Source organism: Saccharibacillus kuerlensis DSM 22868 (genome assembly GCF_000378145.1).
In the GTDB taxonomy this organism is placed as follows: domain Bacteria; phylum Bacillota; class Bacilli; order Paenibacillales; family Paenibacillaceae; genus Saccharibacillus; species Saccharibacillus kuerlensis.
This window is the reverse complement of record NZ_KB899283.1, coordinates 57,672-173,014: the sequence shown is the minus strand read 5'-3', so window position 1 is coordinate 173,014 and position 115,343 is coordinate 57,672. Positions and strand designations below refer to the sequence as shown.

Genomic DNA, 115,343 nt, shown 5'->3' with positions numbered 1-115,343 from the left:
CCGTACGAGCTTCTGTATGTGGCAGGATTTCTCGCGTTCTCGTTCTGGGTCAGCCGACGGGCGGAAGCTTATTTTACCCGGGAGTCTGAATGAGCCGAGCAGCGACGGGATAAAAAGTAGAACGATACCGGAAGCAGCACTAAACACAGCAAAAAGACCGCATCCCGCAGATGCGGGGGCAGTCTCTTTTAAAGGGAACCGAAACACAGGTGTTCCGGTTGACACCGATCGGCTCGGTGTCATTCGCTCGATCAATGAAAGGATAAAAGTTAATATTAACATTTAAGAAGGGAATTATGGATAGGATCGCTTGTTCTTAATGCCGATCCTTCAGATCGCTGACTTTATCCTGGACACTGCCCTTGGCTTTGTCCACTTTACCGTCTGCCTGCATGCCCTGATTATTTGTGGCATTGCCAATCTGATCCTTAACCTCGCCTTTGGCTTTGTTAACTCCGGCTTTGATTTTATCGCTCATTCCGTTGTCGCTCATATCAAACAGCTCCTTCGTTGAGTAAGGATAAATTCATAGGCGGTGTGACTCGGTCTTAGCATGTATATACCCTTTGCAAGCTGCGGCTAAACGAAAAAAGCCCCTGCCTGTCTCTCAAGCGAGCCAGTTGGGGAGTGAGGAAACGAATTTGCAGACAGGAAAAAAAGGGGTGAGCTGCAAGGGTTTTATTGGACGACCTCCCCCATATTGATGGTATAATGATTCCAATCATGTGTTTGCGAAAAATCGGAAGCTTTTAGCCACCACTTCTCTGCGCTGCACTTACATCATCGATCCTACAACACGATTCGTTTGCCCTTCATATTGCTGCCAATAGGCGCATAGCGATTTCCCATTCCCATGGAAAGCAGGTGAATGACAAGTGGAATATTCGATGAAAACGGACTTCTGTCCATCTCCAGCCCTGACTGCGGCAGCCAACGATTTATTGGAACTGACGGGCGGTCTGACGAATGCAGATACGCTGTTTGTTGCCAAGCGGACGACAATAGGCATGCAAACGATGATCGTCTGGGGGCGTTCGCACCGCGGTATTCAGACCGGCGAGCCGCTGGAGATAGCAGACAAGGGCGCTGTACCTTACAGGACAACTGTACCGCTTCCTCTGCAGTGTGATCGCGAGCAGGGCGTCTTGGGTGCGCTTCGCGACAACAAGAAATTCGACAGTGACGAAGAGGACGCACTGAAACGGGCAGCTTCGGTCTTGGCCAGGCTGACGGAATCAGAACAAAAAAGCGTTGTGACGGAGCGCGAGAGCGAGCTTAAACGAAGCCGGGAAAATGCGGAGTTGACCGCCCGGCAGACCGGCGAGCTGCTTGCCATTATGGGGCATGAAATCCGTACGCCGATGAATGGGATTGTCGCCATGTCCCAACTGCTGAAAGAAACCGGCTTAACCGAAGAGCAGAGACAGTATTTGCAAATTATCGAGGACAGTCAGCAGTCTCTTCTGGAGCTGGTCGGCAGCATTCTCGATTACGGGAAGCTGGAAGCGCGGCAAATGAAGCTGGAAACAGCGCCTATGGATCTGATTGGAGCACTTGAAGATACCGCGTATCAGTTTGCAGCCAAGGCGGCACAGCGTTCCGAACTTGAGCTGACTCTCGATCTGGATTTGGATCCGGAGCTGATCCTGATTGGCGATGTACGCAAGATTCGTCAAGTCGTCAGTAATCTTCTCAGTAACGCGATCAAGTTTACACCAGCCGGCGAAGTGAGAATTACGGCACGGCGGCTGGAGGGCGACGGAGAAGAGCGGGCGTGGATTGAGGTGTGTGTTTGTGATACCGGCATAGGAATTTCGGAAGCCGGGATCGCTCGGCTGTTTCATGATTACGAGCAGGTGCATCGACCGGAGGAAGGCGATTACGGAGGAACCGGACTCGGTCTATCGATCAGCAAGCGGTTGGTTGATCTGATGGGCGGGAAAATCTGGGCGGAAGGACGCAAAGGACAGGGAACCCGGATGACCTTTGTGCTGCCGCTCGAGATCGGTCAGGATACAGGGACCGGTTCAGCGGATTCGGCAGTCGAATTCAAAGGCCGGCGGCTGCTGCTTGCGGCTTCCGGAAGCGGAACCCGTTGTACGCTGTCCCATTTGGCCGAGCGTCTTGGAATAGAAGTTCGGCAGGCGGGAAGCGAAACGGAAGCGGCGACAGCACTTGTTCACGAAGGTCCGTTCGACCTGCTGCTGAGCGACTGGGAACTTGATGAAGAAACGATACGGCAGTCCGGCGTTCAACAGTATGCGCCTCGGACACCGCTGGTTCTGCTGCTTCCGCTCGCTCACGGGGGAGAGGCACAGCCTCGTGCCAAAGCCTCGACTGGGCTGCTTACGAAGCCGGTGCGGCGATCGGAGCTGTGCAGGGTTCTGAGCACAGCCTGCGGACCGACCACGGCGTGACGGTGCAAATTAACAGCGGTTGTTCGCAGATACGAATAATCGCCAGAGAGCGATTTGTAAATGTTCAGCAAGTGTCACTCCAACTAAGAAGGACCTTTCCGAAGCCTGCGAAGTGCAGGCATTGGGAAAGGTCCTTTTGATTATGAATAACAACTGGTGGAGAAGCTCTTTAACGTTCAGCATGTCGGGCATCAAGCCGTTCTTCGTTGGAGACATCCTCGAACGGTTCGGCATCTTCCATAAATTCGTCCAGATCCCGATCGGCTTTGTTCTGGTTGCAGAGCATACAGGCGCAGACACAGTTGAGCGGCGTCGTATGTCCGCCCTTGGCACGCGGTAGAAGGTGGTCGATCGTATCGCCGTATTCACCGCAGAAATGACAGGTATAATGGTCCCGCTCAAGAATATAGCGGCGGAACGAACGATTCGTGTACAGACGTCGTATGGTAAAGCGGTTCACGACAACTGCGGCATGTTCGCGTACAAGGCAGCGTGCCATCTCAAGGTCCGTCTCCTGCTGCCAGCGGCGTCCTTTATCGGTACGGCCGCGCATACGGATTGTGCCCTGCCGGGTTGGTCTCAGTTCGGCTTCGCGGGTCGGCTCCCTCAGTGCGTCTGTCGGAGGCTGCGGTGGAGGGCGGCGAACACGCCGCTTGGGAACGTTCTCAACAGCTTCCGCTTCCGCAGGCAGGGTTTCAGGCGGCTGAGCGTCGGCTGAGGGCGGAAGCGGATCGGAAGCCTCATCAAGGCCTTCCAGCACCGCTGCCTGCCGCCGATTGCGGCAATCGCGGCAGGTGCCGCGCCGCGAACCGCTGCCGGACCGCTTCCCTGTCCGTCTCAGGAAATCGCCCAGCGGCTTCTCCTCGCCGCAGTGCAGGCACAGCTTGACGCCGCGTGCCTCAGCACCTCCGTCCCGGAGGGAGTCAGCTTGACTCGCCGGCTCTTCGGGACGTCCGGACTCCGCAGCTGGCGCCTCGACAAGGTCCGGTAGGCTTGACTCGCCGGACCCTGGTGCCGCAATATCGTCGCTCGGCGATGCTGGCTTCTTCGCACCGCCTCTGCGGCGCTTACGCCGCCTTTTACGCGGCTTGGCGGCTTGGTCCGCCGTAAGCTTATGCTCAGCAGATGAGTTCGGCTCCTCACGTTTCTGAGCCGCCGCTTCTTCGGAGTCTTCCAATCCAGGGTCAGACTTGGACTGCATAGAGACAGACGGTTCACCGTCTGTTTGGATTTTTGCGTTCCCATCCGCCGCCGTATTCGCATTCGCTCCGGAGCGCTTCTTCCGTCTGCGTTTGCGCTTTCTGCGAACACTGCCGTCCGTCTGCGTCTCGTTCGAAAATTCGGTTTCGCCGCTGCTGTCCGTTTGGGCAGTCACAGCGGATTCGGAACGTTTCTCGGAACGTAAGGCTTCCGAATCTTGTGTGGTTGGAGCCGATTCGATTTCGCTGGAAGCGGGTTCCGGCGGGGCAACCCGGGTTTCGGCAGTTTCGTCGGTTGTACGTTTTCTGCTTCGTTTACGTCCCATTCGTGATCCTCCTTCCTCATAGAATATGGATTAAGATTGTCATCCAATCCTCATCCAATCGTGATTTTGCCCTCCGGATATCGGAAAGGTTCTTTGTCCATTCTAGGCGTTAGCGTAAAGGCCAGAGTAACCGGACCGAGACGACCGATAAACATGAGGGCGGTAATGACGACTTGGCCAAACGGCGTCAGCTGTGAAGTTAAGCCCATGGAAGCGCCGGCTGTTGCATAAGCGGACGTAGTTTCAAACAGAATGCCCAGGAAGGAATAATCTTCTGTTGCGGACAGAACCATGGCAGCGACGAGAATCAACAGGAAGGACAGCAAAGAGAACGTAATTGCTTTGTACACGCGGTCCTGAGCGATTCGATAGTGGAAAAATACGATATCCTGCTTGCCGCGAATCATAGCCAGAACCGCTCCGATCAGAATAGCAAAGGTCGTGACTTTGATGCCGCCGCCAGCCGAGCCTGGTGCCGCTCCAATGAACATTAGGATAACAATGAAGAATTGCGTCGCCTGACGCAGATCGGTGACCTCGATCGTAACGAGTCCAGCCGAGCGTGCAGAGATCGACTGGAAGACCGAAGCAAATGTTTTGCCCGAGAAATCCAGCGGCTGCAAAGTGGCAGGATTGGTAAACTCGAAAATAAAAATAACGATTGCGCCGATGACGACGAGAATGCTCGACATCCATAGTACGACCTTGCTGTGCAGAGACAACTTACGTTTGCGCCGATAATCCAGCAGGTCGGCGATCACAATAAAGCCAATCCCGCCGAGCATAATCATCGGCATGGCAATCAAGTTGACGAATGGATCATCTACATAGTGGATCAGGCTGCCTGCTCTTCCTTCAATAGCGCCGAACAGGTCGAAGCCCGCATTGTTGAATATGGAGATACTATGGAAAGCTCCAAAATAAGCGGCTTGACCCAAAGGCATTTCAAAAGCAAAACGAATAGACAGCAGGATCGCTCCGATCGATTCGATGACAAGAGCATACAGCAGAACTTTCCGGATCAATCGAATAATACCTTCAGTTGAACTCTGACTCATGGTTTCCTGAAGAATTAAGCGTTCGCGGAATGTAATTCGACGACGGAACACCAGTGCAATGAGTGTAGCGACCGTCATAAAGCCTAGGCCGCCTATCTGCACAAGTCCGATCACGACCAATTGACCAAACTTAGTCAGGTCGACACCGGGATTCAATACGGACAAACCGGTTACACAGGTTGCGGAAGCGGCTGTAAACAGCGCATCCAGATAAGGCATTGACTGGCCTGAAGTCGAGGCCGCCGGCAGGGACAATAGGCCTGATCCGGTTAGAATCATAATTAGAAAACCGAAGGCCAATACTTGGGGAGGATTGAGCCTCAGCAGCGGATTGCGGCTTCTTACAGGTTTGAACATAATCGAGTCCTCACGTTATAGGATAGAAATGGGATTTCCGATTCATTGTATTACCGGTGCTCGTCAAAGTAAAGGAAACGCTATAACCTTCCGGCAGCGGGAGTGAATCTACAGGAATAAAATTCGAACAGGTAGAGATCGAATGCCGAGATGTTTGCTTTTGCATGCAGATGCGGACCAAGAGCAAAGGCCGCTATCCGATACCGGAGAGCGGCCTTATTTATTCGCCTTCCGGAATGCCGGAATACAGCGGATTTTAACTTTTTTGTTGTTGAAGGTGCGACAGCAAGTTTCTTGTTTCGGTCCTTCATTTCATCGAAGGACGGATGCAAGTTCCTTGTTTCGATCCTACATTTCATCGAAGGATCGAAACAAGTTCTTGTATCAGTCCTTCAGTTATCGAAGGACTGATACAAGTTCCTCATTAAATTTCTCCGGTTCATCCATCATCATGGCATGTCCGCTCTTTTCGAAAGGTACAAGTTGGGAAGAAGGAATACCCGCATGCATCGCTTCTGCTAATCCGTAAGGGCAGACCTTGTCTTTCTCGCCGTGGAAGATAAACGTCGGGACCGTAATCTGGCTCAGATCGCCGCGAAGATCTTCGTCGCGCAGCATTTCAGCAGCGCGCAGCGTACCGACTGCGGAAGCCTGGAAGGCCACCATTTCGACCCAAGCGAACGAGGAAACGCTAGGCGATTTGTGCGTCAATTTTTTGCCAAAGGACGTAATCATTTTCGGACGGTCTTCCAAAGTCGGTTGGATAATCTGTTCGTTGACGTCTTCGGGCGTCATTGCGTCCGGTACACCTTCACGAACGGTGAAGCTCGGGGCAGCCGCGCCGAGCAGCAGCAGTTTGGAAATGCCGTGTCCCTGGTGGCGGGCCGCATAACGTACTGCCGTAGCGCCGCCCATCGAGAAGCCTACCAAAATGGCATCCTGCAGATCCAGGGCATCGATTACGGCACGAACATCGTCCGCATAACGGTCGTACGTGTAACCTTCCCACGGGGCGTCGGACTTGCCGAAACCGCGTGCATCAATTCCGATGCAGCGGAATCCTTGAGCAGGCAGACGCATATATTGATATTCGAACATTCGCGAATCCAGCGGCCATCCGTGCAGGAAAATAACCGGTCGTCCCTGACCGACATCTTCCACATAAATGTTGATGCCCGGTTCCACTTCAACGTATTTTCCCATAATTAAAACCCTCCGTTTCGTCTCGACTTAAGCCGTATTTCCCCAACACCGTTTTAGACGCTTAATTATTACCCTAAAATGGGCCTTGAACCTTGCTCCTTTCATTTTTCTTTGGTCATTTTCTGTACGGTGGGAGCGGGTTTATTCGGTCCATTCTTCGAAAACGCTTTATTTTTAGATTCGCTGCAGAGTCCAATCGGGTATTGTTTAGCGAAAGGGCAGGCAGTACATGTCACATAAGAGTTCAAGGCACACATTCCGAAATGCCGGATACGAAATTTGAACGACGGAATACGCTGCTGCTGCCGTCCGAAGCACAACCGAAATCAGACTGCGAGGAGGCGCATGATATGGAGAAATGGAGCAGACTGCTGGGAACAGCGTGCCTGTTGGGCATTCTGTTAACACTGACCGCCTGTACAGGTGGACAGTCGGCCGACGGTAAGGTACATATCGAGTTTTTCCAAAACAAACCGGAAGCCAAAGGATCCTTTGATCGGCTGGTCGCCAAGTTCAACGAACAGAATCCCGACATTGTCGTTACACAGAGCAATCCACCGGATGCTGAAACCGTTCTCATGACCCGTGTCGTCAAGGAAGATGTACCCGATGTGATTGGTATGGGCGCGACCGACACGTACTCCGTGTTGGGACAGAGCAATATTTTTGCCGATCTGACCGGAGAGCCCGTGCTTGATCGAATCAATCCCCGCTACATGCAGATGCTGAACGATCTGACCGGCAAGGAAGACATTACGGGCATTCCTTATGCGGCGAACGCCGACGGCATCATGTATAACCGGGCCATCTTCGAAGAGCTGAATCTTGAAGTGCCCAAGACATGGGACGAACTGATGGACACCGCGCAGAAAATTCAAGACGCGGGCATTACACCGTTTTATCTGACCTACAAAGACGATTGGACCTCCAACCTGCTGTTCAACGCCTTAGCGCCGAATATCGCGGGAATCGACTTCTTCCTGCAGCGCCGTGAAAATGAGGTATCTTTTCAAGACGATGTCATGCGCGAAGTAGCAGAGAAGACAAAGGCCGTACTTCCATACGGTACGAATGACAACTTTGGCCGCACTTATGCCGACGGCAACCGTGCTTTTGCAAACGGCGAAGCCGCAATGTACATCCAGGGCACCTGGGCGATTCCCGAAATTCGCAAAGCAAATGCCGACATCGATCTGGGGTTCTTCGCCACACCGACCGGAGATGACGCGGAGTCCAACAATCTCGTTTCCGGTGTCGACACGCTGCTCGCGGTTTCCGAGAGCACTCCGCACCGTGAAGAGGCGCTGAAGTTTATTGAGTTCCTGTTGGAAGACGAAAACATTTCGCAGTATATCGAGGAACAAACCGCCTTTTCTGCCGTAGAAGGTATCGATCAAGATGACCCGGCTCTGACAGAGCTTCAGCCTTACTTCGAATCCGGCCGATTGGTCGACTTTGCCGACCATTACATTCCAGCAGCCGTACAGCTTAATTCCCTTGTCCAGAGCTTCCTGCAGCAGGGCGACGTCGACGCTTTCCTGAAGCGTCTCGACAGCGAGTGGGACAAAGTTGCGAACCGAAGATCGTAAGCGCTGCGGAGGAATCGGACAATCACGCTTGAAGTTGATATTTGCCTTCGAAGTCATAGGAAGTTCGAATGTTTATTTCTAAAGTTGTATCGCTTTGAGGCGGGAAAAGTCCAGGCCAAGCCGCCGACGCTTCCCGCTTAGAAGCAGCGAAGCTGCTCCGCCTGCCCGAACAGGCAGGCTTGCTCTACTCGCCGCAGCGCAGCTGCTGCGCGTGCCGAACAGGCGCGCTCATCATTACTCTGCGAAGCGCAGCGTAGTCGGGCGGTCCCGTTACAGGGCTGCCTATCCCTAAAACACCCCAAAACTAACTCGGCGCGCGAGTGTAAGCGGAGGGCGGGGGAATCCCGGAAAAGCGAAGCGGTCGCCTTTGAGGTCCGATTTTCACCTTAAAACATATAATCGAGAAAATTGAACCGAAACAGCGATTGGAGGGATCCCCCGCCCGCAGCGCCTCTCCCGCCTCAAACACCGAGCAGAAGGAGGACCATATGGCAAAAAGAAGAGCGGCTTTTTATTGGATGACCGTACCCGCCCTGCTGTTGTTTTTTGTGTTCCACACGTTTCCTGCGCTGCAGGGTGTATTCTATTCCTTCACTAACTGGAACGGATTCGCCCAAACATACGATTTTGTCGGCTTCAAAAACTATTACTATCTGTTCCAGGACGACAACGTAGGCAACGCCTATTGGTTTACGTTCAAATTCGCTATCCTCGTTACAATTGTGATCAATGTGCTCAGTCTGCTGATCGCAATGGGGTTGAATGCGAGCATCAAAGCTCGAAACTTTTTCCGGGGCGTCTACTTCCTGCCGAATATTCTAAGCGTTCTGATTGTCGGCTACATATTCAACTATCTGTTCTCCAACGTATTTACCGTCTGGGGGCAGAATATCGGCAGTGAAGCGCTGTCCACCAACCTGCTGGGCAGCCAGGCACTGGCGTGGGTCGGCGTCGCTTTCGTCGCAATCTGGCAGGGTATCGCGCTGAATACGATCCTGTACCTGTCCGGTCTGCAGACGATCCCGGTTCAGCTGTACGAAGCATCCGGGCTCGACGGAGCGAACAAATGGCAGGAGTTCTGGAAAATCACGTTCCCGCTGATCGCACCGTTTTTTACTATCAATATGGTTCTGGCTATGAAAAACGCCTTGATGGTATTCGACTTGATTGTCGCACTGACCAACGGCGGTCCGGGGCGCGCTACCCAGTCGATCTCGCATCTGATCTATACAGGCGGCTTCGAAGGCGGAGAATTTGCGTATCAATCGGCTAACTCGGTCATCTACTTTATCGTGATCGCGGTCATCTCGATTGTACAGATTCGATACTTGCAGAGAAGGGAGACGGATATGTAATGAAAAACCGTACCCGCACCAATTGGCCGGTAATGATCCTGATCGCGCTCGGAACGGTCTTCATTCTGTTTCCGCTGTATATGGCGGTCACAATCGCGTTGAAAAACCAGAACGATATGCTGAACTCCATCTTCGGTCTGCCGACAAATCTGCGGTTCGAGAACTTTGCACAGGCGATCGAAATGACAAACTTTTTCCAGGCGTTCCGCAACAGCGCCATTGTCACCGTTTCGACCGTCGTGCTTACCATTTTGACGAACTCGCTGGTCGCCTACGCGATTGCGAGAAACATGGCCAAACGCAAGTTTTTCAGAGGTTTGTATTTTTACTTTATCAGTGCCATGTTCATTCCGTTCCCGATTATCATGCTGCCGATCGTTAAGCTCACAGCATCGCTGGGCATGACGAATCTGCTGGGACTGATTATTCTGCATACAGTTTATGGGCTGGCGTTTAACGTATTCATCTATGTCGGCTATATCCGTTCCATTCCGATCGACTTGGAGGAGGCTGCGACGGTAGACGGGACCGGAACGTTCGGGACGTTTGTCCGGATCATCTTCCCGCTAATGGCGCCGATCAACGCAACAGTAGGCATTCTGATCTGTCTGTCGACGTACAACGACTTCCTGCTGCCACTCGTCATTATCAGCAGCCCGTCGCAGTATACGCTGCCGCTCGTACAGTACGTATTCCAGGGACAGTTCAATACGGAATTCAACCTGGCATTCGCTTCATACCTGCTGGCTATGCTGCCGATGATCGTTGTCTATCTGTTTGCGCAAAAGTGGATTATCAACGGTGTAACGCAGGGAGCCGTAAAGTAAGCAGGTGAGCAAGTAAGTAAACAAGTAAACAAGTAAACAAGTAAACAAACAAACGATACGATCAGTAATTCAAAAGAAAGTGAACGAACAAGCTGAGAAAACAACAATGCAAAAGATCCGAAATCGGATCGATACAGAAATGCGTTCGGATGCACCGAGTTGATCAAGGTGCTCCGGACGCTTTTTGGTATGTGAAGGATTGGGAGGACACCGGCGGATGCTACCAATTCTGCGCACTTTCTGCCGGTGCGATATAATAATTGGTACTAACAAGTGCGTACGGCGCCATGCAGCGCGGGCGATGCATCGAGACGAACAAGCCGGATCAAGACCGGCGAAAGGAGGAACGGAGATGTCAGGTCTTACATTCGACGACGGTCGGCTTACGGTGGAAAGTGCCGTTGGACAAATTGGACTGCTGGCCAAGGAGTATGCGCTGCTGCATTTTCTGTATCTTAATGCGAATATCGTCTTCAGCCGCGATCAACTGCTGGAGCGGGTATGGACAGGTGAGTACCCGGTTGATCGCACCGTAGACGACCATGTATACCGGCTGCGCAAAAAGCTGAAGACTATAGGAGGCCCGACGATCGAAACGATACGGGGCGTCGGATACGCTCTGTCGCTTCGGCCCTCGGCGTCGGATGGCAGAGAGCCTTCGCTGCGGGATCCGGCCGTACAGGAAGCTATGAGCGGCGTGTTTGCCCGTTATCATCGGCTGGGTCAAGGCAGAGCGATGCTGGCGCTTGCCGGACAGCGGGAGACGTTGGGATTTGAGTTGGATTCTTTTTATCGTCTGTATTTGCATTTTATCGCGGGCGACTTGCGCTGGTTTCTCGAAACGAACGAAGCGCCGATCGGCGAACGGATTTATTGGCTGCTGCTGTTCGACATGTTCGTCACCGATACGCCGTGGTCCAAAGCGGGACTATGCGAGCGGGCACTGCGTTTGAAGGCACTCCCTGCGGACGGACACCGGGAGATGGAGCTGCTCAATATCGCCGATCTCTACGCTGCGGAAGGAAGAACAGCTGAAGCACTGGAAACGCTGGAAAAAGGCCGTCAGGCTGCTGCCGAGCAGAAGTTGGATGGCTTCGTCATACCGATCGAGATTAGCGAATTGTATGTTCGGCTGATGGAAGACGGGCCGGAAGCGTCCGAAATGCAATCTTTGCGGGCAGCCAAACTGCTGGAAGCGGAACCATATATGCGGGAATTGGCCGGTTACCGGATGCTTGAAGGTACGCGGCTGCTGCTGGCCGGTAGTATCTCAGCCGGGGAAGCGCTGCTCGGCGAAGGGTTAGATACGTTCGAACGATCGGGCTTTGTGCCGCATCGGCTGCTGGCACTGCTGAGGATCTGCGATGTGCTGCGGCGGCATATGCCAGGCAGTTCGGCCGAGCGGAAATATTCAGCAAAGCTGGCGACCGAATATAACAGGCTGGGAATTGCGGGTCTGGAACACCGGCTGAGAGAAACGATCGAAGGCTATCTCGACAACTTGGAGCGGACGTAAGGCCAGGCTTAAGCAAAAGGCACGGAATTCGTTTTTTGTTGGTTGCGGATTTCGTTTAGAAGAATTAACGGAGTCGTGCGCGTAAACTCATCACTTTTCGAATAGAAGATGCTTTTAACGCCCAAGTCCGGTTTTCCAATTTAAATGAAGCCCTTGAACGTAAAATACGAAGTCGATTATTGGTTCGCGTACACGCCGTAATGGGACCGTTCAGTAAGACATGATGAATAAAATCCGATCAATAAGATTCAACACAAAGCCCAATAAGTGCTCATATGCAATTATTTTCCGCAAAAGCTCGCCAAATCGCACAATAAGTGCACAGGTGCAGCTATTTAACGTGAAAGTAGGGGTAGAGACGCAAAAACGCTGAAATAAGTGTATGAGAGCACTTATTTCAGCGAAAGTTAAAAATTCGAGAAGAATAAGTGTACAAGCGCACTTATTTTTCTTTCACTTCACTTCTCTTTCTTTCCTACAATTTCAATAAACTCTTTCCGATCTGGCTGAAATAGGTTTGCGTACAGACTCTAATATGGACGCCTATTGAAGATACGTCCTTGAACTCTCTGATAAACCTCTGACAATCTTCGCTTATTCTGAATCCGCGTCATATGACGGAAGGGCCGCCTGTATGGCTTTAGGAAAGGGAGAGCGAATATGAGAGGAAGAAGAAACGAGAAACCCAACAGAACCGAGAAAGCAGAGCGAAATGAAAGAACGGAAGCGGCAGAAAAAGACAAAATTGCGGCAGGAGCTTCCGAAACCGCCGGAAAAACGGTTCGGCCAGAGTGGAAGAAATCTTCTTCGCTGCTGAGACATCCCGTATTCGGCCGGACTTTCTCGGCCTACAGTATTTCCGTATTCGGCGATTGGTTCGATATCATCGCCATTCAGGTACTGATCGGCTACAGATGGCAGGCCAGTCCGCTTGAGATTGCATTGGTTCCAGTATGTATGGCAGTACCTGGCATTCTGCTCGGTTCGGCTGCCGGAGCTGCCGCGGACCGAGTGAACCGCTTGAAGCTGATGAGAGTCTGCGACCTGCTGACGGCGCTGACGACTGTCGCGATTTTGCTGGTGCCGGGTATCGGCTGGCTCCTACCGCTGCTGGCACTGCGCGCCGCCTTAGGGGTCTTCAATATGCCGGCCCAGCAGGCGTTAACGCGCAGGGTAGTTTCGGAAGAACAGCTGCTTGATGCTTCCTCATTGAACGGATTGGTGAGTCAATTGTCACGCATAGCAGGTCCTTTGCTGGGAGCGTCGCTGCTGTCAGTGCTGTCGCCTCAAGCCTGTATTCTCGTCAATGCGGTCGCCAGGCTGGTGTCTTACGGCATTTTGAGAACGGTATCGAAAGATGTCGATGCGGAACGTCTGGGGAAACTTAAAGGGGAAGCGGAATCCGGGGCAAAGGCCAAGCGGACTCCATTCAGTGTTATGCTGCGGGAAGGCTGGATATTTGTTCGTCGGACGCCGATCCTGATGAATCTGCTGCTGTTTGCCTTGGTGGGCATGATAGTCATTCAGGCAATCGACTTTCAATTTATCAGTCTGTTCCGGGAGATCGCACCGGACAGCGAGACGGCGATTGGCTGGCTGCTTGCCGCATCCGGTGCGTCGGCAGCAGGGGTGGCAGTGGCGAATATGCGCTTTCGGCCACTGCGCCAAGCCGAGTACGCTCTTAAGCTCGGTTTGAGTTACGGACTGCTCGGACTGTCGATTCTGCTGCTTGCCCTGCTACCTGTCGGTGCTTCGGGCATACTAATTATAGGAATCGGACTGCTGCTCGGAGCGGGAAACGGACTATTTCTGGTTACTTTCAACTATGCACTTCAGAGGGAGACCCCTTCCGGAATGACCGGTCGCGTCTTCGGCATTCAGAATACGGCGCTCAGTGCTGTCATGGTCGCTGCTCCGCCGCTGGGAGGAGTGCTGATCGAGCGTTTCGGCTTAAGCGCCGTTTTTGCGGGAGCCGGACTGACTGTACTGCTGTTGGGTGCGGCAGGCTTTGCTTTCGGACGCCTATGGTGGCCTGGGGCAAGCATTGAAGCAGTGGACGTTCAAAAATAAGGAATTTCGAAAAAAATGTTTGATAAGACCTGTATGCTGCCCTTTTCCGGGAGGAAAGGGGCTTTTGTCATGGAACTGTAATATAGGGTTACAACTTTTTGGCTGGTAAAATTCTTATTATGTTTTAAGCTAAGAGATGGAGGGTTTTTTTAAGAAAAGTTTTATTGATTGACTAAGCCTTCCGATGCAGGACAACCGAAATTTTTTCATGCTTTCAAATATAAATGCCGACATATCATATATTGACCGACCGATTATGACATAGACCGATAAGCCTACTCGGCGCTTTGCCATAAGCGTCTTTAACCCTATATATCCTTCGGGAACGAAATGAGGACATTAATTATGAAAAAAACACGCCGCCTTGCCGTCTCTGTTCTGGTATGCCTTTCGGTTGCCGCTGCTGCACTGACAGCATCCGCCGCCGCTCCAATCAAAGTTTACCGTGACGGAACTGAAGTCGTAACCGAGGCTTCACCGCGATTCGTCGAAGGGCAGGTGATGCTTCCGCTGAGTCTTGCCGGGGAATTGTTCGATCAAAAAATCAGTTACGACGAGAAAACGCGTTTGCTTCACGTCGACAACCGAAGCGGGTTGGTTGCCAAATCCGCTGCCGGTGAGATTTTCATTACCGGAACTCAACATCCAAGCGGCATGTGGGACAACCTGCGTCTGCATAAAGAGGGAACCGACACTGATCTGCCGGGCGAGACATTAGGGCCGGACAGCAACTATCCGCCCGAGTTTGCTGCTGCCAATCTTACAGGCGGAGCTGAATCCGATACGGTAATCCTGCTTACGCAGGGTTATGGGACAGGCGTTTACCTGAATGAAGCGGTTGTATACAATGCAAATCTGGAGCAAATTCCGCTTGAGGATGCGCTAGTTGCAATGCTTAAGCAGTTCAAGAGCTCGACCCTGCCGGACGGAACGCTGATGATTGAGGCAGGCGGCGTATCGACTGCCATAGAGGGAGATCGCATTTTGACAGAGAAGGCAAGTCGGAGCGGTGCTCCGGGAATCGGAAGTGTTCTCCGCTATCAGGTGGAAGACGGCAAGCTGACAGCAACTGCGGGCGTACAGGTAGGCATGGCGGAATTTATTGGCGACCTGAAGATTGAATATACGTATAAGAACGGTGTACTGCAGGCGGGAACGGCGGTATTTGCTCCTTATGATGAGTATCGTTGATTAGGTCGTCCCTCCTGACAATAGCGTTCGGCCTCTATCGGAAACTCCGGATAGGCGAAGTTCGCGAATACGAGGAGACGAAGAAGAATGGAACATGAACAAGCAAGAGAGATCGGTGCTGCCAGCGAACCGGTGTTGTCGATCCGGGATCTGCGAATGAAATATGGCGATCGTTATGTATTGAACGGAATTGATCTGGAAGCCCGGCAGGGGCAGGTGATCGGTTACATAGGTCCGAACGGAGCGGGGAAGAGCACGACAATCAAGATTATGCTCGGCCTTGTCCAAGGTTACACTGGCGAAGTCCGGTTATTCGGGCAGAATATCGCCGAAGCGGGGCCGGACTACAAGCGCCGAATCGGTTATGTGCCGGAAACGGCAGAGATGTATGATAACTTGACTGCAAGGGAATACCTTACTTTTACCGGTGAGTTGTACGGATTGGCGCCGGATCTAGCCGAGTGGAAAGCCGGTCTGCTCATGAAAGGCTTCGAACTCGGTCATGCCATCGACTCGCGTATTGCTTCCTACTCCAAAGGAATGAAGCAGAAGGTGCTGCTCTCCTCCTGCCTGCTTCATGACCCCGACCTGATTTTCCTGGACGAGCCGCTGAGCGGGCTTGATGCAAACAGTGTCATGGTTATCAAGGAACTGCTTGATTTGTTGGCCGGACAAGGGAAAACCATCTTCTATTCTTCTCACATTATGGATGTAGTTGAGAAAATCAGCAGCCGGATCGTGCTGCTGAGCGGAGGGCGGGTAGCTGCTGATGGCAGCTTTGAAGAACTGCGGGCTAGAGGTGGAGAGAAGTCGCTGGAAGAACTTTTCAACCAACTGACCGACTTCCATGAGCATCGTCAGATTGCGGAACGGCTTGCCGCCGCCGTGAAGGAGCGCTGACGATGAACAATTATCGTACTTTGCGCGTGCTGGATCGCATGCGCCTGCTGTTTGAACGTATGGGAATCGATTATCCGGTCATGCGCCGGATACTGGGCTTGAAACTGACGCTCGACAAACGCCGAACGACCGGGGCTGCAGCGCTTTTTCGCGGTGGAAATCGAAGTTCGGATTCGGAAGACCAGCCGAGCGAAAAGTCGGGAATAGGTCGTACATTGTTTTTCTATGCGCTCTATGGAGCACTCTCTTCGTTTTTTTTGCTGATCGATGGGCCTTATATGATTCAAGTAGGCATTGTTCTTGCCGTCCTGCTGTTTGTTATGATGACGTCAATGCTGTCGGACTTCTCGTCTGTTATGCTCGATGTGCGCGACAAATCAATTCTGCATACGAAGCCTGTCGACGGTCGGACGCTCGGGATGGCGAAAGCCCTTCACATATTGATTTATTTTGCACAGTTTTCACTGGCGCTTGGTGCCGTACCGGTGTTAGTCTCCATTGTTCGTCAAGGACCGGCATTCGCTGGACTTCTGTTTCTGTCGCTTGTGCTGGGAGGGCTGCTGGTTGCCGTCTTCACGGCATTGGTTTATCTATTTGTACTTAAGCTGTTCGACGGCGAAACGCTGAAAGATATGATCAACTATGTCCAGATCGCCATGACGGTCTTCATGATGATTGGTTATCAGGTTGCGATTCGCGCCATGGATTTCTCACGTTTCGCGGACGGATTCCAACCGGGCTGGTGGGAGCTCGCGCTGCCTCCGCTGTGGTACTCGGCCAGCTTCGAATGGCTGCTGAACGGCCGCGGCGAAGCCGTATATGTAGTCCCTGCCCTGCTTGGTCTCATGGTGCCGCTGCTGGGAGCAATCTTGTTCTATCGTCTGATGCCCGGCTTTGAACGAAGTTTGGAGAAGCTTAGTGGAACTACCTCCCGCCGTCGAGGCTCCCGTATCAAGAAATGGAATCGTATGCTGGCAACGTTGTTTTGCCGCAGTAAAGAAGAACAGGCATTTTATGTATTCGCGTCCTCGATGCTTGCGGGAGAACGTGAATTCAAGCTTAATGTTTATCCTTCGCTAGGCTTCTCTATTGCGATTCCGTTTATTTTTCTGTTCAGCTTTGCCGCAGGCAGCGGAGATCTTATGGCTGTCGATTATTCAGCAGGTCTTGGCTATCTGAATATATATGCGTGTGCGATCATGATTCCAACACTTGTCATGATGATGAAATATTCCGGAGGCTTTAAAGGCAGTTGGATCTACAACACCGCGCCGCTCACGAATGTCGACGTTATTTATCGCGGAACGCTCAAGGCGCTGTTAGTCCGGTTATTCCTACCTCTTTTCCTGGTAGAGTCGATTCTGTTCGTTCTGCTGTTTGGTATGCGGATTGTTCCGGATCTGCTTGTCATCTTAGCCGCATCGGCGCTGCTGTTCCCATTGACGCTTCGGATTTTGGAACGTGAACTGCCATTCTCACTGCCGTTCCCGACTTCTTCCCGAGAGAGCGGCGGGCTCAAGATGTTTGGCGCTATGCTGCTGTTGGGAATGTTCGCGGCTCTGCATTACGGAGTTCTTGCCTTCCTGCCGGGCTTTGGCGTATGGCTGCTGCTGGCCGTCATGCTGGCAGGCAACTTCTGGATATGGCACGGAACCCTTTTTGCAAAAGGTTGAATCAGATATGACAACGCTATGGAAAAAATGGAAAAGCTATTTCAAACTCTAGAGTTATCGGGTAAGATCAATATAAGAGAATATTCCTATTCTAGATAACGAACGAATCATCACTGCGCAATCACTTCGATCAAGGGGGTCGACGGAACTTATGCAAGAAACGAGGTTGGGTCAAGATATCGTACACACTGGGGTTCCGGGGCTCGACGAGCTGCTTGGCGGAGGAGTCCCTCGCGGCACAACGATTATACTTGAGGGAAATCCGGGTACCGGCAAAACGACTTTGGGCATTCAGTTTCTGCTCGAAGGAGCCAGGCAATACGGAGAATCGGGAATTTATATAACTTTTGAAGAACTTCCGGAACAAATTTACCGGGATATGTCCGGCTTTGGATGGGATCTGCGTGAACTCGAACGGCAGAATAAGCTGCGGATCATCTGCCTGGAGCCGGATGTACTGCTCGATCAAATGATGCGGACCGATGGATTGTTCGAGCAGTTGATTCGGGAAATCGACTGCAAGCGCGTTGTAATCGACAGTATCAGTTTGTTCCGTACGCTGGGAGGACTTCAAACCGACGGACGCGAACAGATTTATTCGGTTCGCAATATTATGCGCAAGTTCAATCTCACCGCATTTTTCCTTAGGGAATACGGAGAGTGGGAAGGACGTTCGACGCCTTTTGAGAATTACGTATGCGACGGCATTATTCGTCTGTCGCTGCGCGAACATATGGAGAGGTTTCGCAAGCGTACGATCGAGATTCTTAAGATGCGCGGAACCTGTATTGTGGAAGGCGAGCACCATTACCGCTTCCTGAGTGACGGGATATGTATTCTACCGGCTCTGTCCATGGTCGAAGACAAGATCGTGAGCGACGGCGTTGCCCGTCTGAGTACAGGAATTCAGTCGCTGGACGACCTGCTTTTTGGCGGGCTTCCGCAAGGAAGTGCGTTTATGCTGGATAGCAACAGTAAAGCCAATTACAAATACTTGATGACTTCGATCTATGCGGAAAGGATCAAGGAGGGAGACTGCGTCGTATTTATGCTGTCGGGTCTCAGTTCTGTGGAGACGTTGGAGCAGTCGCTGGAACTGTTCGGCGCTTCGCTCCGTGAAGCCGCTCTTGAAGAACGAGTGTTCTTTATCGACCATTATCATCGTCAAGTTGCTCCCGAATACGAGAAATCGGTTATTTATGTTGACCGGCTTTCGAATGGGGAATATCAGAAGAAAGTGTACGAAGCAATTAATCCGTATTTCCGCGAGAGTGTCGTTGAGGGCAGGCGCTGGTTTATTCATTACGACCTGAATACGGTGCTCTCGGAACGCGGGCGGGAGTATGTTAAGCGTCATTTTGCCGACGAGATGGCCCGGTGCAGGGCTGCGGGCGTTACGGTGCTCTGTCAGAGCAACTTTACGGAAATCGGACTGGAGACGTCTTCCTTCCTCGAACGGGCTTCCAACGGAGTGATTCGTACTTGGGTGGATGGAAGCTATCAGTATCTCCAGATTACGAAATCCCCGGGCGGCCGCATGTCGGCTCCCCATATCGTCGAGAATATCAGGGACAGACCGTATGTTAGGCTGATATAGGGGGCACACGAGAAAGATGACGATTTCGGATCAGGAGTTGTTGAAGCTGCAGATGGAGTGCACGGTGTTTTTTGAAAACAACCCTTACGCCTATGAAACCGCAAAAGGACTCGCCAAGAAGCTTGGACGCGGAATCGAGCCGTTGGAAATTGTACTGAACCGCTTGGCCGCAATCTCCATCCTGGATAAAAGAGGTGAAGGGAACATGGCTATTTATTCGTACAAAACCCCTTATACTCAAAGCGAAGTGGAGATCCATTAATATGATTGAGAAAAGCTGGATAATGGACGTTAAGAAAACCGTCGAAGAAATTCAACAAACTTATGCGGAGTTTACGCGCCTTTCCATCCTGATCGTGGACGGTCACGGCCGGCCGCTCGTCAAGCCTTCTTCTCACCATCCCTTCTTCAAAAAGCTGACCGATGCGGACGGAGAAACGCGTGATCGCTTCTGGCAGGAAGTCCGTCATTATGCAGGACTAACGAGGCCCGCTTTGTGTGATCTCTGGCTTCCGGGTGTTAAGTTTATTATTGCTCCATTCAAGTCTCCTGACGGAGATGCGGTATATTATGTACTGGCCGGCGTACTGATTCAATCAGGTACGAAGCAGATGCTGGAAGAAGAAGTGGCCGGAGCCGGTTTGTACAATGAAGGACATAAGCTTCTGCTTGATCTTGTGCTGGAGGCGGAAGAACTGTCTGGCGAAGAAGCGGAGATCTGGAGAGAAAAGATCGGCAAGCTGGCCGAGACTTCCGAACGTGTTCTGCGTTCGGCATACCGTGAAGCCTATGTGCGCGAACGGCTGGCGGAGCTGCGCGATGTCATGTCGACCACTCGCAGAGACAGAGGAACTGTCGATCAGGCATTTGAACAGTTCCTCAGCGTCAGCGGGGGAACGGACGTTATGGGCTATGCCGAGAAGATCGGACCGGGCGAATACCAGATCAGCCGCCTTGCTGGCGAAGGAGCTTCCCTGCTTCAAGATGCTGAATTTCGGGAAGGCGAAGGTTTCTTGGGGCAGGCTGCTTTAAGCGATACTCCGATGCAGTGGACCGATATTCAACGGGATCCCAGAGCCTCCTTCTTCAAACAGCATGGAGTCTCCGAATTTTACGGACTGCGCTGTTTCCCTGTTCGTGTAGGCATGGAGAAGTTAGGGATTCTCTTCATCGTTTCCAAGAAAAAGGTTCAAGCGGATTCCCTGATGCGGGAATTTGAAGAAGTCTTGATCGCGCTTGTCGGTGAGTATATCGCGAGCGGCACTATAGAAGCTCGGATGGAACGCCAAATCCAACGTCTTCGTCCGCTCATGGAAGTGACTCGATTCATGATTTCGGCTCAGAACATTCAGCGGATTATGTTTATGCTGGTCGATATGAGTCTCAGTCTGGTCTGGAATCCTTCCTCGGCAATAATTGTGCATGAAAGTTCAAGTGGGCAAAAGGTACAAATCGTGTCCCGGGGCATTGCCAACGATTTGGCGGAACAGTATGCGCGCGAGGTGGCCAAACGCGTTCTGCATGAAAATTCCAGTGTGAATTCGCCGGGGTTTGAACTATCGCAGACCGAGGAAGGCCAGCTGATGATGGAGTATCCAATCGTTTATGCCGGGAAAACCCGTGGCGTACTGGCCGTATCGCTCAGCAGCGAACAGGAGGCCGAAGAATGCCGGGAAGTTCTGCTGGCGCTGGCGACGATGGGAAGTATCATTTTACAGTCGGTACACGATCAGCGGCAGCTGGGGCTGCAAAATGAACGTTTCCTCCGATTGATGTATGCCTCGGCCAAGCAGAGGGAAGACGATCAGGGCAAGAAAGCCGATCTGTCGCTGCGTTTGCTGGACGAATATGCGAGGTATGGCGGGATTACGGCAGAGGAAGCTTCTTTGCTGCAGCGGGCAAACATGTTGTCCGTGTTGGACGATGCGGCGCGAAGCGAACTGAGCGACTCTTTCGCCAACGAATTGGAAATTCTCAATGAACATCAATTGATGTTGGAATCGGAAGGGCGAACAGGAAGTTTTTCCTATTCCCGTCCAGCTCAGCTGCTTCGAACTGTGCTGTACTTTGCCGAATTGGATGAAGAGACGGCAGGCCGCCTTCATCTGACTGGAGTTTCTCCGGAATTGTTTAATCATTTCCGTAAGTTTATGGCAGTTCGTCATACGGTGCAGAGTGAAGTTATGCTTTCTGACGGCACACCGGCCGCTTTCAATCCTGCAGAAGCGGAAGAACGGGGAATTGACGCAATTGTCAAAGAATTCGGACTGTCCAAGCGGGAAAAAGATGTGCTGGAGCTGGTAGTACGCGCTTCAAGCAACAAGGATATTGCCGCCAAACTGTTTATCAGCGAACATACGGTGAAAAATCACTTAACCAACATTTTCAATAAAATGAGCGTAAGCGACCGGGCACAGGCTATTGCCAGAGTGTTCAACCGAGGAATCGGTTAACGTTCTGCTGCGTTTAAGAGGTCGTTTGCATATCTGCTCAGTCCATAAAAAACCCGTTTTCCGACACCGGAGAACGGGTTTTTTGTAGCAAAACATTGGCAGGATATTGATAGGATTCATAATCAGCCGAGCAGGCTCAGCAGTGCCGGCGCAGCCAGCAGAGTGAATAATGCCGCCAAAATCATTGAAATGCTGGAGATTGTGCCGGTGAGGGGATTCAACTCGAAAGCCTTCGAAGTACCTGTACCATGGGCGCTTGTTCCAAACAAAACGCCCTTGGCAATATCCCCTTCGATTCGCAGAAGTTTGACGACGGAAGGACCGATCATAGCGCCAAGCAGGCCTGTTATGATCACAAACACGGCTGTAATCGTCGGTACGCCTCCGATCATTTGAGAGACGTTCATCGCGATCGGCGTTGTGACCGAACGGGGAACGAGACTGCTGGCCAGTTCGCTGTCCAGATGCATGAGGCGAGCGAGGACAGCGGATGACAGAATCGCCGTGAGCGATCCGAACAAAACGCTGGCAATAATTTCACCTGCATGCTTTTTGAGTGTCTGCAGATTTTTGTACAGCGGAACGGCGAAAGCGACTGTAGCCGGCTGCAGCAGCTTGGAGAGCCATTCTCCCCCTGCATTGTAGTCCGAATAAGAAGCATGGGTAGCAAGGAGCACGACAACCAGAACAGCCGGTGTGATGAGCAGTGGAGACAGATAGACTTTGGGATACTTGCGATACAACCACTTGGCCGCATAATAAATAAGAAGAGTAGCAGTAAGATACGTAACGGCTTGTTCGATCATCATGTGCGGCTCTCCTTTCTTCGGGATAAAGTTCTGGCCAATAGGCCCGAGCTGGTCATGACGAGCAGCGTACTGAGCAGCACGACAGCAAAAATGCGAAGCCCGTCCTGTTCAAGAAGCGGAATATAGTTCATTACGCCGACGGCAGCCGGAATAAAAAACAGCAGAAGTTCGGCCAGCAGCCAGGTTGCACCTAGTTCAATCCATTCCAGTTTGACGACACGGAACTGCAATAGAAGGAAAAGAACGAGGATGCCGACAATACTGCCGGGCAGCGGAAGGTGCATCCAGGCTGCAAGGACGTTGACCAGTTCGGAGAAGCCCATTAGAATTGCAACCTGAATCGCAGCCAGCAGCGCTTTTTTCATGGGCGAATGCTCCTTTACCGGATTAATTTTGAAAAATATATAAAAAAGTTCTGTCATTTATTTTCCATACTGAAATTTTACATCTCTTTCTTTCATGAGTAAAATGAATAAAAAGAATGAAAAGCATTCCTGATGGTTATGGATTAAATTCTATGATCTGATAGGGAGAGGATGATTCGGAGTATGGATATTCGGCATCTGCAGTACTTTCTGGAGACGGCAAGACTTAAAAGTTTTACAAGGGCGGCGGAGTCTCTGTACCTGAGCCAGCCGGCGATCAGCAAGGCCATTCGGCAGTTGGAAGAAGAACTCGGAGTCACTCTGTTCGACCGGATCGGTAGACGGATCGAATTGACCGATGCGGGCCGCGTCGTGATGGAGCAGGCTCAGGCGATTACTCAATCGTTCTCCAACTTATCGGGTCAGCTTGGTGATCTGGCAGATCTGAAGCGGGGGCATATCCGTATCGGACTGCCGCCAATGGTGGGATCGAGTTTTTTTCCGAAGGTAATCGGTGCCTTTCACAATCGGTATCCCGACGTGACGCTGCAGGTATTCGAAGACGGAGCCAAAAAGGTAGAATCGGATGTCGCGGAAGGGCTGCTGGATATCGGCGTGGTCGTGCTTCCGCTCACATTCGATGTGTTCAATTCTTTTCAATTTGCGGAAGAGCGGTTGAATTTGATTGTCCCGGCTTCGCACCGTCTGGCAGAGGCATCAAGCGCAAGATTGAACGAACTGGCGCAGGAGAACTTTGTCTTTTTCCGGGAGGATTTCACCTTGCATGACCGAATTATCAGCGAATGTCTGCAGGCCGGCTTTCAGCCGCGTATTGTCTATGAAAGTTCGCAGTGGGATCTGATCAGCGAGATGGTGGCGGGCGGGCTCGGCGTTGCGCTGCTGCCCGAGACGATCTGTCGTCAAGCGTCGGGCAAGGCTGTTACGGTTGTGCCGCTCGAAGAGCCGGCGATCTGGTGGAGGTTGGGCGTCATCTGGCACAAGGATCGTTATCAGTCGTATGCGGCCCGCGAATGGATTTCGTTTACCCGGGAATGGTTGGGCGGGACGCCGATTAAGGATAGCCGCAGTTGAACAGAAGCTGTCGATCCGATTCTCGTGAAGATCAGTTAGACAGTTCTACAGAAGGAAAAAGCCGTCGACGCAGGATGCATATCCTCGTCGGCGGCTTTTTATTTCTATACGATGGAGGAAGCTGCAGCAGAGACTAATTCGACTTTCAATAGATGCAGCGGTCGGCTCATTCCTCTTCATCTTCGAATGACAGATTCACCGGTTCATCTTGCAGTGTACCCGAAGTCTCCAGGTTGGTGGTCGGTACGGTATCCGGTACTTCTTCGAATGAAAATCCGTCTACCCAGATCTGTCCATGCCCGCTCAGCAGAGCACCAAATGAAATGTTGTCGCTCTGCGAAGGGACGTCAAGCACAATGGCGTAGTGGTTCCAATCTAGTGTGCCGGTCAGCGGACGGTTTGCCATATTGTCGAATTGGAGAACATCGCCGTCTGCAGCGTCTACTCGCATCCACAGCGCTGCGAAGCCAGGCTCGACATTCTGGACTTTGACGAAAGCAGACAGGCGAATCCGTTTGCCTCGGTATTTATCAGCTCTGAACGCCTGCATCATCGTACCAAATTGTTCCGGAGAATCCGCCATAACCGACTTCAAGTAACCTGATCCCCTGCCGCGATGCACATGCTTGCGGTCAATACCCATCTCATAATGAAAAGGATGACTGCCGGTTAGAAACCAGCCTTTGATCTTGGACTGCATTGAGTTTTGTTCCGTTTGCATTGAAGTGTCCTCCCCAGTCAGTATGCCACCCATCCATCTGCGATAGCGTGCGGGCGGCAGTCCATAGATTTTTTTGAATGCCCTTCCGAATGCCTCCTGCGACTCGAAGCCGAACCGCAGCGCCAGATCGAGTATCCGCTCGTCCGTATACAGCAGTGCGGATGCGGCGCTGGCAAGCCTTCTCGAACGGATATAAGCCGACATCGTCATGCCGGTCTCTCTTTGGAAGATGCGATGAAAATGATGGAAAGAAAAGCCGGCTAAAACTGCGAGTTCCTCTCCCTCCAGCTTTTCTTCCAGGCTGCTCTCGATATATTCAATCGCTTTTTGTACGGCAGGATGATAGCTCACGTGAACGCCTCCTTGTATACAGATTAGCAAACCTGCATAAAGCCGTTTTGACTTTTTTTGCGAAAAAAATATGCGGAAAATATGCGGAAAGACTGCTGATCCATAAAACCACCAGCTGTCATCCCCAAAGTTGAGCCGCGTCTGCGTGAGCTTCCCGTCTCGGAGCTGGATTAGATTAATGATCTGCTGTCTATGTGCATACTCCAGATGTTTAATAGCAAAAAAACCGTCTGCAGATTCCTCTCGCAGACGGTTTTCAATCCAAAGTTCTATTCCTCTTCCGCTCCCGGTCGATCCGGCAGCTGACGCACGTAGCTGTTCGACAGCTCGAACAGCTCCAGCATCCGGTTATACTGATCCTCCGTAACTCCGGAAGAAGAAGTCCCACCCTTTTTCAGCGGATAATACGTTCCGTCTTCATAGCCGGTGCCCGGAATAAACAGCGTATCCCCGGCAATGACCGAACCCGAAGGCCAGTAATAGCGTTCCGGAATCATGTTCTCCGTCTGATTCAGCAGATCCTGTCCGAAGTGAAGATGGTTTTCCAAGGAAACTCCGAGCAGATTGGCCGCGGTCGGCATAATGTCCACCTGCGAACCGAGCTGCGTCATCGCTGCCGGTTGATCGATTCCCGATCCAAAGATCATAAACGGAATGTTCGGCATGTCGCTGTAACTGTATTCGTGTCCAAGAACTTCCCGCATCAGTACCAGATCCTGATCGCTCAGGGAATGAATCGGTAGGCCGAGATGGTCGCCGTACAGCATTAAAAGGCTGTTGTCCCACAAGCCCTTTTCCTTGAGTTCGTCGATCAGTAGGCCCAGACAGTAATCGGAATAGTTCTGCGCCCGGATATAATCGCCTGCGAGGGTGCCTTCATAACGTGCAGGCAGCGTCATTTTGTACTTTTCTTCTGGAATGCTGAATGGGTGGTGCGAACTCATCGAGATAATCTGCGCATAGAACGGCTGATCCGACTCGTCCATCTTCTGCAGCTCTTCGGTTGTTTTTGCATACAGCACTTCATCGGACGAGCCAAAGAAGACCGTATCTTCCGTACCGAAGAAACTTTTGTCGTAATAGTTGTCGAAGCCAAGTGCCGCATATAGTTGATTCCGGCTCCAAAACGTTACGTCATTCGTATGGAAGGTAGCTGTGCGATAGCCTTCTTCCTTAAGAAGCTTGGGCAGGCTTGGAAGCTCTTTGCTGCCATAAGCGGCAACGGCTGCTCTGCGCGGCGGGATATGGAACGATGTGTTGACCGTAAATTCCGCATCCGACGTATTTCCTTGTCCCGCATTTTGATAGAAGTTCGGGAAATACAAGCTTGCTTTAGACAATTTGTTCAGGTTCGGAGTGATTTCCTGCCCATCTATTGTCAGGCCGATCATAAACTCCTGCAGCGACTCCATCTGCAGAATGATCAGATTTTTCCCTTTGGCAGCCCCGTAATAAGCAGGGTCGGCAGGTTCTTGAATGCCTTTGAGCTCGTTAATCGTAGTCTGTGAGATCCGGTCAAGCGGAATCGGATCTTCCTCATGGTCAGCCAGCAGCGTGTAAGCTTCGTAGTTCAGGATGCCCATCTTCTCGGCTTTTACCACTTCATTCATACTTGCACGGTTTGGCCAGATATTTGTCGTGCAGAGAATGAGCGAGAGGATTAGCAAACTGCCTACGACGCGCCGGCTCATACGATGGTTCACTACATTTTTCCGCCATTTCCGTGCTCTTTTACTTGCGAAGAACCAGACTGTCAGCACGATAATATCGGTAAAGATCAGCAGGTACTGTGGTGCGAGCAGCGAAACGACACTGTCGCCGATTTCGACAGCTTGCCCGGCCTGATCGAGAGCGTGATAAGTGAACAGGTTGCCGTAGTACTTGAAATAGATCACAGCTGTGAAAAAGAGTGCAGTCACAAGCAGATTGGTAACCATGTACCATATCAGCTTACGCTTGCGTGCAAAACCTTCGATAAGACAGAAAATGATCCATATAAACGGAATCTCTGTCAGCAGTGGTCCCCAGATCGGGGTTTCTTCGAAAATCGGTCTCCAAGTGATATAACCCTTGATCAGCAGAATCAAGGTGAACAGGATGAAGGGGCGAATCAACCAAGATCGCCAATTTGTAATCGGTTCCACGATGTAAATCTCCTTTTCTGAATAGAAAATATACGGTTTGCTTAACAGGAAAATCTTCTATGCAAACCAGCCTTTCAGTCTTTATATAGGCATAAACCGTTTGGGGGCATTTTGCCCCACTCTTAGGTGCATAGGCCGTATCCTAAATTCTTAGCTATTATGCTCCCGACTGCAAAAGATGTCAAAATGTCTTTGATTCGTTTCCAATCTGCTCAAAAAGCTGGCGATTCCGACCGATAGAAGTTAGAATATCGGTAGAATGTAAATTTGTCGGCTTTAATCGCATAAATGCGTCATTTTGTCTGGAGGCGCTTATCGACTTCTGATCCCGTACAAGGAGGCAATCATGAAAAGAAATCTCTACAGCCTGTTTGCAGCATCCGCTCTATTAGTGACTGTGCCTGTCGTCGCAGAAGCATCATCTTCGTCTTCGGGCAAAGTTGACCGCCCCGTCAATCTCAGATCGGCCCCGTCGGCATCCGAGGGAAGCGTATACCGTACCCTGCAGCCCGGCACCAAGCTCGAAGCGGTAACCGAGCTGAATGCCTATTGGCTCAAGGTTCAGGTGGGTGGCAAAACAGGCTACGTAGCTTCTTCCTATGTAACGTACGATAAGAAATCCGCTTCTGTTTCGGGAAAAACAGCGGCAGCAGCGTCGAAACCGTCCGCAGCACCTTCAAAAGCAAAGCCAGCCACAGCTTCTTCAAAGGAAGTGACAGCAAAGCCGTCCGCTTCGCCTTCGAAGGCATCGACAGCAAAGCCAGCCGCTGCGCCTTCTAAAGCAGCGACGACGAAGCCATCTGCTGCGCCTTCGACCGCAGCGACAGCGAAGCCGGCTCCGGCTGCAGCTCCTTCGACGGTCAAGACATCGACGGATACTGTGATTCCTGCGTCCGTATCGCCTATCTCGGGCAGCGGCGTTGTGACGAAGAATGTCAATTTCCGCGCCGAGCCGACGACAAGCAGCGCTGTACATCGCGTGCTGTCTGCAGGCGAATCGTTCGCCGCTGTAGAACTGGCGAATTCCGCATGGCTGAAAATCACAGACACGAACGGTGTAACCGGTTATGTCTCTACGAGTTACGTAACCTATTCGCTGCCAGGTGGAGAAACTTCAACACCTTCAGCATCTTCTACTCCGGCCTTTACACCGCCGGCTGTCAGTGTTCCGGCAGTGCCCGTGTCGCAGCCGCAGCCCGCACCGCAGCCGCTGCAGCCCGCACCGCAGCCGCTGCAGCCCGCACCGCAGCCTGCAGCACCTGTCTTTTCTTCTGATATGCCGATCGACAGCGTCATTACGCCAGGCGCAGCGGACCGGGTCATCGACAATGCGCTTGCTCTTCAGGGAATTACGCGTTATGGCTTCGGCAAGAACGAAGCGCCGGTTCTGTTCGACTGCTCTTCGTTTACCCGTTATGTATTCGGACTTGAAGGAGTCAGCCTTCCGTTCGGGACCGCTTTCCAAAAAGACGCTGGCATTCCGGTAGAAAGAGGACAGTGGCAGAAAGGCGACCTGCTGTTCTTCTCGGGCAGTGTGCCCGGTCTGATCAGTCACGTAGGCATTTACGATGGCAATGGTAATTTGGTACACAACAGTGCCAGCAAGAACGGAGTCGTCGTATCCAGTCTTGATCTTAAGTATTGGCAGGATCATTATGTGTCGGCCAGACGCGTACTGCAGTAAACAGATCTTTACGGCGCTTTCTTCCCGCGGCTTTCGCTTTTGGCGAAAGCTGCTTTTTTTTCGTGGTAAATAGTGAGTACTGCCGCAAGAGATACGGTGAAGCGGTTTGGGCTATAATGAGATAGACGCGCAAAAAAAGTTTTTCGTCTTATAAAAATTCAAAAAGTTTGGCGAATGCTTGGAAAATGTTCACTATCGCCTTCCCGGAAAGGGGGAGTTTGCATGATCTACACCGTTAAGACCTCCGTACGTCCTCTGGTAGAATATGTGTTCCGCAGCGGAAGCTTGGAGTCGGGAACGCGCTTCGGCAATGCCCTGCAGGAAGGAACACGCATCCACCGTGAGGTGCAGGAGAACTACGGAGAACAAGATCGGAAAGAAGTTTTTTTGAAAACGGAACTTGTCTGCGCTGGAGGAGAACTGCTCGTCCAACTGGAAGGACGATGTGACGGACTGCTTCAGGGCGAAGACGGATTATATACGATCGACGAGATTAAATCGACATCGGAGACGGCGGAACAGATCGAAGGCGGACGCGATGTGCATTGGGCGCAGGCTAAATTTTACGCCTACATGCTGGCCTTGGACTTGAAGCTTGATAAGGTCGGGGTACGGTTGACGTATGTGCACAAGCCGGGAGGCGAGCGCAGCATACGCGAGGTCGTACAGACGATGGACGAACTGTCTATTTTTGTGCGGGATGTATCTGAACGTTATGCGCCTTACGCGCTGCTGCTCAAAAAGCGCGAAGAGAAGCGTAATGCTGCCGCTTCGACGCTCGGATTTCCGTTTGGCCGTTACCGGGAAGGGCAGCGGCTGTTTGCCGGAGCGGTATTCAAAACGATCCGCGAGGAGAAAAATCTGCTTGCCCGCGCGCCGACCGGAACAGGAAAGACCATTTCGACCCTCTTTCCCGCAGTCAAAGCGATCGGAGAAGGATTGATCGGACGGATCTACTACCTGACAGCCAAAACGACAACTCGCGCAGGAGCCGAAGAAGCGCTCTCGATGTTGGAGAAAAGCGGTGCTTACTTAAGCTCCATCACGATAACGGCGAAGGACAAAGTCTGCTTCAAAGAAGAAGAGGACTGCGCCGGCGGACAGTGCCGTTTTGCGGCAGGTTATTATGATCGAATCAATGAAGCGCTGTACGATCTGTTCGAGAATGAGACTCGTGTTACGCGTGAAGTGCTGGAGCGATATGCGCGCAAGCATACCGTTTGTCCGTTTGAGTTCTCGCTTGATGCCGCTTATGCAGCCGATGTAGTCGTCTGCGATTACAACTATGTGTTCGATCCGCGTATCGCTTTTAAACGGCTGTCGGACGAGCAGCGCAGCCGATCCGCGCTGCTGATCGACGAAGCGCATAACTTAGTCGAACGCGGGAGGGAAATGTTTTCCGCAGATCTGCTGAAATCGGCTTTTCTCGCGATCAAGCGGGGATACAAAGGCATCCATGAAGGTGTGCGTGCCGCAGCCGACCGCATAAACGCTTATCTAATTCTGCTGCGCAAGCAGGCGGGCGAAGAAGGGAAGTTTGTCGGCAGTGAGCCTCCCGAAGTGATGTTCAAGCTGCTCGAGCCGTTTGTCGAACAGGCGGAGCATGCATTGATGACCATACAGGGCAGCGAGGCTGAGGAGGAACTGCTGGAGGCTTATTTTGCTGCTCAGACTTTTCTTCGGATCGGGAGGCTGTACGGAGACCCTTACGTGACTTATGTGGAAACGGACGGCAGTGAGGTGCGAATGAAGATGTTCTGCCTCGATCCGTCGGAACTGCTGCTTCAAGCATCGAAAAATTACCGTTCCGCGGTCTACTTCTCGGCGACCTTATCGCCGCTCGGATTTTACCGGGAAATGTTGGGAGCTGCCGAGGACGATTACACACTGTCGATTCCGTCTCCCTTCAGCCCTGAGCAGCTTGAAGTGAAAATGCTGCCGCTGTCCACACGATTCCGGGATCGGGAACGAACCCGGGAGACACTGGCCCAGGCATTGGCGGATACGGTATTGGAGCGACCCGGCAACTATCTGTTCTTTTTCCCGTCCTACGCGTATATGCAGGAGATCCGGCAGGCTTTTGAGATGTGGATCGATCGGGAGCGAATACAGTTAATCGGACAGGAAGCGGGGATGTCGGAGAACGATCGGACCGTCTTTCTGGATGCCTTCTCGGCAGAACGGGACAAAACGCTGGTCGGCTTCGCCGTTATGGGCGGCGTCTTCTCGGAAGGCATTGACCTGGCCGGCGATCGATTGACCGGAGTAGCGGTGATTGGAGTCGGGCTGCCTCAGATTGGACTGGAGCGCGATATTATCCGCGATTACTTCAATGAGCGCGGCCGCAGCGGCTTTAATTACGCTTACGTTTATCCGGGCATGAACAAGGTTCAGCAGGCCGGCGGCCGTCTGATTCGTACAGAAGAAGATCGGGGCGTGCTGATCCTGGCCGACGATCGCTTTCTTCAGGAACCTTATCGGTCGCTGCTGCCGGATGAGTGGGGAACGCGGTAACCGAGAGACCTTTGCCGATCGAGGCAAAGGTCTTTTTTCAAAGTTGACATTTTTTCTACATAGGCATAATATTAGGTGGCTAATAGATAGGTATACTACATATTAGTATACCTAAATATATTATTTTCAAAAATTAACGTTCAAATGTTTCCATAAAAGAAAGGAAGGAGTGTTGAGATGGAATCGCGCTTAAGCCCGCTTGCACGGGAACTAATGATTACAATTCGAAGATTTCAGCATGGGCGCAAAAAAAGTCGTTCAGGTCCAATGGCCGGACGTAAGCAAAGTGAAGGCATGCTGCTGATGGTACTTCGCAGACGCGTCGATCACGGAGAGCCTGGCATCATGGTGTCGGAGATCAGCCGTATTCTGGATGTGGCATCGCCGACTGTGACCCAACTGATCAAGGGTTTGGAAACGGACGGCCTCGTCGTTCGCGGTTCCGATCCTTCAGACCGACGCGCCGTACGAGTCTCGCTGACAGATGAAGGCGTACGCGTCACGGATTCGTTTATTCGGGAAATGGAATCGATGATCGGCGGATTAGCGGATTATCTGGGTGAAGAAGATACCCGTATGCTGGTGCAGCTGCTAAATCGGACGCATGAGTACTTCGTTGAGCGCGAAGAACGGGAGAGCGAAGAACCCGGACCAGACAAGGACGCGCAGGCGTCCGACGATAAAGGAGAGAGACCGCTATGTTGAAATTGTTTCGTATGCTGAAGCCTTACCGGGTCGGCGTCGTATTCGTTCTGCTGATGGTATTTGTGCAGGCGCTGTCGGAGCTGTTCCTGCCGACGTTGATGGCGGATATCGTAGACAACGGCATTGCCAAAAACAATATTCCGCATATCTGGCAGATCGGCGGAATTATGCTTGGCGTGGCATTGATCGGCGTGATCTGCTCAATCGTGGCAAGTTATTTGTCTGCCAAGGTGTCGATGGGCTTCAGCCGTGATCTGCGCAGCCGGGTATTTTCACACGCGCAGCGTTTCACGTTGAAGGAGTTCGACCAGTTCGGTACGGCGTCGCTTATTACGCGGACAACGAACGATATTACACAGATCCAGCAGGTACTGACGATGATGCTGCGAATGATGGCGATGGCGCCGATGATGATGATCGGCGGCATTATTATGGCCGTATCCAAAGACGCGCAGCTGTCGCTGGTATTGGTCGTCGTTATTCCGGTGCTTGCGCTGCTGATCCTGCTGATCGGTCGAAGTGCGCTGCCGCTGTTCAAAGCAATGCAGAAAAAGATCGACCGATTGAATCTGGTGCTGCGCGAGAACTTGACCGGCATCCGGGTTATCCGGGCATTTGGACGCGAAAACAGCGAACGCGAACGGTTCGACCAGGCGAGCGGCGATCTGAGAGATACTGCGATCCGAGTCAACAAGATCATGGCGTTCATGATGCCGGCCATGATGCTGATCCTGAATTTTTCGACGATCGCCATCATCTGGTTCGGCAGTATCCGGATCGAAGCGGGCGAAATGCAGCTGGGCAACTTGATGGCTTTTGTGCAGTACGCCATGCAGATCCTGTTCTCCCTGATTATGGTTTCAATCATCTTCGTCATGGTGCCGCGGGCTTCCGTATCGGCCGGACGGGTCAATGAAGTGTTGGACGCGGTTCCTGATATTACCGATCCCTTGTCCCCAAGTCTCACAGTGCAAAAGGGGCGGCTGGAATTCCGCGACGTGACGTTCAGCTACGAAGGAGCCGAAGCGCCGGCGCTCTCGAACATTTCGTTTGAAGCCGGTCCTGGAGAAGTAACTGCGATTATCGGCGGCACAGGTTCCGGTAAATCAACACTTGTCAGCTTGATTCCGCGTTTCTATGAAGCTTCGGAAGGGGCCGTGCTGGTCGATGGAATCGATATTCGTGAAATGGCGCAGGAAGAGCTTCGCTCGAAGCTTGGTTATGTTCCGCAAAAAGCACTGCTCTTCACCGGAACCGTGGCGGAAAATATTCGTTACGGTTATGCGGAAGCCACTGACGAAGAGATCCGTGAAGCTGCCCGTACGGCTCAGGCAGAGGAATTTATTAACGGTCTTGAGGAAGGTTATGACTCACCGATTTCCCAAGGCGGATCGAATCTGTCGGGCGGACAGAAGCAGCGGCTGTCGATCGCCAGAGCACTGGTACGCCGTCCGGAAATTTATATTTTCGACGACAGCTTCTCGGCGCTTGATTTCAAGACCGATGCGCGGCTTCGTGCCGCGCTCAAGCGGGAAACGCAGGATGCAACGGTCTTGATGGTCGCGCAGCGGGTCAGCACCGTAATGGACGCGGACCGAATTATTGTTATGGAAGAAGGGCGGATCGCCGGAGTCGGCACGCATGCGGAACTAATGGAGACGAGCGACGTGTACCGTGAGATCGTCTCTTCACAGCTGTCGGCGGAGGAGGTTGCGGGATGATGAACAGCAGCCGATTGGACGCAGTGCCGATCCTTCAATTGTTCGGGAAAGGGGAAACCGATTATGAGTGAACAGCAAAAAGCGCCGCGCGGGGGACCCCGCCCGGGTCCGCCGGGAATGGGTCCCGGAGGTGCGGGAATGCCCGTCGTCAAACCGAAGAATTTCAAGGGAACGTTCAAACGTCTCGCACGCTACCTAGCTCCTTACAAGTTTCAACTGCTGATCGTCTTGATTACCGCTATTTTGAGCACTGTGTTCAATATTCTCGGTCCGAAAATAATGGCTCAAGCGGTAAATCGATTGAGCGAAGGCGTTATTGCGATCGCGCAGGGAGTTCCGAACGCTTCGGTCGACTTTGAGTATATTTGGCAGATTATCATGATTCTCGCCGGCTTGTATGTATTCAGTGCATTGTTCGGCTATATCCAGCAGTTTGTGATGGCGGGCGTAGCCCAGCGGACTTCTTACAATCTGCGCAAAGAGGTCAAGGACAAGTTGGACCGTCTGCCGCTTAAATATTACGACAAACATCCGTACGGAGACGTGCTCAGCCGTGTCACGAATGATATGGACAATATCAGCAATACCCTTCAACAGAGTTTGACGCAGATCATTACGTCGCTCGTGACGATCCTCGGCGTTATTGTCATGATGCTGACGATCAGTCCGATCATGACGCTGATCACCGTACTGACCATTCCGCTCAGTCTGATTGTCGTGATTATGGTCGCCAAACGTTCGCAGAAATATTTTGCCGGCCAGCAGCGTTCGCTCGGTGACCTAAACGGTCACGTTGAAGAGATGTACAACGGACATCGAGTCGTAAAAGCTTACGGCCGCGAAGACGCTTCGCTGAAGCAGTTCAACCGGCATAACGAAGAGCTGTACGAATCAGGTTGGAAAGCGCAGTACATCTCCGGGATGATCATGCCGCTGATGTCGTTTATCGGCAACATCGGCTATGTACTGATCTGTGTGGTCGGAGGTATTTTCGTTACCAACGGGCGGATCAATATCGGTGATATTCTGGCCTTTATCCAATATGCCAGACAATTCTCACAGCCTATTGCGCAGACGGCTAACATTGCGAATATTATCCAATCGGCAATTGCTTCCGCCGAGCGTGTATTCGAGGTGTTGGACGAAGAAGAGCAGGTGCCGGACCGTAAGCTTGAACGTCATCTGACAGGCAGGGGCGAAGTGAAATTCGAGCATGTACGTTTCGGTTACACGGAAGATAAGATGCTGATCAACGACATGAACATCGAAGTTGCACCGGGTCAGACCGTCGCGGTTGTAGGACCTACGGGTGCAGGCAAAACGACGCTGATCAATCTGTTGATGCGTTTCTACGAACTGAACGGCGGCGCAATCAAGATCGACGGCGTAGATACGTCCGAAATGGACCGCAAGCAGCTGCGCAGCCTGTTCGGCATGGTGCTGCAGGATACTTGGCTGTTCGGCGGTACGATCCGCGAAAATATCGCTTATGGCCGTGAAGATGCGACCGAAGACGAAATTGTGCGCGCTGCCGAAGCAGCGAGAGCAGATCACTTTATTCGTACGCTTCCGGAGGGCTATGATACGATCTTGAACGAAGATGCGTCGAATATTTCGCAGGGTCAGAAGCAGCTGCTGACGATTGCACGCGCCGTACTGGCCGATCCGCGTATCCTTATTCTCGACGAAGCGACAAGCAGCGTCGATACGCGGACGGAAATCTTCATCCAGCAGGCAATGGGCGAGATGATGAAGGGACGGACCAGCTTTGTTATCGCGCATCGTCTATCGACGATCAAGGGTGCCGATCTCATTCTCGTAATGAATAAAGGCGAAGTGATCGAGCAGGGAACGCATGAAGAACTGCTGGCTTCCGGTGGGTTTTATGCGGATCTCTACAACAGCCAATTTTCGGAGGAAGCTGTTTGAGTGCAGTCTCATACATGGAAAAATATGCGGGAACCGACATTCAATGTCGGTTCTTTTTGCATTCAGAAAGAAATCAAGCTTTTTTCATCCACTTTCCCACTTCCTAATGGATTTTACCTATTTATTCGATATAATTAAATAAAAGGTTTTACTTGCCTGAAGCAAGATCATGGCACATTTTCAAAAAAATCATTATGCAAAGTGGGTACCCATTTATGATCTCTGTCCTTGTCACAGGTTTAACGGAGAATTGGAACGGTGTATTGATTGTTTTATCGCTGTCGGTTGCGCTGCTCTCCGCATATTTGAGTCTCAGTCTGGCTGCAGGGAAAATCCGGGTGCGCAGGGGAAGGAGACGTCTTACTCTGGCAGGGGCGGCTCTGATTCTGGGAACCGGTACCTGGTTGGTCCACATGATGAGTCTGCGATCTTATCATCATCGCCTTACGCTGCATTATGCGCCGCTTGCCACTGTATCCGCGATCGCGGTCGTCAGTTTATCGGCATACATAATGTTCCGGCTGTTTGGTAAGCAGGAGGTTTTTACCAGTCGGATTTCCAGCGGTGTTTTCAGTTTTGGCGTTACGGTAATGTCTGCGCTAGGCGTGTTTGCGCTGCGGCCAGGGCTCGTTGTTGGGATTGATCCTATTGTCGGATTTTTCTCGGTAGCCATCATGTTTATTGCCAGTTATTTCGCTTTGTATGTACTCGGCAACTTTCGTCGCGCAGCCGGTTTTGGACTTTCCAAGCCTGTTGCAGCCTTGATTCTGGGATCGGGTATATTCGCTATGCAGTATACGGTCTTGGGTTCGCTGCGCGTTGACAGCTTACGCTCAACTGCGGTAGCGCTGGGCTACACCGCGCTGCCTTCGTCATATTTCGTAGCGGGGGTCTTCGCACTTGTTGCGATCATCCTGGCGATTACGTGGGCCTTTATGGTTTTTGAACGGCGAAGCCTTAAGCGAATCGCGTTTCTTGATCCGCTGACAGGACTTCGCAACCGTTATGCGCTGCAGGAAGAATCGGATCGTCGGCTGCTTGAGGAAAGTCTCGGTTCGATGGTGCTGATTAATCTGGACCGTTTCAAGGTCATCAATGATACACTCGGCCGCGATCTCGGAGACTTGCTGCTGACGCATGCTGCGCAGCGAATCAGTACCCGAATCGAAGAAAGCGAGGCGCTGTTCCGGATGGACGGAGACGAGTTTCTTTTGGTCGGCGCGGAGAATGATTCGACTCGGCTGCTGGAACGTGTAAACCGGATGATGGAAGAGATCGGCAGGCCTTACATGATCGACGGTAACGAGCTGTATGTGACGGCAAGCGCAGGGATCAGCCTCTTCCCCGAACACGGCTGCGACCGCTCGGCATTATTAAAATCGGCGGATGCAGCACTGTACCAAGCCAAGACGTCGGGCAAAGACAAAACCGTCTTCTTCAATGCGGGCATCGGCGGGCAGCTCAGTCGGAAAATGGAGCTGGAGAAAGATCTTAGACTTGCCCTCGAGCATCGCCAATTTTTTATCGTGTATCAGCCCAAATGGGATGCTAGACGGGGGAAGGAAGCCGGCTTCGAGGCGCTTTTGCGCTGGCAGCATCCGAAGAAAGGTGTCGTTTCGCCGGGCGAGTTTATTCCAATTGCGGAAGAGACGGGATTGATTGTGCAGATGACCCGCTGGATGCTTGGAGAAGTATGCCGACAGAACAAGCGCTGGCACGACGAAGGATTGTTTGAAGTGTGCATTTCCGTCAACATGTCGTACCGGGTATTCGAAAGTATGACTTTGTTCGATATGGTAGATGAGGCGCTGCGATCAAGCGGTTTGCCCGGCCCTATGCTCGAACTTGAAATTACCGAATCGATTGCTATGCACAATATGGCGATTACGCTCTCCCAGCTGCAGCGGGTGCGCGATCTGGGTGTTGGAGTATCGCTGGATGACTTTGGTACTGGGCACTCATCGCTGGGAAGACTCGACGAGATTCCTGTAGATATACTCAAGATCGACCAGTCTTTCGTCAAAAACAGCGACCTGACTTCCAAACAAGCTCTAATCGTTGGTATTATCGGTATCGCGCGTCTGCTTGATCTTGAGGTGGTTGCGGAAGGAGTAGAGACCGTGGAGCAGGCGGAATTTCTGCTGTCTCGAGGGTGTACCCTTATGCAGGGCTATTATTATGGACGTCCAATGCCTCCTGAAGAAGTGGAAGCCGGCAGATGGCGGATCACAGATATTTCAAACAAAGCCGCCAAGGCCGAGTAGTGCGGAACAGAAAGGTGCAGAACCTGATTTGCTCTTTTGCGTATTTTCCCCTGCCTCTTCTGCTGCTTACCTGCTCGCCTCTGGGTAATAATATAGAGACGAGGGCTGGATGCGGCAGAGCCTGTGATCAAGCGAACGGGGGATGAGCGTATGCGTTGGGAAAAAGCCATGCTGGTATATAATCAGAAAGCCGGCAAAGAAAAAGTAGGACAGCTCGGTGATGCCGTAGAGGCACTGGCTGGAGAAATCGGGGAACTGACGCTGGTACAAACGAAGGAACCGGGCGATGGGGAAAAAATATGCCGGGAACGCGGAGGAGATTACGATCTGCTGCTTCTGCTCGGTGGCGACGGAACGATACACGAGTGCATCAACGGCGCCGCCCGGGCAGAGCGCTCACCCGAGATTGCCATACTGCCGGGCGGAACATGCAACGACTTTGCACGCACGCTGCGCCTGCCGATGCAGGTAGGACGTGCGGCGGAGGAAGCCTTGGCCGGACGAGTCATGGACACCGATATTGGAACCGTTAACGGACGTGCCTTTACAAATTTCGTCGGAATCGGACTCATCACGGATACTTCGGAAAACATCGATTCGGAACAGAAAGAACGGATGGGCAAGGTAAGTTACTTCCTCAGCACACTTCGGACGCTGCGTCAGGCCGAACCTTTTCGCTTCCGTTTGACGCATGATGAAGGAGTCGTCGACAGTGAGGCGGTAATGATTCTGGCTGCCAATGGCCGCTCGCTCGGTACAGCCAAACTGCCATTCGCCGAGGAGGGGCTGCATGATGGGAAGCTCGACGTATTGATCATACGCGAAGCCGGATTGTCGCTAGCCTGGCAGGTGCTAAATGGAGGAGATCTCACCGATTATCGGGAAAGCGGAGGCGTGATCGAATACATCAAGACCTCCTCCCTTACGATTGAGACCGACGAACCGAAAGGAATCGACAGTGACGGTGAAGTGTATCTTCAAACGCCGGCCGACATTTCTGTACTTCCGTCTAAGCTGCGTTTCTTCTATGGACCGGATGCGGATGCTGAAGAAAAGGTGGCTGTCGAAACGGATTCGGTCCTGCCGGGAGGTTGATAAACTTGCCCGATATGCTTTATTCAATAAAAAGCCGGAAGCGAATGGTTTCGCATTCCGGCTTTTTTGCTCCTGCTATCCGGAGAAGCTGAAGAGAAGGCCGCGTCAGCGCAATGCTGCTGCCATATACGGGTTGGAGAAAAGAAAACATTGACCTGAAATGACTCATGGGTCATAATGATTTTCAATGACCCGTTGGTCATGGGGAGCGGAACAGGGTTTCAAGTCAAGATTCGAATTGGGGAAGTAATAAATGACAGGCATATTCAAGCTGCTGAACAGGAGGAAAACGATGAAAGAGAGAACAGGAATCTCAAATGCGTTGACCGGCAGAATCGGACGCTGGGTAGTCGTGGCGGCCTGGATCGCGGCTGCTGTGCTGCTGAATGTAATTTGGCCAGGAGTCAATGAACGGGAGGACAATGCGGCCGCTAATTTGAGCGATCGCTATCCGTCGGTACAGGCTGCACAGATTGCAGAGCGGGAATTTCCAAGTGATGGCGGACAGGCCGCACTGCTGGTCTGGAGTCGGAATGGAGGGTTGAGCGATGATGACCTGAATCAGATCGCCGAACTGACGGAATCTCTTGAGGCTGAGCCGTTGGGGCAGCAGGAAGGTCTGCTGCCGCTGCATCAGCTTCCGGCACCCGCACGGGCGGCACTGCTCTCGGAAGATGGCAGTACGATTGTTCTGCCGATGAGCTTCGATGACTCCGCGGATACGGACGCGTTGAAGGAAAGTATGGATCAGTTGAAGGAAAGAGCTGCTTCCGTAATAGGCAGCGATCCTTTCGAAGCGCAAACCGGAACGAATGAATTGTCCGCCCGCGTCACAGGGCCCGTCGGTATTGCAATCGATGGGGGAGCGTTATTCCAGAACGCGGACGTATCGCTGCTGATCGCGACTGTTGTGCTTGTACTAGTCATTCTGCTGCTCATCTATCGTTCGCCTATTCTGGCGCTGATTCCAATCGTAGCCGTCGGATTCGCTTACCTGGTAATCAGCCCTATTTTGGGAACGATGGCCGACCGAGGCTGGATTGTAGCCGATGCTCAAGGTATCTCAATTATGACCGTTCTGCTGTTCGGTGCGGGTACGGACTACGGATTGTTCCTGATTACACGCTTTAGACAGCTGTTGACCGAAAATGCCGATAAACGCAGCGCACTGAAAGCAGCCATTTCGGGTTCAACCGGCGCAATTACGATGAGCGGACTGACCGTTGCACTGTCGCTGCTGACCTTGCTTCTGGCGCACTACGGCGCGTATCAGCGTTTCGCGGTACCTTTCGGCGTAGCGATTCTCGTTATGGTCATTGCAAACCTGACTTTGGTGCCTGCGCTGCTCGCGATCATCGGACGCGCTTCGTTCTTCCCCTTCATCCCTCGCACACCGGAAATGGAAGAAGAACGTGCTCGCCGCAAGAACAAGCCGGTCAGCCATCGCAAAAGAAAGAAAGACAGCTGGATCGGCCGAATCGTAACCGTGCGTCCATGGACTGTAGTCATCGCATCGCTGATCGTGTTGGGAGGTCTGGCAGCGGCTTCGTCACAGATTCGTTTTACTTATGATCTGCTGTCTGCATTTCCATCCGATATGCCATCCGTCGAAGGGTTCGACGCGATCGCCGACGGCTTCACTCCCGGCGAGTTGGCTCCCGTTCAAGTTATGGCCGATTCCGAAGGGAAGGACACAGATCTTGCGGACAAGCTGACGGCGCTGCCGTTCGTCAGTGAAGTTGCTGATCCCGAAGAGGGAGCGGAGAACGCGAATATTCAACTGTACAATGTTAAGTTGAATATGAATCCGTATACGAACGAAGCGATGGATGATATGGCGGAGCTTCGCACAGCTGCCGAAAGTGCGCTGACTGAAGCTGGTATTGCCTCGCCGGAAAACAAAATCTGGATCGGAGGCCAAACGGCGACCCAGGCAGATACCCGTGCGGCAACAGAGCGCGATACAGCCCTTATTATTCCTATTGTAATCGGCTTGATTTCTCTTCTGCTGTTCGTCTATTTGCGCTCGATTGTAGCTACAATCTATTTGATCGCAACTGTAGTGCTGTCTTATTTCTCCGCACTGGGGTTAGGTTGGCTCATCCTCCATTATGTGATGGGGCAGGAGGCTATTCAGGGAGCGATTCCGCTGTATGCATTCGTGTTTTTAGTAGCGCTCGGTGAAGATTACAACATTTTCATGGTCTCAAGCATCTGGAAAAAAAGCCGTCATATGCCGCTGTCGCAGGCGATTCGCGAAGGCGTCGGCGAGACTGGGAAAGTTATTACTTCGGCCGGTCTGACTCTGGCGGGTACATTCGCTGTGCTGGCGACGCTGCCCATCCAAGTTCTGGTGCAGTTTGGCGTTGTGGCGGCGCTCGGCGTTCTATTGGACACCTTCCTTGTCCGTCCGTTTCTCGTCCCGGCGATTACGAAGCTGCTTGGCCGTACGGCATTCTGGCCGGGCAAAGCTCCTTATGTATCGGAAAAGGGCGAATCGCAATCGATTTGAGCCGGAACCTTTACTCTCTTCGCCCTAGCGGGCATAATGAATAATGTTGTGACGGTAGGTAACATGCTGAGGATTTGGCGCCGCGTGAGCTTCTCGGTCCTGTTTGTTTAAAGGCAGGATCGAGGTGTATTTCGCGCAGATGCCGCAATTGACAGGTATTGAAGGAGTGGAGCGCTTGAAAACACCGGTATATTTTAATCATGACGGCGGAGTAGACGATCTGGTCTCGCTGTTTCTGCTGCTGCAGATGGAAGATGTAGAAGTGACGGGCGTATCGGTCATTCCGGCGGACGGTTATTTGGAACCAGCGACCGATGCCAGCCGCAAGATTATTGACCGTTTCGGAAAAGGGCAGGTTGTCGAAGTGGCAAAGTCCAACTCGCGCGGCAAAAATCCGTTTCCTGCCGAATGGCGTATGCATTCGTTCTTTGTAGATGCGCTGCCGATTCTGAATGAGTCCGGCAAAATGGAGGCACCGCTGTCGACACTGCCGGCACATCGGCATCTGATCGAGACGGTGAAGCGTACGGAAGGACAAACGACGCTGCTGTTTACCGGACCGCTCACCGATCTGGCACGTGCCTTGGACGAAGCGCCGGAGATTGAAGAGAAGATCTCGCGTCTATTCTGGATGGGCGGAACGTTTCAGGCAGGCAATGTACAGGAGCCGGAGCACGATGGAACGGCCGAGTGGAATGTGTTTTGGGACCCTGAAGCGGCCGATCGAGTCTTCCGCAGCGGCATCGAGATTGACCTTGTCGCACTGGAAAGCACGAACAAGGTGCCGCTGACACCTGCGGTCCGCAACCGCTGGGCGTCGGAACGCCGGTTCGAGGGGGTCGACTTCCTGGGACAGTGTTATGCATGCTGCCCGCCGCTTGTCCACATGGAGACCAACTCGACCTATTATTTGTGGGATGTGCTGACGACGGCTTCGCTGGGCAAGCCTGAGCTGGTAGAACGCCGTACGGTCAACGCTATCGTTATACCGGATGGACCGAGCCAAGGCCGTACGGTAGAGACAGCGGATGGCCGGCCATTGCAGCTCGTGTACGATGTCGACGGAGCCGGTTTCTTCGATTATATTACGGAGCTTGCTAAAGACTCTGCGCCAGAGCGTTCGTAATACGCTCGAGGCTCGCGCTTTGCTGCGCAAATCGATAGCCAGAGCGTTCGTAATACGCTCGAGGCTTGCGCTTTGCTGCGCAAATCGATAGCCCAGACGTTCGTAGTATGCTCAACTTATTTTGTGGTCTGATTTACAGCGAAGCCTTTGAAGCTTCTATAGCAAATAAGATTTTAACAGCTTAAGCGCCCTGTCTATTTCTAGACGGGGTGCTTTTTGTATTTTCGCTGCACCTTCAACGCCAAATTCCTCAAAAAACTTCGTTAAAACACTCGCTTTTTTAAAATAAGAATGCTATACTTTAAATAAGGATTTAGAATAAGTCTAAATTTAATAAAGAGGAGCGAATACAAAATGGAAAATGTAAAAACAAACGTAAACGTCGATTCTGCTGTTGAACTGCACCGTGCACTGAACAAGCAAGTTGCGGATTGGTCTGTACTTTACACGAAGCTGCACAACTACCACTGGTATGTTAAAGGGACACACTTCTTCACTCTGCATGCAAAATTCGAGGAGTTCTACAATTCCGCAGCTGCCCGTATGGATGAAGTGGCTGAACGACTGCTTACAATCGGTGGAGCTCCGGCCGCGACACTGCGCGAGCATCTCGAATTGACAAGCGTATCCGAAGCGAAAGGCAGCGAGACGGCGGAAGAGATGGTCCGTACATTGATCACTGATTTCCGCAGACAAGCGGCTGAGCTGGAGGGAGCAATCGAGATTGCCGGCGAACTGGAAGATAAAGTGACCGAAGACCTGCTGATCGGGATGAAGACTGAAGTCGAGAAGGATGCTTGGATGCTCGAAGCTTATATGGGCCGCTAATTTTAATCAATCGAACGGCTGGGAAATTTACCGGCCGCCGGTTCTACCAAGCCGGGTCTGACGTGTCTGCGGTAGCAGAACGGCAGGCCCAGCTTTTTTTACATTTATAGATCTCATCTTTATGCTTTCGACACCAAATCGCCCCGAAATGAACGCTTATCTTCCACCATACTGCCGTATGATACAAATAGATATGATTCAGATCATTTACAGGCGAGGTGTGCTCCAATGAATGAACATTCGGCTCTATTGGCAGAAGCGGAGCTTTTTATAAAACAGTGTTACGCAGAATGGGGACGCTCTGAGCAGGAAGCGCTGCTGCGCATTCAAGCGATCGATCAGGAGCTCAAAGAGACGGACACTTATACGCATACGTATGAGGAGCTGCAGCATGGGGCAAGGATGGCCTGGCGCAACAGCAACCGCTGCATTGGCCGGCTTCCGTGGGACAGTCTCCACGTTATCGATCGGCGGGATGCAGATTCCGAGGAGGAGATCGCAGAAGCTCTGTTTGAGCACCTGGGCTACGCGACGAATGGCGGCCGAATCCGGCCAACCATTACGATTCTGAAGCCGGAGCGTGGAAAGCAAGGCGGCGTGCGGGTATGGAACGAACAGCTGGTTCGGTACGCCGGTTATACGAAAGAGGATGGAAGCCGGATCGGAGACCCCGCTTCGCTGGAGTTTACACGTGTATGCGAACGACTCGGTTGGCAGGGAGCGGGAACGGACTTTGACGTGCTGCCGCTGGTCGTTCAGCTTGACGATAGGGAGCCGAAGTGGTTCGAGCTGCCGAAGGAAAGTGTACTGGAGGTTGAAATCCGGCATTCGGAGCTTCCGGGCTTCAACGAGTTGGGACTTAAATGGTATGCTGTGCCGGCCGTATCGGGCATGCGTTTGGAGATTGGCGGTATCCGCTACGGCGGTGCACCGTTCAATGGATGGTATATGGGAACGGAGATTGGAGCACGCAACTTCGCCGATGAAGGGCGCTACAATATGCTGCCGGCCGTCGCCGATCTTATGGGGCTGGATCGCAGCCGCCGGAGTACGCTGTGGCAGGACCGGGCATTGGTCGAGCTGAACGTTGCGGTATTGGAGTCGTATCGGACAGCCGGCGTCAGCATCATCGACCATCATACGGCAGCTGCGCAGTTCGAGACGTTCGAGAAGCGGGAATACGCCGCGGGCCGAGAAGTGACGGGCAACTGGGCTTGGCTTATTCCTCCTATGGCGCCCGCGACGACTCATGTGTTTCATAAGCGTTATGACAATACGGTGGTGAAGCCGAATTTCTTTTATGGGAAAAAGCCTTATGCTTCCTTGTTAAACGCAGAAGCCGAAGATACAGAAAACCGGGCATCGGTCGGTGTCTGTCCTATTACAGGAGCAGCTGCAGGCCCGGAAGTTTCGGGAAGCGGACAGAGGACTGTCTTCACGCATGAGGTTATACCCTCCCGCACCGGAGCAGAGCATTCGGAACAGGTCAGAGGCGGATGTCCTTTTCATTGATCCAGAGGGAAGAATGCTTGAAAACTGTACGCTGCGGTATTGGGGAAAAGTTGGTGCCGGGAAGACCAGCTGCTGCTAAAAAGACATACAGAAAAGCCTCGCCTATAAGGCGAGGCTTTTCTGTATATTTGATCCTATAATTCTGCTTCGCCAATTATTACGGCTTCCGACTATTACTGCGGGTTCGTCGTCCAGATGCCTGCGGACTTCACGAATACGCGTGCTGGCAGCTTCAATGTAGCGAGCATAAGGTCGGCTACATCTTCCGGCTGCATCATACGGTCTTCATCGCCGATCGGCAGATTGTTATTGGCAGCAAGCTCAGTGTTGACCGTGCTCGGTGTCAGCGTCGTCACGCGGATATTCGACTTACGCACTTCCTGCATCAGCGCTTCGCTCATACCGTTCAGTGCAGCTTTGGATGCGCAGTAAGCAGAACCGGTCGCAAATCCTTTTTCTCCGGCAGTCGAAGATACGTTGAGGATGCTGCCGCTGTTCTGCTCCAGCATAAATGGCAGAGCGGCGCGCGTCGTGTAGTAAGGCCCCATCAAGTTGACCCGAATGATACGTTCCCATTCGTCCGGATCCATCTCTGCCAGCTTGCCGAACGAAGCGGTGCCGGCGTTATTGATCAGAATATCGATCGCTCCGAGCTGCTCATGCAGTGAAGTTACCGCCGCTTCGATCTCTGTCCGTACGGATACGTCCGCCGGCTGTACAAATACGTTGACGCCGTATTTTTCTTTGAGCTCACTGCTCAAAGACTCCAGATCGGAGGCGCTGCGTGCGATAAGGCCTAGATGGACGCCTTCGGCTGCCAGTGCTTCTGCGGCTGCCCGGCCGATGCCTTTGCCTGCTCCGGTAATTACGGCTGTCTGGTTTTTAAGTTCAATCATAGTCACAATTTGTATCCTCCTCGAAATAAAAATCCCTCTTTAAAAGTGTAACGGACTGACACGGATTTTCCAAGCGAACGTACGGTAAGAAGAGGTGCAGAGTTGATTTTTAGACCTTTCCTTGCCAAGTTGTTTCAAAAAGTTAGAAAGCGGGTAAATTTATTATTTGTTTCCATTTTATTTGGAATAGCGGTATACTATTCCTCGGCTTCCCTTTATAAAAAGCGGCTGCCTGCCGATATTTATAGTAAAAAAGGAACGGGAGAAACCGCATGAATAGAACTCTTATCGAACATATTGTGACTGATGTACTGACCCGTTCGAACAGCGAGATCGAAGTGGTGCTGGAAAACTTGTTTCCTGGAAGACGATTAGTTGGAGGGAAATATAGTCTCGACGACAACCGTATTACTTTGTATCTTGGCGTACTCGAAGAACAATGCAAGCTCTTGTTCGGGTCGCTTGAACCTTTCGAAGAATATGTGCGTGTCGTTCTGGCTCACGAGCTTGGTCACGCTCATGATCCGGAACTTGAGTACTTATCCGAACGGCTTGTCCGGATCCGTGGCAAGGTGTCCCGCACCCGCGTCTCGCTCCGTCTGGAAGAGAATGCCTGGCGCTACGCGGACAATCTGGTCCGCATAGAGAACCCTGCTGTTTTTGATACGATTAGAGGGCAATCTCTGACCGGCTACTATGAGCTTCTGCCTGAATACGCTGAATTGATCGCAACGACGGCCTGACAGACGCAATTGGTTTACAAGGCCGCTTCTGCTTCCGAGTCTCTTCGTAGAAGCGGAAGCTTTCATGCTTTTGTTCGCCTTTGCCAAAAAAGTAGCAAAATGAATAAGGATGAAACCGGTTGGTCTCCGGCTTCATCCTTATTTGTGCTTCACTTTACTTGTGCTTCAGTTTACCTATATTTTAGTTTTACTTAGGCTGCCTTAAGGTTAGTTTGATCCTTTGACAGGCTTATTATATTTGGCAAATGCCTCTTTCAGGATAGCGTAGCTCTTCTTCTCGCGTTCATGATAAGCTGGCAGATCCCAGCCATCCCAAGTATACAGACGGGAGGAAGGGGTGACAGAGCGGGATGCGGCAGAATCGCTTGCAGACGACAGAACGGCCGAGACCGAGACACCGTTCGAATCGATCGGCGTGATCGTGTCATTCTTATACAGGTAGTCCCAGACTTTCAGCGAGCTCGGATCGGTGAAACCGAGCAGCATCCATGGAATGCGAATCTCCAATGTATCTCCCTGCAGATACCAGTCGGACAAATTGTTGAACCGCTCGCTGTCGGGATCGTTGGTACCCCAATGCAGCTTGCCTACATTGAACGCTTCGAACGGGGTCTCAACTTTGGTTTCCGGCAGATAGAGTTCACGGTTCAGTGCCAATTTCCAAGGCAGATAGATGCCCGCCTCGGCATTTGCATATTCCGGTTTGTACGGTACGGAATTCAACTTGTAACCGTACTGCCAGGTAAACTGATCATAAGCGCTGTTCACATAGAGACGGCCGCCTTTTCCGTTTTCAAATCTGGCCACGAATTCTTGACCGTCTTTGAACTTGATACCCGGTGCGATGTCGGCCTTTGTACTTCCGCCTGTCGTCGTATTAAAGCCTAACGTCAGGATATCTTTTTTGAAATTCCAATTTCCGTCCTCTTTTTGCAGCAAAATATACAAATCCGACGAATCATGGGTGATCGCCATCTTAATGCCCCCGCCGATATCTTCGGAAGTAAGGCCGCGCTTCTCCCAATCGTCCGTTTTCCCGTCGATCGTCATCAAGTCTTCGGGATTTTCTTCCGGTTCCAGCGCAATAACGCCGAAATGTTCTTCATTCGTCAGACGGTTGCGCCACAAGGCTCGGCGTTCGCCGGGAAGCTCCCATTCAATCGTGTTCCAGGTGAATTTGAACCATTCGTCCTGCCACTCGAAAAGAAGAGCGCCGTCGTAGTGTTCGTTATAGATTTGTTTGAGCATGCCGGCATTCAGTTCGCCCTGTTCCTGCTCGGTATGCATCCCCTGATGGCGCCCAAGCAGACCGAAGTGGGCAATGCCGCGTGAGCTTGGCATCCCGAACTCGGCAATGATCAGCGGAATGCCTTTGTGATGTTCACGCAGTTCGTTCAGGTAGCCGGCGTAAGGATCATTGACACCCTTATCATTTACATAATCCAAATATTTCTGATCACGACGAAGCGAATCCGGGTAGTACGGATACACGTGATAAGCGGCAAAATAACCGGCTGTCCAATTTGTTGTCGGTTCAACATGCATCGGATCGACAGGAACGAGATCTTCCTGTGCCAGCGGCTCATTCGGGTGATCGAGCGGATCGGTTGTGACCCAATTGGTAAACGAAACAGGATGCTGCCAGCCGTACCGCATTTCTTCCTTCGCCAGTACATCGAGCATTTCCGCCAGCCAGCTCTCAAACGGTGAGGCTTGGGCAGTAGAACGAAAGTACTCGCCTGTATAAGGTTTCATTTCGGTGTTGGCCTCATTGGTGGCGACAACGGCGGCAGGATACCATTCCGTGCCGACGATCCAACCGAGCAGATAGGGCGAGACGTCTGCCGTATACCGGCCCGAAGCGTGTCCGGATTTCTCGGGAAGATCGGCTTGTCCATTTACGACCGCTACAATATCACGAATTTCCTGTTCAAAACTCTCCTTGATCGTATCGGTAAACGCATCAGTGCCGTTTCCATCTTCACCGATCAGTTCTTCCTCCGGCGACCACACCCCCTGCATCAGCATTAGAGGCTCATCCTGAGTCGCATTGAACTCCGCCAGCGCTTCATAGAAGAAAGGTGGAAGAATGGTATAAATGCGCAGCGCTTTGATATTCATTTCTTTCATATGCGGAAACCAGCGCAGATAGTCTTCTTTGGTCGGAGAAAGTTCGCCGGGGTAATGTCCGGGCGTTGTCGCTCCAAGGTTGATGCCGGGCCAGAAAGATTTTTTCCAGCCGCTGCCGTCATAGACGGCTAGCTGTCCATCTACGACGGAAGCTGTCTTTTTGACTCCATTTTCCTCAAAAATAGGCGTGCTAACGGTCGGGACAACACCTGAAGACACTTCCGTGTCCTCATTGTTCGAAGCGCTTCGTATGCCGTCGTCCGGTGCGAGCAGCTGCCAAACGCCGATTCCGATCAGGACAAGAGCGGTTAGAGATAGAAAGCTCAGAAACACATAGGGAATCTGCCGGGGTCTGCGAAAATTTTTACGGGAACTCATGAGCCACCTCGGTTTGAAAATTTTTCAAATTCGATATTTCTTTGTTTTTATTGTACAGGAGTGGCGAACGCTGCACCGCTTTTTTTATCATTTTTTCTTAATCGGAATAAACAAATTGCAAAATGACCCCAATCTCTGAAAGGGACTGGGGTCTGGCTTAGCTTAGCGTACTGCAGATTCAAAAGATGGACAGCAGCAGGGGAGCAGCGTACCCCTGCTCCCCTGTTCCTTATTCCTGAATGCGCTCCAGCGGATCGGTAGCCGGGCCTTCGAGCACCTCACCGTTGTAGGAGAAACGAGAGCCGTGACATGGGCAGTCCCACGAACGCTCCGCTTCGTTCCACGCCGTCTCGCAGCCCATATGTGTACAGGTCGTGTCGACAAGGTGCAGTTCGCCCTCCGGATCGCGGTAAGCGCCGACTTTTTTGCCGTTATGACGGACCATTGCCCCTTGATCGGGCTCCAGATTACTGATTTTTTCATGAGCGCCGGAAAACTTGCCCTTAATCAGTTCTTTGGCCATCTTGAGCGTCGTCACAACGTTCTGATTCATGCTCTTATCATTGAAACGGCCCGGGTTGAATGTGTCCATATGCGGATTCGATCGGCGAAGCACATTGTCCCGCAGAATCAGTCCGGCCAAAGTACCGCTTGTCATCCCCCATTTGTTGAAGCCGGTGGCGACAAATGTGAACGGATAGTCTGAAGAAAGAGGACCGATATACGGGATTTTATCCAATGTGGTAATATCCTGAGCCGACCAGCGGAACGGGATTTCCTGCGCTCCGAATGTTTCGTCTGCGAATCTCTCCAGCGCCAGGTAATGATCGAACGTATTTGTGCTTTTGCCCGATGGATGGTTCTCGCCGCCGATAATCAATACTTCTTCGCCTTCAAGCGAAGCGGATCGGATCGAACGCTTCGCATCGTCGACGCTGAGGTACATGCCGCCTTCGAAAGAAGTTTCCGGCTTGACGGCCAGTGCGTACGAGCGTTCTACGGACAACCGGGCGAAATAGCCGGCCGGAACGTTCCAGAACGGGTAGTGCGTCGTTACGATCATCTCGTTGCAGTAAACCCGGTATTTCTCGTCTACCGTATAGGCTTCGATCGGTTTACCGTATACCGAACCTTCGATCGTCGTATTTTCATAGATCAGTCCGCCGTTCTCGACAATCTTCTCGACGAGGAATTTCAGATACTTGAGCGGATTGAACTGCGCTTGGCCGGGCATGGAAATAGCACCTTTTACTGCGACCGGAATCGGCAGCGAATCGTGCCATTCTCCCGGAATGCCCAGTTCCTGGTAGGCGTCGAATTCTTTGCGCAAGCTATCCAGTTTGTCGTCCTGGGTTGTATAGAGGTAAGCCGTTTCCTCTTTGAAATCGCAGTCGATACCGTTTGTTTCGACCATGTCGCGGATAAAACGCAGCGCCTCGGCATTGGCTTCGTAATACGATCTGGCGACTTCGGGACGGTAGTTGGTCAGGAATTCACTGTAGATCATGCCGTGCTGGGCCGAAATTTTCGCTGTCGTATAACCGGTTGTGCCGTCGAGAATGTGGCCTGCGTCGATCAATGCAACTTTGTACCCTTCAAGCGACAGCAGATAGGCTGTGGTGACACCTGCGATGCCCGCGCCTATGACAGCAGCGTCGACTTTGATGTCTTCGCTCAGCTCAGGGAAAGTTGGCAGTGTGGTGATTGTTCTCCACATCGACCGCGGATATCTTGGAAGTTCGGATGGAACGTTAAATTTTTCGCTCATTTCGGTGGTCCTCCTCATTCGGTCGGGATTGTCTGAACTCTACCTTTCTTATTTACCACCCCCGCGAATTAAGAAACGAAGCAACAATAAGCGGCCAGGTGAAATTGGCGGCGCATGGGCGGAAGGAAGCGGTCTCAATCGGAGTCTTTTCGATCTAACCGTGCCGCAACAGCTAAAAAAGCCTTGTCATACGGCACTCTGCACCGTTAGAATAAATGCATACGACGATAAGGAGGTGAGACAGGATGCAGAAGAAAAATTCGCTTACAAGTTTATTTGTTGTGCTGAGCCAGCTGCCATTGGCGCTGAGCGGCATTGTTCATTCCGAAATGCGAAACGGGATTAGTCTGTCCAAATTTGAGCCTTCAACGCTGAAATTTGCGAACGGGATCACTCTGTCCAAAATTCGGAACAAACAGCGAAATGCCGCTCCTGTCTCGCATCTGCGGATTGGGCCAGCGCTTTTCGTGCGGCCGCACAGCTATCCGCAGCCTTGACCTTAGAGGACCGTTCAGGTCCGATGATAAGGGTCCGGCATGCCGGACCGCACGTATTTGCGCATACCCGAATCTAAATTTCGAGGCCGCAGGGGCATTTCCCCTGCGGCCTTTTTGCATACTTTAAAACGCGAACAGCTTACACATAAACGAAAGGGTGAATGACATGTTGATGATCGGCTGCCATCAAGTCAAAAAGTTTTACGGAGCAGAAGAAGTGCTGAGCGAGGTATCGTTCGACGTCTACGAAGGAGAGAAGGTCGGGCTTCTTGGAGGCAACGGAGCAGGGAAATCGACGCTTTTCCGCCTGCTGTCCGGTGTCGAAGTGCCGGACGAAGGAACAATCTCCTTACGCCGGGGAACAAAGATCGGGGTGCTGGATCAGATACCGGATTACGGTGATCGAAGCGTCGAGGAGGTGCTGCTGGGAGTCTTCGCGCAGACGATGGAGCTGCAGATTCGTCTTCGGAAGCTGGAAACAGAGATGAGCGCTGCGGAAGGCGAAGTGCTGGAACGTCTGCTGAAGGAATACGGAGAAGTCCAGGAGGCATTCGAGCGGGCGGGAGGCTACGAAATCTCGGCCAAAGTGGACACGGTAGCAGCGGGCTTGGGTATTCCGCCGGAGCAGCGTCGTCGTCCGTTTGCAGAGCTGTCGGGCGGAGAGAAAACGAAGGTTTCGCTCGCCGCACTGCTGCTGGACGAAGCGGATCTGCTGCTGCTTGATGAACCGACCAATCATCTGGATATGGATGCAGCCGCCTGGTTGGAAAGTTTTATTCGTGATTCGCCGGCTACTATTGTCGTAGTTTCCCATGATCGTTACTTCCTGACGCAAACGATAGAAAAGGTGATCGACCTGGAAGACGGGGAAGCGGCTGTCTATCCGTTCGGTTATGCAAAATACCGGGAGGAGAAAGAAAATCGCCTGCTGCGTCAATTTGAGGAGTATAAGGAGCAGCAGAAAGTGATCAAACAGATGAAAGAAACGATCAAGCGGCTTATTGAATGGGGCAAGCAGGGCGACAATCCGAAGTTTTTTCGTAAAGCCGCCTCTATGCAAAAAGCGCTCGACCGGATGGAAAAGGTTAAACGTCCCATGCTGGAACGGGCAGCGATCGGACTGGACCTGGAAGCGGGAGGACGGACAGGAGAGGATGTGCTAACGCTTGAAGATGTTCAAAAGGCGTATAACGGTCGACTGCTGCTTCGCGGGGCGGATGCGCTGCTTCGCTACGGTGAACGTGCCGTGCTCGTCGGCGGCAATGGTGCGGGAAAAACGACGTTAATGCGCATGGTGTTGGGATTGGATACTCCTGATGCGGGTGCGCTGCGTCTCGGTTCGCGTGTAAAGATCGGATATCTGGCGCAGGAAGAGCCGCCGCCGACAGAACGGATCAATGTACTCGATTATTATAAAGAGCATGCCGCGATGGAAGAAGGAGAAGCCCGCGGTCGTCTGGCAAAGTTCCTGTTCTACGGTAAGGATGTGTTTAAACCGGTAGCCGGTTTGTCAGGCGGTGAGTGGAGCCGTCTCCGACTGGCTGTGTTGATGCGGCAGAAGCCGAATCTGCTGCTGCTCGACGAGCCGACTAATCATCTGGATATCGCGTCGCGTGAAGCGCTGGAGGAGGCTTTGGAAGAGTACGACGGAACCCTGTTGGCCATTTCGCACGACCGCTTCTTCATCAACCGTATTGCGCAGTATGTATGGGCATTGGAAGGCGGTGAGCTTGGAGTGACACTTGGTGGGTATGACGATTATCTGAATGAGCGAAAAAAAGTCGATTATCGCAGCGCTGCAGAAACTTCAGCGTCCACTGCAGAACGTGCATCTCGTCATCGTCATCTCTCGAATGAGGCGGAATCCGGGCAGGGAGCCAAACGGGAGGACGATACGGCTTCTGCCGATGTCGTCGGTCATTCTGCAGAAGGGAAAAGAACCGCAGGGCGCGATTCCGCAAAGCTGGAACGCAAGATCGCGGATCTGGAAGAGAGATCGGCGAAGCTGAGTGAAAGGCTTGCCGATCCGGCTCATGCGCTGGATGCACAGCGTCTAAGCGCATGGCTGGAAGAAAAGGGGCAGCTGGACTCGCAGATTCACATGCTGACGGAGGAATGGCTGTTGATGGCGGAGAGTCTGCTGTAGTCTGTCAAGAAAGTCTGCTTTAGACCAATGATAAAGTTCAATCCATTTTCTCGATTTCAACACGCGATCGGAACAAATTTCTTCCGCAGCGATTGGGCTTCTACAGTGAATAGAATTTTCTCAGCACTTTAAAAAGCGGACTCTCCCGAAGGAGAGTCCGCTTTTGTTCCGCCTTATGCTGCAGGCGGTATACTATTATATTTCTTAATTATCGGAAGCTGCAGCTTACAGCAGTCCCTTGCCGGATTTCATACCTTCGTTAGCGAGTTTCGGCAGTGCACCCGGACGGGAGTGCATCGCATCCGGAGCTGGTGTCAGCATTGGCTTCTCACCCATAGGCTGCGGATTCGCCACATATTCGAATTTGCCTTGATCGTCCATAGTCGGTCCCTTGGCCCAGCGGCCTTCGGCACTCTCTTCCCCTTGGGAGAAGTTCATGAACTGATGCGACACTTCCTGCAGCTCCAGTTCGCGAGGGAACGAAGCCGGCACGATTGTGCCTTCCATCGATTCCATCTCGGCGATCGCAGCCATCCATTGGTTCTGGTGCATAGTATCGCGAGCGATCAGGAACGACAGCATTTGACGGATGCCAGGATCGGTCGTCATCTCGTAGAGACGTACAACCTGCAGACGTCCTTGGGACTCTGCATTCAGGTTCGCACGGAAGTCAGCCAACAGGTTGCCGCTGGAAGTAATGTAACGCGAGTTCCATGGGTAACCTACGCTGTCCGTTGCCGTTGCGCCCAGCCCTGACACGATAACGTGCTGCGGGTTCATACCGCCAAGAGCGGCAGCGATAACCGGATCTTTGGCCGCTTCTTCAGCCTGATCGACAGGAGCGCCATCAAGAAGCTGTGCGATCATTGTGGACAGCATTTCAACGTGTCCGATTTCCTCGGTACCGATATCCAGCAGCATATCGCGATACTTCTGGTCAGCGCGACAGTTCCAGCCCTGGAAGAGATACTGCATCATAACAGAGATTTCGCCGTATTGGCCGCCGAGTACTTCCTGCAGCTTCTTGGCGAAGATCGGGTCCGGCTTGGCCGGCTTAGCGTGATACTGCAATTCCTTCATGTGGATAAACATCGTAATTCCTCCTCGTGGTTTAAGATCGATTTCTGGCTGCAAAGCTTTAAGGATAATCGAGTTCTTGAACGAAGCTGATAAAAGATGATTATCTGGCTCGGTGCAGTCACCTGTTCCGCTATTTTTTTACCCAAGAGGAGAAAGTCGAATCTTATTTTTTGTAAAATAAAAGCAAAAGCGAGCGACTCTCTTTAAGAAAGTCAAGTAAAAAAAGAAGGAATGTGGTGAAATAATGCAAACTTGATAAGCCGAACATATTGAACGATTTGGGCATCTGGTCAATCCTGCGGCACTTAATCTGATCTCTCCGTGTTGACCGAACAGATGCAAATAAGTGAATATAAAAGAGCAGACGAAAAAAAATGTATAAAAATCTGCAGGTGTATCGGTAAAACATCAGATAAACGGAGGCGAAGAAGCGAATGGAATATCGGAGACTAGGCGGTACGGGACTCAAAGTAAGCGAGATCAGTCTGGGCAGTTGGCTGACTTACGGCGGTTATGTGGAGCGGGAAAACGCAGTCCATTCCATTCATGCGGCCTACGAAGAAGGCATTAACTTTTTCGATACGGCCAATGTGTACGAGCGCGGAGAAGCGGAAAAAGTGGTCGGTGAGGCACTGAAGCGTTATCCTCGTGAATCGTATGTATTGGCAACCAAAGTATTTGGCAAAATGGGCGACGGACCGAACGACTTGGGACTGTCGCGCAAGCATATCATCGAGCAGTGTAATGCCAGTCTTGCAAGGCTCGGCCTGGATTACGTTGATATCTACTACTGTCACCGTTATCATACGGAAACGCCTGTGCACGAAACGCTTCGGGCACTCGATGATCTGGTACGCCAAGGAAAAGTACTGTACGTTGGCGTCAGCCAATGGACAGCGGCTCAAATCGAAGAAGCGCTCGGAACTGCCGATCGTTATCTGCTGGACCGAATTGTTGTCAATCAGCCGGTCTATAATATGTTCGACCGTTATATTGAGCAGGAAATTATTCCGCTTGGCGAGCGTAAAGGCGTCGGTCAAGTCGTCTACTCGCCGCTGGCGCAGGGACTGCTGACGGGCAAGTACAAAGCGGGGGCCGAAGCTCCGCAGGACAGCCGCGCAGCCAAGCTCGGTTGGAGCGAAGACCGGCTGAATCAGGAGCGAATCGCTAAAGTTGGGGAGCTGCAGAACATTGCGGACGAACTTGGGGTCAAGATGAGCCAGCTTGCGATCGCCTGGATTCTACGCCAACCGAACGTAGCGAGCGCGCTCGTCGGCGCCAGTCGTCCGGAGCAGGTGAAGGAAAACGCTGCTGCTTCCGGTATCAAATTGGAAGCGGATGTGCTGGAACGGATTGAGACCATTCTCGCCTGATTGATTGTTCGTTCGGGTCCGACTTTATCGATACGTTCAGCAAAATAATCAAAAGAGCCGCAAAACGAGATTTCTCGTTTCGCGGCTCTTTTGATTAAGATCGGCTCTCTTCGATTTTCGTCATGCTCGTTTTATTCTCATTCTTCACAAAATGATCCGGCAAAAACATTGGAGACAGCGCCAGCAGGGAAGCCAGCTGCCGAAAGTGCTGCTGATTATTCAGCGCTTGAGACAGCTCCCAGCAGGCGCGGACATGCGCGGCCGATTCACTGCGGCGTCCGCTGCGGTGATGATAGATGGCCAGCTGATAATGTAGACCAGCATAAGTGCTGCGAATGACGTTTTCCGGGTAGTAGCTGTCCGGTCTTTGGGCCAGATAGGTTTCCAGAGGCACGTAATATTCGTTCAGCAGTTCGTCGACATTTGCATCATGGCGGTTTGCCGCTTTGACCAGCGTTAAGAGGCCCTGCGGCGTCTCGTTGGGATGATTGTTCATATAAGCGGCATACTCTGGCAGTACGGAGAAGTTGCCGAGCATCAGTTCAAGTTCAAGCCGATTGCCGAGAGCGAACACTTTGAATATTTCGACTTCAGTACGACCTTCTTCATCGTCCAGAATTTCAAAATCGTCCAGGTTCCCATACTGTTCACCATAAGGCTTGGCTTCCTCGTAACGTTCTTGTCCGATCAATGCCAGCTGCTTTTGCAGCAGCGCGCTTGCGTAATAGAAAACCAGCGGCCTGGCCGGAAATAGTTGGGGCTCAGCTTTTGGTGACTTGTTCCCGCCTTTTTTAAGTTTTTCATACAAGTGTGAAGCAGTCTCGAACATCTCATCGGCAAAAATCTCCATCTCGGTATATTTGCCCAAATCGTCATACAAGTTGCAAAGCCGCAGCAGTGCATCCAGCTTCAGCCAATCCGGAAGCAGGCAGCGAAAAGGCTCAAACTGCACAGATACCTTCAGATTTTCTTCGCTGTCCTCACTTAGCCGGGTGCGCCACAGTCGATACTGGCTGACAGACAACCGGGTCGAGTGCTGGTGCTTCTCATGCTCGATGACAGCTTCGTAAAAAGGAACGGACTCTGCGAATTTGCCTGCTACAAACAGCTCTTCCGCCTTTTCGAAAATAAAAGACACATACTTGAGGTCTTCAAGCAGTCGTTTCAGTACCTGCCGAATCAAATCGGTACGCCCTTGTTTCGAGCAGGCAAGCAGAAATGGCTCGATCCGCCGCCGGTTCGGTTTGCCCCCGTAGAAGCACTCCCCTACGTAATCATCGAACAGCCAGTCTTCCGGCATATCCAACGCTTGGGTGATCATGGTCAGTTGGTGAAAAGATACAGGTTTCGGCGGTGTGCTGTTTAGGATGGCACTGAATACACCACGGTTGATACCTGATTTTTCACTCAGTGTTGAGAAATTGTATCCTTGCTTCGCCATTTCCATTTCAATGGCAGAGCGGAGTCTAGATGTATTTTTCATATGCACCTCTCAGAGGTCCGTCGGTTCGGACTGCCCGCTGTGCATCAGTGTGAGCGAGGCAAGCAGTCGAAACATGCGGTGATTATTCAATCGGCGGGACAGCTCCCAACTCTGTATGGCTGCCTGCAGAGACTCTTGGATCCGTCCGCGATTGAAGTGGTAGATCGACAGCTGGTACAGCAGACGCGCGTAACGGTTGCGGCTGACCTGCTTGGAATAGGCATTGTCCTGCAGTTCCAGAATCTGCTCCAGGTCGATAGGGAAACGCAGGAGCCATTCATCAATGGAGATCCCAAAATCGTTGGCCGTCTTAAGGAGTACAATCAGACCGGATACGATATCCTTCGGATGCTTATCCAGCAGATCGACAAATTCCGGAAGTACATCGAGGTTACCATCCATCAGCCGGCAGCCGAGACGGTTAGCCTGGGCGAACAAGGCGAGCTTGGCGGCGATGCCCCTCTCACGGTCGGCGGGCTCTTCCAGCCAACCGAGATTTTCGTAGTACTGCGAGTAAGTCTCGGCTTCACGGAAAGCACCTCTTTCACAAAGCGCGATCTGCTTCAAGACGTAACCGTGACTGTAATAGACAGCCGGAGACAAGTTCAACGGCTGTTCCGGTTGAAACGTATGGGAAGGGCGGATCTCTTCCGTTCCGAACAGACGCAGGCAGAGAGCAATCAGTTCGTCCGCCAGTATTTCCAATTCATTTGCGTCCATTCGATTGAGACAGAGACTGCCCAGAATCGTTAACGCCTCCAGTTTAAGGTCGTCCGGCAGATCATCGCGATAAGGCAGAAAAGTGTTGAGTTCCCTTGTATTATTCTCCTCGTCTTCAGTGAGCCGCAGGAGAAAGAGGCGGTAACAGCAAATAGCATTTTCTATTGAGCGGCGGTCGCCTTTATAAATCAGCAGATACTCATATAAACGTTCGGTGAAGGGATTCGTTCCTTTTTTATTTTGACGCTCCGCAATTTCGAACAATAGAGGCAGATAGCGGGGTTCGCCATTCAATCTGCTGAGCACCGCTTCGATACAAGAGAGTTGGCCAAGCTCCAGACAGCGCTCTAAGAATGGTTCGATTCGGGTACGATTTGGCTTTCCGCCAAAAAAACATTCATCGATATACAGGTCGAAAAAGACGTCTTCCGGTAGGGAGAGCGCTTCGGTAATGCTCGTTAGGTGATGAAAAGACATCGGGCTGTATCCCGACGTTCCACCGACAAAAATCAGGCTGAGCGCTCCGCGGGAAACACCCGATTTTTCCGATAATGCGGAGAAGTTGAACCCCAACTTTCTCATCATCTGTCTGATAGCCGATCGTAGGGAATGGGCAGTCTGCATGTGGGGCACCTCGGTCAGAAATGTGAAGAAGCCAACCTGGTGGATGGCGGATTGGAGTTAAATTGTACGTGGCGATAAGGGTATGTCATTACATAACAGGGTAGGAACTTGTCGGAAGTATCGACTAAGCTTTAACTCATATAGATTCTTCGCAATTAAATGATTATAAACCAAGATAGCGAACAAATTGTGACATATCTTTAATATCTACTAGGCAGGAAGGTGTAAGCCCGCTTTTAGGCAGAATTATTTTGGTTTGTAGATTCGTCACAATAGTTATAGAGGGCGGTTAGAGAGGCTAAAAGCTGAAAGTGATGTTGATTATTAATGGTTTGAGAAAGGGTCCAGCAGTTGATCGCCGTATCCAAAGACTCTTGAATCCGTCCGGCATTAAAGTGGTAAATGGCCAAATGGTAGAGCATATAAGAAATATCGTTACGTTGAATCATCTCTATGTAATAGCTCTGTGTATCTTCAGACCACTCATCGAAACGAGCTTCAACACGTTTTAAGAATGGGTCGATCGAAAATTCGAATTCATTTGCAGCTTGTAAAATTGTAATTAAGCCTCTGATCAATTCTTTAGGATGTTCCTCAAGAAAATTCATATATTCGGGCAGTATACTTAAGTCGCCTTGAAGAAGCTTGAAAGTACATTCATTTGCTTTTGCAAAAAGGGAGAGTTTCTCTATTTCTTCTTTAGCTATAGCGCTGCCATCGTCAAACCAATATAGGGCTTCATAATTTTTACAATAAAATTGAGCTGTTTGGAATTGCCCTAACCCTTCCAAGCTGGATTGTTTCGACAAGTATCCTCGTCCGTAATACACGACAGGATGGCGTTCAAGAAGAGGGACATAATGCGCAATGTTTTTAGTGTTTGGAAAATCTTCAGTACCGAATAGTTCAATGCAAATCGAAATTAATTCATTGGCAAACAAGTCACGCTCTTCATACTGCTGCTGATTGGAGAGAACATTAAGCACACTAATTAAAGCATCTAAATTTAGGTGCGTCGGTAAATAGGATTTATAGGGCAGGAAGCGATACAACAGGTGAAGATTATGGTCGCTGTCTATCGATAATTGCAAACGAAAAATTCTATAGTGACAGACGGCAAGCAATGAGATTGAAACTTCTGTATTTGCACCTGTAATCCAATGATACAGAAATAAGGCGGCTTCTTTGCATTTCTCTTTGTTAAGCTGCTCTGCAACGTCGAATACGACAGGAATGTAGCTTGGAGTTTCACTTAATTTTTCAATTATCCTTTTTGAGTGATCATGAAGCCCGAGCTCGCCGCAGCGGCATAACAGCTTTACGATTCTGCTTTTATTCAGGTTTTCTTCGTTGAAGTATTCATCTATGTACAAGTCGAAAAAGTGTTCTTCTGCGTAACCGAGAGCCAATGTTATTTTGATCAACTGTTCAACGGATATCGGTTTTGGTTCTTTTTCTCTAAAGATTAGACTGAGTGTACTTCGGGTCAGGCCTGATTTTTTGGCAAACTGGGACATCGAAGAATATGTGCTTAGAATTTCTTTCGATAGCATAGAGCCAAGCGAAGTGGTGTTTCCCATGATGACCTCCAGTAAGCTGCTTTTCAATGGTAGATTGACAGCTGCTTGCAGCGTAATTGATTTATTATAAGCTGCAGCAGCGAAACGTTTGTAACATATATTTAATATCTAATCAGAAAACTTAGGAAAATGGAGTAAGGGTTGGAAACCTATAAGTGATCATCATAACTACAAGCTGCAGATAATGAAGCCAGTTCGCGAAAATGTCGTGTGTTATTCAAGCCTTCCGAAACCATGAGAGCTTGCATCGAAAACTTGGAAGCGAGTGTTTGTCGGCCTCTTTTGGCGTGATAATTGGCAATTTGATAATATAACGCAGCCAAACGATTTAAATTGAAGAGCTCTCCATAGTAATTGTTTTTATCTTTCGTAAAGATTAAAGGCATAAGTTTTGTGAGCAGAGAGTCTATGGAAAAACCATATCGATTAGCAGATTCCAGAATAGTCAGCAAACTAGGTAAGACTTCGTAAGGATGTTGTTCCAAAAAGAAACTGTAATCCTTTAAAACGGAAGTGTTTCCTTTAAGAATGGCTAGGTTAAAGCGGTTAGCTCGCGCCCAATGACTGAACTTCCGAACTTCCTCCCATCCTAGTTTATCGAGATTAGGAAACCAGCTCAGATCTTGGTAACCTTCGATATAAAGTTCTGCTTCACTGTATTTTCCTTGGTGTTCAAGTGCATTGCCTTTTTGTAAATATCCTTGGCCGTAGTAAACAACAGGATGACGTTCTGTCGGAAAGAATTCTTTAATACATTTATTTGCATACATGCGTTCAACTAATTCTCGAAGCCGATCTGCATAGAATTCCATCTCAGACCACTTGGCAAGATTGAAATAGATGTTGGTTAACTGAAGGTAACCGTCAAGCAAATAATGTTCGGGCAGCCAGCAGTGAACTTGTTCAAACTCCAAGGCTAATCGAAAATTTTTGTCATTGTCATTACTGCTAATAGATGTGAGAAACAACCCATAATAGGCAACAGCGGCACGCTCGGCTTTTAAGTTGTACGCATTTTTAACAATCCATTGAAAAAGCGGCTTTGCATGATTACGTTTTGAAGAATGTAAAAATTGTTCGGACACATCTAGAACGATTTGCAAATGATGCGCCCTGATATCGAAATCAAGTCGGAACAGAATATTTTCAATGCAATCCTGTCTGTTTAATTCTACGCATTCACTTAGAAGGGGCATTAGTCTGCTTCGACTGACCTTACTGCCGTGGAAACATTCATCTATGTAAAAATAAAAGAAATGGTCTTTCGGATGATTGAGTGCGTTAGTGATCTTGATTAATTGATCAAAAGGCATGGCTTTTGGAGTATTCCTATGGAAAAATAAGCTGAATCTGCTTCGATGAATTCCGGCTTTTTCGGCAAATGCAGCAAAAGAGAGGAATTTGGACTCGATCTCTGAGCGCAGAAGTTCGCGTAACGAAGATGTCGGATTCATGTTGATTTCGCTCCTTAAGATATATAGGTACAAAAATATGCCGCTATGCGAGTTGAGCGCATAGCGGCATATTTTAAAACTTACTTAGCTTACGTCACCATGAATCATTGTTGTAAAGGCAGGGCCTTCGTTAACCGATACTTTATGCACTGGGGAGATCGATAAGAATAGAGCTGCAGACAAAACTAGAATAACGCCAGCAATAGATTTACGCATTATGATACATCTCCTTCATTAACGTTTCATATTTTTTATTTTGAGTCGGGGTGGAAAACCTTCGAAACTCTTCAAAAAAAGGGATGCACTTCATTAAAATGTTCTTATTACGTATTTTAACGGAGGATTGAAAGACTTGTAAAGAGTAATCTATCGCTGTAACATACTTTTCCTTTCGGGCGTAATATACGGCAAGTTCATAAAAAACATTCAATGTTATACGAGTTATAGTGGTCTGATTATAGTACTTCCCTTCAACTTTAAGCACTTGATTAATGTCTGTAAGATAGGGGGAAAACTGAAGAATAACCTGATCCACAAAAAAGTAATGTTGATTGGCAGATTTAATTATGGCTAAAAGACCATGAAGAGTTTCTTGAGGATTAGATTCCAAAAATTCTGCATACTCATCTAAATACTCTGTATTGCCCATTAGAATTTCCAGATTCAGTTTATTGGCTTTTGCAAAAAGTTTGAATTTTTCTACTTCTCTCAGTGAAGCATCGTCCATTCCTTCGAACCAACTCAAGTCAGCATATTTTTCATTATAGCTTTTAGCTTCCTCATACTTGCCCTGTGCCTCCAGGATACCTTGTTTGATTAAATATCCTTGTCCATAGTATTTGACTAAGGGACGTTCGGTAAGCAAAGATTCATATTTTTTTGTCTTATTTCTCTTGGCCTTTTCGTTCTCATATACGGTCGACGAGAACTCAATCAATTCATCCGCATACTGTTCTGCGATTTCCAAACGCTCAAGAGTGTAATAAACGTACATTAGGTGCAGCAGACCGTCCAGCCGATGGTTATCGGGAAGTTTTCCGCAGAAAGGTTCAAAACGAAATGCTGCCCGTAGACTCTGGTCGTTATTGACTCCGATCGAAGCTCGAAACAACCGATAATGGCTGATCGCCAGCCGCTCCGAATGATGGTACTTCTCGTTCTCCACCACACATTCGTAGAAGATCAGCGACTCTTGGATTTTGCCCGAAGTGAACAGTGTCTCTGCAATTTCGAAAATCATGGATACATGCTTAAGATCTTCAAGCAGGCGAGACAGCACTTCACGGATACAGTCCGTTCGTCCCAGTTCGGCGCAGCGGATCAAGAAGGGCTCGACACGGCGTCGGTTAGGTTTGCCGTCGTAGAAGCACTCTTCAATATAGAGGTCGAACATCCAGCCTTCCGGTTTGCCGAATGCGCGGGTTATCGCTTCCATCTGATTGAGCGAGATCGGCTTCGGCGGACTGCCGTTGAGAATCGCGCTGAAAATCCCCCGGTTGATACCGGATAGTTCGCCGAAACTGGAAAAGTTCATTCCGAGTTCTGCGATCCCTTTTTCAATTTCGGAACGGAGAGTAATTGTCATTTCCATGTCTGCACCTCGCTCGCGCTGCTAAAATCCATTTGAACTTTTAGCTTCTCATATAATTCTTTTAATACTAGTAATTTACAATATACAGGAATAAACAAAAGAAGGTCAATCGATTTTACTAGGGAAGATGTAGAAGGGGAGTGAACGGGAAAAGCTTTGGTAGAAGGGTTTTTTATAGATTTTGTTAACTAGAAGCACTTATTGGTATTGTACATTGTTTTATATATCGGAGGAAGACAATAAATATGATAGTAATTTTGAACAGAAGTGAATATAAGTATTTTCAGGGGTAAGAAGAAGAGTGTAAAATCCCCTGGCTTTGCTTATGGCGTTTTGGTGACGTGCGGTTGCAATTTTGCGTCCGGAGAGCGAAAATAGGTGGAAAGAAGCAGGGGAGGGCAAAGCTTTTGGCGAAGAGACTGGAAGGCAAACGCGTCGCGATAACCGGTCCGCGCAAGGCGGAGGAACTAAGCAAAATCGTGCAAAATATGGGAGGCACGGCATTGATTCGCCCTGCTCAAGGAACAGTATTTCTGGACGAACCCGAGCTGGGAGGCGGAATCTCGGAGTGGATTCGTCTGAAGCCGGATTGGTCTTTGCTCACAACAGGAATGGGACTTGAAGCGTTAATGAATACAGCACAGGAAATGGAGCTGGCGGAAGCATTTATGGCAGCGATTGCGCATTCGAAGATTGCGGCGCGCGGATACAAAACGGCGAATGCACTCAAGAAGCGCGGACTGACTCCTCTTGTGCGGGATGACGACGGCAGTACGGAAGGGCTGACCCGGCAGTTGGAAGAGTACGACTTTGCCGACAGCAGCGTCATGCTTCAACTGCATGGCGATCCGGCTCCGAAGCTCGTGGAATGGCTGGAAAGCCGCGGCGCATCTGTACGAACGGTACTTCCGTATCGTCATATTGCGCCGCCGGAAGAACAGCTGCAGCAGCTGCTGGATGATATTTTGGCACACCGGGTGGACGCGGTAACGTTCACAAGCGGCCCGCAGGTACGATTTCTGATTCAGCATGCGGCGGCTGCGGGCCTGGAAGACGCGCTGCGCGCTTCTTTCGAAAACGAGGTGGTTGCGGTAGCGGTGGGGAAAGTTACAGCCCAATCGATTCGCGAAGAAGGAATTTCCCGGGTAATTGCGCCTAAAGAAGAGCGAATGGGAAGCATGATGGTCGAGTTGGCGAAGTATTATGCGGCTTCCCGAACGGAACAGACGGATAGCAGAGAAGAAGAACAGCCGGAAGAAAGAGTCTGAGTTCCGCGATTGCAGGGACCGGACAGAGCAAGCGAACGTATTCCATTTGAAAACGGAGGAATCATTCATGAGTGATCTGTTGAAAAAGGCATTGTCGCTGGGAATCGGTCTGACTGTAGCAAGCAAGGAAAAGGTAGAAAAAGTGGTTGATGATCTGGTGAAAAAAGGCGAAATCGCTCCTTCCGAGTCGAAGGCGGTCGTCAGCAAGCTGATCGAGCGGGGAGAAGAAGAACGTTCAGCAATTAAAGGTATGGTTCAAGAGCAGGTACGGCGTGTGCTGCAGGATCTTGATGTGCCGGCCGGCAGCGACGTAGTCAGCCTTGAGCAGCGTATTGCTGTATTGGAGCAGCGCGTAACGGAACTGGAAGGCGCCAAGCCGGCGATAACGGCGGACCCGGCCGCGGAAAAGAATAACAACCGTCCGGGCATTTCCGGGGAAATGACGGCGGAGTAAGATGGCTGTCCATATCCGCCATGCCGGCCGCTACCGGGAAATCGCGGTCGCATTAATCCGGCACGGCTTCGGCTATATGGTCGAGGAGATGGGACTGACGCGAGTGCTGCGTCTGCCTATGAGCTGGATTCGGCGCGAAGCGCCGGAAACGAAAACGCTGGGGGAACGTATTCGGCTTGTGTTCGAAGAGCTCGGGCCGACGTTTATCAAGTTGGGACAGCTGGCGAGCACCCGCTCGGATCTGCTCCCGGCTTCGGTTGTGCAGGAGCTGTCGAAGCTGCAGGACGATGTGCCTCCCTTCGGAGCGGAGGAAGCGAGACGAATCGTAGAGCTGGAACTCGGCTGTCCGATTGAGGACGTAATGAGCGACTTCTCGGTGCAGCCGATTGCGGCGGCTTCAATTGGGCAGGTACACAGCGCCCGCTTGTCGGACAGCGGTCGCCGCATCGCGATCAAGGTGCAGCGTCCCGGAGTCAAGAGACTCGTTACACGGGATCTGGAAATTCTGCACGATCTGGTCGGACTGGGCGTGAAGCGCTGGGAATGGGTCAATCGCTATCAAATGCCTCAGCTTGTCGAGGAATTTTCACGCTCGATGGAAGCGGAGCTGGATTACACATCGGAAGCGCGCAATATGGAGCGAATATCAAAGCAGTTTCAGCAGGACAAGCATATCCACGTACCCGAAGTCTTCTGGGATTATACGTCTGAACGAGTGCTGACGATGAGTTATGTGGAAGGAATCAAGCCTGTTAATCGACAGCAGCTTGAGCTGAAAGGTTACGATGTTAAAAATATCGCGTCGCTGATCGTGAACGCCGTGCTTAATCAGATCTTTATCGCCGGATTTTTCCATGCGGACCCTCATCCGGGGAATTTACTGATTATGAAAGACGGCTCCGTTACGTTTCTCGATTTTGGTATGGTCGGTCGCTTAAGTTCGGATATGCGTGAACATCTTGCTTCGCTCGTTATTGCTCTGATGAGACAGGATACGCCCGCAATGGTACGTGCGATCGGACGAATGGGCATGCTGCCGGATGAAACGGATGTGACTGCACTGCGCCGGGACCTGGATCGTCTGCGTGAACGATACTATAACGTGCCTTTCTCTGAGGTCAATCTGGGCCAGGTCGTCAACGACTTCTTTACGACGGCCAGACAGCACGGTATCGGCATTCCTTCCGATCTGCTGCTGCTTGGCAAAGCACTCGTAACGACGGAAGGAATGATCGAGCAGCTTGACCCTACGCTCAGCATCGTGACGCTGGCAGAACCTTTCGGCCGCAAGCTGGCTCGGGAGAAGCTCGGTCCGGCCCGACTCGGCCGCAAGGTAGTCAGCGGAGCGATTGGGCTGAGCGATTCTCTGGCAGGCCTGCCAGACCGGCTGCGGCACCTCACTTCGTTTATTAGCGGGGGACGGGTGAAGATGGAGATCGAAGTGCCGGAGCTGCGCCGGGTGGCCAAAGGAATGGATCGGCTTGTCAATCGGCTTGCGTTCAGTATCGTACTGCTAGGATTCTGCATTGTAATGGCCGGACTGGTCGTCGGAGCGGCGGTCGCCGGTAAAGAGACAGTCATTTGGAATTATCCAATTATTGAAATGGGTTTGGTTGTAGCGGTTTTGATGGTGCTGTGGCTGCTGCTGTCCATTTTCAGGTCGGGCAGGTTCTGATGGTAGAAGACAATGACAGACCGATTAAGCGTATAAAAGCTTAAGTGTTAAGTGTATAGAAGTATTAAGTGTAAAAGTATGAATACCTTCTGAAAATCCCGAAAATGAAAGCTTCGTTTGCAAACTTTCCAAAAAGTCGGGATTGAGCGAGGTTTGCTGCCCAAAAAGCCGGAAATCGCCTTCAATCTCCTTTTTGCGCTGCTTTTCTCCAGTAGCCGTGTCTCTTCGAATTCTGTATAATGAGGGTCTTGACTACAACGGACCCGAGTTTTTCTGAAAGGGGAAAGCTCTACAACAGGATACAGATGAAGCGAGTTTCGCAGAAGCTTCGCTAAATCGCACGTTTTTTCAAAACGCGATAAGAAAGAGGATGGTTATGGAGCTTAGAAGGCAATGGTTTGGCAATGTTCGAGGTGACATCTTATCAGGGATTACGGTAGCGCTTGCTCTTATCCCGGAAGCAATCGGATTTTCGATCGTTGCGGGTGTTGATCCGATCGTAGGACTGCATGCTTCCATCGTGATTGCGATCGTGATCGCTTTCGTCGGCGGACGTGCAGGGATGATCTCGGCAGCGACAGGTGCGATGGCGGTATTGATGGGCAGTTTGTACCGCGATTACGGAATGGAATATTTGCTGGCAGCCGGCGTATTGGCAGGCATTATTCAAGTGCTGCTCGGGGTATTTGGTATTGGACGGTTTATTACATTTATTCCGAAGCCCGTCATGACGGGCTTTGTTAATGCGCTGGCTATTATTATTTTTATGGCGCAAATTCCACAGTTCGTCGGTGCCGGACCTGCGATGTATATCGTAGTGGCAGGGACGCTTGCAATTATTTATATTTTGCCCCGGTTTACCAAAGCCGTTCCGGCACCCTTGGTGGCAATTATTGTGATGTCGCTTGTCGCAGTCTGGATGAATCTCGATGTCAAGACGGTTGGGGAAATGGGGGAGCTCGGCAGTACGCCGCCGATGTTCCATATTCCACAGATCGATCTGACATGGAATATGTTCATGGTCATTTTGCCGGTATCAATCTCGCTTGCGCTAGTCGGTCTGCTTGAGTCGCTGCTGACAGCCACTATTGTGGATGATATGACAGAGACCAAAAGTAATAAGAATGTCGAAGCACGCGGACAGGGCATCGCAAATATCGTAACCGGATTTTTCGGCGGTATGGCGGGCTGTGCCATGATCGGACAGTCGGTCATCAATATCAAATCGGGCGGCCGCGGACGTTTGTCTACCTTTACGGCAGGCGCTTTTCTGCTGGTGCTTCTGGTGCTGCTCGGTGATATCGTCCGTCAAATTCCACTGGCGGCGCTGGTCGGCGTCATGATTATGGTCTCGATCGGTACGTTCGATTGGAGTTCGCTGTATCGGATGCGCAAAATCCCGCTCGCCGATACAATCGTAATGTTGGTTGTAGTAGGTATTGTTGTGGCGACGGATAATCTATCGATCGGCGTAGGCGTAGGCGTCGTGCTGTGTACACTGCACTTCGGCTGGAAAATTGCCAAGCTCAAGGTGACATCGGAAACCGTTGACGGGGTAAAAAGTTATGAGGTGCACGGGCAGATGTTCTTCGGAACAGCTTCGCATTTCGTAAACCATTTTACGCCGGCGAACGATCCGGATCGAGTGGTAATCGACTTCTCGCATTCGCATGTATGGGATCACTCGGCCGCTTCGGCGGTCTCCAGAGTCAAATTCGAGTATTACAAGTTGGGTAAGCAGGTTGAGATTCGCGGGCTGAATAATGAGAGCCATGCGACAATTGAAAAATCGGGACTTTCCGCGCCTTCGGGCCATTAATTTCGGAAAAGGGGGTATCCGTCATGGCGGGTGCCCCTTCTTTTGGAATCCGCGTACGCGCGGATGCCAGCATCGCGGAAGCAGTCCCCATACGGAGGAATAAGAACATGACAACATTTAAAGATTTGGGGATCGCTCCCGAGGTGCTGGACCGTTTGCAAGGACAAGGAATTACGGTGCCGACTCCGGTACAGAAAGCTTCGCTGCCGCTCGCGCTCGCGGGACGCGATTTGATGGTTCAGGCGCAGACGGGTACAGGCAAGACGCTGGCTTTCATTCTGCCGATTCTGCATAAAATTGCAGCCGGCCGCGAATGGAACGACGGCGGACGCTCGGAAGGCATGGGTCTTCCACCCGCGCTGGTTGTAGCACCGACACGTGAACTGGCGCTGCAGATCACGGTTGAAGCGCGCAAAATGGCCGGACCGGAAATACGAATTCTGTCCGTTTACGGCGGTCAGGACGTGGAAGCGCAACTGCACAAGCTGAAAAGCGGCTGCGATCTGGTTATTGGTACGCCTGGACGGCTGCTCGACCATATCCGCCGAGAGACCCTGAAGCTCAGCCGCGTGAAGACGCTGGTATTGGACGAAGCGGATCAGATGCTGCATATGGGCTTTTTGAAAGAAGTGCAGTCAATTATTGAAGCAACGCCGCCTTCCCGCCAAACGATGCTGTTCTCGGCAACGCTGCCGGATAATGTGCGTCACCTGGCAGGGGCTTACACGAAAGATGCCGAGCAGATCAGCATCACGCCTGCGGAGAAGGTTCCGGCACGCAATATTCGCCAGATCGCGCTTGAATGCACGGATCGCAACAAATACGATGCACTCAAGTTTCTGATCAACCGCGACAATCCGTATCTGGCGGTTGTATTCTGCCGGACGAAGCGCCGGGCTTCGAAGCTGAACGAAGAACTTCAGCTGGAAGGCTACAATTCTGCAGAACTGCACGGGGACTTGTCTCAGAATAAACGGGAACAGGTCATGCGCGCATTCCGTGATGCACGTCTGCAAATCCTGATTGCGACAGATGTCGCGGCACGCGGCCTTGACGTAGAAGGCGTCTCGCACGTGTTCAACTTCGATATTCCGCAGGATACGGACAGCTATATCCACCGGATCGGTCGTACGGGCCGTGCCGGCGATAAAGGCTTGGCGTATACGTTTGTAACGCAGCGCGAGCAAAGCACACTGGATCTGATCGAAGCTGCGACCAAGCAGCGTCCGGAACGCGTCGTCTTCCAAAACGGCGGTGTGATTCGAGTGGCTGACGCGACGCGTCGGCCGAGTGAAGGTCGGGAAAGCCGTGAGAGCCGGGAAGGCTCTGTCAAAGGCGGTGCAAGACGCGGCACGCGGCGCGTAGCCGGCGGCGAAGATCGCGCCGGACGCGACGGCGCGGGTGCCAACCGCCGCGGCGGCAGTTCCCGCGGCGAAGGCACAGGCCGTGTCAGCGCGCGCAGCGGCGAAGGCGGCCGTACGGGCGGCAGCGAAAGCGGCCGTGGAAGCCGCACGGGCGAGACAGGCCGCAGCGGCGGCTACTCGCGCGGCGGGGGTTCCGACCGCGGCGGCCAGGGCCGCGGGGGCAAAGGCGGCTCCGGCGGTGCAGGCCGCAGTGACAACGGCAGTAAAGGCGGCGGTCGAGGCTCTGATTCGAGCAGCGGGCGCGGCCGCCGGCGTTAAGCGGTTCGTGAGAAGTGACGAAGGCGCAGCCTCACTCATTCGGATGGGTGCCTTGTTTTCGGAGGAAATGCATCTGTACAATCAAGTGTTTTCTTATAAATAATTTCTCATAAATCCATTCTCAGCAAAACGAGCCCCGGACTTAGGTCCGGGGCTCGTTTTTTAAATTTTCGTACATTTTATCCATGAGTCCACGGAACTGCGAGCGCTCTTCTTCCGTGAAATTGCCGAACGTCAGATTATCGATTTCCTGAGCTGCTTCATGAACCTGCATAGAAATGCTGCGGCCTTGCGGTGTCAGACGTATTCTCCATACTCGCTGGTCGGCCGGATCGGCGAAACGCTCGATAAAGCCCGCCTGCTCAAGACGGGTGAGCATAACCGTAAGGGTAGCGGGCTTAATGTGCATTTGTTCCGCTAGTTCTTTTTGGTTCAACCCTTCGTGACTCGACAGAATAAAAAAAAGCGGAGCTTGTCCGGGATGAATGCCAAGCGACTGGTTTACAGTATGCATCCGGCGGTGATGGGCACGAAGCGTTCGAATGAATAGACGCGTCAATTCTATAGGATTGGATGGCACAGGCATTCTCCTTTTTAACTTGAAGACGTACATTCAGGTATACCAGAGAGAAGAATCGGACGTCAATGAATATCGGTTGTTTGCGGTTTTCTTTAATTGTAATGACTTCCACAAAAAAGTGTTCTTTTATCTGAATTTAGCAAAAATTGTTTTTTACTATCAGACCTTATTATAGAAAAGTAAGCATGAGAGAGAAGGTGACTGTATTGGCTTACAATTCTTACCGTAGCGAAGAACCGTTGTACACCATGATCGAGCATTTGCGACATGAATTGCTGAAGATCACGGAGCATAAAAGTTTTTGTGACCGGGACGTTGTCGAGTTAAGCCAGCGGTTGGACGCTTATATTGTGCTCGCGCAGCGACAGAAGTCGGAAAGATCCGCAACGGAAGAGCTGCGACATGCTGTTTATTAGGAATCAGTAAGTGTCTGAAGATTTTTTATTGAAAAAAACTTATAGTGACGCTGAAGCTGTACCATGCAACCTTGTTAAAAACCGTTTTGTCAAAATGAATGGATTCCGGCCCCACCGATCCGTCTTTTGATCAAAGCGGTTTTTTTCTGCTTCTATATTTAAGTTTACGGTTAAATAGGCCTGCTTGTATTCATATGGGTTGACTCGAGCTCATTTATTTAATAAAAAGGATCCAAGATGTCTTGTAAATACGAGAAAAGGAGTCATGTTTACATTTTTTATTTTTTTATTTTTTTGTTATCTTGATGTCGCTTCGCTTTACAGTTACAATAAATCTAGCGCCTTACCTATATTTGAGGAAAGATTAATATTGGATTTTTAGTAAGCTTTTAAGCGTAAAGTAGAAATTAACCTGAATATGCGATACTGCCTATTAAATAAATTTTCGGGTTAAACTCTAATTTCACATAGAGAGGAATTCAAAATGAAGGATACCGGTATGATTCGTAGTTTGGACAGTCTCGGGCGGATCGTGATCCCAAGCGAAATTCGAGGGACACGAAATATCGAGATCGGTGATTCGTTGGAATTTTTCGTAACAGACGACGGCATGCTTGTTATGCGCAAGTACAAGTCGACAGAATGTTCGTTCTGCCGCACTCTTGATAGTGTCGTCTATTACAAAGACCAGTTTATATGTGCTTCATGCTTGGAGGAACTCAAGGACGCGCCGGTAGTACCGGTGCATCATGCACCAACGATTGACGATTCCGCTTCCAAGAAGAGAGTGCGGGTGTCGGATATGCTGCCTCGTCTGGAACAGGCTCTGATCGATCACCCGGAAGCCAGCCAAAGCGAGATTGCCCAGATGTTGGGTATCAGCCAAAGCCGGGTCAGTCAGCTTAAGAAGCAGCTCAAGTACAAGGCCTAACAAGCTTCCAAACTACCGATCCTGTACAGCTTCCGAATGGAAGAGGTCCGAAAGCCAAGGGGGCTTTCGGGCCTTTTTGTTATGTTCGTAAAAAAAGACACGTCAAATTTAACTTGACATATGATAATGATTATCAGTATCTTAAACTGTAATGAAGAAACCGTGAAGATCCGATGATACCTGATGAAGGGTATAACCATGAGACCTCCGAGTGCTTGATCTCCATTATGTATATAGACACTAACGTTGAATGCATGGCCCAGACTTTTCGGAAGGGAATGATTCGCTCTATGTTCCGTTTAAGCACATCAAATCTTGATATTGCCTATGAGGATCGATTGATCGTCAAGGATCTTAATATTGAAATTCCGCAAGGGAAGATTACGGCGCTGGTCGGAGCTAACGGTTCCGGGAAATCGACGATTTTGAAGACAATGGCACGCCTGATGCGTCCGAAGAACGGCAGTGTACTGCTGGACGGCAAGTCGATTCACAAGCAGTCTACCCGCGAAGTGGCGAAACAGCTGGCCATTCTGCCGCAGACCCCGACCGCTCCGGAAGGTCTTACCGTTACCGAGCTGGTATCCTATGGCCGTTTTCCGCATCAAAAAGGTTTTGGCGCATTGAAAACCGAAGATAAAAAAGTAGTCGAATGGGCGCTGGATGTAACCGGCATGCGCGAATTCCATGATCGTCCGATTGATCAGCTGTCCGGTGGACAGCGTCAGAGAGCCTGGATTGCGATGGCACTGGCGCAGGAAACCGATATTCTGTTTCTCGATGAGCCGACTACTTATTTGGATATGGCGCATCAACTGGAAGTTCTTCAATTACTGCACGACTTGAACAAAACGGAGGGTCGAACCATTGTTATGGTTGTGCACGATCTCAACCATGCTTCGCGTTTTGCTCAACATATGATCGCAATCAAGCATGGCGAGGCTTTGGCTGCCGGAACACCGCTTGAAGTTATGTGCCCGCTTGTCATGCACGAAGTATTTGGCATCGAAGCCGACATCGTAACCGATCCGCGTACCGGCGTGCCGTTGTGTCTGCCTTATGCGCTGTACGCGCTGTCTGAAGATCAGCGCAAGCGCGAGAACGCTGCGGAATCGTTTGGCCAGCAGATGGGCGAGGAGACGCTTCGCACAGCTTCGCAATAACCTTTGTTCTTATAAACCGGTATTCTATGAAAACCCGTATTTCGGCCGCTGCTGCCGATTGCGGGTTTTCATATGCAAACGGAGTGCAGGTCTATGACGAAAAGTACGTTATTTAAGGCAACAGAGCTTGAAAAACAAGTGAATTGTGTCCACTATGTGAAATCATGATCAAAGTAGTGGTTTTCTCTTGCAATGTGAAATAAATCACAGTATAATAGAATTATCAGGTGAACGAATTCACAACCTCGCCTGAACGATAAGGTGAACAAATTCACAACTTAGAGGTCGTATCCGGGAAACAGTCGTTTTTTATACGGCACTATGTAACGTTTTTCACAAATGGCTCATGTATTCAAGAACTTTATCCTATAAAATAATTTACTGGAGGAATTCATTCATGAAAATCGCAGTTATTGGTTGTACGCATGCAGGAACCGCCGCTATCGTTCGCACCGCTAAGCTCTACCCGGATGCAGAGATTACGGTTTATGAGCGCAACGACAATATCTCTTTCCTCTCGTGCGGTATTGCATTGTACGTCGGTGGCGTAGTCAAAGACCCTAATGGACTGTTCTATTCTTCCCCGGAACATCTGGCAGCGCTGGGCGTAGATACCCGGATGCGGCATGAAGTGCTGAACGTCGACGCTGCAGGCAAGAGCCTCACAGTTCGTAACCTGGAGACAGGCGAAGAATTCGGCGATACGTTTGACAAGCTGATTGTGACAACAGGTTCGTGGCCGATTATTCCGAAGTTTGAAGGGATCGAGCTGGACAACATCATCCTGTCGAAGAACTTCAATCACTCCAACACAATTATCGAAAAAGCAAAAACAGCGAAACGTGTCGTTGTCATCGGTGCCGGTTATATCGGGGTCGAGCTGGTTGAAGCATTTGAGATGAACGGCAAAGAAGTGACACTGATCGACGCGGAAAAGCGCATCCTGAGCAAATATCTGGATGCCGAGTTTACAGACCGTATCGAAGACTCGTTGGAAGAGCAGGGCATCAAGCTGGCGCTGGACGAGAAAGTTGTACGTTTTGAAGGCCAAGCCGGTAAAGTACAAAAAGTCGTAACGACCAAAGGTGAGCATGAAGCGGATCTGGTTATTCTGTGCATCGGCTTCCGTCCAAACACCGAGCTGCTCAAAGGTCAGGTCGACATGCTGCCGAATGGCGCGATCCTTGTCGACAACTATATGGAAACAAGCGTTCAAGACATTTATGCTGCCGGCGACAGCTGTGCAATCCGTTACAATCCGACCGGCAAAGCCGCGTATATCCCGCTTGCAACCAATGCCGTGCGTATGGGTACACTTGTCGCGCTGAATCTGGTCGAGAAGAAGATTGCCTATATGGGTACTCAAGGCACCAGCGGTATCAAAATTTATGAAGATAATATTGCAGCCACCGGTATGACTGAAGCTGCGGCGCTGGAAGCGGGTCTCGACGTAGCAACAGCGACGTTTGAAGACAACTATCGTCCGGAGTTCATGCCGGAATTTGAGAAAGCGACTTTCAAGATCGTATTCGAAAAAGACAGCCGCCGCATCGTAGGTGCGCAGCTCATGTCCAAAGTGGATCTGACCCAATCGATCAATACGCTGTCGGTCTGCATCCAGAACAAGATGACTGTCGAAGAGCTTGCCTTCGTAGACTTCTTCTTCCAGCCGCATTACAACAAGCCTTGGAACTATCTGAACTCGCTTGGCTTTGCCGCGATGGACGCGCAGCCTGCTTCCGAACGCGAAGAAAGAGCCGCTCGTTCGGTGAAAGAAGAAACAAACGTATAATTCCAACCCCTTTCGATTGGGAGCGGCGGTTTCGTTCCCAATCTTTCTCATAGATTAATGAAAAGCCCGCCTACAGGCGGGCTTTTCATGTTTTCCGTCGGTGTACCACAGCGGAATGTTCCGGCGGAAATCTTCAAAGTCCGCCCCAATCATCTCCGACCGCTTCAACGTATCGGTAATCTCCGGTTCTCCGAACGGGATAGCCCAGACAATAGCAAACATGCACTCTATTGAGCGTTTTATGAGGTTTGTCACGTACTGGCTTGCCGCTCTGCGCTAAAATGGGGTACAACGTGAAACGTTCGAATTTTAGCGATAAGGAGATGACAACAATGGCTTATCACAAACCGCCGCAAATTGCGGAAGTCACAGTCGAGAACGGCACGAAGAAAGCCCACAGCCGCCTTTCTTCCGTCTTGATTCTCGGGTTCTTGGCCGGGGCGTTTATTGCTTTGGGTTTCTTGTTGGATATCCGGGTTATTGCCGACACACCGCCAGAATGGGGCAGTATGGCCAATTTTGTAGGAGCAGCCGTATTTCCGGTCGGGCTTGTTTTGGTTCTGTTGGCCGGCGGAGAGCTGCTGACCGGCAATATGATGGCTGTGCCGCTGGCTCGTTGGGCACGCCGGATTACGACTGGCGATATGATCAAAAATCTGGTACTGATTACGATCGCGAATTTTGCCGGTGCTCTCTTTGTCGCCTACTTTTTTGGACATATCGTCGGCTTGACCGCTTCGGGTCCGTATCTGGAGAAGCTGGTCGATATGGCCGGTCACAAGATTGACAGCACTTTTCTCCAATCGTTCATTTCCGGAATCGGCTGCAATTGGCTTGTCGCATTGGCGGTTTGGCTCAGCTATGGAGCGGACAATATGAGCGGGAAAATTATCGGCATCTGGTTTCCTACAATGGCCTTCGTGGCAATCGGGTTCCAGCACGTTGTCGCGAACATGTTCCTGATTCCGGCTGCGATCTTCGAAGGCCACTTTACTTGGGGACAATATTTCGGTAATTTCGTACCGGTCTGGCTCGGCAATCTGACTGGCGGAGCAATCTTCGTTGGTGCCGCTTATTGGGCTGCTTATTTATGCAAATGGGAATCCGCAAGCGCGGACAGGGTCCGGCAGGGTACGTATGACACCCAAGGGATGAAAAAGCACGCCTGATCGCTTGAGTATCAGTATCCAATCGGCAATCGGCGCGGTGAGCGTCTATTCTGTCAAAAACCTTATCCGGTCGTATGAGCGTCTGGATAAGGTTTTTTGTGCTGCACAAACCTATCGGCTTTTACGAAAAGGAGAAAAAGAACGGAAATTTTCTGCCCTTTTTCTAAATAGTCTTCCCCATTATGCTGGGGATATCGGAAACATAACTTCGACAGTTTAATATTCAAGCCGAACATCTGCATGATTCAAGAGATCCACGATTCAAGGGAATCAATGAATATGTTCAGCCGTTTTATAGATCAAATAACGAAGGAGGAAACCTTATGCATCCTTATTTAATGGAGAAACTGATGGAAGAGGAGAAACGGCGTATTCGGGAAGTCGAACGGACACATTGGAGAAAAGGAGGAGAAGACGGGGAGCGCAGACGCTGGAGATGGGGGCGGAACGACAATGAAAATGGAAAACGCCGCTAAAGCGTTTTTCGGCATTGGCAGCTTGGAACTGTTGGCTGTGCAGGGGAAGAAGGCTCCACCGCACGGCGAAGCCTTTTCCGTAAAGTATCAAGATCAAAATGCTAAGTACGTTCTTTCTGATTCTAAGTACGTTCCTCGGTCAAAATTTGCGGAACGTCCGGTATGCGGTACGAGTCCAGAAGATCAAGCAGTTCCCCAGGCTGTTCCGCTGTCAGCATCATCTTGCGATGCTGCGGAGTAACGAAGCCTTCGCCGGTCATTCTGTCGAACAGAGCAATTAGAGGATCGTAGTAGCCCCCCGCATTCAGTACACCGGTCGGCTTGCTGTGAAGACCCAGCTGCGCCCATGTGAAAATCTCGAAATATTCCTCCATCGTGCCGGAACCGCCGGGCAGCGTAACAAAGCCTTCGGCGAGTTCGGCCATTTTGGCTTTGCGCTCGTGCATGGAATCGACCATGATCAGTTCGGTCAGACCGGGATGGGCGATTTCGCGCGCCTGCATAAAATGCGGCAGCACACCGATAGCCTGTCCTCCGCCTTCCAGTACGGCATTGGCGACAGCGCCCATTAACCCTACGCGGGAACCGCCGTATACAAGGGTAATTCCCCTGTTTGCCATTTCACGTCCCAGCGCATATGCGCTCTCCATGTAGACGGGCGAAGCGCCTTCTCTCGAACCGCAGAATACCGCAATGCTGTTTGGCATGATGAAGTCTCCTTTTTGTCGGGAATCGATAAGAATTGGTACGTCAGCCTCAATATAGCACAGCGGCAGAGGAGCGAACAGACCGAACTTTCAAGTGAAAAGAATGTGAAAATTGAGACGGATCTTAAAATCGATCTTGAAGCTAATCTTGAAGTCGGTATGTCGAGGCTTGATACGTCCAGAGTCGACATGGTCTTTTGGACGTCAAAGCCGCTGTCCGCTTCTTCTGCGTATCAAAACTGCCAGGTATACAGCGATTTGCCGTCTTGATCGAGTCCTTCGATATATTGAATGTCCCGGTCACGCTCAGTGGGAATCAGGTAAGTGATTTGATCTTCCGCAATCGGAATTTGACGGGTGCCGTCTTCAAAATGCATGACGATCTCACGGATGCGCTCATCGTTGACGCTTCCTCCGGTCCAATCAAAGAACTCATTTTCTTTGCCTCGGATCCCCATCGAGCCATTACCGGGAACGAACGGAAGAATTTTGTCTCCATCTTTTAAATCGTGAGAAAAGTTCAGCGATTGGTAAATATACGTGTCTCCTTCATGTTTGGCGAGAATGATGCCCATATACTTTTCGCCTTTGTACACATAAGGAAATGACCCTAGCGCGTAGCCGTTCTCATTGAGTTCGGCGTCGACATGGACGTCTTCTACAAGGTGCTTGTATTCATAACCGGCAGCCCGCTTGGCGATAGAAGAGAGCGACTTGCCCGAAATTTTATGTTTGGGTCCGGACCAAGAGTAGCTGTATGTTTGCTTAGGGGATATGTCTATTTCATTCGGATCACCCATCGATTCTGCTTCCGGCACATTCTCCCACGCCTGCCTTGGTTCGGTCTCGCCACCTTTTTTCCACTTGTAACCGAGAAAAGCCGAGGCGTAACCGACAGAAGGACGCTGCTGATCAGGATAGCGTTTCACTTGAATGACCCGGTCGGTGATCAAGCCACCGGCACGTTCAACCGGCGAGCAGGCGGTCAGCACAAGCAGACAGAGTGCGGCGGGAATCCAGACTTTTTTGCTGAGCAAAGTATTCTCCTCCTTCATCCTGTGATGTGGGTTATATGGTTTTGTCCAATAGACGCACCTGGAGAAGGAAAAGTTGGACAAAATAAATTCGCCTTCACAAGTCCGGGGGAAGGATCTTGTGAAGGCGAATTTCGGGAGTGGTCCATGATATGGCAGCAGGAACAGTTCATGAAGGGGACATCACTTACTGCCTAATTGCCAATGCTTTTTAATACCCCGGAGTCCGCTGGATTGAAACACTCATATCGCGGATTCACGGAAATATTTTGCGAGAAAATTATGCTACAATAAAGGCCGGAAAGAAATCACGATTCGACAACGGAAAGGAGCCGTCCGTCATGAACATGACCGAACGGCCGAACGGCGTGTTTCCGGCGGTCTGCCCACTGGATTGTCCGGACACCTGCGGCCTGCTGCTGCACAAAGAAAATGGAAAAATCGTCAAGGTAACCGGCAATCCCGATCATCCCGCTACCCGGGGAGCGATCTGTAATAAAGTACGCCACATGGCCGAACGGGTTCATCATCCCGAGCGTCTGAAATATCCGATGAAGCGTTCCGGTCCCAAGGGCTCAGGAGAGTTTGTCCGTATATCTTGGTCGGAAGCGATTTCGGAAATTGCGGATAAATTCCGCGAAATGTCCACGGAGTACGGACCGGAATCCATATTGCCGTACAGCTTCTACGGTAATATGGGTGTGCTGAATGCGGAAGGCATGGACCGCCGCTTTTTTGCCCGTCTCGGTGCATCGAAGCTCGCGTATACGATCTGCAACTCGGCCGGCAATGCCGGATGGAAGCATACAATGGGATTCGGCGGAGGCTCAAGTCCCGAAGATACGCTCAAAGCCAAGCTGTTTATCGTATGGGGCGGCAATATCGTCAGTACCAGCATGCATCAAGCTGTACTGATGGAACAGGCCCGCAAGAACGGAGCCAAAGTCGTCGTCATCGACGTGCACAAAAATTTGACCGGACGGCGCGCCGACTGGTTTATTCCGCTGTATCCGGGCACTGATACGGCATTGGCACTCGGTCTGATGCACGTGCTGTTCGACCGGGGGCTGACGGATGAAAAGTTTTTGGCCCAGTATACGCTGGGACATGAAGAACTGCGTGAGCATGTGAAGGCCTATACGCCGGAACGGGTGTCGCGGATTACGGGCGTTCCGGCGGAAGATATCATCCGTCTGGCTCTCCTGTACGGCGAGACGTCGCCGAGCCATATTCATATCGGCAACGGGCTGCAGCATCATGATAACGGCGGCATGGCGGTACGTACGGTAGCCTGCCTGCCGGCACTGACCGGTCAATGGGTTCGCGGCGGGGGGGCAATGAAGTCCAACGGCGCTTATGCATCGCTAAATGACGAAGCTCTGCAGCGGCCGGATCTGCGGGTCAATCCGGGCGTACGCACAATTAATATGAATAAGTTGGCCGATGCGCTGCTGACGCTTACGCCGAAGGTGAGAGGGCTGTTCGTTTTCGGCAGCAATCCCGCAGTAGTTGCACCCGAAGCGGAGCGTGTACGACAAGGTCTGATGCGAGAAGATTTGTTTACGGTCGTGCACGAGCTGTTCATGACCGACACGGCGAAATACGCCGATATCGTACTGCCGGCGACATCGAGCTTCGAAAATACCGATCTCTACACCTCATATTGGCATCACTATGTTCAGCTCCAAGAGCCGGTGATCCAGCCGATCGGCGAGAGTAAAAGCAATTTCGACATGTTCAAGATGCTGGCCGAAGAGATGGGGTTTGCGGAAGAAGCCTTCCGTGAGGACGAGGAGTCCGTGATTTGTGCCGCGTTGGACAATCCAGACAACCCTTATCTGAACGGAGTAACGCTGAATCGTCTGAAGGAAGAGCGTTTTGCAGAGCTGGACATGTCTCCCAAGCAGGAGTATCTTAACCGACTGACGACTCCTTCCGGCAAAATCGAGCTGTATTCGGACACTTTAAAAGCACTTGGCCTTCCGCCGCTTCCTACTTATATGCCGCTTGAAGAAGGCTTTGATGGGGAAAATCGAAGTACGCGAAATACCGCTTATCCGCTAATGTTCGTCAGCCCGCCGAATCATAATTTCCTGAATTCGACGTTTGCGAACGTACACAAGCATCAATCAATGGAAAAGGAACCTCTGCTTCAGATCCACCCGCAGGATGCGGAAGCACGCGGGATCGAAGACGGACAGTTTGTTGAAGTGTATAACGATCGCGGTGTGTATACTTTGAAAGCTTCCGTTACGGAGCTGATGCTGCCTGGAACGGTTGTAAGTCAGGGCCTGTGGTGGAACAATACTGCGGAAGGCTCCGCAAAACAGGGAGGAGCCGGCATAAGGGGAATTTCCGGCCGTCGACTGGCTAATGCGCTGACCTCATCCCGAACTGCCGATATGGGCGGCGGTGCGACCTTTTTCTCTACGACGGTTGAAGTGCGGCTGGCAGCGGGAGCCGAGGCGTTAGCGAAGCCCGACTGAGTACACTGCGTTCAGCAGGGATCAGGGACGAATTTAACAGGAACGAGGAATTACGGCGTATACGCTCTAGAGAGGAACACGGATCTTCATGAACTGGCTTCAACGATATCCCAAAGAAATTCAAGCGCTGCTGCTGGCCAGCTTGATCAACTCGACCGGCAGCGCGCTGATGTGGCCGCTGACGACGATGTACGTCTTCGGCGAACTCGGCCGCAGCATGCAGGACGCAGGACTGGTCATCCTGCTGCAGTCGCTTGGCGGGATCGCCGGGCAGCTGGTCGGCGGCGCGATGTATCACCGGATCGGTGTGAAAAAGCTGCTCGTCGGCTCGCTGATGATCAACGCCTTATCGCTGTTCGCGCTGCCGGTCGTAAGTGGTCATTGGCACATCTATATGCTGACGATGCTGATCGTTGGCTTCAGCAATGCGATGACTCTGCCAGCAATTCAAGGATTCATCGGCTTTCGCTTTGCTTCCCGGCGGGGCGAAATCTTCAATACAATCTATGTAGGCAATAATATTGGTGTAGCGCTGGGTACCGCGCTCAGCGGAGTACTGGCGAGTATTTCTTTTTCGCTCACTTTTATATTGAACGGCGTAACCTGTCTGCTGTTTGCTGTCTATTTCTTTGTCTATTTGAATCGGGTTGACCGGGAAGGCGGCCTGCAGGTGGAAGCGAAGACGTCCAAGCGCAGCCAAGGAGCGATTCCGCTGCTGATGAATACGCGTGTCTATTTGTACATGGGACTGGGAGCGCTCTTTCTCTGGTTGGGCAACTGTATCTGGAACGGCGGCGTATCGCCGACTATTTTGTCGGAAGGACGTCCGCCTTCGGACTACAGTCTGCTGTGGACGATGAATGGGATTCTGATCTTCGCGCTTCAGCCGCTGATTTCGTGGATCAAACGTACTTTTGCTTCGGTTCCGGAGATGCAGATGACGGCAGGAAGCCTGTTCTATCTGGCGGGCTATGCGGTCATTCTGCTGCTGCCGACTTACTGGGCGCTAGTACTTGCCATGTTCCTGGCGACAATCGGGGAAATGCTGTTTCAACCGGCGATGCCGGCTTTTATTTCAGAACGTACACAGGCCAACGCACCCTTTTACCTTGGCGTCTCCGGAGGCATTGGACAGGCAGGTCGGGTAATTGGGCCTTATATTATGGGGGTTCTGTACGATCGCGGCGGACTCCAGCCCGTTGCTTGGCTTGCTGTGGCAGCAGCCGTGCTGTCATGTGGATTTTTCGTGCTGCATCATAAGCTGCAGCATTCCGCGCCTGCTGGAAAGGACGTTATGGGAGAAGCTTGATTTCTGAACGATCGCATATGGAGGAGGAGCGGAGATGGAGCGGATAAGTGAAGGCACGGTTAACATTCGGGAGTCGCAGGTTAAGGATGCCAAGCCGCTGATGCGGATTGACAAACTGGTCTGGAATTCGCGCAATTCGCCGCAGATTCCCGTCTGGCAGTCCCGTACCCATTATCTGCGCAACTGCCCGCCCGAGAATCAGCTTGTTGCCGAATGGGACGGTGTCGTTATCGGCTGCATAGGATGGCGCCCGCCAACGATGATGTTCAACAACGCACACGTTGCGGAGTTGTACATTGTCGTTCATCCGTCCTATCAAGGTCGCGGCGTTGGCCGAAAACTGATGGAATCAGCCAAGCTGTATACGTTGAGAAGAGGGATCAAAAAGCTGCGTCTGCGTGTGCTCTCGACGAATGAAGATGCGGTTCGTTTCTACCTGCGCTGCGGATTTACAATTGAAGGCCGGCTGGAACGGGAGTATCGGATCGACGAGCGCTATGTTGACGACATATTAATGAGCTGTTGGCTGATTTAAAGCAGCGGTCGCTTGATGCTCCATTCCTCGGCTAATAGGCCATAGACGGCATGGTCGACGTAGCCTGTTTCCAATTTTTCGGCTTGGCGCAGTACGCCTTCGAGCAGGAAGCCGAGGCGTTCGGGAAGGGCACGGCTGCGGCGATTGGATGTTGCACACCGGATCTCGATCCGGTTAAGATCCATCTCGATAAACGCATAATCGACGAATGCCCGCACAGCGAGCGACATCAAGCCCCGCCCTTCGAAGGAGCTGCCGAGCCAGTAGCCGATCTGAACCGAACGGCTGCGCCAGTTAATCTCGTGAAAGCCGATTACGCCGGCCAAACGGTCATGTTCCCAGAGAGCGGCCGTGATCGCGTCGTTGTCGGCATACAGCCGGATAGAGCTGGCGATAAACTCTTCGGCGTCAGAGATGCTCCGGATCTGCTCTGTCCAAGGCATCCAAGGCCGCAGCGTATGACGCGAGTCTTCGATCAATTCGAGCAGTTCCCGTGCTTGGCCGCTTCGCAGCGGTTTTAGAACGACGGATTCTTTTAACGGCAAACTGAACATACCTTCAGCTCTCCTCTTCGGCGGATTTGTTCTTTCATGCTACTTCATCGCAGCTGACTCGTCAAAAGGACCGGACTGCGTCAAAACGGGAAAAGGATGGCATTTTATTGAATGGTTATGCCGATTTGCGTTATATTTAAGTGCAGAAGTCTTCAAGGCGAACGACGCTTCAGAAAAAGTTACAGAAATCTGGGAATAACGAAAGGTTGATATACGTGGAGAATGAGAACGCCCTAACCCCACCGAACTTTATCAAAAGTATCATAGAAGAAGATCTGCGGAGCGGCAAAGTGAAAGAGGTCGTCACCCGCTTTCCTCCAGAGCCGAACGGCTATATGCATATAGGACACGTTCGAGCGATTTTTATCGATTTTGCACTGGCCGATGAATTCGGCGGACGCACCAACCTGCGCTTCGACGACACCAACCCAGCCAAGGAAGATGTGGAGTACGTTAACTCGATCAAGGAAGATATCAAGTGGCTGGGCTTTCAATGGGATAACCAGTACTATGCCTCCGATTATTTTGACGAGATGTATAATCGCGCTGTGCTGCTGATCAACAAAGGACTTGCCTATGTAGACGATCAGTCGGCCGACGAGATTCGCGAGAATCGCGGTACGCTGACGGAGCCGGGCAAGAACAGTCCGTATCGCGATCGCTCTGTCGAAGAGAACCTGGATCTGTTCACACGGATGAAGAACGGCGAATTCAAAAATGGTGAGCGCGTACTTCGTGCCAAGATCGACATGGCGTCGCCGAACATCAACTTGCGCGACCCGGTCATTTACCGGATCTCGCATACGACGCACCACAACACGGGCGACAAATGGTGCATTTATCCGATGTACACGTTTGCCCACCCGCTCGAAGACGCCATCGAAGGCGTGACACACTCCCTCTGCTCGCTCGAGTTTGAAGATCAGCGTCCGTTCTACGACTGGGTTGTCCGCGAATGCGAGATGGAAGCTCAGCCTCGTCAGTATGAGTTTGGCCGCCTGAATGTCAGCACAATGGTCACGAGCAAGCGCAAACTGCGCAAGCTGGTCGAGGAAAATCTGGTCGACGGTTGGGACGATCCGCGTATGCCGACAGTCTCCGGAATGCGCCGCCGAGGCTATACGCCGGAAGCGATCAAGTCGTTTATTTATGAGACGGGCATTTCGAGAAGCCAGGGTCTGATCGATATTCAAACACTGGAGCATTTCGTCCGCGAAGACCTGAAGCTCAAGGCTCCGCGTACAATGGCGGTTCTGCGTCCTCTGAAGGTCGTGATTACAAACTATCCGGAAGGCGAAAGCGAGCTGCTGCCGGCCGAGAACAATACCGAGAACGAAGAAATGGGCATCCGCCAAATTCCGTTCTCGCGCGAGATCTATATCGAGCAGGACGACTTTATGGAAGAGCCGCCAAGCAAATACTTCCGTCTGTTCCCGGGCAACGAAGTCCGTCTGAAGCACGCCTACTTTATCAAGTGCCATGACTTTATTAAGGATGAAAACGGCGAAGTTGTAGAGATCCACTGTACGTACGATCCAGCGACAAAGAGCGGCAGCGACTTCAATGCACGCAAAGTCAAAGGCACGATTCACTGGGTAGACGCTTCGTCGGCCGTTCCGGCCGAATTCCGTCTGTACGAGCCGCTGCTTGGTGAAGACGAAGAGTCCGAAGAATTGGCGGCAGACGAAACGAACGATGTCTCTGCCGATGAGGTGGACGACTTCCTCAAGAAGGTCAACAAGGATTCGATGGAAGTTGTACAAGGATTCGTTGAACCGCAGCTCAAAGACGCGCAGCCGCAGGATAAGTTCCAGTTCTTCCGTCACGGCTACTTCAACGTCGATCCTAAGCTGTCTGAGCCGGGTAAACCGGTATTCGGCCGCATCGTCTCGATGAAGAGCTCGTTCAAGCTTCCGAAAAAGTAAGACGTATCCTGTTAGAAATACCCGATTGATAATCGTAAAAAAGACCTTTTTCCCATGGGAAGAAGGTCTTTTTGCATTCGAGGTCTTCGCAAACCAGCAGCAAGTTCCCGACATGCGGATCGAGATCGTCAGCCGAGAGCCATCGGATCCAACAGGACTTAAGTGTCGGACGAAATAAAAAAAATTGTTGATATTTGCTTCCTTGGACAGCTTTTAGAGAAGCAAGTTTATAAGGTGTTGTTCGCCCACGGTTGACGTTTTTTAAAAACTTAGGGAGCATAAAATTGCGGCGTAAAAAGACATTTTAGGAAGAAAGGAAGAAGGCTTTTTGTCGTGTTTAGAACAAAAATAACGGGTTAAAGTAAAGCAGAGGCGATTCTAAAGCTGACATCAAACGAAGCTGAATCGTCTCGAAAAGTGAGCTTTCGGTCATCAATCCGGTGAGGACGAATGCTTTTTCTACACTGTAGTTAAATGGGTTTATATTCCTTAAAAGTATGTGTTTAACTCTATGTAGAAAGGGTAAATGAAAACCGAGGCTTACCAGATTTCTAAAAATTTAAAGGAGTGATTGAACATGGCACAGAACGACAACAACGGCAAGATGTCCCGAGAAGAAGCTGGGCGCATGGGTGGCGAAGCTACCGCAAATAATCACGACAGAGAATTTTATCAGGAAATCGGCAGTCAGGGCGGAGAAGCAACGAAAAACTCGCAGGATTCCGACTTCTACCAGGAAATCGGTCAAAAGGGCGGCCAAGCGACTCTGGATTCCCACGGTAAAGAGTTCTATCAGGAAATCGGCAGCGAGAGCGGCCAAGCACGAGGCAGTTCCGATGACAGTGATAGCGGCGACGGTAAAATGAGCCGCGAAGAAGCCGGACGCAAAGGCGGCCAGGCTCGTTCCAAAAGTGACTAACGACACCAAATAACAAGCGATTTCCAACTTCATTTCAATCAGCAGTTTGGGAAGCGGCAGAAAGAAGCTGACTGACCAGCAGCTGCAGCAAGGCCCCCGAATCTCCGAATTCCACGGAGAACGGGGGCCTTCTCGATGGAGTACGAACAAAACTTTCGTTTCACTCCAAGATGGATACAGTGCATAAAATAGGTAAAGTACATAAGATAGATAAAGTACACAGGGGTATAAGTACAGTTTCTTCTATAAGGAGGAGTATCGGCTATCGCTTGCCTGCAGCCGCCAGCGGCGCAAGATGGCCGCCCCGGTACAGCGTGTAGCCCATCGCGGCAAACCCTACCGCTCCGATGATCGACAGCACCGTGCCGCTCTGATACATCATCGGAGCACCGAAGTTGTCGAACACCCAGCCGCCGAAGATGCCGGCAATAATGCCCGATACTCCGCTCCAAGAGAGTGTGAACAGCGCTTGTCCCGTTCCGCGAAATGCATCCGGCACGAACATACTGGTCATAAGGGTGCCGACATAGAAATAGCCGGCGTACGTAACGCTGTGCAGCATTTGAATGTAGATAATGTTTACCGGATCGGTCACGGTAGACATCAGATACCAACGCAGGGCGAACAGGATGCTTACGGTAGTCAGACAGACCATCATAAATCCGAGTCTGCGGCGGAAGAAGCGGTCAAAGATCATGAAGACAGCCACTTCAAGCACGGAAGCCGAGAAAATGGCCCAACCGACAAGCTCGCGGGAGCCGCCCAGATCGGTAATGTACAGCGTCATGAACGTCCCGTTCATGGCATTCGGAATAGAAACCAGTACGCCGAGCAGCAGGAACGCGGCGAATGACGGGTTGGCGAGCACCGCGCGGAATCCTCCCGGCGGTGCGACGGTTGTTGTATCAGCTGCCCGGCGCAGCGAAGGCAGAACAACCGCAAAAATCAGCGTCACGCCCATCAAGCCGGTGAACAGCCAAGGTACACCGGGCGTAGTGCCGGTCCGATCGATAACGTAACCCGCCGCGGCCGCAGTCAGCGCCCAGCCGATCGAACCCCAGAGGCGGAAAGCACCGAATTTGCGTCCGGTTCCGTCAATATAACCGAGAATCATCGTATTGCTCTGAGCGAACATGGGACTTTGAAAAAAGAAGAAGAGAACCATGGTCAGGTAGATCATCGTATACGACTGCGCATGAAAAACAAACTGCGCCAGCACCAGTGTGCCAGCCAGCATGAGAATCAGCATGCGCCGCGTATTTTCCATCCGATCGACCAGATAGCCCCAGAACGGATTGGCAATCAACGATACAAAAGGACCGATTGCCATCAACGTTCCGATCTCAAGCTTGTTCATGCCCGCATCCTGCAGATACAGCGGAAAGAAGCTGGCAAAAATTGCGATTGCACCATACAGAAAGAAATTGAAAGCTTTGAGTGGAAGAAAAGGAGAGCGGGAGGATATTGATTCGTGAGGTTGATTCGGTTGTTCGTCTGACATATCGGGTACACCCCTTGAAGGATCGATTAAGAAAGGATGAATAAGAAAAGATGAATAAGTAAGAATGAAGTAAGGGTTTTCATTTTATAATGAAGATTCAGAGAAAAACAAGCCGGAAGGCAGGGTCCTTAATCGACAATATAGTCCTTCTACAGACAGATTACAACAAAATAATGCACAGCGTTAACGGAAAAAAGAATCAAAGATTGAATCAGAAGCCGATTTCCTTCTCCCGTGTGGAGCAGCCGGAAGCGGCTTTTTATGTTTCGTTTGCCTGCCTGCCGTCCAAATGAGGCATAACCGGGAAGCGAAGGAGGAAGCCGTATATGGGACTATACATCGGACTCGATATCGGAACGACAAGCACCAAAGCTTTTTTGTACGACGAAAAAGGAAGCATTCGCGGAGGATCGCAGGCGGCTTATCCGCTGCTCGTACCTGAGGCGGGCCGTGCGGAGCAGCGGCCGGAAGCGCTGCTCGACGCCGTATGCGACGCCATTGCCGGAGCCATGCACGATGCCGGTGCAGCAAAGGGCGAAATTTCGGCGGTCGGGATCAGCGCGGCCATGCACAGTCTGATGGCTGTAGACGGAAAAGGGAATCCGCTGACTCCCCTTATCACTTGGGCCGATAACCGGAGTATTCGTCAGGCAAACGAACTGCGCAGAGGAGCTGAAGGTGAACGCCTCTACCGGGCAACCGGGACGCCTATTCATCCGATGTCTCCGCTGACCAAGCTGCTGTGGCTGCGCAGCCGCGAACCGAAGCTGTTCGAGCAGGCAGCCAAATTCATTTCTTTCAAAGAATATTTGCTGCACAAGCTGTTCGGCCGCTATGCGCTCGATGTGTCGATTGCCTCGGCGACAGGCATGCTCGATCTGAACACGCTGACTTGGAACCAATCGACGCTGCAGCTGACCAGCCTTGCTCCCGAACGTCTGGGTGAGATCGTACCGATTACGGAGCGTTTTGAAGGTATGGATCGGATGTTGGCCGAACGAATGGGTTTGCATCCGGACACGCCGTGGATTGCGGGAGCGAGTGACGGAGCGTTGGCAAATGTAGGCGTCGGCGCTCTGGAGCGCGGAGAAACGGCAGTTACGATCGGAACCAGCGGCGCAGTCCGCTCGTTTGCGAAACATCCGGTTACGGATGTTGAAGGACGGACATTCTGCTATGCGTTTGAACCGGAGCGCTGGCTGATCGGAGGGCCGACCAACAACGGCGGCATTGCGCTGCGATGGTATCTGGAGCAGTTCGTCATCGATAAGGAGGAGGGAGAGACGGGAGACTTGAAAGAGAAAGAGGCGCTGGACCGCATCGTTCAGTTGGCTGATTCTGTGCCGCCGGGATCGGAAGGTCTGCTGTTCCTGCCGTACCTCAGCGGCGAGCGGGCACCTTATTGGAACGCGGATGCACGCGGTACTTACTTCGGGGCGACGCTGCATCACGGCCGGGCGCATTTTGGCCGGGCTACGATGGAAGGCGTACTGTTTGCCGTGAGAACGGTAGCCGACGCTTTGGAGACACTCGGCGGCGAGAGCCAAACCTTATGGGCTTCGGGCGGCTTTGCCAAAAGTGAAATCTGGACGCAGATGCTGGCGGATTTGTCGGGGACCCGAGTTGTCGTGCCCGATACGTATGAGGCGTCGGCGTTTGGAGCGGCTGCAGTCGCAATGAAAGCGGACGGGGCTATCAGCGACTATCAAGATTTGAAAGCCGGTATCGAAATTTTGCGTACGCATGAACCGGACCTGCAGCGCTTTTACACCTATGAGCATTATTATTCGCTGTTCAAGCGGGTATACAAGCAGTTGGAGCCGGTATTCCCGGAAATTGCGAAGCTGCAGCGGGGGACGGGTGTGAAGCATGAAGACGAGAGCGGGGATGATGTTTTATTTCCTTCTCCTGAAGAATCTAACGAATCGTAATCACGCTATTCGCGCTTTAAATGGCTTATACGGATTCTAACGAATCGTGATCACGCTATTTAAGTCAAATTAGCCTTAAATCAAGCTGATCGTGGCATATAAAGATATGAGGATTCGTTAGATTTTCAAAAAGCCCGAAAACCGGCAAATAGCGATATAAGGATTCGTTAAAACGTCGAGTAAGCCTTCAAACCTTCAAGCCTTCAAGAATCCAAGGCTCCAAGGCTCCAAGGCTCCAAGGCTCCAAGGCTCCAAGGCTCCAAGGCTCCAAGACTCAGGAATCCGAAAATCCAAGACTCCAAGATTCCAAGATTCCAAGACTGCAAAATTCCAAGAATCTAAAATTTAAGGGATTCAGGGCTTTAATATTTAATATGCTCTAATGCGTTCTAAGCCTTTTCAAGTTCCCTAAATAAGCAGAACTTTCTCAACGAAAAAAGCCGTCCCCAGAAAGGGAACGGCTTTTTTAATACGAAGATTAATCGGCAAAGCTGCCAATGTCTCGAAACGAACCTCAGTCCAGCGGAGTTTCCAATTTCTCCAGCTCCGCGTGTCTGGCACGCGATTTGGAACTGATCTTCATCAGGAACTCGTATACGACCGGTACAATGACAAGCGTGAGCAGCGTAGAGCTGATCAGACCACCGATAACGGTAATGCCGAGGCCTTTCGAGATAATGCCTGCGCCGCCTTCCCAGCCTGCAACGAGCGGGATCAAGGCGCCGATTGTCGCCAGCGCGGTCATCAAAATCGGACGCAGACGGGTTGAACCGGCTTCAAGCAGCGCTTCACGGGTCGACAGTCCTTCACGTTCTTTGTGAATAACGCGGTCGATCAGAACGATGGCGTTGGTGACAACGATACCGATCAGCATCAGGACACCCATAAGAGCCGAGACGCTGAGCGATTCTCCGCCGATCAACAGACCGATCAGCGCGCCGATTGCGATGAACGGCAGCGAGAAGAGGATTGCGAATGGCGCCAGACCGCCGCCGAATGTGACGACAAGGATGAAGTATACGATAGCGATAGCCGCCAGCATGGCAAGACCGAGCTGGGAGAACGTATCGTTGATTTGTTCGGTAACACCGCCAAATTCAACGGTAATACCATCCGGCAGATCCATGTCGTTGATTTTGTTTTCCAGTGCAGTCGAGGCTCCGCCTACGTCGGAAGAGACAATGTTGGCGGACAATTGAGCGACCGTCTTGCCGTCGGAACGTGTAATTGTCTCCGGTGAGATGCCTTCTTCGACTTGAACCACATCGCCGACTGTTACGCTGACGCCGAGCGGCGTAACGAGCTCGGTATCTTCAATATCCGACAGGGTAGAGTAAGTCTTGTTCTCTGTTTCGATATAGACGTTATAGTTCTGTCCATCAAGATCGACCTGTGTCAGTACCGGGCGTTGGGTCACGGGAGCAAGTGCCATGGCGACTTGTCCTGCGGTCAGACCGTAGGAGCTGAGCTCCTGCTGATCGGCCACCAGCGTGTATTGGTTATACCCTTCCTCAAGGTTGCTCGTGGCCTCTTCGAAGTTGGGGTCTTCCTGGATCAGCTTCAGCATTTCGTCGGCGACCGGCTTAAGATCATCCGTGCTGTCGCCATAGACATTCACACTCAGCTGACTGCCGCCAAGGCCTCCGCCGAAGTCCATTTGACTCCATTCACCTTCCGGTACACGCTCTTGAAGTCCTGCGATAAGCTCCTCTTTGACGGTATCGAAGTTCGGCGTGTCACTGTCGAATTCGGTATAGAACAGGGCGGAGTTGGCGGAGCCGAAGCCCATTGGATTCGATCCGCCGATCGAATACTGCATGCTGGTCAAGTTCGGCTGATCGCGGACGAATTGTTCCGCTTCAAGCATGCGCTCCTGCGCCTGCTCATCTGTAGCGCCGGCTTCCGGCGAATAAGTGAAGGTAAAGGTCTTGTCTTCCTGCTCGGGCAGGAAGCTGGTGCCCACATAAGGGATTGTGAACAAGCTGCCGACGAGAAGGATAACAGCGATCGAGAATGTGATCAGCTTATGCGACAGCGACCAGTTCAAGATGCGCTTGTAACCTTCCGACAGACGGCTTGGCTTGTCGTGTGTATGCTTCTTCTTGAGTCCGCCGCGGAACATACTGTGCGCCATCATCGGCACAAGCGTAATCGCGATGAGCAGCGATGCCAGCAGCGCGAATACCATAGTCAGCGCAAATGGCATGAACAGTTCGCCGACCATGCCGCTGACAAAAGCAAGCGGTACGAATACGGCGAGTGTAACGATTGTCGAAGACATAATCGGCAGGAACATCTCGCGCGTGGCTGCGCTGATCAGCTGTCGGCCGCGCAGCTTTTCGGTACTGAGCGACATACGCCGGTAGATGTTCTCGATGACGACAATCGAGTCGTCGACAACCCGTCCGATTGCGACAGTCATGGCACCGAGCGTCATCATATTGAGGGTGACATTCAACTGCTTGAGCAGCAGTACGGCAATCAGCAGCGACAGCGGAATCGACAGAATCGAGATGATTGTCGAGCGGAAGTCGCGCAGGAACAGCAGGATGATCAGGACGGCGAAGAGTGCGCCGAACATTGCTTTTTCCAGCATCGTTCGTACGGAATCTTCGATCGGTTTGCCCTGATCGAGCATAACGGTCAGATTCAGACCGGAATACTGGCTCTCCAGATCGGCAATTCGGTTCTTGACCGCATTTACGACATCGACCGTATTGGCATCGTTAGTCTTGACGATCTGGATGCCGATTGATTCTTGTCCGTTGGTTCGGGATACGGACTCCGAACTGCCGACGACTTCGAGCTGCGCAATCTCGCTCAGCTTGACGGTCGGCAGACCTGCGGCGGCTGCCGCTGCAGCACCTGCGGCATTACCTTCCGCACCTTGTGCGGCTGCCGCCTGGCTGCCCTGTTCGGCAGCTTCTGCCGCAGCGCCTTCTTGGGCAGCTTGCGTTCCGGCCGTTCCTTCTCCGGCCGCGGCTTCGCCATCGGCTCCAGCGGCCGGCGCCTGTGCATCCTGACCGGCGCCAGGCATTTGACCCTGACCCGGCACGCCGGAAGCGTCCGCACCGGCACCGGACTCTCCGCCCGCCTGCGGCTGAGCCGAAGCCGGTGTTACCGGGATTTCAAGATTTCGCAGATCTTCCAACGTCGTAATGCCTCCGTCTACAACGACTGCAGATTGCGAATCGTCGAGCGTGAACAGTCCGAGCGGCGCACGAACCGAAGAAGCACTCACGATATTCTGCACCGTTTCCTGAGTTAGGCCGTATTCGACCATTGCCTCCGGATCGAACGTCATCTGGACTTCACGAACGTACTGTCCGGAGAGCTGGACGGAAGCAATACCGTCAATTTTCTCGAGTTCCGGCAGGACTTGATTCTGAGCAATTCGGGACAGCTCTTCGAGGTCGATTCCGCCTTCCTCGGCAGAGGCACTCAGCGAGACGACCGGGAATGAGTTCAGGCTGAAGCGTGTAATTTGAGGCCGTTCTACGCCGTCGGGCAGCGTAATCCGGTTCAATCCTTCACGGATCTGCGCAGTTGCTTCATCCAAGTTGGCTCCGTATGTAAATTCAACGGATACCGAAGCGGCGTTTTCCATCGAGGACGATGTGACGTTCTGAACGCCGTTGACATTGCGAAGCATCTGTTCGAGCGGGATCGTGACTTCGTTCATAACCGTTTCCGGAGCGGCGCCCGGATTTACGGCAGTGATATTCAGGAACGGGACATTAATATCGGGAATTGTTTCCTGCTTCATGGTCAGACCGGCATAAACACCGGCTGCACTGATAACAATCGTCAGAAACCAGATTGCAAGTTTGTTCCGCAGGGAAAAGCCGATAATACTTTTCATAAAAAGATTCTCCACTCCTCTTAATGGACTGCGCCCTTGGGGGCGTCTCTGTCAGCTGCTGCAATGTGTTTCATCAGTTATTGCAGCCTGTAATCAACTTGCTTTCCAACTTGTTCTCAATTTGCTTCCAACTTGCTTCAATGTCCGGACAATTCGTCCAGACGGTATAAGACGAGCGGCGACAGCTGTTCAAGCGCGCCGTGCAGAACGTGAACTTCCTTGAGATTGGCAAGCATACCTTTGACGACGGCGCGGCGCGGCGTCTGCGCTGCCAATTCCTCTTCCAGCACATCTAATGCCTCGAGCGTTTCGTCGCGTTCGGCGCGAAGCATCGGACTCCAGGCAATCGTGTCCTTCATCTGACGAATCAGAATGAACGGTCGCTTCGCAGCTCCAGCTGCTTCCGGGGCTTCCTTAATCCAGTCTGCCCATAACCTCTGCGGTACAAGTGGTTCGGGCTGCTGCTGCTGCAGACGCTCTGCTGCGGAATCCAGGACCAGCTCCAGATGCCCAATGGCTTGAGCAATCGGAATTTCCGGCATACCCCAATCATCCACCAATTGAAGATAGGAGAAGATCAGCCCGCCGATCGTGATGGAGAGGTCGCCAGAGTACTTATCGATCTCGGGACCGTAGATCCCCAGCAGGCTTCGACGGATCTGTACGAAAGCGGCTGCCATAACCGGATGCCGGGCAGCAGGTCCGCACTTTCCACCGTTTGGACTTTGACGAAGATCTTCGCCGATCCCGGTAAATTCTTGTTCTCGAATCTGCATCAGCATAAACGACTTGAATTCGATCAGCGAGTGCAGCAGTAGTTCGACCTGTGCGAGAAAAGTATCTCGGGGACTGCGACCTTCCGCCGCCGCCGATTCCAGCTTTTCCTGCAAGGTGCCAAGTGCATATTCGTGGATAGAGCGGATCAGTTCTTCCTTGGAACGAAAATGTTGATACAGCGTCCCTTTGGAAAAACCGCAGCGTTCTGCAATATCCTGCATGGACGTTGCTTTGATTCCGCGCTCCGAAAATAGAGCAAGAGCTACCGCGAAAATGGTTTGTTTACGTTCTACAGATTTGTCGATCACACAACATGCGCCTCCCTTTTGACTTATCGGTTCTGTTATCGACTAATGGGTCAAAAACAGTATAAGCGAAACAAGCGCTGTTCTCAACTTTGCCTAAATTTCAGTATGGGAAGTGAACTTTTTGGTTGAGTTTGAATAAAAAAGGTACTCAAAATAAAAAGGCAGACACAATACGGATTAAATCCGAGTATGTCTGCCTAAATATTCAAATCACGAAATCAACTTCAAACCGACAGCTGCCGACAGAATCATGGCAATAAACAAAATCCGCCGTGCTTCCTTCGGTTCGCCGTATAGAAGCATACCAACAAGTGTACCGCCTACGGTGCCGATCCCTGTCCATATTGCGTAGGCAGTGCCCATCGCAATATGCTGCATGGCATAGGTTAATAGGGAAAAGCTGCCCGTGAATGCGGCGATCAGCAGCACATAAGCGCTCCATCCCCGACGCAGAGCGACCTGTTTCAGTCCGATCACGCCAAACACTTCGAAACAGCCGGCCAAAACCAAAGCGATCCATGCCATTCTAGATCCCTCCTTTTCCGTCGAGTCCGGCAGGAGTTGAAGCTGAATTTTGTTCAGACGGCGCATCGGTAATTAGCTTCAATCCGACGACGCCGGAGAGCAGCAGCAGAATCAGCAGCGTTTTGATCAAGCTGAACGGTTCACCGAACAGCACCGTTTCGGCAATGACGGTTCCTGCTGTACCGAGGCCGGTGAAGACTGCGTAGACGCTGCCGATCGGCAGTATTTTTGCAGCATTGATCATCAGCCAGAAACTGAGTGCGATTCCGGCCAACGTCAGCAGCCATTCCCATATATTCGAAGAATGTTTTAATCCGGATACCCAGGCCACTTCGAATACTCCTCCAATCAGTACATAAATCCATCCGCGATTGGCACGGCTCATTCCAGTCACTCTCCTTATCAATTTCAGGGTCTTAATACGCCTCGGCAGTATACGGGCCAAACGGCTTTAAGCCGTTTGGCTGCGGTGTCACGGCTGCCATAGATGGCTTCAGCGAGCACGCCGTCGAGCACCGTTACATAAGCCAGAGCTGCTTCGTGAGCACCGCCAGGATGCAGACGCACAGCGTTTTCCTTCCGCTGCAGCAGGCGAGTGAGGCTTCGTTCGGCCTGTTCGAAAAAAGGATTGACGAGCCCCATCACCTCATCATGCAGTGAACGAGGAGGGAAATAAGACATCCGCAGCAGGAATCGGGTTTCCGCATCCGATTCATATTCGTCCATCAGATGTTCCGCAAGATCGTACAGGTTATCTTCAAAAGGGCGGTTCGCGCCATGAAGTACTTGACGGAACAACACCTGCTGTTTCCGGCGAAGGGTACGTTTGAACACGGACAGAAACAAATCTTCTTTGCTGCGAAAATGAGCATAGATCGAAGGTTTGCGAATGCCGACGGAGTCGGCGATTCGTCCCAAAGAAGCTCCTTCAAAACCTTCACTGGCGAACAAAGCCAGCGCGGCATCTTCAATAGCGGGCTTACGGGTCATGAAAGCTCCCCCTTTTTATCAATCAAAAACAAACTAACGGTCGTTAGGTTAAAAGTTAACATGAGAGTTTGGCTCTGTCAACCGAGAGAATATGTATCAAGAACACGAAAAGGGATTCGTCGCAGCGGGGGATGCATGGATGAATGAAACCGATATCAGAGCGAACCGTAAGGGTTATAACAAGAAGTTTTTGATCGGATTTGAGCCGTATTCAAATCGGAAATTGGCAGGTTCCGATGCGAAGCAAAGCTTGTGCTCTAGAATACGGACAGGCCGAAAAAGGTGTTGTAAGAGGGGGATTTCAAATGAGACGTGGGCTGATTGTATTTTTGCTCGCTGTACTGCTGTTCGTCTTTTATTATTTTGGTGTCGACCTGTTCGGAGCAACGGCTGCCGCCGTGATCAGTATTTTTTCCACACTGACTGTCATCTCGATTGGATTCGTGATCTTTATGGATAACCGCAATCCGTCGAGTACGCTGTCCTGGATTCTGGTGCTGGGTCTGCTTCCGGTAGTGGGACTCATTTTCTATTTTTTGTTCGGACAGAACTATTTTCGCCGACGCAAATATGACAAGAAAGCTGAATGGGACCGTCGGACGTACGAATGGAGCGAGAAAGATACGCTGGCCGGCGTCGAAAACACAGCACATTTTAGCGAAGAACAGCAGAAGGTTCTACGTTTGTCGCGCCGTTTATCCTTGACACCGGTATCCTATTCAAGTCCAACCGCTGTGTTAACGAATGGAGGCAGTACTTTTTCCGCACTGCTTGATGCCCTGCGCGGAGCACGCCACCATATTCATATGGAATATTACATTTACCGGGCGGATGAGATCGGTACGCAGATTCAGAAAGTGTTGATTGAGAAAGCCCGAGCGGGGGTTGAAGTCCGGTTTATGGTCGATGCGGTCGGCAGTATTCAGCTTCCGCGCAGATTTTTGCAGGAAATGCGCGACGCCGGAGTGCGTGTTGCCGTGTTCGGCGCCACCAAATTTCTGCTTGTGACCAGCCGGGTCAATTACCGCAATCATCGAAAAATTGTTGTCGTTGACAAAAACATCGGTTTTATTGGTGGGCTGAACGTAGGAGACGAGTATCTGAGCCGCAGCAAAACGTACGGATTCTGGCGGGATACACATATGAAAATCGAAGGCGACGCCGTCAGTACGCTGCAGCGCATTTTTCTGAGAGATTGGCGGCATATGACTGGCGAGCAGCCGACGGGTCCAGGATATTTCCAGTCGAAAAGCAAAATGGAACCGGAGCTCGGTGCCGTACAGATCATCGCCAGCGGACCCGATAACGACCGCCGCACACTGAAGCACATCTTTTTCACCATGATCACAACGGCCAAGCGTTCGGTCTGGATCGCCACTCCGTATTTTATTCCCGACGAGGACATTTTGACGGCACTGCGTACCGCTGCCCTGTCGGGATTGGATGTCAGGCTGCTGTTTCCCGCCAAGCCCGACAAACGTCTTCCTTTTTGGGCTTCCCATTCGTATTTTCCGATTTTGCTGGATGCCGGCGTCAAGATTTATGAATATGAAAAAGGGTTTCTTCATTCCAAGCTGCTGATTGTAGACGGAGAGACAGCAAGTATCGGAACGGCCAATATGGACATGCGCAGCTTTCACCTCAATTTCGAAGTTAATGCACTGTTGATGAACAATGCCAGCGTCACACGAATTGCGGCAGATTTTGAACGCGATTTGCTGAATACGACGATGATCGATCCGGCAAAATTCGGCAGTAAACGGATCGCTTTGCGGTTTATGGAATCGGCGGCCCGTCTCCTGTCTCCACTGCTATAATAGAGGCTGGGCAGTCGGACGGATCTCTACTCTAGGTCTCAGTTTCTTCTGCAAATAGACTCTGCAAATACGCTAAGGGCCGGGAAACCGGTCCTTTTATTTTGTGCGCGAGCAAAGGACGCTTTGGCGTTTGTAGGAATCAAGACGCTATGGTAGGCTAAAGAAAAATTTCAATTTTAACCCTTTTAAATTCAACCTTTTATGAATATTAAGCTGCGTCTGTTCCGATTTTACACAAGTCTCCATGCGTAAAGCGAGCCGCTTGGCCTGCTAATGGGTAATAAAAGACGATGGGGCAAGTCTGAATGAGGAAAGGTGAATGGCATGGGGCAAAATATGAAAAACAAAACCGCGGTCATTGTAGGCGCAGGACCCGGAGGACTGGCGGCTGCAATGCTGCTCGGCGCCAAAGGATACGAGGTCGACGTGTATGAAAAGCAGGCTGTTCCGGGCGGACGTTCGGGCAGATTGAGACTTGGGGAATACACCTTCGACCGTGGGGCGACATTCGTAATGATGCCGCCGCTGCTGGAAGAATTGTTCGAGCGGGCAGGACGTTCGGTGCACGATTACGTTGAGCTGCATAAGCTGGACCCTCTGTATGGACTTTATTTTGACCAAGGCCGCACCGTACTAATGCCTTCAAGCGACAACGAAGAGACCGCTCGGCGAATCAAAGAACTTTTCCCAGGAGAAGAGGCTGGGTTTTATCGCTTTATGACCGATGAGTCAGCCAAGTATGATCATGTAGATCCTTTGCTTCGGCGGCCCTTTGCAGGAGTTCGGGACTACATGAAGGCAGATGCGGTAAAAGCTCTCCCTTACCTGAAAGTTACGGATACGGTTTATGGACAGCTTTCCCGTTATTTTAAGGACGAGCGGTTGAAATATGCATTCACTTTCCAATCTAAATATTTAGGTATGTCTGCCTGGAACTGTCCGGGAACGTTCACCATTCTCTCGTTCATGGAACACCGTTATGGTCTGATGCATCCAAAAGGCGGCGTAGCCGAACTGTGGGAAGCGATGGTGAAAGTGGCAAAAGAATACGGCGTTCGGTTTCATATGGAGCGTCCGGTACAGCGCATTCTGACGGAAAAAGGTCAAGCGACCGGCGTACGACTGAATGACGGAGAAGTTCGCTTGGCCGATCACGTTGTGCTTGGAGCGGATTTTGCCTCGGCAATGAACAGCCTGTTCGAACCGGGCGTTCTTAAGAAATATACTCCGCAGAAGCTGGAATCGAAAAAGTATTCCTGCTCCACGGCTATGCTGTATCTTGGAATCGACGGGGAGATCGATCTTCCGCACCATTCAATTCATTTTGCGGACAATTATGAAAAAAACGTAAAAGAGATTACGGAGAGTCTGACTCTGTCGGAGGATCCCTCAATCTATGTACACAATCCTTCGCGTCTTGACCCTACACTTGCTCCTCCCGGCAAGTCTTCGCTGTACGCGCTCCTGCCTGTACCGAATCTTCAAGGGGAAACGGATTGGGCCGGTAGACGGGAGGAGTTGAAGGAACGGATGCTGGATCGTCTTGAAAGTATCGAACAGCTTAAAGGCCTGCGAGACCGGATCGAACAGCAGGCGTTTTTCACGCCGCTCGACTGGCAGGATTCGTTGGATGTCTACCAGGGAGCAACATTCAATCTGTCGCATAATCTTGGACAGATGCTCGCTTTTCGGCCGCACAATCATTTTGAAGAAGTTGAGCGCGTATGGTTGGTCGGAGGAGGCACCCACCCTGGAAGCGGTCTGCCGACCATCTTCGAATCCGCGAAGATCAGTGTCGATCTGATCGAACAAACCGACAAACGCAAGCAGCCACGTGCTTCCGCTCAAACACTCGGCGCGGCAGGAGGAGCCGAGTGAGCCGCGCGCCGAGAGTCGCTGTTGTAGGTGGGGGGATTGGCGGATTGACGGCGGCGCTTTTGCTGAGCCGCCGCGGGGCGGAGGTAACACTGCTGGAAGGGCGGAACCGTCTCGGAGGACGAATCGCGTTCGAGAGCAGTGAAGATGAAGGGAGCCGGATCGACCAGGGGCCGACAATCGTACTGCTGCCGGAAATGCTGCTGTCGATTCTGGAAGAAGGCGGAGTAGAGCGAGAACGAATCAAGCTGATCGAATCCGATCCGCTGTATCGCATCCATTATGCAGACGGCCGAGTAATGACGAAGCGGCGGAATCCGGACGATCAAGCGAAAGAAATCGAACGGCTGTTTCCGGGTGAATCGGAAGGGTATATCCGGTATATGGAGCAAATGCGCGCCATGTATCCCGGTGCGCAAAAGGCGGTGCTGGAGCGTACGTTTCCTCGTACCCGGGACTTCTTCACTCCTCGTCAAATTAAGCTTCTCGGCAGCCTACAGGCTCACCGAAGCGTAAGAGGCGCGGCCGCACGTTATTTCAAAAATAATGACCTTATCGATGCCTATTCGCTGCAGTCGCTGTATATTGGCGGCCAGCCGACAGGAACGCCGGGCGTTTATTCCATTCTGCCATATGCCGAACACGACTTCGGCATTTGGATGATCGAAGGCGGATATGCCCGTCTGCCGGTCATTTTGGAAGAGGAACTGCGTTCGCGCGGCGTCGATATTCGCCTGAATACTCGGGTAGAACGTCTTGAGGTGGAAGATGGACACTGCCGCGGCCTTGTGGCGAACGGTGTGCGGGAAGAGTACGATGCCGTTTTGTTTAACGGCGATTTCCCCAATCTGCTGCCTCTGCTCGGTGATCTTCCGGAAGCGAAGCGGCGCAAACCGTACCGACCCTCCTCGGGCTGCGTGTTAGTCTATATCGGCGTTTCAAAACGTTGGGAGGATGCGGCAGCGCATCAATTTTTCCTGCCGGACAGCTTGACTAGCAGTTTGCAGGCTGTTTTTGAGCGGGGTATGATTCCTGCCAATCCGTCGTTCTACGTCTTTAATCCGATCGTACTTGATCCAAACGCCGCTTCGGAAGGAGAGAGTGTGCTGTATTTCCTGATTCCCGCTCCCGATGCTTCGCGCACCGCATGGTCCAAAGAAGGCCGAAGGCTGGCTCGCAAAGTGCTTCAAGCCGCTGAGCGCCGGGGCTTCCCCGGTCTGCGGGATTCGATCAAGTGGATCAAATTGCGTACACCGGAAGAAGCCCGTCAGGACGGCAACTATGTCGGCGGCAGCTTCGGTATCGCGCCGATTCTGGGGCAATCCGGTCCTTATCGACCGCAGCCCAAGCCTTTTAAGACAATCGGTGGCTTATATGCGGCAGGAGCTTCCGTGCATCCGGGCGGCGGAGTGCCGATCGTGATGCAGGGGGCCAGGATGGCCGTAAATCAGCTTTTGGAGGAGTGGAATCCATGAACGAAGACATCATGCAGCAGTGCGAGGATTCGATGCGGGGGGGATCGACCTCGTTTTACCACGCCTTCCGGGACTTGCCAGAGAGAAGGCGGCATGCGGTATACGTCATTTATGCGTTCTGCCGATTGATCGACGACAGTGTCGACGAGCCGGAGACGTCACCGTTTACCATTCATGAGCTTAGAGAGCAGTTTCTTGATCTGGAAAAAGCGGAAGGGCATTTTATATGGCCGGCGCTGCGCTGGCTGTTCGACAGCTTTCCAAATCTTGAGCGCCGACCGTTCTTGAATCAGATGGACGGACAGCTGTCTGATCTGACGCTGCTTCGATACGAAACGATGGAACAGCTTGAACATTACTGCTACCTTGTTGCCGGTACGGTTGGAGAGATGCTGCTGCCGGTGCTGCGCGACGATCATCATACAGAGGCGGCGGAAGCAGGTATCGCGCTTGGCAAAGGGATGCAGATTGTGAATATCATTCGAGATGTCGGCGAAGATTTAGGGCGCGGACGCCGTTATATTCCTGCAGAACTTATGCGCAGACATGGCTATAGCGAAGAGGATCTGGCCGGGGGCATCATCGATGAACGCTTTGTTGCCATGATTGACGAACTGCACGGCTACGCATCGCGCTGGTTTGAGAAAGGCCTGTCAAATCTGGACAGTTATCCAAAGCGCAGCGGGCTGGCTGTGGCACTTGCCGCCGCGTTCTACGGCGCGATCTTCGATCAGGTACGCCGCAACGGCTATGATGTGTTCGGCCGCAGGGCGATCGTGCCGGATGAAGAGAAAGGGATACTGCTGATGCAGGTGCTGACACAGTTTGGTGCTGCCGGAGACTCGGCGGACAGCGCTGCGGTATCGTAATGTGGTCTTGTAGTGAGGATGGTCTTCAACATCTGGATGACGACCGGCTTACCGGATCGTAGGCTGCTGCGTATCGGGCTGTCCGTCAATGAAAAGTTTGATCAATTCAGGCGTAGGGGGAGGACGGCGCGTTGATTCTGACTTTGATCATGGCGATAGCGTGCGCGCTGCTCGTTATCCAATTGATTTTTGCTCTGCTGAATGGCCGTGCACTTCCGGTACCCGGACGACGCACGCGCCCTATCGAGAACCGGCCGCTGGTTTCGGTGCTGATCCCGGCACGCGACGAAGAACGAAATATTGAAGATTGCCTGAACCATGTGCTGGCATCCAACGATTCGGAATTCCGACTCGAAGTGATCGTATACGACGACGATTCCAGCGATAATACCGGCGGCATTGTGCGTCAGATTGCCATGGAAGACCAGCGGGTGAGCCTGATGCAGGGCGGGGATCTGCCTGAAGGCTGGAAAGGTAAATGCTACGCCTGTCATCGTCTAGCGGAACAGGCGACGGGAAGTTGGTATCTGATGCTGGACGCCGACGTCAAAATCGGAGAGCTGGCAATCCGCGATACGCTGCGGTCGGCGATGAAGAAGAAGGTTGGGCTGCTGACCGGATTTCCTAAGCAGATCACCGGAAGCTGGATGGAAAAACTGGTTGTACCCATGATGGAATTCGTTATTCTCTGTCATGTGCCTATCCCCATGATCTATCGCTCACGAAGCGAAGTGTTCGTTGCCGCGCACGGTGCCTATATGCTGATCAAGAAATCCGCTTATGAATCCGCTGGCGGTTATGAAGCGGTTAAGGGAGAAATGGTAGATGATATAGCGATGGCCCGCGCGATTAAGAATGCGGGTTACAAAATGATGCTGGCGGACATGAGCAGCCATGCCCGTATGCGGATGTACCACAACACGCGTGAAGTGTGGGAAGGGTTCAGCAAGAACATGTTTGCGGGGCTGGGCAAAAACTACCTGCTGCTGTTGGCGCTGCTGCTCTGGTATGTGCCGCTGTATGTACTGCCACCGGTCGCTCTGCTGATCGGACTGTTTACCGGGAATCCTCAGTTGGCGGCTGCGAGCGGCATCGCTATGCTGCTGGGAATGGGGGTCAAGGCGGCATGCAACGTCCGGGGCGGACTGCCGCTCTGGCACGGCGTGTTCATCTCTGCTACCATTTGCTGTACAATCGCCATTGCACTGGCAAGCGCAGCGGGAGGACTAAACGGAAAAGGGCATCAATGGAAAGGCCGAAGCTATAGTTAATACACGGTTGCGTAATACACGGTTGCGAAGCAAGCTGCAAACGCTGTTGTCGCGCTATTTTCGCGATTCGTATACGCTGGCGATGTTCGGACGCTGCGCTACATACGTCGGCGCTTCGCCTCTGCAGGCGCCGGCGACTTTTGCTATACTTGCGCATGTCGAAGCGGAATTGAGAATTTACACTATGCGCGGTGGGAAATACAGGCTGGCAGATGCATTTGAGGATATTTTTACACACAAAGTTGCGCCGAACGATTCGTGTCTGTACATTTGCAATAGCGGGTTTAGAGCAGGGTACCGTTTCTGAGGGCGGAGGTACACCGGTCGTTACGCTGTCCGGCCGGTTAATTGTCGAACGGATTGCCCGCTTGGATCAGAAAAGCATGAAGGTTCAAGCGAGATTGTAAGCGAAAATGAGGGGAGCGGCCATGACGGAAAAGATTAAAGGCTCCGGTCCATCGACCGGAGACCGCAAAAGCGAACATGTTCGCTTGTGTCTGGAGGAAGAAGTGGCCGGAGTTGGCGTGACAACGGGATTTGAGCGTTATACGTTTCGGCACAATGCGCTGCCGGAACTTGATTTTGAGAACATTGATCTGACTACGAGATTTCTCGGAAAAAGGCTGAAAGCGCCGCTGCTCATCAGTTCGATGACCGGCGGAAGCGTTGGCACGGGCCGGATCAACGAACGGCTGGCTGAGGCGGCTCAGGCGCGAGGGTGGGCAATGGGGCTGGGTTCCATACGCGCCGCTGTCGAACGGGAAGAATTGGCGGCGACTTTCAAAGTGCGGCATAAAGCGCCGGATATTCCGATCATCGCCAACCTGGGTGCCGTACAGCTGAACTACGGGTTTGGCGAAGACGAGTGCCGCCGCGCGGTGGAAATTGCCGAAGCGGATGGGCTAGTTCTGCATCTGAACAGCCTGCAGGAAATATTCCAGCCGGAAGGCAATACGAATTTCTCTGGGCTTCTGCCGAAGATCGAACGGCTCTGCCAAACTCTCGGCGTGCCGGTCGGCGTCAAGGAAGTCGGCTGGGGGATTGACGGTGAGACGGCTGTTCTTCTGGCTGAAGCCGGCGTCGCATTTATCGATGCGGCTGGAGCGGGGGGTACCTCCTGGAGCCAGGTTGAGAAGTTCCGAAGTTCGGATTCGATGCGCCGGACAGCTGCCGAAGCTTTCGCCGGCTGGGGTACGGGGACGGCGGAATGCCTTGCAGAAATTCGTGAGCATCTTCCGCAAATTCCACTGATCGGCAGTGGCGGTCTGAGAAACGGCGTGGATGCGGCAAAAGCAATCGCCCTTGGTGCTAATCTGGCAGGCTTTGGCCGCGCGCTGCTCGGTCCGGCTGTCGATTCCGCCGACAGTGCGGCGAAAGCAATGGAACAGGCTGAATTTGAACTGCGTACGGTAATGTTTGGCGTTGGCGCCGGGTCGGTGTCCGCGCTTCGGACAACTTCAAGACTCCGGCGCATTTAAAGGGTTGAACGACTGTTTGGATGTTCAAGCATATAGCACAGACGAGTACGGTTCTCGAGGGAGCTGGACTCGTTTTTTCGTATTCCGGCTCGGGTAATATCAATTGAGTTCTAAGAGGGAAAATAACTTCATGATCTATTTGCCGGCAGAACGAATGATACAAATTCGCTTGCCCGATATTAGGGGAGGAACTGTGCCGCGAAGTCTGGAGGGGGCAGGAAAGCATTCGATTGGGTGAGAATTGCAGCTATCAGAGCGGAGCGAATACTGTTATAATAGACGTTGTTTTGTAACCAGCAGCATGTATGAGGCGTTAGGCGTGCGAGATCAGACGTGCGTCGTACCCAGAAGATAGAATCAAGAGGAGTTGTGTATTCATATGGCATTGAAAGCCGGTATTGTAGGACTGCCGAACGTCGGCAAGTCTACGCTGTTTAACGCAATTACGCAGGCAGGCGCGGAATCCGCGAACTATCCGTTTTGTACCATTGATCCAAACGTAGGCATTGTCGAAGTGCCGGATGAGCGTCTCGACAAGCTCACAGAAATGGTAGAGCCGAAGAAAACCGTACCGACAGCATTTGAATTTGTTGATATCGCGGGTCTTGTACGCGGCGCGAGCAAAGGCGAGGGTCTTGGTAACAAGTTCCTGGCACATATCCGTGAAGTTGACGCTATCGTGCACGTTGTGCGCTGCTTCGTGGATGAGAACATCACGCACGTGGATGGCAAGATTGACCCGGTCAGCGATATTCAGACAATTAATCTGGAGCTGATCCTGGCCGACATCGAGAGCGTGGACAAGCGGATCGAACGTTCGAAGAAGAACATGAAGGGCGGCAATAAGCAGTATGCCCAGGAGATCGAAGTGCTGGAGAAGGTCAAGGAAGCACTCTACAATGATCAGCCTGCGCGCAGTATCGATCTGACGGAAGACGAGCTTCAATTGATCCGTGAACTGCACCTGCTCACATTGAAGCCGGTTCTGTACGCGGCGAACGTTGCAGAAGACGAGATCGGTGACGTGGCGAACAATGCTTACGTCCAGAAAGTTCGCGAATTCGCAGCCGCTGAGAATGCGGAAGTCGTTCCGATCAGCGCCAAAGTCGAAGAGGAGATCTCTGAGCTTGAAGGCGAAGACAAGCAGATGTTCCTCGAAGAACTGGGTATTCAAGATTCGGGCTTGAACCTGCTGATCAAAGCGGCGTACAAGCTGCTGGGTCTGTATACGTACTTTACGGCCGGCGTGCAGGAAGTGCGCGCTTGGACGATTCGCAAAGGCACCAAAGCGCCGGGCGCTGCAGGTGTTATTCACTCCGACTTCGAACGCGGCTTTATCCGTGCTGAAGTGGTAGGCTACGAGGATCTCGTAAATGCGGGTTCCATGAACGGTGCCAAAGAACGCGGTCAGCTGCGTCTTGAAGGCAAAGAGTATATTGTGCAGGATGGCGACGTCATGCATTTCCGTTTCAACGTTTAATTATCGCTTCAACGTGTAATTACGGCGAGCCGTTTTTCTCTTCGGAGAAAGGCGGCTCTTGTTTTTTGAATGGCGAACAGAATAGGGTGAAGTAAGAAAAAGAAAAAGTGGAATGTGAAAAAGAAAGAGCCGCTTTCGTCGTTTATGACGAAAGCGGCTTTTTGGGCAGTGCACCTTATTAAGCTTGCTGCACTTAATTATATCGGGCCAAGTCAGACGACTGGCGGATTATCCATCTTTCCGTGCAGGTCTTGGAATTGTATGGACCGGCGGTGCTTTTTAGCAATCTCGCATCAACGTTAACTTTCGAACGAGATCAGGACTTCAACCGGAACATCGTTAGCGAGCAGTTGAAGGCTTAATACCTGCTTGGAGCTCATCTTGACCGAGACATTCTCGCCGGAGAGCAGGGTCGGCGTGGAAATGTCGATGTTAACGCCTAGGTTGGCGAATCCGGTTGCCGCCGTAGCGGTAAGCATGTTGGAAAGTTCGGATAAGGCGCTTCTGGCCATGTCGTCAAGCTGCTCGACCGGCATACCCATCATCATGGTCGAAGCGATTTTTTTGGCATTTTCCTCATCAATCAGGTAGACGACATTCCCTTTCAGAGTGCCGACGATCCCAACCAGGATAATGACGCCGGAACAGTTCAGCTCCTGCCCTTTAACGCCAAGGCCGCCTTTGCGAACGTCAGTAAATCCCAGCTGGGGCATTACATTCATAAACGAATCAATAAACGGATTAACGTGAGCTACATCCACTTGTCTTCACCTCTTCTAAAACCGACGTTCAGCATCACTTCGCCGTAATGGGTATCTGCAGCCGCGCTCATCGTCTTGAACGAAGCGTGCGAAATCGACATGCGATCACCGTGCATAACCGATGGAGGCGCGAGACGCAGGCCGAATGCTTTGTTCTTTCTGTTCAAGATTGAGCACGCGTTGCCGGCTACGATATTCGTAAACTCGGCAAGCGCAGCGGTGATCTCGTTGATGCTGGACGGTTCTTTTTTCATCATGGCCGCCACTAGTGCATGTGCGGTTTCTTTGCTCAGATCGATCATCAGTCTTCCGGAGAACTTTCCGATGATCCCGACGATTACCACAATTCCGCGAGATTCGAAATCTTCTTTCATTTCATATTCGCTTTTATACGTCAGAAGAGTCTTCGTCATGCGGTTCAACGCGTCTTTAAGTGTTTCTTTGAATACTTCGAAATAAGCGTCTTCCAAGGTCTGGAAGATTTCTTCGTATGCGATGACACGCTGAATCGTACCAAGCAGCTCTTCGGCATCCACTGGCTTCTGAATATAACCGGATACGTTATTTTCTTTGGCTTCTTTAAGAATTTCCTCGTCCATCATGGAACTGATTACAATAACCTTAATATTTGGGTTAATTGCATGGACAGCGCGCGTACACTCTAATCCGTCCGTTCCAGGCAGGGTCATATCCATCGTAACCAGATCGGGCTGCGCCGCAGCAATCACTTCTTTGACTTCCTCCAACGATCCGGCCTCTCCTACAACTTCAAATCCGTTTTCTTCAAGAATGTTACGGATAACTGCTATAGAAAAGGGTGAATCATCCACAATTACGACTCTTACTGCCATAGGACCCCTTCCTTTCTCCTGATATGCATTTTGATTGCGTGAAATAGAATTACCTCTGAAAGAAGTGACTTATGCCGTTGGCTCGGCAGCCCAAATAAGCTGTGCCGGGCTGAAGCCAGCATGTTATAAATAATATCGACAGATACAGGACAGATTGTGAGTGGAAAATGAAACGGCCTGAGGAAGTTTCGATAGGCAATCCTGCAGCTCTATGCTATAATTAAGAGTCGTCGCACACTGATGCAGGCGGCTCTTTTTCTACCTTTTTTTCTTCTCCACGAAATGTGGAAAGGGAGGCATGAACAGCATGTTCATTGGAGTACATTTATAGCGGTTATAATAAAGATAGCAGACTAGGATACAAACCGAGAATTATTCATCTGATTTCAAACTAATTTTAATCTAATATAAAGAGGTGATCGGCCTTGTTGGATAAATTGCAGGCACTGGTTGACCGTTATGACAAATTGAGCGAACTGCTTTGCGACCCGGACGTGGCGAGCGATTCGAAGAAGCTGCGCGACTACTCCAAGGAGCAGTCCGACCTGCAGCCGGCATACGAAGCGTATACCGAATACAAACGCGTAACCGAGGATCTCGATGCTGCGAAAGAGATGCAGGGCGAGAAACTCGACGACGAAATGCGTGAAATGGTCAAAATGGAAATTGAAGAGCTGACAGCGCGCAAAGCGGAGCTTGAAGAAACGATCCGCGTCGTTCTGCTGCCAAAAGACCCGAACGACGACAAGAACGTGATCGTCGAAATTCGTGGTGCGGCTGGTGGCGACGAAGCGGCGCTGTTCGCGGCGGATCTCTATCGCATGTACAGCCGCTACGCGGACGCGCAGGGCTGGAAAGTCGAACTGATGGATGTGAACGAAAGCGATCTGGGCGGCTTCAAGGAAGTCATCTTTATGATCAACGGACGCGGCGCTTACAGCAAAATGAAATATGAGAGCGGCGCGCACCGTGTGCAGCGTATTCCGGCTACGGAATCAGGCGGCCGCATTCATACGTCGACTTCAACGGTAGCTGTGCTTCCGGAAGTCGAAGAAGTGGACATTGTCATCAGCGACAAAGATATCCGCGTCGATACGTTCTGCTCCAGCGGCGCCGGCGGCCAGTCCGTCAACACAACCAAATCGGCTGTACGCGTGACGCACGTTCCGACAGGTATTGTAGCCACGTGTCAGGACGGCAAGTCGCAGAACTCGAACAAGGAAAAAGCGCTGCAGGTACTGCGTTCCCGCATTTATGACGTGATGCGTCAGGAAGAAGAAGCCAAGTATGCCGGCGAGCGCAAAAGCAAAGTCGGAACAGGCGACCGAAGCGAGCGCATTCGCACCTATAATTTCCCGCAGAGCCGCGTAACGGACCACCGCATCGGTCTGACTATGCATAAGCTCGATCAGATCATGAACGGCGATATTCAGGAAATCGTATCCGCATTAACGATTGCTGAACAGACCGACCTGATCGATGAAAAGGGCGTCTGATCTCTTGAACAGATTAAGCTCGGGCCGGGGCGGCTTTCAACTGCGCAAAGGCTTGACGCTCCGGGAAGCCTTCGCGGAGGCTTCTTCTTTTTTGCGGGAGCGGGGTGTGGAAGAGGCGGACGAAAATACCCGGCTGCTGCTGAAAGAAATTTTGGGCATGACAGGAGCACAGTACGTCATGGCGCTGCGAGAGCCGTTCCCGGATCAATTCCGAGAACGCTGGGAGAATGCGATTACCCGCAAGGGGGACGGAGAACCGGCCCAGTATATTTTGGGCGATCAGGAGTTCTACGGCTTTACGTTCGAAGTGACGCCTGAGGTATTGATTCCGCGGCCAGAAACGGAACTGCTGGTCGAAGCGGTGCTGACGCGTGCAAAAGCGCTGTGGCCGGAAGGTTCGCCGTCGGTGCTTGATGTCGGCACAGGCAGCGGCGCGATCGCCGTCAGTCTGAAGCTGCTGCGACAGGAGCTTGTCGTTACCGCGAGCGATATTTCGGAAGGCGCGCTGGGCGTAGCACAGCGCAACGCCCAGCGGCTCGGCGCGGACGTGGAGTTTCGTCAAGGCAGTCTGCTGGAGCCGTTCATGGGCGATAAATTCGATATTCTCGTATCGAATCCGCCCTATATTCCGGCTGCCGACATTGAAGAACTTCAGCCGGAAGTGCGCGACTTCGAACCGCGCAGTGCGCTGGACGGAGGGCCGGATGGGCTGTGGCCGTACCGCGAGATCATGAAGCAGCTGGATCTGCTGCAAAGCGATCCGAAGCTGATCGCATTCGAGCTGGGCATGGGCCAAGCGGAACTGGTAGAGAACATGCTTAGATCGCGCGGCAGTTGGAGCAGAATTGAGACGGTATTCGATCTGGCGGGCATTGGCCGTCATGTCATCGGAATCGCTTAATGCAGGCCGGTTAGATTGGTACGACAAATGTTCAGGCTCCGCAGTCGGCGAGGAATTTGCCGACAAGGTCTGCAGAACTGCATAAGGGTGAGAAGCGAAAAGCGGGAGAACCGCCGTCTTCTCGCCCTTTTGTCGCAGGGTCGGAGAGTTCAAGCGCCGTCAACATGACAAGGGGATTATTATCGCCTACAATAATAAAAGACCTGCTGCCTGCAGCAGTGCTGTCTCAATGAGGCAGCTGCAGTGTAGGACAAAAAAGAATGGAATAAAGAGAGAAGCCGGAAGAACTGCACTGTGCAGGACGCAAGGCTGAGGCGGCTGTGCCGCAAGAGTGAAATACGGCCTTGAACAGGCTTTTCGGAGGAAATGTAACGCATGTTAACGAAGTGGAAACATATGGATTGGTCCCTGATTGTTGTGCTGCTGTTGATGATGGGGATTTGTATTCCCGTTGTGCACAGTGCGGTCGCGAACAGCGATAAGTTCAGAGGACTGGACACGCAGATGATTTTTTATTACATTCTCGGCTTCGCAGTTATCTTCTTTATGACTGCGGTCGACTACCGAATTTATACACGGTATTTCTGGATTATTTACGCAGGCGGCCTGGTACTTCTGCTGCTGACGCTGACACCGCTCGGTCAGACCCAGAATGGTGCGCAAGGTTGGTTGAAGATCGGACCGGTCGGTATGCAGCCGGCGGAAATGTTTAAGCTGGCGTTGGTCATCGTCATTGCTGCTATGCTTGCGCGCAGAAACAAAGACAAGCTTGGATTTAGGGCCGATGTTATTCCAATTGGTATCGTTGCTTTTATTCCGTTCGCTGTCGTTATGGTGCAGAACGATCTGGGGAACGCGCTCAGCTACGTACTGATTCTGCTCGGCATGCTGTGGATCGGCAATTTGAAGTTTACGCATGCCCTGATCATTTTCGTGCTGGGAGCAGGTCTGCTGGTCGGCGGAATCAAAGGATATGTCACTTATCACGATGAAGTGACGGACTTTATGGCAAACACTTTGCAGCGCGCGCATTGGCTGGATCGGATCGATCCATGGCTGATGCCGGAAGAAGCGAGCCGTGACGCTTCCTGGCAGACCAAGAACGGCAAATATGCCATAGCAAGCGGAGGGATGACCGGACAAGGATTTATGCAAGGACCTATGGTGCAGAATCCTACCGGTTCCCTTGTGCCGTATACCTATTCCGACTCCATTATCGTGGTGATCGGCGAAGAATTCGGATTTATAGGTATTTCGTTCCTGCTGGTGCTGTACTTCATCATGATCCACCGAATGATCGTCATTGCGCTTGAATGCAGGGACAGAGCCGGATCTTACATCGTTGTCGGACTTGTAGCGATGTTTATGTATCAGATTTTCGAGAATATCGGAATGTTCATGGGCTTGATGCCGCTTACCGGTATTACGCTTCCGTTTATTAGCTACGGCGGTACGTCGCTGCTGATCAATATGGCGAGTATCGGCGTTGTTATGAGTATTCGTGCTTATACACGCGATAATGCTCGGGATGAATTTGCGGATATAAAAGGTGCAAATACGGAAGACGGAGGCGTTCAAGCACTGCGCGGTGTCTTGTCGAGAGTGGGCAAACGCTCCAAGAAAGCGCAGTAAGCGGACTCGATGAACAGCTAAGCGGTCAAAGCGGCACTTACGGAACGTTTTGACCGCCTTTTGCACGTAGGAAATGTGAATCGCAGGATTGTAAATAAGGCGTACGACGGCAGAACGAGGATTCGTGTGAAAATCAACCGACACGCAGCGGCGCGGACGCAGTGTGTTAACGGGAGGCTGCGGCGATGCTGAGTAGGATCAAAAATATCGATTGGACATTGGTAGTTATTCTGCTGCTTTTTATGGGGATTTGTATTCCGGTTGTGCATAGCGCAATAACGAATAGTAGAGCAGGAGGACTATCCGCTTCAACGTCAAATATGGTGGTCTACTATATTCTTGGATTTATTGCATTTTTTGCGGTAGGTATGGTGCCTTATCAGCTGCTCATCAAATACGCGCTGTATATCTACGTGATCGGAATTGGGGTGCTTATGCTGGTCTGGACGCCGCTGAGCACATCGCTGAATGGCGCTGACGGCTGGATCAGTATAGGGGGACTCAGCATACAGCCGGCCGAAATGTTTAAGCTGGTATTAATCCTCGGTCTTGCTGCGTATCTTGTTCGTAAGCAAAGGGATACGCTCCTATTCTGGAAAGATGTTATACCGACTGCTGCTATCGTTATGATTCCTTTCGCAATAGTTATGGTGCAGAACGACTTGGGTAATGCTTTGGCTTACCTGGTGATTTTGGTAGGGATGCTGTGGATTGCAAATGTGAAGTATACCCATGCTCTGATCTTTTTTGTTCTTGCGACGGGCCTTTTAATTGGAGGAATCAACGCTTACAAAACCTACCATGAACCAATTTCAGATTTTGTAGGAGAAAAACGCGCTCACTGGCTGGATCGGATTGACGTATGGTTGATGCCGGAAGAAGCCACCGAAAAAGCAAAGTATCAGGTCGAAAGAGCCCAGCTGGCGATCGGAAATGGCGGCATGTTGGGTACAGGATTCATGAAAGGCGAGATGTCTCCTCGGGTTCCTTACACATATGCGGATTCCGTCATTGCCGTTATTGCGGAAGAGTTCGGATTTGTAGGGATGGCGTTTCTTTTGCTTCTTTATTTCATTTTGATTCACCGGATGATTCTGATTGCCTTGGAATGTCGGGAAAGAGCAGGACCTTATATTATCGTAGGGATCGTAGCGATGTTCATGTATCAGATTTTCGAGAATATTGGCATGTTTATGGGGCTAATGCCGCTTACCGGGGTGACGCTGCCCTTTATCAGCTATGGAGGTACATCACTGCTGATCAATATGGCATGTATCGGCGTCGTGTTGAGCATTCATTTGTCCAACAAGAAACATCAGGAGACTGACAACTTGTTAAAGACGGACCATCTGGAAGAGAAAGATAAAGAAAACAAAAGAAAATTCAAAATGCCTAATTTCAAGTTTTGATTGAATATTGAGTTGTGGTAACTATAGAAAGGACAAGCGTATGGGCGAGGAAAGAAATGTCGAAAAAGAGACCCGGATGTGGGTAATTAGCGAGTTAAGTTCCACGGGGAACAGTGAGGTGGTATCTCATAAATCCCTTAAGGAATCCAGTGTGCTTCAAAGCGATGAGAGAATTGCGGCAGCTGCCGCTTCTCTGGCCGAAGGTAAGCTCATCGCTTTTCCAACCGAAACGGTCTATGGACTGGGAGCAGATGCCCGCAGCACGGAAGCGGTCGAAGGAATTTTCGAAGCCAAAGGCCGTCCGTCGGACAATCCGCTGATCGTGCATATTGCGGATCGTGCGGAGCTGGATGCTTTTGTACAAGGCGTATCGGAAGCGGACGAGAAGCTGATGGACGCTTTCTGGCCGGGCCCGCTGACGCTGGTCCTGCCTGTGCGGCCGGGAGCCCTGTCGCCGAAGGTCACGGCGGGACTTGATACGGTAGCGGTTCGGATGCCGGACCATGGCATTGCCCTGGCGCTTATCGCAGCGTCGGGCTGTCCGCTCGCGGCGCCAAGCGCGAACCGCTCGGGACGTCCAAGCCCGACCCTCGCGAGCCATGTGCGCGAGGACCTGGACGGCCGCATCGACGGAATTGTCGATGGCGGTCCGGCCGGCGTGGGCGTCGAGTCGACCGTCGTGCGGACGAACACCGCAGGCGGTGCGACCGTGCTGCGCCCGGGCGGCATCTCGGCCGAAGAACTCGGCCGGGTGCTCGGCGCGCAGGTTGGCGCCGTGTCCGCGGATTATACCGCGGACATCGATCCCGAGGCGGCCCGAAGCGAGGCTGGGGCTCGCGGAGAAGCGCTGAACCCGGCACGTGAAGGTGCCGCCGGAGCAAAGCCAGGTGATACTGGACCTGCGGCAGTACACGGGGAGCCGGAGGAGGCACCGCGCTCGCCGGGGATGAAGTACACGCACTACGCGCCGAGCGGCCGGCTCGAAGTAGTGCTTGGTGCGGAGGAGCGTACCGCGGACTGCATTCGCGGGCTGCTTGCCGCGGCACAAGCGCGCGGCGAGAAGACCGGGGTGCTCGCATTCGAGGAGCACTTGGAGAGCTACCGCGGTCTAGCAGATGTTGTGCTGTCGCTTGGCAGCGGCAGCGATCTGCGGGAAGCGGCAGCGCGGCTGTACGCTGCGCTGCGTCGTTTCGACGAAGAGGGAACAACTTACATGCTCGCCGAAGGATGCGGGGAAGAAGGCATCGGTTCTGCCGTTATGAATCGGATCAGCAAAGCGGCCGGCGGCCGGGTCCACCGCGTCTGAAATAGACGGTTTGTTTAAACAGAGCGTAAAGCAAAGGAGGCGGTTCGCTTGAAACGCATTTTATTCGTATGTACAGGCAATACGTGCCGCAGTCCAATGGCCGAAGCGCTGCTGCGGCGAATGGCACAAGAGCGGGGCGTTCGGGTGGAAGTTCGTTCGGCCGGCGTCTCGGCATCGCAGGGAGTACCGATTTCCCGCCAGGCAGAGGCGGTGCTGCGCGATCAGAATATTAGCGATCGGATAACGTCTTCGCCGCTCGATCGGGAGCTGGTGGAGTGGGCCGATCTGATTCTTACATTGACGGAATCGCACAAAAGCCATGTGATTCGCTGTTTCCCGGAAGCCGTTGAGCGTACTCATACGCTTAA

The 115,343-nt window shown here is 51.6% G+C and carries 87 protein-coding genes and 1 pseudogene (2 of these 88 cut by a window edge); 59 read left to right on the top strand and 29 right to left on the bottom strand.

Annotation, left to right across the window (positions count from 1 at the left end; genetic code table 11):
- A protein-coding gene (locus tag F456_RS0110045) for a TVP38/TMEM64 family protein (RefSeq protein ID WP_018976896.1) crosses the window boundary here: on the top strand, nucleotides 1–93 show its 3' portion. The gene continues 507 nt to the left of window position 1, outside the view; the window shows 93 of its 600 coding nt (coding positions 508–600); the start codon falls outside the window, past its left edge; it ends in the stop codon at nucleotides 91–93.
- 223 nt (nucleotides 94–316) lie between these two features.
- Here F456_RS0110045 and F456_RS23985 read toward each other — a convergent pair whose 3' ends face one another.
- Nucleotides 317–493, bottom strand: coding sequence for a CsbD family protein (locus F456_RS23985; protein ID WP_018976895.1), 177 nt, complete (start codon nucleotides 491–493; stop codon nucleotides 317–319).
- A gap of 382 nt (nucleotides 494–875) precedes the next feature.
- Here F456_RS23985 and F456_RS0110035 point away from each other — a divergent pair, with 382 nt between their 5' ends.
- Entirely contained in the window at nucleotides 876–2,417 is a 1,542-nt protein-coding gene (locus tag F456_RS0110035) for an ATP-binding response regulator (protein ID WP_018976894.1), read from the top strand.
- A gap of 169 nt (nucleotides 2,418–2,586) precedes the next feature.
- Here the strand turns inward: F456_RS0110035 and F456_RS23590 are convergent, their stop codons facing one another.
- The 3 genes from F456_RS23590 to F456_RS0110015 form a co-directional block, all read right to left on the bottom strand.
- The gene (locus F456_RS23590) at nucleotides 2,587–3,942 is read right to left on the bottom strand and encodes an HNH endonuclease (RefSeq protein WP_018976893.1); all 1,356 of its coding nucleotides are present in this window, start codon (nucleotides 3,940–3,942) and stop codon (nucleotides 2,587–2,589) included.
- A 50-nt stretch (nucleotides 3,943–3,992) separates the two neighbouring features.
- Nucleotides 3,993–5,357 (bottom strand): TrkH family potassium uptake protein, encoded by a 1,365-nt coding sequence (locus F456_RS0110025; protein WP_018976892.1) that lies wholly within the window; start codon nucleotides 5,355–5,357, stop codon nucleotides 3,993–3,995.
- A gap of 396 nt (nucleotides 5,358–5,753) precedes the next feature.
- Nucleotides 5,754–6,560 carry an alpha/beta fold hydrolase gene (locus F456_RS0110015; RefSeq protein ID WP_018976890.1) on the bottom strand — a complete coding sequence of 269 codons (807 nt, stop codon included), beginning with the start codon at nucleotides 6,558–6,560 and terminating at the stop codon, nucleotides 5,754–5,756.
- A 350-nt stretch (nucleotides 6,561–6,910) separates the two neighbouring features.
- On the opposite strand from F456_RS0110015, the gene F456_RS0110010 reads away from it, so the two are divergent.
- The 11 genes from F456_RS0110010 (at nucleotide 6,911) to F456_RS24995 (ending at nucleotide 21,731) form a co-directional block, all read left to right on the top strand.
- Entirely contained in the window at nucleotides 6,911–8,149 is a 1,239-nt protein-coding gene (locus F456_RS0110010; protein WP_026293788.1) for an ABC transporter substrate-binding protein, read from the top strand.
- Between the two features lie 488 nt (nucleotides 8,150–8,637).
- Nucleotides 8,638–9,504: a carbohydrate ABC transporter permease gene (locus F456_RS0110005; RefSeq protein ID WP_018976888.1), complete on the top strand. Its 867-nt coding sequence runs from the start codon at nucleotides 8,638–8,640 to the stop codon at nucleotides 9,502–9,504.
- Nucleotides 9,504–10,331, top strand: coding sequence for a carbohydrate ABC transporter permease (locus F456_RS0110000; RefSeq protein WP_018976887.1), 828 nt, complete (start codon nucleotides 9,504–9,506; stop codon nucleotides 10,329–10,331). The genes F456_RS0110005 and F456_RS0110000 overlap by 1 nt, the downstream gene beginning before the upstream one ends.
- A 352-nt stretch (nucleotides 10,332–10,683) precedes the next feature.
- A complete protein-coding gene (locus tag F456_RS22285; protein WP_018976886.1) occupies nucleotides 10,684–11,847 on the top strand; it encodes a winged helix-turn-helix domain-containing protein in 1,164 nt (387 codons plus the stop codon).
- A 660-nt stretch (nucleotides 11,848–12,507) separates the two neighbouring features.
- The gene (locus tag F456_RS0109990) at nucleotides 12,508–13,917 is read left to right on the top strand and encodes an MFS transporter (RefSeq protein WP_018976885.1); all 1,410 of its coding nucleotides are present in this window, start codon (nucleotides 12,508–12,510) and stop codon (nucleotides 13,915–13,917) included.
- A 345-nt stretch (nucleotides 13,918–14,262) separates the two neighbouring features.
- Nucleotides 14,263–15,108, top strand: a complete 846-nt coding sequence (locus F456_RS0109985; protein WP_018976884.1) for a stalk domain-containing protein — start codon at nucleotides 14,263–14,265, stop codon at nucleotides 15,106–15,108.
- An 87-nt stretch (nucleotides 15,109–15,195) separates the two neighbouring features.
- Nucleotides 15,196–16,008 (top strand): ABC transporter ATP-binding protein, encoded by an 813-nt coding sequence (locus F456_RS0109980; protein ID WP_018976883.1) that lies wholly within the window; start codon nucleotides 15,196–15,198, stop codon nucleotides 16,006–16,008.
- A gap of 2 nt (nucleotides 16,009–16,010) precedes the next feature.
- Complete coding sequence (locus F456_RS0109975) at nucleotides 16,011–17,681, top strand: hypothetical protein (protein WP_018976882.1); 1,671 nt, start codon at nucleotides 16,011–16,013, stop codon at nucleotides 17,679–17,681.
- A 151-nt stretch (nucleotides 17,682–17,832) separates the two neighbouring features.
- Complete coding sequence (locus tag F456_RS0109970) at nucleotides 17,833–19,278, top strand: ATPase domain-containing protein (RefSeq protein WP_018976881.1); 1,446 nt, start codon at nucleotides 17,833–17,835, stop codon at nucleotides 19,276–19,278.
- A gap of 16 nt (nucleotides 19,279–19,294) precedes the next feature.
- On the top strand, nucleotides 19,295–19,540 hold the full coding sequence (locus F456_RS0109965; RefSeq protein ID WP_018976880.1) for a hypothetical protein: 246 nt from the start codon (nucleotides 19,295–19,297) through the stop codon (nucleotides 19,538–19,540).
- A 1-nt stretch (nucleotide 19,541) separates the two neighbouring features.
- The gene (locus F456_RS24995; RefSeq protein ID WP_018976879.1) at nucleotides 19,542–21,731 is read left to right on the top strand and encodes a LuxR C-terminal-related transcriptional regulator; all 2,190 of its coding nucleotides are present in this window, start codon (nucleotides 19,542–19,544) and stop codon (nucleotides 21,729–21,731) included.
- 122 nt (nucleotides 21,732–21,853) lie between these two features.
- Here F456_RS24995 and F456_RS0109955 read toward each other — a convergent pair whose 3' ends face one another.
- Nucleotides 21,854–22,540: a CidB/LrgB family autolysis modulator gene (locus F456_RS0109955; RefSeq protein WP_018976878.1), complete on the bottom strand. Its 687-nt coding sequence runs from the start codon at nucleotides 22,538–22,540 to the stop codon at nucleotides 21,854–21,856.
- On the bottom strand, nucleotides 22,537–22,905 hold the full coding sequence (locus tag F456_RS0109950; RefSeq protein WP_018976877.1) for a CidA/LrgA family protein: 369 nt from the start codon (nucleotides 22,903–22,905) through the stop codon (nucleotides 22,537–22,539). The genes F456_RS0109955 and F456_RS0109950 overlap by 4 nt, the downstream gene beginning before the upstream one ends.
- Nucleotides 22,906–23,088: 183 nt before the next feature.
- On the opposite strand from F456_RS0109950, the gene cidR reads away from it, so the two are divergent.
- Complete coding sequence (gene cidR / locus F456_RS0109945; protein WP_018976876.1) at nucleotides 23,089–23,997, top strand: cidABC operon transcriptional activator CidR; 909 nt, start codon at nucleotides 23,089–23,091, stop codon at nucleotides 23,995–23,997.
- A 166-nt stretch (nucleotides 23,998–24,163) separates the two neighbouring features.
- On the opposite strand, the gene F456_RS0109940 is transcribed toward cidR, so the two are convergent.
- A complete protein-coding gene (locus F456_RS0109940) occupies nucleotides 24,164–25,069 on the bottom strand; it encodes a helix-turn-helix domain-containing protein (protein ID WP_018976875.1) in 906 nt (301 codons plus the stop codon).
- A gap of 269 nt (nucleotides 25,070–25,338) precedes the next feature.
- Entirely contained in the window at nucleotides 25,339–27,213 is a 1,875-nt protein-coding gene (locus F456_RS0109935; RefSeq protein WP_018976874.1) for an LTA synthase family protein, read from the bottom strand.
- Between the two features lie 346 nt (nucleotides 27,214–27,559).
- Here F456_RS0109935 and F456_RS23580 point away from each other — a divergent pair, with 346 nt between their 5' ends.
- The 11 genes and pseudogenes from F456_RS23580 to F456_RS0109880 all read left to right on the top strand — a co-directional run.
- On the top strand, nucleotides 27,560–28,897 hold the full coding sequence (locus tag F456_RS23580) for a C40 family peptidase (RefSeq protein WP_018976873.1): 1,338 nt from the start codon (nucleotides 27,560–27,562) through the stop codon (nucleotides 28,895–28,897).
- Between the two features lie 222 nt (nucleotides 28,898–29,119).
- Nucleotides 29,120–31,411: a helicase C-terminal domain-containing protein gene (locus tag F456_RS0109925; protein ID WP_018976872.1), complete on the top strand. Its 2,292-nt coding sequence runs from the start codon at nucleotides 29,120–29,122 to the stop codon at nucleotides 31,409–31,411.
- Nucleotides 31,412–31,588: 177 nt separating this feature from the next.
- Nucleotides 31,589–32,116 carry a MarR family winged helix-turn-helix transcriptional regulator gene (locus F456_RS22270; protein WP_018976871.1) on the top strand — a complete coding sequence of 176 codons (528 nt, stop codon included), beginning with the start codon at nucleotides 31,589–31,591 and terminating at the stop codon, nucleotides 32,114–32,116.
- Nucleotides 32,110–33,837: an ABC transporter ATP-binding protein gene (locus F456_RS0109915; protein WP_018976870.1), complete on the top strand. Its 1,728-nt coding sequence runs from the start codon at nucleotides 32,110–32,112 to the stop codon at nucleotides 33,835–33,837. Before F456_RS22270 ends, F456_RS0109915 begins: the two co-directional genes overlap by 7 nt.
- 63 nt (nucleotides 33,838–33,900) lie before the next feature.
- On the top strand, nucleotides 33,901–35,766 hold the full coding sequence (locus F456_RS0109910) for an ABC transporter ATP-binding protein (RefSeq protein ID WP_018976869.1): 1,866 nt from the start codon (nucleotides 33,901–33,903) through the stop codon (nucleotides 35,764–35,766).
- A 215-nt stretch (nucleotides 35,767–35,981) separates the two neighbouring features.
- On the top strand, nucleotides 35,982–38,030 hold the full coding sequence (locus F456_RS0109905) for a putative bifunctional diguanylate cyclase/phosphodiesterase (protein ID WP_018976868.1): 2,049 nt from the start codon (nucleotides 35,982–35,984) through the stop codon (nucleotides 38,028–38,030).
- 150 nt (nucleotides 38,031–38,180) lie between these two features.
- On the top strand, nucleotides 38,181–39,125 hold the full coding sequence (locus tag F456_RS0109900; RefSeq protein WP_018976867.1) for a diacylglycerol/lipid kinase family protein: 945 nt from the start codon (nucleotides 38,181–38,183) through the stop codon (nucleotides 39,123–39,125).
- 292 nt (nucleotides 39,126–39,417) lie between these two features.
- Nucleotides 39,418–41,637, top strand: coding sequence for an MMPL family transporter (locus F456_RS0109895; RefSeq protein ID WP_018976866.1), 2,220 nt, complete (start codon nucleotides 39,418–39,420; stop codon nucleotides 41,635–41,637).
- Between the two features lie 139 nt (nucleotides 41,638–41,776).
- Nucleotides 41,777–42,763, top strand: a complete 987-nt coding sequence (locus tag F456_RS0109890) for a nucleoside hydrolase (RefSeq protein WP_051086729.1) — start codon at nucleotides 41,777–41,779, stop codon at nucleotides 42,761–42,763.
- Nucleotides 42,764–43,117: 354 nt separating this feature from the next.
- Nucleotides 43,118–43,591 (top strand): Dps family protein, encoded by a 474-nt coding sequence (locus tag F456_RS0109885; RefSeq protein WP_018976864.1) that lies wholly within the window; start codon nucleotides 43,118–43,120, stop codon nucleotides 43,589–43,591.
- Between the two features lie 228 nt (nucleotides 43,592–43,819).
- Nucleotides 43,820–44,908, top strand: a pseudogene (locus tag F456_RS0109880) (nitric oxide synthase oxygenase); the annotation flags it as partial.
- 368 nt (nucleotides 44,909–45,276) lie between these two features.
- Here F456_RS0109880 and F456_RS0109875 read toward each other — a convergent pair.
- On the bottom strand, nucleotides 45,277–45,996 hold the full coding sequence (locus tag F456_RS0109875) for a 3-ketoacyl-ACP reductase (RefSeq protein WP_026293783.1): 720 nt from the start codon (nucleotides 45,994–45,996) through the stop codon (nucleotides 45,277–45,279).
- Between the two features lie 275 nt (nucleotides 45,997–46,271).
- On the opposite strand from F456_RS0109875, the gene F456_RS0109865 reads away from it, so the two are divergent.
- Nucleotides 46,272–46,742: a hypothetical protein gene (locus F456_RS0109865; RefSeq protein ID WP_018976860.1), complete on the top strand. Its 471-nt coding sequence runs from the start codon at nucleotides 46,272–46,274 to the stop codon at nucleotides 46,740–46,742.
- A 207-nt stretch (nucleotides 46,743–46,949) separates the two neighbouring features.
- Here the strand turns inward: F456_RS0109865 and F456_RS0109860 are convergent, their stop codons facing one another.
- Both F456_RS0109860 and F456_RS0109855 read right to left on the bottom strand, forming a co-directional pair.
- Nucleotides 46,950–49,250 (bottom strand): hypothetical protein, encoded by a 2,301-nt coding sequence (locus F456_RS0109860; RefSeq protein ID WP_018976859.1) that lies wholly within the window; start codon nucleotides 49,248–49,250, stop codon nucleotides 46,950–46,952.
- A 229-nt stretch (nucleotides 49,251–49,479) separates the two neighbouring features.
- On the bottom strand, nucleotides 49,480–51,018 hold the full coding sequence (locus F456_RS0109855) for an FAD-dependent oxidoreductase (RefSeq protein ID WP_018976858.1): 1,539 nt from the start codon (nucleotides 51,016–51,018) through the stop codon (nucleotides 49,480–49,482).
- A gap of 245 nt (nucleotides 51,019–51,263) precedes the next feature.
- Here F456_RS0109855 and F456_RS0109850 point away from each other — a divergent pair, with 245 nt between their 5' ends.
- Both F456_RS0109850 and abc-f read left to right on the top strand, forming a co-directional pair.
- Entirely contained in the window at nucleotides 51,264–51,515 is a 252-nt protein-coding gene (locus F456_RS0109850) for a hypothetical protein (protein ID WP_018976857.1), read from the top strand.
- A 166-nt stretch (nucleotides 51,516–51,681) separates the two neighbouring features.
- Nucleotides 51,682–53,661: a ribosomal protection-like ABC-F family protein gene (gene abc-f, locus F456_RS0109845; protein ID WP_018976856.1), complete on the top strand. Its 1,980-nt coding sequence runs from the start codon at nucleotides 51,682–51,684 to the stop codon at nucleotides 53,659–53,661.
- Between the two features lie 225 nt (nucleotides 53,662–53,886).
- On the opposite strand, the gene F456_RS0109840 is transcribed toward abc-f, so the two are convergent.
- Nucleotides 53,887–54,753: a manganese catalase gene (locus F456_RS0109840; protein ID WP_018976855.1), complete on the bottom strand. Its 867-nt coding sequence runs from the start codon at nucleotides 54,751–54,753 to the stop codon at nucleotides 53,887–53,889.
- Between the two features lie 422 nt (nucleotides 54,754–55,175).
- Between F456_RS0109840 and F456_RS0109835 the strand changes: the two genes are divergently transcribed.
- The gene (locus tag F456_RS0109835) at nucleotides 55,176–56,114 is read left to right on the top strand and encodes an aldo/keto reductase family protein (RefSeq protein WP_018976854.1); all 939 of its coding nucleotides are present in this window, start codon (nucleotides 55,176–55,178) and stop codon (nucleotides 56,112–56,114) included.
- Between the two features lie 94 nt (nucleotides 56,115–56,208).
- Here the strand turns inward: F456_RS0109835 and F456_RS22265 are convergent, their stop codons facing one another.
- The 5 genes from F456_RS22265 to F456_RS0109810 form a co-directional block, all read right to left on the bottom strand.
- On the bottom strand, nucleotides 56,209–57,597 hold the full coding sequence (locus F456_RS22265; protein ID WP_018976853.1) for a helix-turn-helix domain-containing protein: 1,389 nt from the start codon (nucleotides 57,595–57,597) through the stop codon (nucleotides 56,209–56,211).
- A gap of 9 nt (nucleotides 57,598–57,606) precedes the next feature.
- A complete protein-coding gene (locus tag F456_RS0109825) occupies nucleotides 57,607–58,941 on the bottom strand; it encodes a hypothetical protein (protein WP_018976852.1) in 1,335 nt (444 codons plus the stop codon).
- Nucleotides 58,942–59,177: 236 nt separating this feature from the next.
- Entirely contained in the window at nucleotides 59,178–60,521 is a 1,344-nt protein-coding gene (locus F456_RS0109820) for a helix-turn-helix domain-containing protein (protein ID WP_018976851.1), read from the bottom strand.
- A gap of 149 nt (nucleotides 60,522–60,670) precedes the next feature.
- Nucleotides 60,671–61,975: a hypothetical protein gene (locus F456_RS22260; protein WP_018976850.1), complete on the bottom strand. Its 1,305-nt coding sequence runs from the start codon at nucleotides 61,973–61,975 to the stop codon at nucleotides 60,671–60,673.
- A gap of 208 nt (nucleotides 61,976–62,183) precedes the next feature.
- The gene (locus F456_RS0109810) at nucleotides 62,184–63,566 is read right to left on the bottom strand and encodes a hypothetical protein (protein ID WP_018976849.1); all 1,383 of its coding nucleotides are present in this window, start codon (nucleotides 63,564–63,566) and stop codon (nucleotides 62,184–62,186) included.
- A gap of 407 nt (nucleotides 63,567–63,973) precedes the next feature.
- On the opposite strand from F456_RS0109810, the gene F456_RS0109805 reads away from it, so the two are divergent.
- The 5 genes from F456_RS0109805 to F456_RS0109785 all read left to right on the top strand — a co-directional run bounded on the left by F456_RS0109805 (nucleotide 63,974) and on the right by F456_RS0109785 (nucleotide 70,464).
- A complete protein-coding gene (locus F456_RS0109805) occupies nucleotides 63,974–64,834 on the top strand; it encodes a uroporphyrinogen-III synthase (protein ID WP_018976848.1) in 861 nt (286 codons plus the stop codon).
- Nucleotides 64,835–64,901: 67 nt separating this feature from the next.
- On the top strand, nucleotides 64,902–65,288 hold the full coding sequence (locus F456_RS0109800) for a phasin family protein (RefSeq protein ID WP_018976847.1): 387 nt from the start codon (nucleotides 64,902–64,904) through the stop codon (nucleotides 65,286–65,288).
- A 1-nt stretch (nucleotide 65,289) separates the two neighbouring features.
- Nucleotides 65,290–66,963 carry an ABC1 kinase family protein gene (locus tag F456_RS0109795; protein ID WP_018976846.1) on the top strand — a complete coding sequence of 558 codons (1,674 nt, stop codon included), beginning with the start codon at nucleotides 65,290–65,292 and terminating at the stop codon, nucleotides 66,961–66,963.
- 376 nt (nucleotides 66,964–67,339) lie between these two features.
- Nucleotides 67,340–68,782, top strand: a complete 1,443-nt coding sequence (locus tag F456_RS0109790) for a SulP family inorganic anion transporter (protein WP_018976845.1) — start codon at nucleotides 67,340–67,342, stop codon at nucleotides 68,780–68,782.
- A 107-nt stretch (nucleotides 68,783–68,889) separates the two neighbouring features.
- Nucleotides 68,890–70,464, top strand: coding sequence for a DEAD/DEAH box helicase (locus tag F456_RS0109785; RefSeq protein WP_026293782.1), 1,575 nt, complete (start codon nucleotides 68,890–68,892; stop codon nucleotides 70,462–70,464).
- 142 nt (nucleotides 70,465–70,606) lie between these two features.
- Here the strand turns inward: F456_RS0109785 and F456_RS0109780 are convergent, their stop codons facing one another.
- Entirely contained in the window at nucleotides 70,607–71,044 is a 438-nt protein-coding gene (locus tag F456_RS0109780; protein WP_018976843.1) for a MarR family winged helix-turn-helix transcriptional regulator, read from the bottom strand.
- Nucleotides 71,045–71,229: 185 nt separating this feature from the next.
- Here F456_RS0109780 and F456_RS22255 point away from each other — a divergent pair, with 185 nt between their 5' ends.
- From F456_RS22255 to F456_RS24290, 6 genes are all read left to right on the top strand, one after another.
- Nucleotides 71,230–71,460, top strand: coding sequence for an aspartyl-phosphate phosphatase Spo0E family protein (locus F456_RS22255; protein ID WP_083923602.1), 231 nt, complete (start codon nucleotides 71,230–71,232; stop codon nucleotides 71,458–71,460).
- Between the two features lie 484 nt (nucleotides 71,461–71,944).
- Entirely contained in the window at nucleotides 71,945–72,391 is a 447-nt protein-coding gene (locus F456_RS0109770) for an AbrB/MazE/SpoVT family DNA-binding domain-containing protein (protein ID WP_018976841.1), read from the top strand.
- A 290-nt stretch (nucleotides 72,392–72,681) separates the two neighbouring features.
- Nucleotides 72,682–73,554: an ABC transporter ATP-binding protein gene (locus tag F456_RS0109760; protein WP_018976839.1), complete on the top strand. Its 873-nt coding sequence runs from the start codon at nucleotides 72,682–72,684 to the stop codon at nucleotides 73,552–73,554.
- A 397-nt stretch (nucleotides 73,555–73,951) separates the two neighbouring features.
- On the top strand, nucleotides 73,952–75,346 hold the full coding sequence (locus F456_RS0109755; protein ID WP_018976838.1) for an FAD-dependent oxidoreductase: 1,395 nt from the start codon (nucleotides 73,952–73,954) through the stop codon (nucleotides 75,344–75,346).
- 332 nt (nucleotides 75,347–75,678) lie between these two features.
- Nucleotides 75,679–76,515 (top strand): formate/nitrite transporter family protein, encoded by an 837-nt coding sequence (locus tag F456_RS0109745; protein ID WP_018976836.1) that lies wholly within the window; start codon nucleotides 75,679–75,681, stop codon nucleotides 76,513–76,515.
- Between the two features lie 323 nt (nucleotides 76,516–76,838).
- On the top strand, nucleotides 76,839–76,991 hold the full coding sequence (locus F456_RS24290) for a hypothetical protein (protein ID WP_018976835.1): 153 nt from the start codon (nucleotides 76,839–76,841) through the stop codon (nucleotides 76,989–76,991).
- 122 nt (nucleotides 76,992–77,113) lie between these two features.
- On the opposite strand, the gene F456_RS0109735 is transcribed toward F456_RS24290, so the two are convergent.
- The gene (locus F456_RS0109735; protein ID WP_018976834.1) at nucleotides 77,114–77,698 is read right to left on the bottom strand and encodes an LOG family protein; all 585 of its coding nucleotides are present in this window, start codon (nucleotides 77,696–77,698) and stop codon (nucleotides 77,114–77,116) included.
- Between the two features lie 233 nt (nucleotides 77,699–77,931).
- Entirely contained in the window at nucleotides 77,932–78,735 is an 804-nt protein-coding gene (locus F456_RS0109730; protein ID WP_018976833.1) for a hypothetical protein, read from the bottom strand.
- A gap of 344 nt (nucleotides 78,736–79,079) precedes the next feature.
- On the opposite strand from F456_RS0109730, the gene F456_RS0109725 reads away from it, so the two are divergent.
- The 3 genes from F456_RS0109725 (at nucleotide 79,080) to F456_RS0109715 (ending at nucleotide 83,062) form a co-directional block, all read left to right on the top strand.
- Nucleotides 79,080–81,218, top strand: a complete 2,139-nt coding sequence (locus F456_RS0109725) for a molybdopterin-containing oxidoreductase family protein (RefSeq protein ID WP_051086728.1) — start codon at nucleotides 79,080–79,082, stop codon at nucleotides 81,216–81,218.
- 88 nt (nucleotides 81,219–81,306) lie between these two features.
- On the top strand, nucleotides 81,307–82,527 hold the full coding sequence (locus tag F456_RS0109720) for an MFS transporter (protein ID WP_018976831.1): 1,221 nt from the start codon (nucleotides 81,307–81,309) through the stop codon (nucleotides 82,525–82,527).
- Nucleotides 82,528–82,561: 34 nt separating this feature from the next.
- Nucleotides 82,562–83,062 (top strand): GNAT family N-acetyltransferase, encoded by a 501-nt coding sequence (locus F456_RS0109715; protein ID WP_018976830.1) that lies wholly within the window; start codon nucleotides 82,562–82,564, stop codon nucleotides 83,060–83,062.
- Here F456_RS0109715 and F456_RS0109710 read toward each other — a convergent pair.
- Nucleotides 83,059–83,616 (bottom strand): GNAT family N-acetyltransferase, encoded by a 558-nt coding sequence (locus F456_RS0109710; protein ID WP_018976829.1) that lies wholly within the window; start codon nucleotides 83,614–83,616, stop codon nucleotides 83,059–83,061. The two genes, F456_RS0109715 and F456_RS0109710, sit on opposite strands and share 4 nt — an antisense overlap.
- 206 nt (nucleotides 83,617–83,822) lie before the next feature.
- Between F456_RS0109710 and F456_RS0109705 the strand changes: the two genes are divergently transcribed.
- A complete protein-coding gene (locus F456_RS0109705; RefSeq protein ID WP_026293779.1) occupies nucleotides 83,823–85,541 on the top strand; it encodes a glutamine--tRNA ligase/YqeY domain fusion protein in 1,719 nt (572 codons plus the stop codon).
- Between the two features lie 577 nt (nucleotides 85,542–86,118).
- Nucleotides 86,119–86,460 (top strand): KGG domain-containing protein, encoded by a 342-nt coding sequence (locus tag F456_RS0109700; RefSeq protein WP_018976827.1) that lies wholly within the window; start codon nucleotides 86,119–86,121, stop codon nucleotides 86,458–86,460.
- Between the two features lie 262 nt (nucleotides 86,461–86,722).
- On the opposite strand, the gene F456_RS0109690 is transcribed toward F456_RS0109700, so the two are convergent.
- Nucleotides 86,723–87,961, bottom strand: coding sequence for an MFS transporter (locus F456_RS0109690; protein WP_018976826.1), 1,239 nt, complete (start codon nucleotides 87,959–87,961; stop codon nucleotides 86,723–86,725).
- A 326-nt stretch (nucleotides 87,962–88,287) separates the two neighbouring features.
- Here F456_RS0109690 and F456_RS0109680 point away from each other — a divergent pair, with 326 nt between their 5' ends.
- Nucleotides 88,288–89,892 (top strand): gluconokinase, encoded by a 1,605-nt coding sequence (locus tag F456_RS0109680; protein WP_018976824.1) that lies wholly within the window; start codon nucleotides 88,288–88,290, stop codon nucleotides 89,890–89,892.
- Nucleotides 89,893–90,406: 514 nt separating this feature from the next.
- On the opposite strand, the gene F456_RS0109675 is transcribed toward F456_RS0109680, so the two are convergent.
- From F456_RS0109675 to F456_RS0109655, 5 genes are all read right to left on the bottom strand, one after another.
- Complete coding sequence (locus tag F456_RS0109675) at nucleotides 90,407–93,754, bottom strand: efflux RND transporter permease subunit (protein WP_018976823.1); 3,348 nt, start codon at nucleotides 93,752–93,754, stop codon at nucleotides 90,407–90,409.
- Between the two features lie 137 nt (nucleotides 93,755–93,891).
- Complete coding sequence (locus F456_RS0109670; RefSeq protein ID WP_018976822.1) at nucleotides 93,892–94,839, bottom strand: TetR/AcrR family transcriptional regulator; 948 nt, start codon at nucleotides 94,837–94,839, stop codon at nucleotides 93,892–93,894.
- Nucleotides 94,840–95,049: 210 nt separating this feature from the next.
- On the bottom strand, nucleotides 95,050–95,364 hold the full coding sequence (locus F456_RS0109665; protein WP_018976821.1) for a DMT family transporter: 315 nt from the start codon (nucleotides 95,362–95,364) through the stop codon (nucleotides 95,050–95,052).
- A 1-nt stretch (nucleotide 95,365) separates the two neighbouring features.
- The gene (locus F456_RS0109660) at nucleotides 95,366–95,749 is read right to left on the bottom strand and encodes a DMT family transporter (RefSeq protein ID WP_018976820.1); all 384 of its coding nucleotides are present in this window, start codon (nucleotides 95,747–95,749) and stop codon (nucleotides 95,366–95,368) included.
- Nucleotides 95,750–95,772: 23 nt separating this feature from the next.
- Nucleotides 95,773–96,354, bottom strand: coding sequence for a TetR/AcrR family transcriptional regulator (locus F456_RS0109655; RefSeq protein ID WP_018976819.1), 582 nt, complete (start codon nucleotides 96,352–96,354; stop codon nucleotides 95,773–95,775).
- 305 nt (nucleotides 96,355–96,659) lie between these two features.
- Between F456_RS0109655 and cls the strand changes: the two genes are divergently transcribed.
- The 7 genes from cls (at nucleotide 96,660) to ychF (ending at nucleotide 106,619) form a co-directional block, all read left to right on the top strand.
- Nucleotides 96,660–98,171 (top strand): cardiolipin synthase, encoded by a 1,512-nt coding sequence (cls, locus tag F456_RS0109650; RefSeq protein WP_018976818.1) that lies wholly within the window; start codon nucleotides 96,660–96,662, stop codon nucleotides 98,169–98,171.
- A 336-nt stretch (nucleotides 98,172–98,507) separates the two neighbouring features.
- On the top strand, nucleotides 98,508–100,049 hold the full coding sequence (locus F456_RS0109645; protein ID WP_040925128.1) for a phytoene desaturase family protein: 1,542 nt from the start codon (nucleotides 98,508–98,510) through the stop codon (nucleotides 100,047–100,049).
- Nucleotides 100,046–101,521 carry a phytoene desaturase family protein gene (locus tag F456_RS0109640; protein ID WP_018976816.1) on the top strand — a complete coding sequence of 492 codons (1,476 nt, stop codon included), beginning with the start codon at nucleotides 100,046–100,048 and terminating at the stop codon, nucleotides 101,519–101,521. Before F456_RS0109645 ends, F456_RS0109640 begins: the two co-directional genes overlap by 4 nt.
- A complete protein-coding gene (locus tag F456_RS0109635; protein ID WP_018976815.1) occupies nucleotides 101,518–102,390 on the top strand; it encodes a phytoene/squalene synthase family protein in 873 nt (290 codons plus the stop codon). The genes F456_RS0109640 and F456_RS0109635 overlap by 4 nt, the downstream gene beginning before the upstream one ends.
- A 131-nt stretch (nucleotides 102,391–102,521) precedes the next feature.
- On the top strand, nucleotides 102,522–103,661 hold the full coding sequence (locus tag F456_RS0109630) for a glycosyltransferase family 2 protein (protein ID WP_018976814.1): 1,140 nt from the start codon (nucleotides 102,522–102,524) through the stop codon (nucleotides 103,659–103,661).
- 428 nt (nucleotides 103,662–104,089) lie between these two features.
- Nucleotides 104,090–105,139 (top strand): type 2 isopentenyl-diphosphate Delta-isomerase, encoded by a 1,050-nt coding sequence (fni, locus tag F456_RS0109620; RefSeq protein ID WP_018976812.1) that lies wholly within the window; start codon nucleotides 104,090–104,092, stop codon nucleotides 105,137–105,139.
- Between the two features lie 379 nt (nucleotides 105,140–105,518).
- Nucleotides 105,519–106,619 carry a redox-regulated ATPase YchF gene (gene ychF / locus F456_RS0109615; protein ID WP_018976811.1) on the top strand — a complete coding sequence of 367 codons (1,101 nt, stop codon included), beginning with the start codon at nucleotides 105,519–105,521 and terminating at the stop codon, nucleotides 106,617–106,619.
- 299 nt (nucleotides 106,620–106,918) lie between these two features.
- Here ychF and F456_RS0109610 read toward each other — a convergent pair whose 3' ends face one another.
- Both F456_RS0109610 and F456_RS0109605 read right to left on the bottom strand, forming a co-directional pair.
- Nucleotides 106,919–107,380 carry a chemotaxis protein CheX gene (locus F456_RS0109610; protein ID WP_018976810.1) on the bottom strand — a complete coding sequence of 154 codons (462 nt, stop codon included), beginning with the start codon at nucleotides 107,378–107,380 and terminating at the stop codon, nucleotides 106,919–106,921.
- Entirely contained in the window at nucleotides 107,371–108,231 is an 861-nt protein-coding gene (locus tag F456_RS0109605; RefSeq protein WP_018976809.1) for a response regulator, read from the bottom strand. The genes F456_RS0109610 and F456_RS0109605 overlap by 10 nt, the downstream gene beginning before the upstream one ends.
- 425 nt (nucleotides 108,232–108,656) lie before the next feature.
- Between F456_RS0109605 and prfA the strand changes: the two genes are divergently transcribed.
- The 6 genes from prfA to F456_RS0109575 form a co-directional block, all read left to right on the top strand.
- The gene (prfA, locus tag F456_RS0109600; RefSeq protein ID WP_018976808.1) at nucleotides 108,657–109,727 is read left to right on the top strand and encodes a peptide chain release factor 1; all 1,071 of its coding nucleotides are present in this window, start codon (nucleotides 108,657–108,659) and stop codon (nucleotides 109,725–109,727) included.
- Between the two features lie 4 nt (nucleotides 109,728–109,731).
- Nucleotides 109,732–110,628 (top strand): peptide chain release factor N(5)-glutamine methyltransferase, encoded by an 897-nt coding sequence (gene prmC, locus F456_RS0109595; RefSeq protein ID WP_018976807.1) that lies wholly within the window; start codon nucleotides 109,732–109,734, stop codon nucleotides 110,626–110,628.
- Between the two features lie 375 nt (nucleotides 110,629–111,003).
- Nucleotides 111,004–112,260, top strand: coding sequence for an FtsW/RodA/SpoVE family cell cycle protein (locus tag F456_RS0109590; protein WP_018976806.1), 1,257 nt, complete (start codon nucleotides 111,004–111,006; stop codon nucleotides 112,258–112,260).
- A 185-nt stretch (nucleotides 112,261–112,445) separates the two neighbouring features.
- Nucleotides 112,446–113,669 (top strand): FtsW/RodA/SpoVE family cell cycle protein, encoded by a 1,224-nt coding sequence (locus tag F456_RS22250; RefSeq protein ID WP_083923598.1) that lies wholly within the window; start codon nucleotides 112,446–112,448, stop codon nucleotides 113,667–113,669.
- A 40-nt stretch (nucleotides 113,670–113,709) separates the two neighbouring features.
- The gene (locus tag F456_RS0109580; RefSeq protein ID WP_018976804.1) at nucleotides 113,710–114,975 is read left to right on the top strand and encodes an L-threonylcarbamoyladenylate synthase; all 1,266 of its coding nucleotides are present in this window, start codon (nucleotides 113,710–113,712) and stop codon (nucleotides 114,973–114,975) included.
- Between the two features lie 48 nt (nucleotides 114,976–115,023).
- A protein-coding gene (locus F456_RS0109575) for a low molecular weight protein arginine phosphatase (RefSeq protein ID WP_018976803.1) crosses the window boundary here: on the top strand, nucleotides 115,024–115,343 show its 5' portion. It continues 259 nt past the right edge of the window; 320 of the gene's 579 nt are visible here — the first part of the coding sequence; it begins with the start codon at nucleotides 115,024–115,026; its stop codon lies off the right edge, out of view.

Coding starts and splice junctions, on each gene's coding strand:
- F456_RS0109710 (WP_018976829.1), bottom strand. CDS start 83,616: ATGTTCAGTTTGCCGTTAAAAGAATCCGTCGTTCTAAAACCGCTGCGA.
- F456_RS0110025 (WP_018976892.1), bottom strand. CDS start 5,357: ATGTTCAAACCTGTAAGAAGCCGCAATCCGCTGCTGAGGCTCAATCCT.
- F456_RS0109580 (WP_018976804.1), top strand. CDS start 113,710: ATGGGCGAGGAAAGAAATGTCGAAAAAGAGACCCGGATGTGGGTAATT.
- F456_RS0109980 (WP_018976883.1), top strand. CDS start 15,196: ATGGAACATGAACAAGCAAGAGAGATCGGTGCTGCCAGCGAACCGGTG.
- F456_RS0109635 (WP_018976815.1), top strand. CDS start 101,518: ATGAACGAAGACATCATGCAGCAGTGCGAGGATTCGATGCGGGGGGGA.
- F456_RS0109680 (WP_018976824.1), top strand. CDS start 88,288: ATGGGACTATACATCGGACTCGATATCGGAACGACAAGCACCAAAGCT.
- F456_RS0109700 (WP_018976827.1), top strand. CDS start 86,119: ATGGCACAGAACGACAACAACGGCAAGATGTCCCGAGAAGAAGCTGGG.
- F456_RS0109900 (WP_018976867.1), top strand. CDS start 38,181: ATGCGTTGGGAAAAAGCCATGCTGGTATATAATCAGAAAGCCGGCAAA.
- F456_RS0109675 (WP_018976823.1), bottom strand. CDS start 93,754: ATGAAAAGTATTATCGGCTTTTCCCTGCGGAACAAACTTGCAATCTGG.
- F456_RS22285 (WP_018976886.1), top strand. CDS start 10,684: ATGTCAGGTCTTACATTCGACGACGGTCGGCTTACGGTGGAAAGTGCC.
- F456_RS0109860 (WP_018976859.1), bottom strand. CDS start 49,250: ATGAGTTCCCGTAAAAATTTTCGCAGACCCCGGCAGATTCCCTATGTG.
- F456_RS0109965 (WP_018976880.1), top strand. CDS start 19,295: ATGACGATTTCGGATCAGGAGTTGTTGAAGCTGCAGATGGAGTGCACG.
- F456_RS0109745 (WP_018976836.1), top strand. CDS start 75,679: ATGGCTTATCACAAACCGCCGCAAATTGCGGAAGTCACAGTCGAGAAC.
- F456_RS0109850 (WP_018976857.1), top strand. CDS start 51,264: ATGCAGAAGAAAAATTCGCTTACAAGTTTATTTGTTGTGCTGAGCCAG.
- F456_RS23985 (WP_018976895.1), bottom strand. CDS start 493: ATGAGCGACAACGGAATGAGCGATAAAATCAAAGCCGGAGTTAACAAA.
- F456_RS22260 (WP_018976850.1), bottom strand. CDS start 61,975: ATGAATCCGACATCTTCGTTACGCGAACTTCTGCGCTCAGAGATCGAG.
- F456_RS0109735 (WP_018976834.1), bottom strand. CDS start 77,698: ATGCCAAACAGCATTGCGGTATTCTGCGGTTCGAGAGAAGGCGCTTCG.
- F456_RS0109795 (WP_018976846.1), top strand. CDS start 65,290: ATGGCTGTCCATATCCGCCATGCCGGCCGCTACCGGGAAATCGCGGTC.
- F456_RS0110000 (WP_018976887.1), top strand. CDS start 9,504: ATGAAAAACCGTACCCGCACCAATTGGCCGGTAATGATCCTGATCGCG.
- fni (WP_018976812.1), top strand. CDS start 104,090: ATGACGGAAAAGATTAAAGGCTCCGGTCCATCGACCGGAGACCGCAAA.
- F456_RS0109915 (WP_018976870.1), top strand. CDS start 32,110: ATGTTGAAATTGTTTCGTATGCTGAAGCCTTACCGGGTCGGCGTCGTA.
- F456_RS0109645 (WP_040925128.1), top strand. CDS start 98,508: ATGAAAAACAAAACCGCGGTCATTGTAGGCGCAGGACCCGGAGGACTG.
- F456_RS22270 (WP_018976871.1), top strand. CDS start 31,589: ATGGAATCGCGCTTAAGCCCGCTTGCACGGGAACTAATGATTACAATT.
- F456_RS0109820 (WP_018976851.1), bottom strand. CDS start 60,521: ATGGGAAACACCACTTCGCTTGGCTCTATGCTATCGAAAGAAATTCTA.
- F456_RS23580 (WP_018976873.1), top strand. CDS start 27,560: ATGAAAAGAAATCTCTACAGCCTGTTTGCAGCATCCGCTCTATTAGTG.
- F456_RS22250 (WP_083923598.1), top strand. CDS start 112,446: ATGCTGAGTAGGATCAAAAATATCGATTGGACATTGGTAGTTATTCTG.
- F456_RS0109855 (WP_018976858.1), bottom strand. CDS start 51,018: ATGAGCGAAAAATTTAACGTTCCATCCGAACTTCCAAGATATCCGCGG.
- F456_RS0109975 (WP_018976882.1), top strand. CDS start 16,011: ATGAACAATTATCGTACTTTGCGCGTGCTGGATCGCATGCGCCTGCTG.
- F456_RS0109885 (WP_018976864.1), top strand. CDS start 43,118: ATGGAAAATGTAAAAACAAACGTAAACGTCGATTCTGCTGTTGAACTG.
- F456_RS0109665 (WP_018976821.1), bottom strand. CDS start 95,364: ATGGCATGGATCGCTTTGGTTTTGGCCGGCTGTTTCGAAGTGTTTGGC.
- F456_RS0110010 (WP_026293788.1), top strand. CDS start 6,911: ATGGAGAAATGGAGCAGACTGCTGGGAACAGCGTGCCTGTTGGGCATT.
- F456_RS0109715 (WP_018976830.1), top strand. CDS start 82,562: ATGGAGCGGATAAGTGAAGGCACGGTTAACATTCGGGAGTCGCAGGTT.
- F456_RS23590 (WP_018976893.1), bottom strand. CDS start 3,942: ATGGGACGTAAACGAAGCAGAAAACGTACAACCGACGAAACTGCCGAA.
- F456_RS0109720 (WP_018976831.1), top strand. CDS start 81,307: ATGAACTGGCTTCAACGATATCCCAAAGAAATTCAAGCGCTGCTGCTG.
- F456_RS0109905 (WP_018976868.1), top strand. CDS start 35,982: ATGATCTCTGTCCTTGTCACAGGTTTAACGGAGAATTGGAACGGTGTA.
- F456_RS0110015 (WP_018976890.1), bottom strand. CDS start 6,560: ATGGGAAAATACGTTGAAGTGGAACCGGGCATCAACATTTATGTGGAA.
- F456_RS0109910 (WP_018976869.1), top strand. CDS start 33,901: ATGAGTGAACAGCAAAAAGCGCCGCGCGGGGGACCCCGCCCGGGTCCG.
- F456_RS0109865 (WP_018976860.1), top strand. CDS start 46,272: ATGAATAGAACTCTTATCGAACATATTGTGACTGATGTACTGACCCGT.
- F456_RS0109895 (WP_018976866.1), top strand. CDS start 39,418: ATGAAAGAGAGAACAGGAATCTCAAATGCGTTGACCGGCAGAATCGGA.
- F456_RS0109835 (WP_018976854.1), top strand. CDS start 55,176: ATGGAATATCGGAGACTAGGCGGTACGGGACTCAAAGTAAGCGAGATC.
- F456_RS0109990 (WP_018976885.1), top strand. CDS start 12,508: ATGAGAGGAAGAAGAAACGAGAAACCCAACAGAACCGAGAAAGCAGAG.
- ychF (WP_018976811.1), top strand. CDS start 105,519: ATGGCATTGAAAGCCGGTATTGTAGGACTGCCGAACGTCGGCAAGTCT.
- F456_RS0110005 (WP_018976888.1), top strand. CDS start 8,638: ATGGCAAAAAGAAGAGCGGCTTTTTATTGGATGACCGTACCCGCCCTG.
- F456_RS0109770 (WP_018976841.1), top strand. CDS start 71,945: ATGAAGGATACCGGTATGATTCGTAGTTTGGACAGTCTCGGGCGGATC.
- F456_RS0109810 (WP_018976849.1), bottom strand. CDS start 63,566: ATGGAAATGACAATTACTCTCCGTTCCGAAATTGAAAAAGGGATCGCA.
- F456_RS0109755 (WP_018976838.1), top strand. CDS start 73,952: ATGAAAATCGCAGTTATTGGTTGTACGCATGCAGGAACCGCCGCTATC.
- F456_RS0109985 (WP_018976884.1), top strand. CDS start 14,263: ATGAAAAAAACACGCCGCCTTGCCGTCTCTGTTCTGGTATGCCTTTCG.
- abc-f (WP_018976856.1), top strand. CDS start 51,682: ATGTTGATGATCGGCTGCCATCAAGTCAAAAAGTTTTACGGAGCAGAA.
- F456_RS0109725 (WP_051086728.1), top strand. CDS start 79,080: ATGACCGAACGGCCGAACGGCGTGTTTCCGGCGGTCTGCCCACTGGAT.
- F456_RS0109825 (WP_018976852.1), bottom strand. CDS start 58,941: ATGCAGACTGCCCATTCCCTACGATCGGCTATCAGACAGATGATGAGA.
- F456_RS0109605 (WP_018976809.1), bottom strand. CDS start 108,231: ATGGCAGTAAGAGTCGTAATTGTGGATGATTCACCCTTTTCTATAGCA.
- F456_RS0109890 (WP_051086729.1), top strand. CDS start 41,777: ATGCCGCAATTGACAGGTATTGAAGGAGTGGAGCGCTTGAAAACACCG.
- F456_RS0109950 (WP_018976877.1), bottom strand. CDS start 22,905: ATGAAAAAAGCGCTGCTGGCTGCGATTCAGGTTGCAATTCTAATGGGC.
- F456_RS0109760 (WP_018976839.1), top strand. CDS start 72,682: ATGTTCCGTTTAAGCACATCAAATCTTGATATTGCCTATGAGGATCGA.
- F456_RS0109800 (WP_018976847.1), top strand. CDS start 64,902: ATGAGTGATCTGTTGAAAAAGGCATTGTCGCTGGGAATCGGTCTGACT.
- F456_RS24290 (WP_018976835.1), top strand. CDS start 76,839: ATGCATCCTTATTTAATGGAGAAACTGATGGAAGAGGAGAAACGGCGT.
- F456_RS0109590 (WP_018976806.1), top strand. CDS start 111,004: ATGTTAACGAAGTGGAAACATATGGATTGGTCCCTGATTGTTGTGCTG.
- cls (WP_018976818.1), top strand. CDS start 96,660: ATGAGACGTGGGCTGATTGTATTTTTGCTCGCTGTACTGCTGTTCGTC.
- F456_RS0109955 (WP_018976878.1), bottom strand. CDS start 22,540: ATGATGATCGAACAAGCCGTTACGTATCTTACTGCTACTCTTCTTATT.
- F456_RS0109655 (WP_018976819.1), bottom strand. CDS start 96,354: ATGACCCGTAAGCCCGCTATTGAAGATGCCGCGCTGGCTTTGTTCGCC.
- F456_RS0109925 (WP_018976872.1), top strand. CDS start 29,120: ATGATCTACACCGTTAAGACCTCCGTACGTCCTCTGGTAGAATATGTG.
- F456_RS0109660 (WP_018976820.1), bottom strand. CDS start 95,749: ATGAGCCGTGCCAATCGCGGATGGATTTATGTACTGATTGGAGGAGTA.
- F456_RS0109690 (WP_018976826.1), bottom strand. CDS start 87,961: ATGTCAGACGAACAACCGAATCAACCTCACGAATCAATATCCTCCCGC.
- F456_RS22255 (WP_083923602.1), top strand. CDS start 71,230: ATGAGAGAGAAGGTGACTGTATTGGCTTACAATTCTTACCGTAGCGAA.
- cidR (WP_018976876.1), top strand. CDS start 23,089: ATGGATATTCGGCATCTGCAGTACTTTCTGGAGACGGCAAGACTTAAA.
- F456_RS0109840 (WP_018976855.1), bottom strand. CDS start 54,753: ATGTTTATCCACATGAAGGAATTGCAGTATCACGCTAAGCCGGCCAAG.
- F456_RS0109785 (WP_026293782.1), top strand. CDS start 68,890: ATGACAACATTTAAAGATTTGGGGATCGCTCCCGAGGTGCTGGACCGT.
- F456_RS0109790 (WP_018976845.1), top strand. CDS start 67,340: ATGGAGCTTAGAAGGCAATGGTTTGGCAATGTTCGAGGTGACATCTTA.
- F456_RS22265 (WP_018976853.1), bottom strand. CDS start 57,597: ATGAAAAATACATCTAGACTCCGCTCTGCCATTGAAATGGAAATGGCG.
- F456_RS0109970 (WP_018976881.1), top strand. CDS start 17,833: ATGCAAGAAACGAGGTTGGGTCAAGATATCGTACACACTGGGGTTCCG.
- F456_RS24995 (WP_018976879.1), top strand. CDS start 19,542: ATGATTGAGAAAAGCTGGATAATGGACGTTAAGAAAACCGTCGAAGAA.